We start from the raw sequence: 82,618 nt of genomic DNA, 5'->3' as shown, positions 1-82,618 counted from the left end.
TGGCTGTGTCCACCTTGTTGAGGGCTGCGAGCACGTTTGAGGTGTCGATGGTCGCGCCCTTGAGCACGGTCGACATGTCGGTCGCATCTAACGCCCTGCTCGCCGCGGGGCGAAGTGATGCGGTCGTGCGGTCGCTCTTCCCCATCGGGGTCAGCGTTGTGGCTGGATCCCTGGTCGCTCTCCTCGCCCGATCTGGAAGCGTGTCAAGTTTGGGCGTGCTGGGAGCTGACCTGTTGTCGGGAGTCAAGACGAGTTCTGCATCCAGCGCATGAGCGATTCGCAGCAGCATGTCGATAGGCGCCGATGACTTGTCTCCGGCTTCGAACGCGTTTAGCCACTGACGGCCCACCTTGGCGGCCCGCGCCAGCGCTGTTTGAGTCATGCCAAGATCGACGCGCGCTTGACGCACGACATCACCAAGCTCCTGCGCGGAGCGGGCGCGTAGTCGTGTCGTCATACGGCGACTATAGCACGTTGTCGTTGTACGGCGACATCGTCAGAGTGTCGTTATATGACGACACGCTGGCATTGTCGTTGGGTGACGACAACCCGGAAAATGAACTTGGAGAGACTTCCTCCCTGGTTCAAGGTGCGCCGCGCCAGCCGAGCCGCGGCGCAAGCGTCTGGAGGCGATGCCACCAAAAGCAACTGGGCGCCCGCCTTGGCACGGGGGCACCCGTCCAGCGGTTGGCGACCGGAGCCCGCCGAACGCAAGGGGTCTGCTGGACACGCCCGCAAGGCAACCCCGCGCCTACGGGTGCTCAACTGACCTCTGGGAACTTCACGCCGGTGTTGGCGTGGCAGCGGTAGCCGAACGGGTTCTTCGCGAGGTACTGCTGGTGGGCGTCCTCGGCGTAGTAGTACGGCGTCTCGCTGGCTGGGCGGATCTCGGTGGTGATCTCGCCGAGGCGGCGCTTGGCGAGCTCGGCGCCGTAGACGGCGGTCAGCTCGCGCGCGACCTGCTCCTGCTCGGGTGAGGTGAAGTAGATCGCGGAGCGGTACTGCGTGCCGACGTCGTTGCCCTGGCGGAAGCCCTGGGTCGGGTCGTGGACCTCGAAGAAGGTCTTGACCAGGTCGGCGTACGAGACGACCTTCGGGTCGAAGACGACCCGCACGGCCTCGGTGTGGTTGGTGCGGCCGCTGCAGACCTCGTCGTACGTCGGGTTGAGGGTGCTGCCGCCGGCGTAGCCGACCGAGGTCGACCAGACGCCGGGGGTCTTCCAGTAGATCTCCTCGGCGCCCCAGAAGCAGCCGAGGCCGAAGATCGCCACCTCGTAGCCCTCGGGGACGTCGTCGGTCACGACGGGGGCGTCGAGCACCCGGTGGCGGGCGGGGACGGGGAACATCCGCTCGGAGCGGCCGGGCAGCGTCTGCTCGGGCTCGACGAGGGTGGAGGTGTGGCGGGAGAAGATGGACACGGAGTCTCCTTCGGTTCTGCAAGGCCCACGATCGGGTACCTGCACAGTGTCCAACACCCCCGGTGGGCGTTACGTTCCCGTCTCCGGGGGCCGCTGAGTGCCTTCGCTGCGGTGATCTCGACAGGCTCGATCAGCGGTGGTCCAGCGGGTGCCTTCCTTGCGGTGGCTGTCGCACGGTGGCTGAGGTGCGAAGGCGTGCTGCGTCTGAGCCTCGCAGCCTCCGCGGCCTGCGCTGGGGGCTGCTCGGCTCGGGTGCCTTCGCTGCGGGGATCTCGACGGGCTCGATCGGCGGGGGTCCGGTGGGTGCCAGCGGATGGTTGGCCGGGATGGTGGATACCCTCGCGGGATGAGCCAGGAGCACCGCACGAAGTCGGGGTTCGAGACGCGTGCGATCCACGCGGGCTGGGAGCCGGACCCGTCCACGGGAGCGGTGATCCCGCCGATCTTCGCGACGTCGACCTACAAGCAGGACGGCGTCGGAGGGCTGCGGGGCGGCTATGAGTACAGCCGGTCCGCCAACCCGACCCGGACCGCGCTCGAGGACACGATCGCGGCGCTGGAGGAGGGGGAGCGCGGGTTCGCGTTCGCGTCGGGGCTGGCCGCCGAGGACACCGTGCTGCGCGGGCTGCTCGAGCCGGGCGACCACGTGGTGCTGCCCAACGACGCATACGGCGGCACGCACCGCCTCTTCGACAAGGTCGCCCAGCGGTGGGGGCTCGCGCACACGCCCGCCGCGCTGTCCGACCTCGACGCGGTGCGGGCGGCGGTCACCGCGAGGACCCGGATGATCTGGGTCGAGACGCCGACCAACCCGCTGCTCGGGATCGCCGACATCGCGGCGCTGGCCACGCTCGCGCACGAGGTGGGTGCGCTGCTCGTTGTCGACAACACGTTCGCGACGCCGTACCTCCAGCGGCCGCTGACGCTCGGCGCCGACGTGGTCGTGCACTCGACGACCAAGTACGCCGGAGGCCACAGCGACGTCGTCGGGGGCGCGGTGGTCGTGCGCGGCCTCGACCTCGCCGACAAGGTGGCCTACCACCAGAACGCCATGGGCGCGGTGGCCGGTCCGTTCGACTCCTGGCTGACGCTGCGCGGGCTCAAGACGCTGGCCGTGCGCATGGAGCGGCACTGCGACAACGCCGAGCGGGTCGTGGAGTTCCTGACCGCCGACGAGCGGGTCGAGCACGTCTACTACCCGGGACTGGCCGACCACCCCGGCCACGAGGTCGCGCAGGGGCAGATGGACAGGTTCGGCGGGATGGTGTCCTTCCGGGTGAGGGGCGGCGAGGAGCGGGCGCTCCAGGTCTGCGACCGCGCGACCGTCTTCACGCTGGCCGAGTCGCTGGGCGGCATCGAGTCGCTGATCGAGCACCCCGGCCGGATGACCCACGCGAGCGTCGCCGGCACCGAGCTGGAGGTGCCTGCCGACCTGGTCCGGCTCAGCGTGGGCATCGAGACCGCCGACGACCTGCTGGCCGACCTCGACCAGGCTCTTGGGTAGACGGTCGGGGAGCCCGAACGGCACCGCGGTCTGCGTCGACTTCGGCTCGACGTTCACCAAGGCGCTGCTGGTGGACCTCGACGCGGGCGCCGTCCTGGCGGCTGCCGAGCACCCGACGACCATCGACACCGACGTCCTCGAGGGCTACGACGCCTGCCTGGCCGAGCTCGCGGCAGCCGACGAGCGGGCCACCGGCGCGGAGGTGCTGGCCTGCTCCAGCGCCGGCGGCGGGCTGCGGATCGCGGTGGTCGGCAACGAGGAGCTGGTCACCGCCGAGGCCGGCCGCCGGGTGGCGCTGTCCAGCGGCGGCAAGGTGGTCACGGTGCGCGCGGTCGGCCAGGGCGACGACCTCGACCTGTCCGCCGACGCGCCCGACGTCGTGCTCCTGACCGGCGGCACCGACGGGGGCAACCCCGAGCCGATCGTGTCGGCCGCCACGGGGCTGCGCGCCGCCGGGTGGCGCGGCCCGACGGTGCTGGCCGGCAACGCCGAGGCGACCCAGGAGCTGTCGATGGTCCTGGCCGACGTGCCCCACGTGTTCGCGGCGAACGTCGTCCCGCAGATCGGCGCGATCGAGCCGGCCTCGGCCCGGGCGGCGATCCGCGAGATGTTCCTCGCGCACGTGATCGGCGGCAAGCACCTGAGCGCGCGCGCTGACCACGGGCTCAACACGTTCACCGCGATGGTCAGGGGCGCGACCCCCGACGTCGTCCTCACCGGGGTCGAGCTGCTGGCCACCGCGGTCGGCGAGGTGGTGGTCGTCGACGTCGGGGGCGCCACCACGGACGTCCACTCGGTGGTCGACGTCGACCCGGAGCAGGGGTCGCTGGCCCGCGACGTCGTCGCGCCGACCCCGGTGACCCGGACCGTCGAGGGCGACCTCGGCATGCGCTGGTCCGCGGTCTCGACCGTCGACGAGGCGGGCCTGGCGGACCTCGCCGGGGCGGCGCGCGCCCGCCGGGCCGACCCCGGCTTCCTCCCCACCACCGACGAGGAGCACGACGAGGACGAGGCGATCGCCCGAGCCGCGGTGGGCCTCGCCCTGCGCCGGCACGCCGGCCGCTCCAAGGTGGTGCTCAGCCCCGAGGGCCGGGTGGTCGAGCGGACCGGTGTCGACCTGCGTGAGGTCGCCCTCCTGGTCGGCTCGGGTGGCGTGCTGCGGCACGGACGGCCGGGGGTGGCTGGGCGGGTGCTCGGCCCGAGCGTCGGCACCGACGGCGACTGGCAGCTGCCGGAGCGCGCCACGGTCGTGGTCGACTCCGACTACGTCCTCGCCGCCGCGGGTCTCCTCGCCGCAGAGCACCCCGACGCGGCGTACCTCCTCGTGACCGGCCTGGTGCCCGCTCGTGGATAGATTGACGTCGTGAGCGACCACGGCGGTGCCCCGGCGGGTCGCGACAGCGCTCCGGACCAGTCGGACGACCCGTCCGCCGAGCAGGCCGCGGAGCGCGCCCACCGCGAGGGGGTCGCCGCTCGCCTGGCCCACCAGTGGGCCGCGATGCGCCGCCAGGAGCGCGAGCCGCAGCCCGTCGAGATCGCCGCCGGCACGTCGAACTTCAACCGCGCCGAGGTGCCCTACGGCGTCGACCTGGCCGCTGCCTGGTCGTGGCGGCTGCTGGTCATCGCGGCCGCCGCGGCGCTGATCGGCTACCTGATCTCGTTCTTCGCGGTGATGGTCATCCCGGTGGTGGTGGCGCTGCTGGTCTCCGCGCTGGTGGTGCCGGTCGTCGACTGGCTCGAGCGCACCGGCGTACGCCGCGGGGTCGCGTCGATCCTGGTCGTCGTGCTGACGATCGGCACCGTCGCCGCGCTGCTCACCTTCGCCGGCCAGCAGGTCGCCAACGGCGCCTCCGACCTCGCCGACTCCACCGTCGAGGGCCTGCAGAAGATCAAGGACTGGCTGCGCGACGGGCCGCTGCACGCCAGCGACTCCCAGATCAACGACTACATCCAGTCGATCCAGGACGGCATCAGCAAGCAGACCAAGGAGGGCGGCGTCGTCGGCCGCGTGACCGAGGTCGGGGCCGCGGTCGGCCACATCCTGGCCGGCTTCTTCATCGTGCTGTTCTCGACCTACTTCTTCCTGGCCGACGGCAACCGGATCTGGGCCTGGGTGGTCCGCCTCACGCCGCGCGCCGCCCGCGAGCGGGTCGACAGCTCGGGCCGCGTCGCGTGGATCTCGCTCACGCAGTTCGTGCGAGCCACGGTGATCGTGGCCGCCACCGACGCCGTCTTCATCGCCATCGGCGCGGCCGTGCTGAGCGTGCCGTTCTCGCTGGCGATCGGCGTCCTCGTCTTCCTGGGCGCCTTCGTGCCGATCGTCGGCGCCACGGTGGCCGGCACGGTCGCGGTCCTGGTCGCCCTCGTCGACCAGGGGCCGGTCACGGCGCTGATCATGCTCGGGGTGGTGATCGGTGTGCAGCAGCTCGAAGGACACGTGCTGCAGCCGTTCCTGCTGGGCCGGTGGGTCTCGGTGCACCCCCTCGGCGTGATCCTGGCGATCGCGGCCGGCGTGCTCACCGCCGGCGTCGCGGGAGCGCTCGTCGCGGTGCCGCTGGCGGCCGCCGTCAACGCCGTGGTGCAGCACCTCGCGGCCTACACCGAGCCGGGCGACGACCCGGCCGAGGAGCTGGCCGAGGACTACGCGGAGACAGGGGAGACCTCTGCCCTGGAGCAGGAGTCCCTGGTGGCCCCGGCGGACTCCGACGACCCGGAGGACGGAGCGGTCGGTGGCTGACCCGATGACCGAGGCAGATGCGTGCGTGGTGACCCTGGCCGACGTCGAGGAGGCCCGCGAGGTCATCCGCGACGTCGCGATCGTGACGCCGATGGAGCAGTCGCGGTGGCTCTCGGCGCTGGTCGGCGGCCCGGTGTGGCTCAAGTGCGAGAACCTCCAGCGCACCGGTTCCTTCAAGATCCGCGGCGGCTACGTCCGGATCTCCCGGCTCTCACCCGAGGAGCGCGCCCGCGGGGTCGTGGCCGCGTCGGCGGGCAACCACGCCCAGGGCGTCGCGCTCGCCGCGCAGCTGCTCGGCATCAGGTCCACGGTGTTCATGCCCGAGGGCGCACCGATCCCGAAGGAGCGGGCCACCCGTGCGTACGGCGCCGACGTGGTCTTCGAGGGCACGGTGCTGGAGGAGTCGCTGGCGGGGGCGCGGCGGTTCGCCGAGGAGACCGGGGCGGTGCTCATCCACCCGTTCGACCACGTCGACATCGTGGCCGGCCAGGGGACCCTCGGCCTCGAGGTGCTGGAGCAGGTCCCGGAGGCGCGGACTGTGCTGGTGCCGACCGGGGGCGGGGGCCTGCTGGCCGGGGTGGCGCTGGCGATCAAGGCGAAGCGGCCAGACGTGCGTCTCGTCGGGGTCCAGGCCGCCGGCGCCGCGGCGTACCCCGACTCGCTGACGCACGGCTCGCCCGTCCAGCTGCCCGCCATGAAGACCATGGCCGACGGCATCGCCGTCGGGCTGCCGGGAGACATCCCGTTCACCGAGGTGCGCCACCACGTCGACGAGGTCCGGACGGTCTCGGAGGAGTCGCTCTCGCGGGCGCTGCTCGCGCTGGCGGAGCGGGCGAAGATGGTCGTCGAGCCGGCCGGCGCCGCGGCGGTGGCCGCGCTGCTCGACACCCCGCACGACTTCACCGGGCCGGTGGTGGCCGTCCTCTCCGGCGGCAACATCGACCCACTGCTGCTCGGCAAGGTGATCCGGCACGGCATGGCGGCCGCGGGCCGCTACCTCAACCTGCACGTCACGATCCCCGACACCCCGGGCGGCCTCGCGCGGCTGCTCACCGAGGTCGGCGCGAGCGGCGCCAACGTGCTCGAGGTCGCCCACGAGCGGATCTCTCCGACGCTGCACCTCGAGGAGGTCGAGGTGCAGCTCCAGCTCGAGACCCGCGGTCCCGAGCACTCCGAGCAGGTGCTGACCCGGCTCCGCGAGCGCGGCTACCGGGTCATCGAGTGAGGCCGCGCCTCCGAGGACTCGCCTACGGCGTGTAGGGGACCGCGTCGATGATGACGACGGTCTGCTTCTTGCCGTTGACCTCGAAGGACACGGTGTCGCCCTTCTTCTTGTTGATGATCGCGCCACCGAGCGGCGACTGCGGCGAGTAGACGGTGAGGTCGGTGGTGGTGCCCTGCATCTCGCGGGCACCCAGCAGGAACGTCTCGGCCTCGTCCTCGGAGTCCTCGGCGAACCGGTAGGTCACCTTCATGCCCGGCTCGACGATGCCGTCGTCGGGGGGCGTCTCGCCGATCTCGGCGCGCTCGAGCATGGCCTCGAGCTGGCGGATGCGGCCCTCGTTCTTGCCCTGCTCCTCGCGGGCAGCGTGGTAGCCGCCGTTCTCGCTGAGGTCGCCCTCCTCGCGGGCGTCGCTGATCTTGTTCACGATCTCCTGGCGCACCGGGCCCTTGAGGTGCTCCAGCTCGGCGCGCAGCTTGTCGTGAGCCTCCTGGGTGAGCCAGACGGTGCTGTGCTGTGCCTGCTGGGACATGCATGACTCCTGAGGTGTGTCTCGATGGTTCCGGGGGGCGGAGCGCCCGACTGGGTCACGACTCCGCTCGCCGCCGACCGTGCCTGGACGGCCGTGCGCGACGACCAGACGGACCAGTCTAGCCGCGAAGCCGCTCAGGGCTAAGTCGAAGCGCGAATCGGGCGCTCAGCGCGGCCGGTCCTGGCCGGGCGCGGTGCACCCGACCTTCTCCACCGAGGTGGCGCGGCGCTCGGTCCGGATCGTCTCCACCTGGCGCCGTCCTTGCGCCGGGTCGGGGGTGAACGTGAGCTCGCCGACCGTCGAGTGGTCCTCGGCGTACGCCCGCAGCGTGCAGGACGCCTTCACGTCGGCGTCGTCGAGGCTCACCACCAGCACGGCGGTGACGTGGTGGTCGTCGTCGATGGAGAACGTCTCGAGCTCGGAGGTGACCTGTGGGGTCGTGTGCTCGTAGACCGTCCACCCGAGCCAGCCGAGGAACACGACGGTCACGACCGCGGTTGCGATCACCAGCAGGCGCCGAGCACCGGCGGACGGCGCGCCGTACCGCTGGCTCAGCATGTCCTGCGTGCTCACCCGTCCACTCTCACACCTAGGCTGAAGTCATGCCGAATCCGTCAGGCCCACGCGCGGGTCTCCGGCTCATGCACGTGCACGCCCACCCCGACGACGAGTCCAGCAAGGGCGCCGCCTCGACCGCGAAGTACGTCGCGGAAGGCGTCGACGTCCACGTCGCGACCTGCACCGGCGGCGAGCGCGGCTCCATCCTCAACCCGAAGATGGACCGCCCCGAGGTGCTCGAGAACATCACCGAGATCCGGCGCCAGGAGATGGAGCGGGCCCGCGACATCCTCGGCATCCGGCAGGACTGGCTCGGGTTCGTGGACTCCGGGTGGCCGGAGGGCGACCCCAAGCCGCCGCTGCCCGAGGGGTGCTTCGCCCTCGTGCCGCTCGAGGAGGCCGCCGCGCCGCTGGTGCGGCTGATCCGCGAGTTCCGCCCGCACGTGATGACGACCTACGACGAGCGGGGCGGCTACCCCCACCCCGACCACGTGAAGTGCCACGAGATCTCGGTCGAGGCGTTCGCCGCGGCGGGCGACCCCGAGCGCTACCCCGAGCTGGGCGAGCCGTGGCAGGTCCAGAAGCTCTACTACCACCACTCCTTCAACCGCCCGCGGATGCAGGCGATCCACGACGCGATGCTCGCCCACGGCCTCGAGTCGCCGTGGGCAGAGCGGCTCGAGCAGTGGGACCGCGAGCCGGAGTGGGACGCCCGCATCACGACCCGGGTGCCGTGCTCCGACTACTTCGGCGTGCGTGACCAGGCGCTGCTCGCGCACGCTACCCAGATCGACCCCGACGGCTTCTGGTTCGCGATCCCGCGCGAGGTGCAGATCGACGTGTGGCCGACCGAGGACTTCGAGCTCGTCACGTCGTACGTCGAGAGCGAGTTGCCCGAGGACGACCTGTTCGCGGGCGTCACCCCTGACCCCGTGCCCGACCCCGCCTGAGAAGATGTCCTCATGACGTTCCCCGCAGTGCTCCTCCCGCTCGCCGGCACTGCCGTCGACCTGGCCGTGCGGGTCGCGGACGAGACGCCGAAGGACGAGGACGTGAAGGCCGGCTGGCTGGCGCTGGTCATCTTCCTGCTGCTCGGCGCGGCGGTGGTGGTCCTCGCGTTCAGCCTGGTCAAGCAGCTGCGCAAGGCGCAGGCTGCCGAGGACGCCGGGATCTACGGCAGCGACGAGCCCGACCCGGCCGCCGGGGCCGAGGCCGAGCCCGAGAACCACTCCGCGTCGTAGGCGTGGCCCAGCGGGTACCCGTCGGCGTGGAGGTCTCCCCGAAGCTCGTCCCCGTCCGCGAGCCGTCGTCACCCGACGGTGTGGTCCTGGTGCTGCACGGCGGCGCCTCGCGGGGCGGCCAGATGATGGTCAGCCCGACGCAGCTCTCGGTGCTGCGGATGATCCCGACCGCGCGCGCGTCCGCGCGGGCCGGGCGCGGCCGGCTGGCCGTCTACCGCCTCCTCAACCGCTACCGCGGCTGGGACAGCGAGCACACGCCGGTCGCCGACGCCGACTGGGCGATGGGGCTGCTGCGAGAGCGCTTCCCGGGCGCCCCGATCGGGCTGATCGGCCACTCGCTGGGCGGCCGGGCGGCGCTGCTGGCCGGCGACGGGCCCGACGTCCGCTCGGTCGTCGCGCTCAACCCGTGGGTCTATCCGACCGACTCAGCCGACCTGGGCGGCCGGCGGGTGCTGATCGTGCACGGCGACCAGGACCGCGTGGCCTCGATCGCGAAGGCGCGGGCCGTGGCCCGGACGCTGGCGCGCAGGACGACCGTCGAGTTCGAGACCGTCCGCGACGGCAAGCACGCCATGCTGCGCCACGGTCGCGACTTCGACGGACGGGCCGCGGCATTCACCGCGGAGGTCCTGCTCGCGCGCGTCTGAGTGGGTACCTCCCGGCATGGCCGAGACCTTCCGCAAGGGCGACCGCGTCGAGTGGGACAGCCACGGCGGGACCGCCGTCGGCACCGTCGAGGGCAGGATCACCGCGCGGACCGAGGCCGGCGGCCGGACGGTCGACGCGTCTCCCGACGAGCCGCAGTACCTGGTGCGGAGCGAGAAGTCCGGCGGCACCGCCGTGCACAAGCCCGAGGCGCTGCGGAACCGGTCGTAGCCGTCCTGCTCATCGCCTGCTGACCAGCAGCGGCTGGGCGACGTGGGCCAGCACGCCCTCGCGGTCGGACAGCACCGCGTGGGCGACGCCGCGCCCGTGCGGGCTGAGGTCGGTCGCGGCGTCCATGAAGACCCACTCGTCCGCCGGCAGCCGCTCGACGGTCACGGTGAGCGTGTTCGGGATCGACCACCACTCCTGCAGGGGCAGACGCACGGAGACGCCGTTGGCGGAGTCCGCGACCACCATCAGCCGATGCAGTGGCGCGGTCTCCTCACCGGCCACGAGCGGCAGCCGCGGGCGGGCCCACAGTCGCGCGCGCCCGGTCGGGGCACCGTCGAACCCTCCCTCGACGAAGCGCCAGTCGACCGAGGGGCCGTAGCCCCAGTCCGGCGGCACGCCCTCGAAGTACGTCATCGCGCCAGTCTCGGGAAGAGGTGGCAGCTCGGCCGGCGGCTCGACCAGGTGGCGTGTCGAGTCGGCCCGCTCGCGCACCCGCCACGCGGTGGCGGTGCACGCGAGCACGTCGTCGGTGAACAACCGGGCCGCGACGAGCTCGACCCGGCGTCCCGGTCGCACGACCTCCGCCTCGGTGCGCACGACCCCCTGCGCGATCGGACCGAGCATGTCGACGGTCAGCCGGGCGATGCTGAACGACGGGTCGTCGGTGGTGCGATCGACGGCCCGGGCGAGCAGCGCCGACGGAGGGCCGCCGTGCTGCGCGGCCGGGTCCCAGGGGCTCGTGGTGGCCCGGGTGGACTCGTACTCGTCGTCGCCGACCGGCAGGTAGTAGGCCTCGGGCAGCTCCACCGACCCAGCATCGCTCACAGGTCGGGCAGGTCCTGCTCCACCCCCAGCAGCGACCGGAACGGGTCGCCTACGGCCTCCAGCCGGTCGAGCACGGTGCGCACGGTCCAGCGGTCGGGGCGCAGCTCTGGGTCGTCGAGCTCGTGCCACGCGATCGGCACCGAGACCGGTGCCGCCGGCGCCGGCCGGGGGGAGTACGGCGCGACGAGGGTCTTGTTGACGGCGTTCTGGGTGTAGTCGAGCCGGGCCAGCCCCTTGCGGGCCTTGACCTCCCACTTCCAGCTGACCAGCTCCGGCACCACCTGGCCCACCGTGCGCGAGAGCTGCTCGACCCAGGCGCGGGTGTCGGAGAAGGAGTAGCCCGGGCGGATCGGGATCCAGATCTGGATGCCGCGACGACCGGTGACCTTGGGCCGGCCGGTGACGCCGAGGTGCTCCAGCGCGGTGCGGTGCAGGCGGGCCAGCGTGAGCAGCTCGTCCCAGGTCGTGCGCTCGCCCGGGTCGAGGTCGACCAGCGCGAACCTCGGCTCGTGCATCGCGACCTTGCGCGAGGTCCACGGGTGCCACTCCAGCGCGCCGAAGTTGGCGACCCACACGAGCGCGGCCGGCTCGTCGGGCACGACGTAGGCCTGGGTCTCGTCGTCGGCGGCCTCGGGGTTCTCCCAGCACTGCAGCCACGCGGGCGCGTGGCTCGGCCGCTCCTTGTGCCAGAAGCCCGGCTTGTCGGCGCCGTCCGGGTAGCGGTGCATGTTGAGCGGCCGCCCCTCGAGGTAGGGGAGCGCGACCGGCGCGATGCGCGCGGCGTACGCCAGCAGCTCGCGCTTGGTCACCGGCTCCTCGCCGTCGAGGCCGGGGAACAGCACCTTGTCGAGGTTGGTCACCTTGAGCCGGCGGCCGTGGACCTCCCAGGTGCCGCCCTTGCCCGGCAGCTCCTCGAGCGCCTCGATCGCCGCGTCGGGCAGCGGGGCGGGCAGGAGCGAGACCTCCGCCTCGTGGGCCGGCGCCTCGGAGCGCCACTCGCGGTCGGGGTCGGCGGCCACCTCGTCGTTCGTCCGGCCGGTCAGCACCGAGCGCGGGTGCTCCTCGGGGTCCCAGCCCTCGACGGCGTGCTCGTCGTGCTTGTGCAGCAGCATCCACTGCTCGTGGTCGTCCTTCTCCTCCTCGCGGCGCACCAGCACGAACCGGCCGCGCAGCTTCTCGCCGTGCAGGTCGACGTGCAGGTCGCCCTTGCGCAGGGCCTTGGCGGGATCGCGCTGTGCCTTGTCCTGTGCGGGCTCCCACGTGCCGGTGTCCCATACGATCACGTCGCCGCCGCCGTACTCGCCCTTCGGGATCACGCCCTCGAAGTGCAGGTACTCCACCGGGTGGTCCTCCACGTGGACGGCGAGCCGCCGGGCGCCGGGATCGAGCGTCGGGCCCTTCGGCACCGCCCAGCTGACGAGGACGCCGTCCAGCTCGAGCCGGAAGTCGTAGTGCAGCCGGCTCGCGCGATGCCGCTGCACGACGAACCGCCGCCGTCCCTCCGGCCCCACCTCGCCGGCGGGCTCCGGCGTGCACGCGAAGTCGCGCATCCGGCGGTACGTCGCGAGGTCGCTTGCCATGTCGCCCCGGTGCCCGCTCCGGGGGGCTGGGGAAGCACTGGTCAGTGCTTGCCTGGGCTCACGGCCGCGCCGTGGCGCGCGCGCTCACGCAGCACCGGCCGGCCTCGGGGTCGAGCCGCGTGGTCGTGCTCGAGCAACCGAGCGCGGTCGCCACTCCGGAGACGAACTCGAGGTTGAGGCCGCAGACCAGGTCGGTCTGCGTCTGGGCCACCCGGTGGAACGGGCAGTTGTCGAGGAAGAGGGTCTCGTCCTCGAGGTGGGGCTCGTAGCCGCCCTCGGCCAGCGTCGTGGCCAGCCGCTCGACCTCCGGCAGGTCGTCCTCCGGGCGGCGGCCCGCACCCCACCGTTCGCCCTCCTCCCTGGCCGTCCGCGCCACCAGGCCGCCGACGTCGGCACCCGTCGACGTCGCCTCGGCCACGGCCGTCGCAAGGATCTGGCTCAGCACGTCGTAGTGCCGCTCGGGCAGCGACACCGCCAGCTCGCGGTCGGCACGGCGGTAGAGCTTCGACGGCCGACCCGACCCGGGGCCGGTGCGGCCGCTGAGGCGGCGGAACTCGACCTCGAGCAGCCCTTCCTGCACCAGGCGGTCGAGGTGGAACTTCGCCGTGTGGGGCGGCACCCCCACGCCTTCGGCCGCTTCGTCGCGGCTCACGGCCGTGCCGGAGCGCACGACGAAGTCGAACAGGTCGCGGCGCACGGGCTCGGCCAGGGCGGCGATGCCCGCCACCGCGGCGTCGGGAGCCGTGCGTCGGAAGAAGCGCATTTCTAAAAGATAGACATCTTGACGTTAGAAGGCCAGCGGGTGTCTAGTGGATACAACATTCTCTTTTAGAAAGGTGACGCCATGACCGCCACGACCAACACGAGCAACACCGACGGGACCCGGGTCGACTCCTCCGCCCCGTCGTGGGTGCCCCGCACGGGTGCCGACCAGGCCTTCCTCCTGCTCCGCACGGTGTTCACGATCGCTCCGATCGCCTTCGGGCTCGACAAGTTCGCCCAGGTCCTCTGCGACTGGGACTTCTACCTCGCCCCGTGGATCAACGACCTCGTGCCGGGCTCTGCCCACGACGCCATGCTCGTCGTCGGCGTGGTCGAGATCGTCGCCGGCCTGGTGGTCGCGCTCCGCCCGCACCTGGGCGGCTACGTCGTGGCCCTGTGGCTGGCCGGGATCATCGTCGACCTGCTCACGCTCGGCGACTTCTACGACGTGGCGCTGCGCGACTTCGGGCTGCTCGTGGCTGCGCTGGCGCTCGCCCGGCTCGCGGCCGACCGCGTGCGTCGCTGACCGGCCGGGGCGTGCGGCTCGACGTCACCCGGAGGCACGGCCGCCACGACGGAAACACGTTCTAGTTCCGCGCTGGTCGGGGTGGACGCCGGGAGTAGGTTCGGGCCATGCCGGAGGAGACCTACGACTACGTCATCGTCGGAGCCGGCAGCGCCGGCGCCGTCCTCGCCGCGAGGCTCTCCGAGGACCCGGGCGTCACGGTCTGCCTCCTCGAGGCGGGCGGGGAGGCGGACGCCGACGAGGTGATGATCCCCGCGGCGTTCTCGAGCCTGTTCAAGACCCGGTGGGACTGGAACTACGAGACCACCGAGCAGAAGCAGCTCAACGGCCGCCGCGCCTACTGGCCACGGATGAAGGCTCTCGGCGGCTGCTCGTCGATGAACGCGATGATCTACATCCGCGGCAACCGCGCCGACTACGACTCCTGGCGCGACCAGTACGGCGCCGCCGGGTGGGGCTACGACGACGTGCTGCCGTACTTCGTGAAGTCCGAGGGCAACACCCGGCTCGGCGGACCGTTCCACGGCCAGGGCGGGCCGCTGCACGTCGAGGACCGCCGCTACACCCACGAGCTGAGCCAGGCGTTCGTCGACAGCGCCCTCAGCGCCGGCATCAAGCCCACCGACGACTTCAACGGCGCCGAGCAGGAGGGCGCCGGGCTCTACCAGGTGACGTGCAGGAAGGGCCGCCGCTGGTCGGTCAACGAGGCCTACCTGAGGCCGGCCCGGTCCCGCGACAACCTCACCGTCGAGACCGGCGCGCTCGCCACCGGCGTCCTGCTGGAGTCGGCGGGCGGGTCGACCCGCGCCACCGGGGTGACCTTCCGCCAGTCCGGTGCCGAGCACACGGTGCACGCCTCGCGCGAGGTCATGCTCAGCGGCGGCGCGATCAACAGCCCGCAGCTGCTCCTGCTCTCCGGCATCGGTCCGGCCAGCCACCTCGCCGAGGTGGGCGTCGAGTCGAAGGTCGACCTCCCCGGCGTCGGCGCCAACCTCCAGGACCACCCGGCGGCCGGCTGGCTCTGGTACACCAAGGACACCACCGACATCGCACAGCTCAACAACGTGCGGAACTTCGTGCGGTGGAAGGCCCGCGGCACCGGCCCGCTCTCCTCCAACGTCGGGGAGGCGGGCGCGTTCTTCACCACCCGCGACGGGCTGCCCGCGCCCGACCTGCAGATCCACGCGGCGCCGGCCGGCTTCTACGACAACGGGCTGCACGAGCCGACCCGGTCGATGGTGACGGTCGCGTCCACCCTGGTCTCGGTCGCGAGCCGCGGCACGGTGCGGTTGCGGTCGGCCGACCCCGCTTGGCACCCGGCCATCGACCCGGCGTACTTCGACGACCAGTCCGACCTCGACGCGACCCTCGCCGGGATGAAGCGGACCTGGGAGATCTGCACCCAGGGCGCGCTGGCGTCGTACCTCGTCGAGCCCTGGCAGGTCTCGTCGTCGCCCACCGACGACGAGATCGTCGAGCACGTCCGCACCTGGGCGCAGACGCTCTACCACCCGACCTCGACCTGCGCGATGGGCTCGGGCGAGGACGCCGTGGTCGACGCCGAGCTGCGGGTGCGCGGCGTCGACGGGCTGCGCGTGGTCGACGCCTCGGTCATGCCGGCCGTGCCCCGCGGCAACACCAACGCGCCCACGATCATGATCGGCGAGAAGGCCGCCGACCTCATCAAGGAGAGCCGATGACGACCACCGAGGCCCCGGCCACGACCTTCGAGTCACTCGACCCCCGCACCGGCGACGTCGTCGGTCACCACCCCGTCAACTCCCCCGAGGAGGTGCAGGCGGCGGTCGACCGCGCCCGTGAGGAGGCGGCGTGGTGGCGCGCGCTGTCCTTCGACGAGCGGGAGAAGCACCTCCAGACCTGGAAGGGCGCGATGACCCGCCGGGTCGCGCAGCTCGCCCAGGTGATGCACGAGGAGACCGGCAAGCCGCACGGCGACGCGATGCTCGAGGCAGCGCTGGCCATCGACCACCTCGCGTGGGCCGCCACCCACGCCGAGAAGGTGCTCAAGCGGCGCAAGGTCCCGAGCGGGCTGCTGATGGCCAACCAGGCGGCGTACGTCGAGTACCAGCCGCTCGGCGTGATCGGCGTGATCGGCCCGTGGAACTACCCGGTCTTCACGCCGATGGGCTCGATCGGCTACGCGCTCGCGGCCGGCAACGCAGTGGTGTTCAAGCCGTCGGAGTACACCCCCGGCGTCGGCGAGTGGCTGGCCCGGACCTTCCTCGAGTCGGTGGGCCGGCCGGTGCTCCAGGTGGTCACCGGCTTCGGGGAGACCGGTCACGCGCTGTGCACGTCGGGCGTCGACAAGATCGCGTTCACCGGATCGACGGCCACCGGGAAGAAGGTGATGGCCGCCTGCGCCGAGTCCCTCACGCCGGTCGTGATCGAGGCCGGCGGCAAGGACGCGCTGCTCGTCGACTCCGACGCCGACCTCGAGGCGGCGGCCGACGCCGCGCTCTGGGGTGCCTGCGCCAACGCCGGCCAGACCTGCACCGGCGTGGAGCGGGTCTACGTCCACGAGCGCGTCTACGACGAGTTCCTGTCGATGCTGACCGCCAAGGCGCGCGAGGTGACGGCGTACGACGGGGCGGACTCCAAGATCGGGCCGATCACGATGCCCAGGCAGCTCGAGGTCATCAAGCGGCACATCGACGACGCGCTCGCCCGCGGCGGCCGCGCCGTGGTCGGCGGCACCGAGGCCGTCGGCGAGCGGTTCGTGCAGCCGACGGTGCTGGTCGACGTGCCCGAGGACTCCGAGGCGGTGCAGGAGGAGACCTTCGGTCCGACCGTCACCGTCGCCAAGGTCAAGGACATGGACGAGGCGGTCGAGCGCACCAACGCGACGCGCTACGGGCTCGGGTCGACGGTCTTCTCCAAGGCCCGCGGCATGGAGCTCGCCTCGCGCATCCGCTCTGGCATGACCGCGGTCAACGGCGTGATCACCTTCGCCGCCGTCCCCTCGCTGCCGTTCGGGGGCGTGGGCGACTCCGGCTTCGGCCGCATCCACGGCCCCGACGGCCTCAAGGAGTTCACCTTCGCCAAGGCGATCGCGCGCCAGCGGTTCAAGCCGCTCCTCGCGCTCACGACCTTCGCCCGCACCGAGAAGGCCGACCAGCAGCTGGCCTCGATGATCACCATGCTCCACGGCCGGGGAACAACGATAAGGAAGTCGTGACCGCTGGTTGAGGAGGTTGCGCAGCAACCGTATCGAAACCTCCCAGCCCGGGCAGGGACCCGATCAGGGTCGGCTCGGGTGCCTTCCTTGCGGAGGTTTCGACACGCTCGGTCGCGACCCCGCTCGTTCCTCGCGGGGTCGCGCTCGCTGCTCAACCATCGATGACGACGCCCTTCGGAGCGCTCCTCGTGCCTCGGAGCGCTACCTCAGTGCGTACGTCGCCATGCTGATGCCGACGTAGTGCGACACGAAGGCCAGCACGGTGAACGAGTGGAACACCTCGTGGAAGCCGAACCAGCGCGGCCACGGGTCGGGGCGCTTGAAGCCGTAGACGACGCCGCCGAAGGTGTAGAGCGCGCCGCCGGCAAGGATCAGCACGAAGACCGCGACGCCGATGCCGACGCCCAGCCCGGTCGCGCCGTGGAAGAATGCTGGGATGAAGAAGATCGCCGCCCAGCCGAGCGCGATGTAGATGGGTGTGTAGAGCCAGCGCGGCGCGTCGGTCCAGAAGATCCGGAACAGCACGCCGAGGATCGCGCCGGTCCAGACGGTGGTGAGCAGCGCGACGCGGGCGGTGCCGTGGAGCAGGAGCAGGCTGAACGGCGTGTAGGACCCGGCGATGAGCAGGAACACGTTCGAGTGGTCGAAGCGGCGCAGGAACGCCCAGACGCGCGGTGACCACGTGCCGGTGTGGTAGGTCGCGGAGACACCGAAGAGGAGGACGGCCGACGCGGTGAAGACCGCCGAGCCGATCCGGGTGGTGGTGTCGGGGGAGAGGCAGATCAGCACGATGCCGGCGGCGAGCGCGAGCGGGGCCGTGACCAGGTGCAGCCAGCCGCGGAGCTTCGGCTTGACGTGCTCGAACCGCTCGGAGACCTCGGCGACGGAGTCATGGAGGCTGTCCATGCCTGCGCGCACTGCGTCGGAGACCGGGTTGCTCATGGCGCGACGGTACCCAGACCACCTGAGCCTCCGGTGAGGATGCGCCGAAGATCACCCGGCCCTCTCGTTACCATCGTGGCGTGGCGGACTGGAAGCGTGGCCTTCGCAAGGTCATCTATCCCGTCTACGAGGCCCGGATGCTGCGCCGGATGGCGCTCGACCGGGTGCCCAAGCACGTCGGCGTGATGCTCGACGGCAACCGGCGCTGGGCGAAGGCGGTCGGGCTCGGCACGGCGGAGGGCTACCAGGCCGGGGCCGACAACATCCGCCCGCTGCTCGGCTGGTGCGAGGAGGTCGGCGTCGAGGTGGTCACTCTGTGGCTGCTCTCGAGCGACAACCTCACCAGCCGACCGCCCGACCAGCTCGCCGGCCTGCTCACGATCATCGAGGGCGCGGTCGACTCGCTGGCCGCCGAGGGGCGCTGGCGGGTGCACCCCGTCGGGGCGCTCGACCTGCTGCCCGCGGCCACGGCCGAGCGGCTCAAGGCCGCCGAGGAGGCCACCCGCGACGCCGACGGGCTGCTCGTCAACGTCGCGGTCGGGTACGGCGGCCGCCGCGAGATCGCGGACGCCGTCCGCTCGCTGCTCCACGAGCACGCTGCCGCCGGCAGCAGCCTCGAGGAGCTCGCCGAGGTCATCGACGTCGAGCACATCGCCCAGCACCTCTACACCAAGGGGCAGCCCGACCCCGACCTCGTCATCCGCACGTCCGGCGAGCAGCGGCTCGGCGGCTTCCTGCTCTGGCAGAGCGCCCAGTCGGAGTTCTACTTCTGCGAGGCCTACTGGCCCGACTTCCGCCGGGTCGACTTCCTCCGCGCGATCCGGGCCTACGCCCAAAGGGAGCGCCGCTTCGGCGCGTGACCTGATACCCCCGCGAGCTTCGGCCCCCAATCCGCCGCGACTGCTCGCTGCGCTCGCGGCGCCTCGCTCGCTGCACTCGCTTCGGCGCGGTCGCCGCGGCTCGGAGGCCGATCGCGGGGCGCCTCGCTGCGCTCAGAAAGACCGGGTCGCTGCGCTCCCACGCTCCAATTGCGGCCCAGACACCCCGCGAGCTTCGGCCCCCAATCCGCGGCTGGCTTGATACCCCCGCGAGCTTCGGCCCCCAGTCCGTGGCGCCAGCTTCGCGGCGCCTTGCTCGCTGGCGCTCGCTGCGGCGCAGGCGCCACGGCCCGGAGGCCGATCGCGGGGCGCCTCGCTCCCCTCGGAAAAACCGGGTCGCTGCGCTCCCACGCTCCAATTGCGGCCCAGACACCCCCGCGAGCTTCGGCCCCCAATCCGCGGCGATGGTGTCGCGCGGGTGTCTGGACGTCACCTGCTCGTCACCGCGTGGTCGGGCGTGTCGCACCGGTAGGCCGGACGACTCGGCGTACGTTCGCTGCATCGGCGAGTGGGGAAGCTTGCCGTATCGGGAGGCCCGAATCTTGCGCAAGCACGATCCACAACTGACCTGCGACAGCTCTTCACCGAGCTTGCGGGTCGCGCGTGGGGGCCGGCACTCCGGCCTTCGGGCTCCCTCCCGGTCCTTGCAGCAGAGCTAGGGCCGGGCGAGGAGTGCGCGCGCCGGTCATGTGGGGTGGATCGTGCCCAAGTCCAGCCGACCGGCCACCGATGTGGCTACGCGCACCTACGTGCTCGACACCAGCGTCCTGCTGGCCGACCCGGGGGCGCTGAGGCGCTTCGACGAGCACGAGGTCGTGCTGCCGGTGGTCGTGATCACCGAGCTGGAGGGCAAGCGCCACCACCCCGAGCTGGGCTACTTCGCCCGCACCGCGCTGCGGATGCTGGACGAGCTCCGGGTGACCCACGGCCGGCTCGACGAGCCGGTGCCGGTCGGCGACCTGGGCGGCACCGTGCGGGTCGAGCTCAACCACACCGACGCCGACTCGCTCCCGTCGGGCTTCCGGCTGGGCGACAACGACACCCGGATCCTGGCGGTGGCCCACAACCTCGCCTCCGAGGGCTCGGCGGTCACGCTGGTCAGCAAGGACCTCCCGCTGCGCATCAAGGCGTCCGCGGTCGGCCTCGACGCGCAGGAGTACCGCGGCGAGGCGATCAGCGACTCCGACCCGGGCTACTCCGGCATGGCCGAGCTGGAGGTCGAGGCGGCCGACCTCGACGACCTCTACGACGCCGGCACCCTCGACCTCGAGGCGGCCCGCGAGCTGCCCTGCCACTCCGGGCTGGTGCTGCTCTCCGACCGCGGTACGGCGCTGGGCCGGGTCGGCGCCGACAAGCAGGTCCACCTCGTGCGCGGCGACCGCGAGGCCTTCGGCATCCACGGCCGCTCCGCCGAGCAGCGGATCGCCCTGGAGCTGCTGCTCGACCCCGAGGTCGGCATCGTCTCCCTCGGTGGCCGCGCCGGCACCGGCAAGTCGGCGCTCGCCCTGTGCGCCGGGCTCGAGGCCGTGCTGGAGCGCAACGAGCACAAGAAGGTCGTCGTGTTCCGCCCGCTGTTCGCCGTCGGCGGCCAGGAGCTCGGCTACCTGCCCGGCTCGGAGTCGGAGAAGATGGGCCCCTGGGCGCAGGCGGTGTTCGACACCCTCGGCGCCGTCACCTCCCGCGAGGTGATCGAGGAGATCCTCGCTCGCGGCATGCTCGAGGTGCTGCCGCTGACCCACATCCGGGGCCGCTCGCTGCACGACGCGTTCGTCATCGTCGACGAGGCGCAGTCGCTCGAGCGCAACGTCCTGCTCACCGTGCTGTCGCGGATCGGGGCCGGTTCGAAGGTCGTGCTCACCCACGACGTGGCCCAGCGCGACAACCTCCGTGTCGGTCGCCACGACGGCGTCGTCGCGGTGGTGGAGAAGCTCAAGGGACACCCGCTGTTCGCCCACGTGACGCTGACCCGGTCGGAGCGCTCGCCGATCGCGGCGCTGGTCACGGAGATGCTGGAGAACGTCGCGCTCTGAGGCCGGAGCCGACCCCGAGACCCGCCGAACCTGAGGCTCCTGTGACTGGTGTGACTCCTGAGTCATCCGTCCGCACCATGTTGCGTCGTTCGGTTTGCAACCACTTGGAGTGTCGGGCAAGGTAACCGAGTTCGCCCGGCGCTCCCGCAGCGCTCCTCGTCACCCCATGGATCGAGCCCAGACACGTGTCGTCGTCACAGCCGCAGGCCGGTAAGCACCGCGCCTCGAGGGCTCGACGCGCGCCGCGGGCGGCGCTCAAGACGTCGCTGACGCTCTCGTCGATGGCGGTCGTCGCGACCGGGTTCGCGGTCGGCAGCGGCGCGCTCTCGCTGAGCGCCGACGGTGACCCGACGAGCCCGTCGACCAGCGTCGCCGACCTCGGCTCCGCAGCAGCGGGCACGAGCGCGTCGACGCTCTCCGACACCGCCGAGGCAGACACCCAGGCCGAGGTCGCGGCCGCGGAGGACGCCCGCGCGCAGGCGCCGGTGTCGCGCTCCGACAGCCGCGCCAAGGCCGACCCGCTGAAGAAGGACACGCTGTCGCTCGGCGCGGGCAACGCGATGTCGCGCACCGAGGACCTCTCCGACGAGGACCCCCGCGTCATCGCCCGGGCGCTGCTCTCGAAGTTCGGCTGGGGCGAGGACCAGTTCGGCTGCCTCGACTCGCTGTGGACCCGCGAGTCCAACTGGAACCCCCACGCCGACAACCCGAACTCGAGCGCCTACGGCATCCCGCAGGCGCTCCCCGGCTCCAAGATGGCCTCCGCCGGAGCCGACTGGGCCACCAACCCGGTCACCCAGATCACCTGGGGCCTCGGCTACATCCAGGACCGCTACGGCTCGCCGTGCTCGGCCTGGGGTCACAGCCAGAGCCACGGCTTCTACTGATTGTCTACCCCTCGGGACTGCCGGGTCACTGCGCTCCCACCGCTGGTTGAGGAGCTCGCGCAGCGAGCGTCTCGAAACCACCAAGCCCCCGTGCCGGACCGTGGTAGCTCGGCGGCGACGCTGCGCGCGGGGCTCAGGGGTGGGTCATCGACTCCACGTCGAGGGCCTCGTCGAGCTGGGCCTCGGTGAGCTCGCCGCGCTCGACGTAACCGAGCTTGAGCACCGTCTCGCGGATCGTGGCGCCGTCGGCGAGGGCCTGTTTCGCGATCTTGGCGGCGGCCTCGTAGCCGACGTACTTGTTGAGCGGGGTGACCACCGACGGCGAGGACTCGGCGTACTGCCGCATCCGGACGGCGTCGGCGGTGATCCCGTCGACGCAGCGCTCGGCGAGCACGCGTGAGCAGGCGGCGAGCAGCCGGACCGACTCCAGCACGTTGCGGGCGATGACAGGCATCGCGACGTTGAGCTCGAAGGAGCCGCTCGCGCCCGCGACGGTGACCGCGGCGTCATTGCCGATGACCTGGGCGCACACCATCAGCGTCGCCTCCGGCAGCACCGGGTTGACCTTGCCGGGCATGATGCTCGACCCGGGCTGGAGGTCGGGGAGGTGGATCTCGGCCAGGCCGGTGGTCGGGCCGGACGACATCCAGCGCAGGTCGTTGCAGATCTTGGTCAGGCCCACGGCGTAGGTCTTGAGCACGCCGCTCAGCTCGACCAGCGAGTCGCGGGTGCCCTGGGCCTCGAAGTGGTTGCGTGCCTCGGTGAACGGCTCGCCGGTCGACTCCGAGAGCGCCTCGATCACCGCGGACGGGAAGCCGTCGGGGGTGTTGATGCCGGTGCCGACCGCCGTGCCGCCCAGCGGCAGCTCGCGCACGCGCGGGAGGACCGACTCGAGCCGCTCGGCGGCGTAGCGCACGGTGGCGGCGTAGCCGCTGAACTCCTGGCCCAGCATCACCGGGGTGGCGTCCATGAGGTGAGTTCGGCCGGACTTCACGAGGCCGGCGAACTCCTCGGCCTTCCGCTCCAGCGACGAGCCGAGGACGTCGAGGGCCGGCAGCAGGTCGCCGGTCACCTCGCGCGCCGCGGCGACGTGGATCGCGGTCGGGAAGGTGTCGTTGGACGACTGCGAGGCGTTGACGTGGTCGTTGGGGTGCACCTCGACGCCGGCCCGCGCGGCCAGCGAGGCGATCACCTCGTTGGCGTTCATGTTGGAGCTGGTGCCGGAGCCGGTCTGGAAGACGTCGATCGGGAACGCGTCGTCGTGGTCGCCGGCCGCCACCTCGCGGGCGGCCTTCTCTATGGCGGCGGCCTGCTCCGCCTCCAGCACCCCGAGCGCGCCGTTGGCCCTGGCCGCCGCCGCCTTCACCTCGCCGATGGCGTGCACCAGCGCCGGCTCGATGGGCGTCCCGCTGATCGGGAAGTTCTCGACCGCCCGCTGGGTCTGGGCCCGCCACAGCGCCTCGCGCGGCACCTGGACCTCGCCCATCGAGTCGTGCTCGGTCCGAAACTCCTGCTCAGCCATGCCTCGAACGTACCCAGTGGGCTCAGGGCCGGGCGACGTAGAGCCAGTAGCGCTCGTCACGCTCCTGCAGGCGTACGGCGTGGGGCTGGGCCTCGACCTCGCCGAAGACCTCTCGCAGCGACTCCTCGAGCTCGGCCGACTCCGCAGCCGACCACACGACCAGAGCACCGCCCGACCGCAGGACTCGCCGCGCGTCGGCCAGCGCCGGCGGCTCGTAGAGGGCCGCGTTGGCGGCGTGGACGAGGTAGCCCGGCCCGTTGTCGACGTCGAGCAGCACGAGGTCGTAGGACTCCTCGCGCGCCTCGGCGAGCGCGACCGCGATGTCCGCCACGACCACGGAGACGCGCTCGTCGGCGAGCAGGGCGGGACCGTCCGGCACCACACCGGTGCGCAGCCAGTCGACGAGCGCCTGCTCGATCTCCACGACCGAGCACTTCTCAACGCGGGAGTCGGCAAGCACCTCGTGCATCGTGTAGCCGAGCCCGAGGCCGCCGATCACGACCGCCCGGGGGTCCTCGACCACCTCGAGCGCCGCCTGCGCCATGGCCCGCTCGGTGCTGACCTCGAGCGTGTCCATCACGAAGACGCCGTTGGCGCGCAGCTCGAGAGCCGTCGGCCCGCCGTCGACCGGTCGCCGCTCGCGCAGCACCAGCTCGCCGCGCTCGCTCTCGGCGCGCGCGATCTCGACGTACTCCATCTCGGGGGAGGTCACGTCCCCACCTTGTCAGGCGACCTGGATGGCCTCGATCCGGGTGCCGATCAGTCAAACAGCTCGCTGAGCCAGCTCTCCTTGCGCTTCTTGCGGTACGGCGCGCCGTGGCCGCGCTGGTCGTACCGCTGGTCCCGGCCCTGGTGAGCCTCGTAGCCCTGGGAGCTCGGCGCGGCCGGCGCCGCCGGCGCGTGGGTGAGCGAGCGCTCGATGATCTTGTCGAGCTCGCCGCGGTCGAGCCACACGCCCCGGCAGGTGGGGCAGTAGTCGATCTCGATGCCGCTGCGCTCGCTCATGGTGAGCGTGGTTCCATCGGTCGGGCAGTGCATGGGTCCTCCAGGGTCGGTTGCACCGTCAACGACCGCCCCGCGCCGTTGCGTTCCGGCGCGAGGAGGCACACAGGAACTTCTCAGGGTCGGGCGCGGGCGCGCAAGGCGTAGGTTCAGGTCATGGAGCGTCTCGTCGCCGGCCTCGCCCTCGCCCTGGTCGCCGTGCTGCCCGGCGCCCAGCCCGCGGCTGCCGGCGATCGCCACATCGACTGGGGCATCGCCAACTGGGTGGCCGGCGTGCAGATGACCACGAGCTTCCCGTCGGCGACCGACCCTCACGTGCACGTGCGGTTCAAGCGGGTGGGCGGGAACGGGCAGCGCCAGGTGCGGATGGGGGAGCGGCACAAGCTCGAGGGCTCCCACCGGTGGAGCCCCTACTCCTACGCGAAGCCGGTGAAGCTGCGCGTCGGTGAGAAGACGGTCTTCACCACCGACGGCGCGCTCCCGTGCGAGCCGGCCAAGGAGCCGCTCGGGCTGGTGGTGGACATGCGCATCAAGAAGCCCGGCAAGGCCTGGTCGAGGTGGGAGACCTGGATCTCCGAGGACCACTTCCTCCTCGACTGCACCGAGGACCGCTCCTAGGACCGCACCTAGGACCGCACCCGGATGCCGGTGACGGGGATGGTGACGGTCCCGGCGGGGTCGGTGAAGAAGTCGTTGCCCTTGTCGTCGACCACGATGAACGCCGGGAAGTCCTCGACCTCGATCTTCCAGACGGCCTCCATGCCGAGCTCTTCGTACTCGAGCACCGACACCGACGTGATGCAGTCCTGGGCGAGCCGGGCGGCGGGGCCGCCGATCGACCCGAGGTAGAACCCGCCGTGGGCGTGGCAGGCCTCGGTCACGGCCCGCGAGCGGTTGCCCTTCGCGAGCATCACCAGCGACCCGCCCGCTGCCTGGAACTGCTCGACGTAGGAGTCCATGCGTCCCGCCGTGGTCGGCCCGAACGAGCCCGAGGCGTAGCCCTCCGGTGTCTTGGCCGGACCGGCGTAGTAGACCGCGTGGTCTCGGAGGTAGGCCGGCATCTCCTCGCCCGCGTCGAGCCGCTCCTTGATCTTCGCGTGGGCGATGTCACGGGCGACCACCAGGGGACCGGAGAGCGAGAGCCGGGTCTTGACCGGGTGCCGCGACAGCTCGGCCCGGATCTCGGCCATCGGCCGGTTGAGGTCGATCCGCACCACCTCGCCGCCCGACACGTCCTCGCTCACCGCGGGGTCGGGCAGGTAGTGCGCAGGGTCGGTCTCGAGCTGCTCGAGGAACACGCCCTCGGCGGTGATCTTGCCCAGCGCCTGCCGGTCGGCCGAGCACGAGACCGCGATCGCCACCGGGCACGACGCACCGTGTCGCGGCAGCCGGACGACGCGGACGTCGTGGCAGAAGTACTTGCCGCCGAACTGCGCGCCGATCCCGAACGACTGCGTGAGCTTGAAGACCTCCTCCTCCAGCTCCAGGTCGCGGAAGCCGTGCGCCGACATCGAGCCGGACGTCGGGAGGGCGTCGAGGTAGTGCGCCGACGCGTACTTCGCGGTCTTGAGCGCGAACTCGGCCGACGTCCCGCCGATGACGACCGCGAGGTGGTACGGCGGGCAGGCGGCGGTGCCGAGCGAGCGGATCTTCTCGTCGAGGAACGCCAGCATCCGCGTGGGGTTCAGGACGGCCTTGGTCTCCTGGAACAGGAAGGACTTGTTGGCCGAGCCGCCGCCCTTGGCCATGAAGAGGAACTTGTACTCCGGGCTGCCGTGGTCCTCGGTGGCGTAGATCTCGATCTGCGCCGGCAGGTTCGTGCCGGTGTTCTTCTCGTCCCACGTGGTCAGCGGCGCGAGCTGGGAGTAGCGCAGGTTGAGCCGGGTGTAGGCGTCGTGGACGCCGCGCGCGACCGCCTCGCCGTCGTCGGCGCCGGTCAGCACCCCCTCGGACTTCTTGCCCATCACGATCGCGGTGCCGGTGTCCTGGCACATGGGCAGCACCCCGCCCGCGGAGATGTTCACGTTCTTCAGCAGGTCGAGCGCGACGAAGCGGTCGTTGGCCGAGGCCTCGGGGTCGTCGATGATCCGGCGGAGCTGCGCGAGGTGTGCCGGGCGCAGGTAGTGGGCGATGTCGTGCATCGCCTCCGACGTGAGCCGCTGGATCGCCTCGGGCGCCACCTGCAGGAAGGAGCGGCTCCGGCCGCTGACCGTGGCCTCGAACGTCGAGACGCCCTCGGTGGTGACCAGACGGTACGGCGTCGCGTCGGGCCCGGTCGGTAGCAGGTCGGAGTACAGAAATCGAGGGTCGTCAGCCACGGGCGCCGAGCGTACTGTGAGCGGCGCCGGTTGCGCTCGGGCGTGGTCGATCGTGCAACAACCCAGGAGGTCACGTGAAGGTCCGTAGCTGGTTGGTCACCGTGGTCGCGCTGAGCGCCACCACCGCACTCGCGGCGTGTGCGCCGCCCGATGACGACGACGACAAGGACTCCGGCGGCGGCAAGGACGCCTCGTCGGCCACCTCCGCGGAGGACCTCGGCGGCATGGACGCGCTGGTGAAGGCTGCCCAGAAGGAGGGCAAGCTCAACGTCATCGCGCTGCCGCCCGACTGGGCCAACTACGGCGCGATCATCGACGCGTTCTCGGAGAAGTACGACATCGAGGTGCAGTCCGACCAGCCCGACGCGGCCAGCCAGGACGAGATCAACGCCGCCGACCAGCTCAAGGGCACCGACCGCGCGCCGGACGTGTTCGACCTCGGCCAGTCGGTCGCGCTGGCCAACACCGACAAGTTCGCGCCCTACAAAGTGGCGACGTTCGACGAGATCCCCGACGAGTTCAAGGACGCCGACGGCACGTGGGTCAACGACTACGGCGGCTTCATGTCGATCGGCTACGACTCCAACGTGGTGCCCGACGTCACGACGATGGACGACCTGCTCGGCCCGGACTTCAAGGGCAAGGTCGCCCTCAACGGCGACCCGACCGCGGCCGGTGCGGCGTTCAGCGGCGTGCTGATGGCCTCGGTCGCCAACGGCGGCTCGGCCGACGACATCGCGCCGGGCGTGGACTTCTTCAAGCGGGTCAAGGAGGCCGGCAACTTCCTGCCGATCGACCCGACCGCCGCGACGATCGAGTCCGGGCAGACCCCGGTGGTCATCGACTGGGACTACCTCAACGCCGCGGAGACCGCCAAGCTGCCCACCTGGAAGGTCGTGGTGCCGGAGGGCGCCGCGATCGCGGGCTACTACTTCCAGGCGATCAACGCGGACGCTCCGCACCCCGCCGCCGCCCGGCTCTGGCAGGAGTTCCTCTACAGCGACGAGGGCCAGAACCTCTGGCTGGCCGGCGGCGCCCGGCCGGTGCGCGCCGACGCGATGGCCGAGGCGGGCACCATCGACCAGGAGAAGTACGACGCCCTGCCGGCGGTCGAGGGTGACCCGGTGATCCCGACCAACGAGCAGACCGAGGCGATGGCCGCCTACCTGGCCGAGAACTGGGCAAAGGCGATCGGCTGAGCACGACGGCCCCGGTGGCGGCCACCACCGCCACCACGCCACCAGCACCGGCGGGCCGGCGCCTCAGCGTCGGCCCGTCGGTCGGGTTGCTCCCGTTCCTGGCCTACCTCGCCGTCTTCCTGGTCGTGCCGACCGCGACCGTGCTGGTCGGCGCGTTCCAGGACGACAACGGCGGCTTCTCGCTCGACAAGATCAGCAAACTCACCGACGAAACGCCGCTCCACGTCCTGCGCGAGAGCCTGCTGCTGTCGTTCATCTCCGCGGCGGTCGGGGCCGTGCTCGGCGCGATCCTGGCCTACCTGGTCGTCACGGCGCCGCCGACCAGCGTGCTGCGGCGCGTGGTCACCGCGGTGTGCGGCGTGCTCGCGCAGTTCGGCGGCGTCACGCTGGCGTTCGCATGGATCGCGACGCTCGGTTTCGGCGGCCTGCTCACCACGCTGCTCGCGGACACGATCGGCACCGACCCCAACGGCATCTCGCAGCTCTACGAGCTGCCCGGGCTGGTGCTCGTCTACACCTACTTCCAGATCCCGCTGATGGTGATCGTGTTCCTGCCGGCGCTCGAAGGGCTGCGGCCGCAGTGGCGCGAGGCCGCGGTCAACCTCGGGGCCACGACCTGGCAGTACTGGACCCAGGTCGCCTTCCCGCTGCTGCGGCCGGCGTTCCTCGGCTCCTCGCTGCTGCTGTTCGCCAACGCGTTCGCGGCGTACGCCACGGCCGCGGCGCTGGTGAGCCAGGGCTCGCCGATCCTGCCGCTGCTGATCCGCAACTCCCTCACCAGCGAGATCGTGCTGGGCGAGCACAACTTCGCCTACGCGCTCGCGCTGGAGATGGTCGTGGTGGTGGCCATCGTGATGTCGCTCTACGCGTGGCTGCTCAAGCGGACGTCGAGGTGGCTGTCGTGACGGGCGGCGGCGCCGCGGCCTGGCGGGTGCTGCGCTGGCTCCTGCTGCTGGTCTTCGGCGCGTTCTTCGCGATCCCGCTCCTCGCGCTCCTGAACTTCAGCACCAAGAACCCCGCCACCAAGGAGCGGACCGGTGCCGCGTGGCAGGCGCTCACCGAGGACCCGACCATGACCGACGCCATCACGACGTCGTTGCTGCTCGCGGCGCTGACCGTGGTGGGCATGATCGTGCTCCTGGTGCCGACGATGATCTGGGTCCGGTTGCGGGTGCCCGGGGCGACCCGGCTCGTGGAGTTCCTCTGCCTGCTCCCGCTCACCATCCCCGCGCTGGTCATCGTGGTCGGGCTCAAGAACGTCTACGCATGGGTCAACTACCTCGTCGGCGACTCCGCGCTCACGCTGGCGTTCGTCTACGTCGTGCTGGTGCTGCCCTACGCCTACCGCGCGATCGACTCCTCGCTGTCCTCGCTCGACGCGACGACGCTCGCCGAGGCGGCCCGGTCGCTCGGGGCGAGCTGGTTCACCGTCATCACGCGGGTGATCCTGCCCAACCTGTGGTCCGGCGTGCTGGGTGCGGCGTTCATCGCCGTGGCGCTGGTGCTGGGGGAGTACACGATCTCCTCGCTCACCCACTACAACACGCTGCCGGTCGTCATCGTCCAGATCGGCAAGGTCAACGCACCGGAGTCCATGGCGGCCGCCCTGGCGTCGCTGCTGTTCGCCGCGATCCTGCTCATGGCGCTGTCGTTGCTCGACCGCCGCCGCCACCTGTCTCACGGAGGTCGCTGATGTCCACCGCCCCAGAAGCGTCCGGCGGCACCGGCGTCGCCGTCCAGATGACCGGTCTGCGACGGTCCTACGGCGACGTGCACGCTCTCGACGGCCTCGACCTGCACATCGAGCCGGGCGAGATGGTCGTGCTGCTCGGCCCCTCCGGCTGCGGCAAGACCACGGCGCTGCGGATCCTCGCCGGCCTCGAGCGGCAGGACGCCGGCACCATCAGCGTCGGCGGAAAGGACCTGACCCGGGTCCCGGCCAACAAGCGTGACATGGGGATGGTCTTCCAGGCCTACAGCCTGTTCCCGCACCTCACCGTGCTCGACAACGTCGCTTTCGGGCTCAAGCTGCGCGGGCGCTCGCGCGCGGAGCGGCGCCAGCGGGCCGGCGACATGCTCGACATGGTCGGCCTGGGCCAGCACCACGACCGCTACGCCAACCAGCTGTCCGGCGGGCAGCAGCAGCGGGTGGCCCTGGCGCGGGCGCTCGCCATCGAGCCCGCCGTGCTCCTCCTCGACGAGCCGCTGTCGGCGCTCGACGCCAAGGTGCGGGTCCAGCTGCGCGACGAGATCCGCCGGGTCCAGCTCGACGTCGGCACCACCACGCTCTTCGTCACCCACGACCAGGAGGAGGCGCTCGCGGTGGCCGACCGCGTCGGTGTCATGCACGCCGGCCGCCTCGACCAGCTGGCGCCGCCCGCCGAGCTCTACGCCGCGCCGGCGACGCCGTTCGTCGGCTCGTTCGTGGGGCTGAGCAACCGGGTCCCGGCCACGGTGACCGACGGGCGGGCCGACGTCCTCGGCACCGCCGTGCCGGTGCTGGCCGGCTCGGCGGCGGGCTCCGGAGTCGCCCTGGTGCGGCCCGAGTCGGTGCGGGTCGTGCCCGACGCCGGCGGCGCCGCCACGGTGGCGGCCGTGGCCTTCCTCGGGCCGGTCTCGCGGGCCACCGTGACGCTGGCCGACGGCACGCTGGTGATCGCCCAGCTGGCGAGCTCGGAGGCCGCCGCGCTCCACGTGGGCCAGCGGGTCGCGCTCTCGGTCGAGCCGGTGCCGGTGCTCGTCGTCGCCGACTGAGAGCCTCGAGCACCGCACTAGGCTTGGCGCATGGCGGGTGAGCTGCAGCAGCCGGCAGGGTCCGACCCCGCCCGGCTGCGGATCTCCGACTCCGAGCGCCACCAGGTCGCCGAGATCCTGCGGCAGGCGGCGGGGGAGGGGCGGCTCGACCTCGACGAGCTCGACCAGCGCCTCGAGGCGACGTACGCCGCCCGCACCTATGCCGACCTGGTGCCGATCACGCTCGACCTGCCGACGCACCCGCACCAGCGGCCGGTGGTGGCGCCCGCCGCGGCTCTGCCCGACGTCGTGCCGGGGGCCGAGAAGGAGAGCCACTTCGCGGTCCTGAGCGGCCTGCGACGCACCGGCGTCTGGGTGGTGCCGCGACGGATGACCATCCTCGCGCTGATGGGCGGCGCCGAGCTCGACCTGCGGCGCGCGAAGTTCGCGGCCCACGAGGTCGTGATCACCATCAACGCCATCATGGGCGGCGCCCAGGTCATCGTGGGACCGACGACCCGGGTGCACATGGAGGGCACCGGGATCATGGGCGGCTACTCGGGACCGTCGGGTCTCGTCGACGCCACCCTCGACGACAGCTCGCCGGTCGTGCGCATCAAGGGCGTCGCGATCTGGGGCGGTGTGAGCGTGGAGCGCAAGCACCTCTGAGGCGGCCCTTCCGTGGACCCGGGGTGGACAGACGGGCATCGAGCGACTAGACGTGATGTACGGGACCACTCGGGAGGGCGCCCATGACACGGTCACCAGCACGGTCATCAGCACGGTCACCAGCACAGCGACAGCTCGGCACCGCGGCGAGGTCTCGGCCACGGCGGAGCCTGGCCGCCGGCGCGGCGGCGGTGCTGCTGTGCACCGGGCTGGCCGCCTGCTCGGGAGGCTCCGGCAAGCCGACGCTGAACTGGTACGTGAACCCCGACGGGGTCGACACCCTCAAGGCGCTCGCGTCGTCGTGCAGCACCGCTGACTACGACATCGAGATCCAGCTGCTGCCCTCCGGCGCGACCGACCAGCGCACCCAGCTCGCGCGGCGCCTGGCGGCCAAGGACTCCTCGACGGACCTGATGAGCCTCGACCCGGTCTTCGTGGCGGAGTTCGCCAACGCGAAGTGGCTGGAGCGACTCCCGGACGACGCCGCGAGCAAGGCCACCGACGACGACGTCCTCGCGGGCGCCGCCGAGACCGTGACCTGGGACGACGGCGTCTACGCCTTCCCGCAGTGGGCCAACACCCAGGTGCTGTGGTACCGCAAGTCGCTCGCGGCAGCGGGCGGGCTCGACATGACCCAGCCGGTCACCTGGGACCAGATCATCGACGCCGCCGCCGACAACGGTGGCACGGTCGGCGTCCAGGCGAACAAGTACGAGGCGTACGTCGTGCTCATCAACGCCCTCATCCAGGGCGCCGGCGGCGACATCATCTCGGACAACGAGGCCGGCAAGGACGCGAAGATCGACATCGACTCCGACGCTGGTCGCGACGCCGCCGCGGTGATCCAGAAGCTGGCCTCGTCGAAGGCGGCGCAGCCCGACCTCACCACCAGCAACGAGGGCACCAGCCTCGGGCAGATGTTCGGCGGGGCCGGCGAGTTCATGACGAACTGGACCTTCGTCTACAAGAACTACGAGGGCCTGGTCGACAGTGGCGACATCACCGCGGACGAGTTCGCGGACCTCGGCTGGGCGCGCTACCCGGCGACCGTGGAGGGCGAGGAGTCCAAGCCGCCCATCGGCGGCATCGACATCGGCGTCGGCGCGTTCTCCAAGCACACCGACTTCGCGCTCGAGGCGGCCGCGTGCGTCACCTCCTCGGAGGCCCAGGTCGACCTCGCGGTCAACGAGGGGCTGATGCCCTCGCGGACGTCGGCCTACGAGACGCCCGAGCTGGCCGAGGCCTACCCGCCCGACCTGCTCCAGCTCTTCAGCGAGAGCGTCGACAGCGGCGGGCCGCGGCCGAAGAGCTCCTACTACGCGACGATCTCCGCCGCCGTGCAGAGCGTGTGGCACTCGCCGACCTCCGTCGACCCCGACAAGACCCCGGAGGAGTCGGCGAAGTTCCTCCGAGACGTCCTCGACGGGAAGGCCTTGCTGTGACCGCCGTGACCGCTCCACCGCGGAGCGAAGGGGCGGCCAAGCCCGAGCTCAGCGACCGCGCCCGTGCCGAGACGCGGCTGGGACAACGCCTGGTGGCGCCGGCCATCGTGCTGATGCTGGTCGTCACGGCGTTCCCGATGATCCGGGCGCTCTACCTCTCGCTGTTCAGCTACTCGCTGACCGCCCCGGAGGACCGGGAGTTCGTCGGGCTGAGCAACTACCTGACGGCGCTGACCGACTCGCTGTTCTGGCGCGACACCTTCGTCACCGTGCTCTACATGCTGGTGACGGTCAGCGTCGAGCTCGTCATCGGCTTCGTGTTCGCGATGGTCATGCACCGGGTGGTCTTCGCGAGGGGCGTCATCCGGACCTCGATCCTGATCCCCTACGGCATCATCACCGTGGTCTCCGGCTTCGCGTGGCAGTTCGCGTTCAGCTTCCAGAACGGCTTCGTCAACGACTGGCTGCCGTTCCTCGACACCGACTTCAACTGGTTCGGCGACACCACGCCCGCGGTGATCGCCATCATGGTATCGGAGATCTGGAAGACCACGCCGTTCATGTCGCTGCTGCTCCTCGCCGGCCTGGCGCAGGTCTCGGAGGACATGATCGAGGCCGCCAAGGTCGACGGTGCCACCTGGTGGCAACGGTTGTGGAAGGTGATCCTGCCCAACATGCGGGCGGCGATCATGGTCGCGGTCCTGTTCCGAGCGCTCGACGCCTACCGCATCTTCGACAACATCTTCGTGATGACGTCGGGTGCGGTGAACACCGAGTCGATCTCCTTCCTGACCTACCGCCAGACGATCGAGCAGTTCCAGCTCGGGATCGGGTCCGCGCTGTCGGTGCTGCTGTTCCTGTCGGTCCTGGTGATCGCGTGGCTGATCGTCAAGCTGTTCAAGGTCGACCTCGCCGCCGCTCGGCAGGAGGGCTGAGATGCGCCAGAAGATCGGAACCGTCATCGGCTGCGCGCTGATCCTCGCCTGGTGCCTGCTGCCGGTCGCGTGGATCATCTCGCTGTCGTTCAAGTCGCAGACCGCGATCACCAACGGCAGCCCCGGGTTCCTCCCGGCGTCCGGCGACAGCGCGGGCTGGCAGAACTACCAGGACGTCCTCGACAACGACCAGTTCCGCCGGGCGATCATCAACTCGGTCGGCATCAGCCTCATCGCGACGGCGCTGTCCGTCATCATCGCGACTCTCGCGGCGTACGCCATCGCGCGGCTGGAGTTCCAGGGCAAGAAGTTCGTGCTGACCACGGCGCTGGCGATCGCGATGTTCCCGGTCGTCTCGCTGGTGGGCCCGCTGTTCGACATGTGGCGGACCTTCGGCCTCTACGACACCTGGCCGGGGCTGATCATCCCCTACATGTCGTTCACGCTGCCACTGGCGATCTGGACCCTGTCGGCGTTCTTCCGGGAGATTCCCTGGGAGATGGAGCAGGCGGCGCAGGTCGACGGCGCCACCTCCTGGCAGGCGTTCCGCAAGGTGATCGTCCCGCTCGCGGCACCGGGGGTGTTCACGGCGGCGATCCTGACGTTCTTCTTCGCGTGGAACGACTTCGTGTTCGGGATCTCGCTGACCTCGACGGAGCGGGCGCGTCCGATCCCGGCCGCGCTGTCGTTCTTCGTCGGCTCCGACCCGTTCAACCGGCCGGCGTCGCTGCTGGCCGCGGGAGCCGTCGTGTCGACGATCCCGATCATCGTCATCGTCCTGATTTTCCAGCGCAAGATCGTGGCCGGCCTGACCTCCGGCGCAGTGAAGGGTTGACCGATGGCAGCCATCGAGATGAAGAACATCGTCAAGAGGTACGGCGACGGGTTCCCGGCCGTGAACGACGTCAGCATCGACGTCGCCGACGGGGAGTTCGTGATCCTCGTCGGTCCGTCGGGCTGCGGGAAGTCGACCCTGCTGCGGATGATCGTGGGCCTCGAGGACATCACCGAGGGCGAGATGGTCATCGGCGGCAAGGTGGTCAACGACCTGGCCCCGCGCGAGCGCAACCTCGCGATGGTGTTCCAGAACTACGCCCTCTACCCGCACCTGAGCGTCTACGAGAACATCGCCTTCCCGCTGCGGCTGGCCAAGGCCGACGACAAGACCGTGGACGAGAAGGTGCGCGAGGCGTCCAGGACGCTCGAGCTCGACGAGCACCTCGAGCGCAAGCCGGGCAACCTCTCGGGTGGCCAGCGCCAGCGCGTCGCCATGGGCCGCGCCATCGTGCGCGACGCCGACGCGTTCCTCTTCGACGAGCCGCTGTCCAACCTCGACGCCAAGCTGCGCGGCCAGATGCGCAGCGAGATCTCGCGGCTGCAGAAGAAGCTCGGCATCACCACGGTCTACGTCACCCACGACCAGACCGAGGCGATGACGCTGGGCGACCGGGTCGCCGTGCTCAAGCGGGGGCTGCTGCAGCAGCTGGCGACCCCGCGCGAGCTCTACGGCAACCCGGGCAACCTCTTCGTGGCCGGCTTCATCGGGTCGCCGCCGATGAACTTCCTACCCGCCACGGTGACGGGCACCTCGGTCGAGCTGCCGTTCGGCACGGTCGAGATCTCCCCGGAGAAGGCCGAGCGCGCCGCCGACAAGGGCCTCCTCATCGCCGGGATCCGGCCGGAGGCGTTCGAGGACGCGTCGGTGGTCGACCCCTCGCGCAAGGGATCGACGTTCCGGGCGACCGTCGACGTCGTGGAGTGGCTGGGCAACGAGGCCTACGCCTACATCCCGTTCGAGGCGCCGCCCGAGGTGCGCGAGCAGCTGGAGCAGCTCGAGCGCGACCTCGACGGCGAGGCCCTGCGCACCCAGCTCGTCGTGGGCCTCGACGGGTCCAGCACGATCGCCGAGGGCGACGAGGCCGAGATCTGGGTCGACACGTCCAAGATGCACCTGTTCGACCCCGCCACGGGCGAGAACCTCACGGTGGACCGCGCGAACGCCGGCGAGATCTCCCAAGCGGCGACCGGGCGCCCGGCCGACTGATCGTCCGGGTCAGGCGGTCGGCGGCGGGCCGGTGCTCCCGCGCGCCAGCAACGTGGTCGGGAGGATCACCTGGGCGGGGTGCCACCCGCCCTTCGCCGCACCCGGCGCCAGCGCGTCGAGCACCAGCCGCGCCGCCAGCCGACCCTGCTCCACCACCGGCTGCGCCACCGTGGTGAGGTCGAAGAACCCGGCCAGCTCGTGGTCGTCGATGCCGACCACCGACACGTCGTGCGGCACGCGCAGGCCGAGCTCGCGGGCGGCGCGGAGCACGCCGATCGCCATCTCGTCGGACGCCGCGAAGATAGCCGTGGGCCGGTCGGGCCGGTCGAGCAGTCGCCGGCCGGCGTCGATGCCGCCGGGCAGGGTGAACCCGCCGTCGACCTCGAGGCTCGGGTCGTGCGCGAGGCCGGCGGAGCGCAGCGTGCCCCGGTAGCCCGCCTCGCGGGCGTTGGGCGCGGTGACGTCGAGCTCGCCCGGGCCACCCACGTAGGCGATGCGCCGGTGGCCGAGCTCGACGAGGTGACCCGTCGCCGTGCAGGCGGCGGCCTCGTCGTCGATGCGGACCGTCGACCAACCCGGCACGTCGGCGCCGACGAACGTCACGGGCCGGCCCAGGGCGGTGAGGCGCGTCAGCTCGTCGTCGGTGGGCTGGAGGCTCAGCACGAGGACGGCGTCGACGCGCTTGGTCAGCCGGCCGCCCTCGAAGACGCGGTGCCGCGCGGCACCCGAGCCGGCGAGGTTGTAGAGGAGCAGGTCGTAGCCGCCCTCCCGCAGCACCTCTTCCGCGCCCTGGACCACGGAGGCGAAGAACCAGCGGGTCACGAACGGCACGACGACGGCGACCGTGCGGGTCCGGCCGCTCGCCAGTCCGGCGGCCCCGGGTGAGGGCACGTAGCCCAGCTGCTTCGCCGTCCGCTGGACCCGCTGCCGGGTCTCGTCGGAGACCCCGGGCAGCCCGCGCAGCGCCCGGGACACGGTCGCCGTCGACATCTCGAGCTCGCGCGCGACGTCCTTGATGCCCGTCATCGTGGGAGCGCTCCCGCGAACCGGCCCGGGTGGGTTAGGTTGGGCCGGTGGTGGACACGGTGCGCAGCAGCCTCCCCGACGGATCGAGCCTCGCCTACGGCGTCGCCACTGCGGCGTACCAGATCGAGGGGGCGGTGGCCGAGGACGGTCGCGGCGCGTCGATCTGGGACACCTTCGCGGCCCGTCCCGGGGCGGTGAAGGACGGGCTCGACGGCTCGGTAGCCTGCGACTCCTACCACCGCTACGAGGAGGACCTCGACCTCGTCGCCGCCGTGGGCGCCGGCTGGTACCGCTTCTCGATCGCCTGGCCGCGGATCGTGCCCGAGGGGGTCGGGCGGGTCGAGACGCGCGGCCTCGACTACTACGACCGGCTCGTCGACGCCGCGCTCGCACGCGGCCTGTCCCCGACGGCGACGCTCTACCACTGGGACCTGCCGCAGGCCCTCGAGGACCGCGACGGGTGGCTCAACCGCGACACCGCGGAGGCCTTCGCCGACTACGCGATGGTCGTCCACGACCGGCTCGGCGACCGCGTCGGTGTCTGGGCCACGCACAACGAGCCGTGGTGCGCGGCCTACCTCGGCTACTCCGCGGGCGTGCACGCCCCGGGCCGGCGCGAGGGCGGTGCCGGACACCGGGCGGCGCACCACCTGCTGCTCGGTCACGGCCTGGCCGCGGAGCGCCTGCACGCCGCCGGCGTCGAGGACCTCGGCATCGTGCTCAACCTGGCGCCGTTCTGGCCGGAGGACCCGGACGACCCGGAGCTGGTCGCCGCCACCGACGGGATCGACGCGATACGCAACAGGGTCTGGCTCGGCCCGCTCGTCGACGGCCGTTACGACGACGGGCTGCTCGCCGTCGCTCCGGAGCTCGCCGACACCGACCTGGTCCGCGACGGCGACCTGGCGCTGGTGCAGGGGTCCGCCGACTGGGTCGGCGTGAACTACTACACGCCGTTCCGCACCGCCGCGCCCGGCGCCGCCGCCCGGCACCCCGAGGCCGACGCCTACCCGGGGTCCGCGCCGGTGTCGTTCGTCGTCCGCGAGCCCCGCACCGACATCGGCTGGGAGGTCGACGCGTCCGGGCTCGAGGAGCTCCTGGTCGACACGTCCGCGCGCACGGGCCTGCCGGTCCTGGTGACCGAGAACGGCGCCGCCTACCCCGACGAGACCCTCGACGACCAGGACCGGATCGCCTACCTGCGCGACCACATCGCCGCGACCGAGCGGGCGCGGCAGGGCGGCGCGGACGTCCGTGCGTACATCGTGTGGACCCTCCTGGACAACTTCGAGTGGGCCGAGGGCTACACCAAGACCTTCGGCATCGTGCACGTCGACCCGCAGGGTCCGACGCGGACGCCCAAGGCGTCCTTCCACTGGCTGGCGGAGCACCTGAACAGCTCCTCAGTCGGCGTCGGGGTCACCCCTTGACGCTTCCGGCCAGCAGCCCGCGCACGAAGTAGCGCTGGAGGGCCAGGAAGACGATCAGGGGGACGACCAGGGACACGAACGCGCCGGCCGACAGCAGGTGCCAGTCCTGGCCGCGGGTGCCGGACAGCTCGGCCAGCCGCACCGTCAGCGGCGACACGTCGAGGCTGCCACCGCCGAAGACCAGGGCGACGAGCAGGTCGTTCCAGACCCAGAGGAACTGGAAGATGCCGAACGCCGCGATGGCGGGGGCCATCAGGGGCAGCATGATCCGGCTGAAGATCTGGACGTGCCCGGCGCCGTCGACCCGCGCCGACTCGATGAGCTCGCCCGGGATCTGCGACATGAAGTTGTGCAGCAGGTAGATCGCCAGCGGCAGCGCGAAGATCGAGTGCGAGAGCCAGATCGTGTAGAAGCCGCCACCGGGGGCGTCGCCGCCCGCGAGCGGAGCCAGGTTGAACGGCGGCTGCACGTAGAGCTTGAGCAGCGGGATCATCGTGACCTGGATCGGCACGATCTGCAGCGCGAAGACCGCGACGAACAGGAGGTCGCGGCCCGGGAACTTGATCCACGCGAACGCGTAGGCGGCGAGCACCGCCAGCGAGATCGGGATCAGCACCGAGGGGATCGTGATCACGATGGTGTTGATGAAGTAGGTCGCCAGGTCGACGTCGGTGCCCTTGAGCACCGCGCGGTAGTTCTCGGTGGTGAAGGGGCCGGTGAGCCCGGTCCACCAGCCGCTGGTCTTGACGTCGTCCTCGGAGCGGAACGACGAGATGAGGAGGCCCGCCGTCGGCAGGGTCCACAGCACCGCGATGACCACCGCGGCCAGGGACGCCCACGGGGACGACAGCGCCTTCTTGGCGTTGGACGCGGCGCTCGTCTGGGCTGCGAGCGCCTGCTCGACCGAGACGTCGGGATCGGCGATGGTCATCAGGCACCCAGCTTTCGCAACTGACGGACGTTGTAGACGACGATCGGCAGGACGAGGACGAAGATCAGCACGGCGAGCGCCGCACCGAGGCCGGCGTTGTTCGAGCGGAAGCTCTGCACGTAGAACTCGTAGGCCAGCACGCTGGTGTCGAAGTTGCCGCCCGTCGCCGTACGCACGATGTCGAAGGCCTTCAGCGTCGTGATGCTGATGGTCGTGAGCACCACGATCAGCGAGGGCCGGATGCTCGGGACCGTGATGTAGCGGAACATCTTGAGCCCGCTGACCCCGTCGAGCCGGGCCGCCTCGACGATGTCCTCGGGGATCGCCTTGATCGACGCGGAGAGGAGTGTCATCGCGAAGCCGGCCTGGACCCAGATCATGATCACGATCAGGAACAGGTTGTTCCACGGCTCGTTGAGCAGGAAGTTGTAGGTGTCGAAGCCGAGCGACTTCAGGACCTGGTTGGCCAGCCCGATCTGGTCGTTCTCATTGTCCTTGTAGGCGTAGACGAACTTCCAGATGATCGACGCGCCCACCAGGGAGATCGCCATCGGCAGGAAGACGAGCGCCTTCGCGAACTTCTCCATCCGGGCCCGGTCGACCAGCACGGCGTAGACGAGGCCGATGAAGGTGGACAGCGTCGGCACCAGCGCGACCCACAGCGCGGTGTTGCGCAGCACCTTGAGCTGCTGGCTGTCGGTGAAGACGGTGTGGTAGTTGTCGAGACCGACGAACTCCGTCTGGGTGTTGTCCTTGAACGACGTGATAATCGTGCTGATCGCGGGGTAGAGCAGCCCGACCGCGATGAGCAGCACGGCGGGCAGCACGAAGGCGGCGAACTGGATGCGCTCGCCGCTGCGCGACCGCAGCCGCGAGGTCACCAGCAGGATCAGGGCGACGACGCCGAAGAAGACGGCGACGCAGATCACCAGCTGTACGAACTTCTCACCTGCAGACATCAACTCTCCCGAGGTCTCGAGCGGCGGGCGCCGCCGGGGCCGGTCGTGGGACGCATCGGCGGCGAGGGTCGCGGCCGTTCAGCGCTGGGCGAGCCCCGGCCCGGTCCCGGCCGGCACGAGGCCGGCCGGGACCCGGGTCGGGTCAGGCGTCACTCAGGATCAGGGCCAGCTGCTCTCGATGTGGTCGAGAGTGTCGGCCGTGCTCTGACCGGTGATCCAGGCGGTCATCTCCTTCCAGAAGGAGTTCGCGCCCACCTCTCCGGGCATCTGGTCCGAACCGTCGAAGCGGAAGACCGCGTCGGGGTCCTGGAGGATCTGACCGGAGAGCTGGTCGATCGGGCTGACGAGGTTCTCCACCTGGAGACCCTTGTTGGCGCTCACCCAGCCGCCGCCCGGCGTGTTCTTGGCCTTCTCGTTGGCCCACACGTCGGTCGACAGGTAGGTCTGGAGGGCCTGGACGACGGTGTCGTCGGAGAACGCCGTCACGAACTCGCCGCCACCGAGGACCGGTCGCCCGAAGTCCTCGCTCACGGTGGGCAGGTAGAAGGCGAACACGTCGCCGTCCTCGGCCACGTTGGTGCCCTCGGGCCAGTTGGCGGCGTAGAAGCCCGCCTGGCGGTGCATGGCGCACTTGCCGTCGAGGATCGGCAGACCGCCCTCCTGGAACGCCGTGGTGGCGATCGACTTCACGTCGCCGATGCCGCCGTTGACGTACTTGTCGTTCTTGAGGATGCCGCCGACCTGGTCGAGCGCCTCGGCGATCTGCGGGTCGTTGAACGGCACGTCGTGGCTGACCCAGTCGTCGTAGACGTCGGGCCCGGCCGTGCGGAGCAGCACGTCCTCGAGCCAGTCGGTGGCGGGCCAACCGGTGGCCTCACCGGACTCGATGCCGGCGCACCACGGCTTGATGCCGCTGGCCGCGATGGTGTCGGAGAGGGCGAGCATGTCGTCCCAGGTCTCCGGGACCTCCCAGCCGTTGTCGGCGAACATCGACGGCGAGTACCACACGAACGACTTCACGTTCGCGCCCAGCGGCGCGGCGTACAGCTTGTCGTCGACGCTGCCGTAGGCGCGCCAGTCCTCGCCGAAGAACTCATCGACGTTGTCGGAGACCTGCGAGGGCGCCTCGACGACCTTGCCCGTCGCGACCAGGGTCTTCAGCAGACCGGGCTGCGGGACGAACGCGATGTCCGGCGGGTTGCCGGCCTGCACACGCACGGGCAGCTGGGCCTCGAACTCCTTGGAGCCTTCGTACTTGACCTTCGCACCCGTGCACGTGGTGAAGAGCTTGTAGGAGTCCTTCTGGGCCTGGTCCTCAGGAGCGACGATGGAGGTGTAGACCCCCACCTCCTTGCCGGACAGGTCGCCGAAGTCGGCGAGCTGCTCCAGGTCCTTGCACTCGGTCTTGTCGGCGCCGGGCCAGGTGCCGCTGGCGCCACCGCCGTCGTCGTCGTCGGCACAGCTCGCCAGAGCAAGCCCCGCGCCCAGCACCGCGGCAGCCAGGGCCGCCACTCGACGCGTGTTGCGTGTTCGCATGCCTCTTCCTCTCTTCATGGGTCAGCAGGTTTGTCGCGTTCTCTCCCGACCGCCCTGCCCGCTCCGTTACGAGCATGTAAACGCTTACGCCCAGGGTGGTCAAGAAGCGTGGATAACGTTTCTGTAACGCACGTCACATTCCGTGGGAACGCTCCCACGACAGGACTCCGGCGTCAACCCACCGCCCCTCCGGACGGACGCTCTATCGCGCGGAGCGCGGTGCCACCTAGGGTGACCCGCGTCACTTCACTACGGATCGTCCGGCACGTACCTGCCGGTGAAGGGAGCGCACCACCATGGCAACAGTGACGTTCGAGAAGGCACAGCGCTGGTATCCCGGGGCGGACAAGCCCGCGGTGCCCGGCATCTCGCTCGAGATCGGCGACGGGGAGTTCATGGTCCTCGTCGGCCCCTCGGGCTGCGGCAAGTCCACGACCCTGCGGATGCTCGCCGGGCTCGAGGAGGTCAACCAGGGAAAGATCTACATCGGTGACCGCGACATCACCGACATGCCGCCCAAGGACCGCGACATCGCGATGGTCTTCCAGAACTACGCGCTGTACCCGCACATGAGCGTGGCCGACAACATGGGCTTCGCGCTGAAGATGGCGAAGGTGCCGGTCGAGGAGCGGAAGAAGCGCGTCCAGGAGGCCGCCAGGATCCTCCAGCTCGAGGACTATCTCGAGCGCAAGCCCAAGGCCCTCTCGGGCGGCCAGCGCCAGCGCGTCGCCATGGGCAGGGCCATCGTCCGCCAGCCGCAGGTCTTCTGCATGGACGAGCCGCTGTCGAACCTCGACGCCAAGATGCGCGTCGCGACCCGCACCGACATCGCCAAGCTCCAGGCCGACCTGGGCGTCACCACCGTCTACGTCACCCACGACCAGGTCGAGGCGATGACGATGGGCGACCGGGTGGCCGTCATGAACCTCGGCGAGCTGATGCAGGTCGACACGCCTCTCGGGCTCTACGACAAGCCGAAGAACCTGTTCGTCGCCGGCTTCATCGGCTCACCGCAGATGAACCTGCTCGAGGCCAAGGCGGCCGACGGCCAGGCCAAGATCGGCGGCTACCTCGTCCCGGTCGACCCCGCGGCGTCCAAGAAGATGCAGGGCAACATCACCGTCGGCGTGCGCCCCGAGTCGTGGCGGATCGTCTCGGCCAACGAGGGCGGCCTGCCGATCAACGTCACCGTGGTCGAGGAGCTCGGTGCCGACAGCTTCGTCTACGGCACCTGCGACGTCGAGGGCACGCCGAGCAACGTGATCGTGCGGGTCAGCGCCCGCGACTCGGTGCACAAGGGCGACGTGATCTACGTGACCACCGACCCCAAGGACGTGCACGTCTTCGACACCGAGACCGGCTCCCGCCTGTCTGACTGAGACGTTGACCCGGCGCGAACTTCGCGCCGGGTCGACCTGAGACGGACCCACTACGTCGACCCGGCGCGAAGTTCGCGCCGGGTCAACGTGCCTGTGCGCGGTCGGCGGTGCGGCGGATCGCGTCGGCGAAGGTCTCGTGGAGCGCCGGGGGGAGGTCGTGGCCCATGCCGTCGATGAGCAGCAGCTCGGCGCCGGGGATGGCGGCCGCGGTCGCGCGTCCGCCCGAGGGGTGCACCATCTTGTCGCTGAGGCCGTGCACGACCAGCGTCGGCATCGTGAGGGCGCGCAGCCTCGGCGAGCGGTTGGGCTGGGTGAGCACCGCCATCATCTGGCGCAGCGTGCCGCTGGTCGTGACGCCGCGGTCGTAGGTCTCGGCGGCCTCGGCGCGGGTGCGCTCCTCGGAGACCGGGTAGCCGGGTGAGCCGATCAGCTTCCAGGTCTTCACGCTCGCTTCGATGTAGCCCGCGCGGCCCGCACGACGGCCGAGCAGGCTCGGGAGCAGCGACGGGTGCTGCCAGCCGACCGTCCGCTTGCCGGTCGTCGACATGACGCTCACCAGCGACCGCACCCGCTCGGGGTGCTCGATCGCCATCGTCTGCGCGATCATCCCGCCCATCGACACGCCGCAGACGTGGGCGGACTCGATGCCGAGGTGGTCGAGGAGCCCGAACGCGTCGGCGGCCAGGTCGCTCATGGAGTACGGCGCCCGCACCCGCCGGCCGGTCGCGGCACGGAACAGCATCCCGCGGGTGACCCGGCCGACGCCGCGGCTGGAGCGCCCTGCGTCGCGGTTGTCGAAGCGGATCACGTGGAAGCCGCGGTGGGCGAGCATCCGGCACAGCTCGGGGTCCCACCACGTCATCGGACCGCCGAGACCCATGACGAGGAGGAGAGGCTCCTCGTCCGGGGTACCGAAGGTCTGGTAGCAGAGCTCCACCTCACGCCCGACCGGGGCGAAGAGCTCCTCGGAAACGGTGACGGTCACGATGCAGAGTCAATCAAACGGACCGATGTCCGACGCCTCGAGGTCAGCAGGCCGTAACCTCCGGTGCGTGGGGCAGTCAGCGTCGACCGGCTCCCGTCAGGAGGACCCGCCCGGGACCCTGGGCTCCTTCCTCCTGCCGGAGGGGTTCACGCGTCCCCGGACCCTCGAGGTGCTGCGCGAGGGCAGCGTCCTGCTCGAGGCCGGCCGCTTCGCGGTGGGGTCGCTCGAGGAGCGCCGCCGGCGCCGGGCCACGTCGTACGCCACCCGTCACGAGGCCCGCTCCGAGGAGCCGGTGATCCTCGTCCCGGGGTTCATGGCCGGTGACCTGACCCTGCGCGCGATGAGCCGGACCCTGCGCCGCCGCGGCTTCCGCACCTACCGCTCCCACATCCGTGCCAACGTCGGCTGCACGCTCACCGCGGCCGCGGAGCTCGAGTCCCGCATCGAGTCGATCGCGATCCGGCGCGGCACCCGGGTGCACATCGTCGGGCACAGCCTGGGCGGGCTGCTGGCCCGCGGCCTGGCCGTGCGCCGGCCCGACCTCATCTCCGGCATCGTCACCATGGGTAGCCCGATGCTCGCGCCCGGCGCGCACCACGAGCTGCTCACCACCGGCGTCGAGGTGCTCGTCCGGCTCAGCCGGGCCGGCGTGCCGGGGCTGATGTCGGAGGAGTGCGTCGCCGGCAGCTGTGCGCGGCAGAGCTTCGAGGAGAGCCGGCAGCCCGTGCCTGCCGACGTCTCGTTCACGGCGATCTACTCGCGCCGCGACGCGATCGTCGACTGGCGCGCGTGCGTCGACCCGGAGGCGCACGCGGTGGAGGTGACCGCCTCCCACGTCGGGATGGCGCTCGACCCGCGGGTCATCGACGTGGTCACCGAGGCGCTCCGCCTGCCGGCGTACGCCGGGTCAGTGCTCGAAGTCGATCGCGGAGAAAGCGCGTAGCTTCGAGAGCTGGTGCTCGCTCTTGATCGAGCGGATGGTGCCGCTGCGCGAGCGCATCACGAGCGAGTCGGTGGTGCAGCCGCCCGCGCGGTAGCGGACCCCGCTCATCAGGTCGCCGTCGGTGATGCCGGTGGCGACGAAGAAGCAGTCGTCGCCGGTGACCAGGTCGTCGGTGGTGAGGACGTGGTCGGGGTCGAGGTTGTGGCCGGCGTCGAGCGCCTTCTGCCGCTCGGCGTCGTCCTGCGGGCGCAGCTGGGCCTGGATGACGCCGCCGGTGCACTTCATCGCGCACGCCGCGATGATCCCCTCGGGCGTGCCGCCGGTGCCGAGCAGCAGGTCGACGCCGCTGCCCGGGCGGGCCGCGGAGATCGCGCCCGCGACGTCGCCGTCGACGATGAACTTGATCCGGGCCCCGGTCGCGCGGATCTCCTCGACCAGGTGCTGGTGGCGGGGCCGGTCGAGGACGACCACGGTGATGTCCTCGGGCTTGGTGCCCTTGGCCTTCGCGACCTGGTGGATGTTCTCGGCCACGGGGTAGCGCAGGTCGACGACGTCGGCCGCCTCGGGGCCGGTCACGAGCTTCTCCATGTAGAAGACGGCGGACGGGTCGTACATCGAGCCGCGCGGGGCCACCGCGAGCACCGCGACGGCGTTGCTCATGCCCTTGGCCGTCAGTGTGGTGCCGTCGATCGGGTCCACGGCGACGTCGCACTCCGGGCCGGTGCCGTCGCCCACCCGCTCGCCGTTGTAGAGCATCGGCGCGTTGTCCTTCTCGCCCTCGCCGATGACCACGACGCCGTCCATGCCGATGGTCGCGATCATCACCCGCATCGCGTTGACCGCGACGGCGTCGGCGCCGTTCTTGTCGCCCCGGCCGACCCATCGGGCGGCCGCCATCGCCGCGGCCTCGGTCACCCGGACCAGCTCGAGGGCGAGGTTGCGGTCCGGCGACTGGGGGAGGGGGACCAGGCTGTCGGGCTCCATGCCCGGAGCCTAACGGGACACCAGGGAGAGGGTTCCCACCCCGAGGAGCAGTGAGGCCGGGGTGATCGCCAGCGAGACGCGGTGGAACGCCGCGTTGCTCACCCGCCGCCCGGCCCGGGCGAGGGTGCGACGCCACAGCAGGTTGGCAAGCGACCCCGTCCACGTCAGCCCGGAGCCGATGTTGAGCCCGAGCAGCGCCGCCAGCACGGCGGTCGTGCCGAGCGGGGCCACCATCGGCACGAGCAGGATCGTCGCCGAGAGGTTGGTGAGCAGGCTCGCGAGCACGGTCGCGAGCACGGCAACGGCGAGCAGGGCGAGGAACGACGTGCTGTCCGGCACCAGCCGAGCGACCAGGTCACCCAGGAAGCCGTCGGCCACCGCCGCGACCGCCAGGCCGAGCGCCACCACCAGCAGGGCGAACGACGGGTGGGCGGCCCGGGCGACGTCGCGCGGCCGGACCAGCCGGCGCGCGCCGGCCCAGACCACGAGCACGAGCGCCGCCCCCGACGATGCCCACGCCGGGGCGACGTCCCAGCGCGAGAGCACCGCGAAGGCCACGAGCATGAGCGCGACCACCACCACGGGCACCAGTGGCACCGGCGGGCCGTCGACGTCACCGTGCTCGGGCTGCTGGGTCGTGAGCTCGCCGCGGAACAGCAGCCGCAGGCCGACGTACTCCACGACGAGGACGACGAGCAGCACCGGCGCCATCCGGGCCGCGAAGCCGACGAAGTCGAGGTCGAGGTGGGGGAGTGCGAGGAGGTTGGTGAGGTTGGAGACCGGGAGCAGCAGCGAGGCGGAGTTCGCCATCCGCAGGCAGGCGAACGCGCCCGGGCGGTAGGAGGTGCCGAGCGCGGCCGCGGCTCCGACGACGATCGGCGTGAGCAGCACGACGGTCGCGTCGAGGCTGAGCACCGCGGTGACGAGCGCGGCGAGCAGGAAGACGCCGAGCAGCAACCGGTCCGGCCGGCCGCCACCGGCACGGCCCACGAGCCGGGCCGCGGCCGCGAACACGCCCGCGCGGGCGCACACGTCGGCGACGACGAGGATCGTGACCAAGAAGACGACGACGGGGAACAGCTCGCGGACTGTGTCGACCAGCGCGTGCCGGTCCACCAGGCCGGTGGCGAGCACCGCGACGCCGGCTGCGACCGCGACGCCGGCCTCCTGGCGCCAGGGCAGGTGGAGGATCGCGGTGACGAGCAGGGCGCCCAGGGCGGCCAGGGCGACCGCGTCCGCGAGGGCCGCGGTCAGCCTCGGCTCACCGCCTCTAGGAAGTCGCTGCGCACCTCGAGCGGTGCGGGCTCGGGCACTGCCGCCGGGGCCGGGCAGGGCGAGTCGAAGGACGCCTTGCCCATCGCCAGGGTCCAGCTGCCGGCGTCCATCCGCGGCCCGAACGCGCTGCAGAGCGCCTCGACGAGGGAGCCGGAGGTGTCGATGTCCGCGGCGTCCGGGTCCCACGTGCGCACCGTGCCGTCGAGTCCCGCGGAGACGAGGAGCCCGTCGGAGGTGAACTGGGCCCGCTGCACGAGGTCGCCGTGCCCGATCAGGGTGTTGAGGTAGGAGCCGTCCTGGGCGTCGAAGAGGAAGCCGCGGCCGGCGAGGTCGAAGGCCACGACGCGTTCGCCGGCGGCGTCCATCGAGGACGTCCAGGTGGTGGCCAGCACGTTGCTGAACTCGTAGTCGCCGCCCGAGGCGCGGAACGACTGGACGATCCGGCCGGTGCGCAGGTCGATCAGGGGCTGGCCGGTCGAGACCGCGGGGCCGGAGATCAGGGCCCGGCTGCCGGCCCTGTCGGGGACGATCACCGACGGGTTGAGCTGGGGGTCGAGGCGCTGCTGGATCGTGGTGGTCTGGCCGCCGTCGAGCCCGGCCCACGAGGAGAGCAGCGCCTGACCGGACGACGCCAGGACCGTGCCGTCGTCGAGCAGGGCGACGGCGTTCAGCGGCCGCGGAGGTGCGAGCCAGGTGCCGGCCAGCTGGGGCGCGGTCGGGTCGCGCATGTCCCACAGCAGGACCTGGGTGCGGGTGACCTCCAGCAGGATCGCCCCGTCGGGGGAGAACACGACGGTGCTCGCCGGGCTGCCGAACGCCGAGAGCTCCTCCGGTGCGCCGTTCCCGAGGTCGTAGCTCTGCAGGCCGTCGGCCAGCGACAGCACCACGATCCGGCCGTCGGGGCGCAACCCGGTCGCGGCGGCGCTCGGGAGCGTGCCGACGCTGCTGCCGCTGGCGAGGTCCCAGACCTTGACCTCGCCGGAGCCGGCGGTCAGCGCGATCGGGCCGGCCGCGACGACGGTGGCGCCGTCGCTCTGCAGCACGTCGCGCCCGGGGGCGGTCAGCAGCGCCTTCGCCTGGTCGCGGAGCCGCTTGGAGTCGGGGTCGAGCTCCAGCCCCTCGACCAGCGCGATCGCGGCCGCCACCGGGTCCTTGGTCTGCTGGCCCAGCGCGACCGCCGCGAGCTCGGCGACCCGCGAGTCGGTCGCCTGCCGCTTCGAGGTCTCGGCCAGCCGGTGGTTGGTCCGCGAGTTGACCAGCAGCGTGATCACCAGCGCGGTCACCAGGACGGCCGCGACCGCGCCGGCGGCCGCCCGCATGATCCTGGCCCTTCGCTGGCGCTCGCCGGACGCAGCGACGTACGCAGCGACGTCGGGGGTCGACATGCCGGCGCTGCGGCCCTGCCAGTCGCGGGCCTGCTCGAGCTCGAGGCCGGACAGCAGGCCGGACGCGGTCGCGCCGGCGTCCTTCCAGTCGGCGGCGCGGCGCTCGAGGCGGGCGCGGAGCACCAGGTCGTCGCGGCGGTGCTCGATCATCGCGACGAGCGGCGGCCAGGCCGAGAACAGCGACTCGTGGGCGGGGGCGTAGACCTGCTGGTCGTTGACCTCGTTGATCACGACGAGGCGGGCGTCGACGAGGTCGTCGAGGATCTCGCGGTGCTCCGGCGAGACGTCGGCGGCGTGCGCGAGCCGCTTATGCGGGGTCTCGTCGGTCAGGCTGACGAGGTGGAGGATCGCCTCCGCGACCTGCTCCTCGGTGCGCCCGACCGTGGCGACCTCGCTCGCGCGCGAGGCGATCGCGCCCTTCACGCCGCCGATGGCGTCGTACTCGGCGTGCGTGATGCGGCCGTCCTCGGCGTCGGCGGCCAGCCGGGCCAGGGTGAACGCCAGCAGCGGCAGCGCGTCGCCGGAGCCCGTGTCGTCGACGAGGCGCTGCACCAGGCCGTCCTCGAGCGTGAGGTGCGAGCGCCGGGCCGGCTCGCTGACCACCTCGGCAAGGTCGGCGCGGGTCAGCGGCGGGACGTGGAGCACGGTCGGCGCCACCGACATCGCGAACTTGCCGGTCTCGGCCGCCACCTTGTCCCACATGTCGGTGCGGGCGGTCATCACCACGCGCAGCGGTGACGGGGCGGTGCAGCTGGTCGTCAGCGCCTCGAGGAACGCCTGCCGCTCGGCGGCCGGCGTCATCGTGACCAGCTCCTCGGCCTGGTCGACCACGACCAGGATCTTGGTGTCGGCGGAGCCCTTGCCGGCCTCGCGCAGCTCGCGGACGTAGTCGGCCATGCCGCCGGAGCTGGTCAGCAGCTGCTGGCAGCGGTCGGCGTCGAGGTCGGCGCCGTGGAGCTTCGCGGCGTGGGCGAGCGCGAGCGACATCTCGGCGAGCGGCACGTCCGACGGCGTCCACGGCTCGGTGATGACCCAGTCGGGGGTGGTCCGGAGCGCGGGCACCAGCCCGGCCCGGACCAACGACGACTTGCCGCTGCCCGACGGGCCGAGGACGGGGATGATCGCGCCTTCGCGGCTGCGGCTCGGCGGGTCGACGAGCTGGCGGAGCTGGTCGATCTGGCGGTCGCGGCCGAAGAACACCGCGGCGTACGACTCGTCGAAGGCGCGCAGGCCGGGGTACGGCGACCGCGAGGCGTCCCAGCGGGCCTCCTGGTCGAGGCCGAGCGCGGTCAGGGCCGCGCGGACGCGTTCGCGGTCGATGGTCTCCGAGGTGATGTGCAGGCCCTGCAGGTCGGCGGTGAGCGGGTGCGGGTCGCAGTGGTCGACCAGCAGCGCGAGGATCGGCTTGCGCAGCCACCGGGTCAGCGCCAGCTCGGAGTGGCACCACTGGCTGGCGTTGGACTTCGGCGTGGTGATGAACACCACCGCGTCGCAGGCGTCGAGGTTGGTGAACAGCTGGTCGCGCCAGGCCTGCCCGGGGATCAGCCCGCCGGTCGGGTCGAAGTCGAGGAACACCGACTCGTAGCCCAGCTCGGCCAAGCAGTCCTTCACGCTCGCCGCGAGCGCGTTGTCGGCGGAGGAGTGGGAGACGAACAGCTGCGCCACCACTCACCTCCCCCTCGGTCCCGGTGCTGCCGGCCAGGCAGCCGGGCCATCATCACCGCTGAGGTGACGCCTGTGAAGATAAATGGTGTGAGCGAGGATCCGTCGGCGACACCCGACCCGGCGCCCGAGCGGCCCAGCCGCTACGACCGGAGCTTCCGCGGGCTGCTCGCGGCGATGGTCGCGACCGTCCTCTTCGTGGCGGCGTACGTCGGCTTCCGGGCGCTCACCCGCGACCAGCCGGACCTCGACCCGGACGTCGACTACGCCTCCTGCGTCGCCTACCTCCAGGGCGCGGACGTGACCGTCGCCTACCCGCGCGAGCTGCCCTCGGGGTGGCGGGCCAACGTGATCCACTTCGCGCGCGGCAACCCGCCGCAGTGGCGCGTCGGCCTGCTCACCGACCGCGACGCGTTCGTCGGCGTGGTCCAGCAGAAGGGCGACGTCGACGACCTGCTGTCGGACTACGTCGACGAGAACGCGCGCCAGGGCGAGGACGCCGCGCCGGCCAACGGGCTCGGCGCGACCTCGTGGCAGACCTGGTCGGACTCCGGCGGCGACCACGCGTTCTCGACGGTCCTGGAGTCCGGCCCCCTCGCGGGGCAGACGCTGCTCGTCTACGGCTCGGCCCCGGTCGCCGACCAGGAGACGGTGCTGCAGTCGCTCACCCTCGACCCGGTGCCGTCCGGCGTCGCGGCCAACGACTGCGACACCGACGAGTTCTCCTAGGCAGGCCCCTGGCCCGCCGTCCTGTCGGCGAAGCCTCCGCGCTGGGACCGGCCCACCGTTCGTCGAGCTCGTCGAGACGGCCGCAGACGGTGCTGGGAGCCGCTCGGCGCGGTGCCTTCCTTGCGGTGATCTCGACAGGCTCGATCAGCGGTGGGCGAGCGGGTGCCTTCCCTGCAGAGGGTGTCGCTAGGAGTCGGTGTCGTCGGCCTCGAGGGTCTCGTCGAGGCGCTTGCGGACGCCGTCGAGCCACTGCTGGCAGATGGTGGCGAGCTGCTCGCCGCGCTCCCAGAGGGCGAGTGACTCCTCGAGGGTGGTGCCGCCGGCCTCGAGGCGGCGGACGGTCTCGACGAGCTCCTCGCGGGCGGCCTCGTAGGACAGGTCCTGCTCCGGGGTCGTGGGCTTCTTGTCAGCCATCGCTCTCATCCAGTTGCTCGGTGCGGGTCGTGGTGGCGTGGACGCGGCCGTCGGCCACGCGCACGCTGATCGGGGCCTTCGGCGTGAGGTCGGCGACGGAGGTGACGACGTGGCCGTCGGCGTCTTGGAGGACGGCGTAGCCGCGCTCGAGGGTGGCCAGCGGCGACAGGCCGCGCGCGCGGGCGCGGTGGTGGGCGATGTCGTCGTGGGCTCGGTCGAGGCGGTGACCGAGCGTGCGGCGGGCGCGCTCGCGCAGCTCGCGGACCTCGGCGCCTCGCTCGTCGAGCAGGCCGCGGGGGTCGCCGAGCACGGGCCGCGACCGGAGGGCGTCGAGCCCGGCCTGCTCGCGGGCGAGCCAGCCGCCGAGGACGTGTCGCAGCCGGTCACGGGCCGCGTCGACGAGCCGGAGCTCCTCGGCGACGTCGGGGACGACGAGCTTGGCGGCGTCGGTCGGGGTCGACGCGCGGACGTCGGCGACCAGGTCGAGCAGGGGTTGGTCCTGCTCGTGGCCGATGGCGGAGACGACGGGGGTGCGCATCGCGTGGACCGCGCGGATCAGCGCCTCGTCGGAGAACGGCAGCAGGTCCTCGACCGAGCCGCCGCCGCGTGCGACGACGATGACGTCGACCTCGGCGTGCCGCTCGAGGCGGCCCAGCGCCTCCATCACCTCGGCGGCCGCCCGCTGGCCCTGCATGGTGGCGTGGGCGACCTCCCAGGCGACGTGGGGCCAGCGCCGGCGGGCGTTGTCGAGCACGTCGCGCTCGGCCGCGGACTCGGGCGCGGTGACCAGGCCGACGCGGTGCGGGAGGAACGGCAGCGACCGCTTCAGCTCGCGGGCGAACAGCCCCTCGGCCGCGAGCAGCTGACGGCGCCGCTCGAGCCTGGCCAGCAGCTCGCCCAGGCCGACCATCCGGATCTCGCGCACGGACAGCGAGAACGACCCCCGGTTGGCGTAGTAGGACGGCTTGGCGAGCACCACCACGCTGGCGCCCTCGACGAGCGGGGTCGCCAGGCTGTCGATCGTCTGGCGCGGGGCCGTCAGCGGCACCGAGATGTCGGCCACGGCGTCGCGCAGCGTCATGAAGACGGTCTGGAGGCCGGGCCGCCGGCTGATCTGGGCGATCTGGCCCTCGACCCACACCGCGCCGAGCCGGTCGACGTACTGGGAGATCAGGTTGGCGATCTGGCGCACCGGCGCAGGGGACTGCGCGGACGTCTCCAGGGCCATGGTCGCCGAGATTAGGGGATGGCACCGACGCCCGTAGGCTGGAGGGCATGACCACCGACCTCGGTACGCCGCGCGTGCTGCCCTCCGACGAGGCCGAGCGCGCCGTGTTGCTCGCCGCGCCGCGCGGCTACTGCGCCGGGGTCGACCGGGCGGTCGTCACGGTCGAGAAGGCGCTCGACCTCTACGGCGCGCCCGTCTACGTCCGCAAGCAGATCGTGCACAACAAGCACGTCGTCGCCGGGCTGGAGGCGCGCGGCGCGATCTTCGTCGAGGAGCTCGAGGAGGTGCCGCCGGGCGCCACGGTCGTGTTCTCCGCCCACGGAGTCTCGCCCGAGGTGCACCGGCAGGCCGAGGAGCGCGACCTCAAGACGATCGACGCGACCTGCCCGCTGGTCACCAAGGTGCACCACGAGGCGAAGCGGTTCGCCGGCGACGACTACGACATCCTCCTGATCGGCCATGCCGGGCACGAGGAGGTCGAGGGCACCGCGGGTGAGGCGCCCGAGCACATCCAGCTTGTCGAAGGCCCCGCGGACGTCGCCCGGATCGTGGTCCGCGACCCCGCGAAGGTCGCCTGGCTCTCCCAGACGACCCTGTCGGTCGACGAGACGCTCGAGACGGTGGCGGCGATCCGCGAGCGGTTCCCGCTGCTGCTCGACCCGCCGAGCGACGACATCTGCTACGCCACCCAGAACCGCCAGCTCGCCGTCAAGGAGATCTCCCGCGACTCCGACCTCGTGATCGTGGTGGGCTCCGGCAACTCCTCCAACTCGGTCCGGCTGGTCGAGGTCGCCCTCGAGGCGGGCGCGGGCTCGGCGTACCGCGTCGACGACGCCTCGGAGATCGAGGAGGCCTGGCTCGACGGCGTCCGCACGGTGTCCGTGACCTCGGGCGCGAGCGTGCCCGAGTCGCTGGTGCAGGAGGTGCTCGCGTTCCTGGGGGAGCGGGGCTACCCGGACGCCCGGGCGGTGCACAGCGCCGAGGAGTCGCTCATCTTCGCGCTGCCCAAGGAGCTCCGCCGCGACCTCAAGGCCGCCGGCCGCAGCTGAACGACGCTAGCGGCGGCGTCGGGTGCGACGCCGGGCCGTCGTCGAGGCGGCGGGTGGTGACGGCGGCTCGTCCGGGTCGGGGTCGTCAGCGGCGTCCCCGGTGGGGTCCTCGGCGAGATCCTCGGTGAGGACCTCGGGCTCCTCGGGCACCTCGGGCTCCTCGGCGAGCTCGAGCGCCTCGTCGTCGGGGTCCTCGTCCGACTCGTCGTACTCGTCGTACTCGTCGTACTCCTCGTAGTCCTCGGCGTCGACCCGGGGGAGCTCACCGGTGTCGTCGATCTCGTCGTAGACGGGCACGAGGGTGGGCTCGTCCCCACTCTCCGGCTCCTCCTCATCGACCTCCTCGACCTCGTCGACCTCCTCGACCTCCTCGACCTCGTCGACCTCGTCGACCTCGTCGACCTCGTCGACCTCGTCGACCTCGTCGACCTCGTCGTCACCGTCGGCGGCAGCCGTGTGGTCGTGCACCTCGAGGTCGTCGACGTCGCCGAGGGCGTCGACCTCGAAGTCCTGGTCATCCGGGTCGGCTCGGTCATCCGGGTCGGGCTCGTCCTCGGCGTAGGCGGAGGCCTCGTCCTCGAGCTCGTCGTAGCGACCGCGCGCGAGCCGCCGGTCGCGGCGCACGGCCACCACCAGCTGGAACACCAGGGCGAGCAGGAGGAGGGCGATCGCGATCACGAACCACTTGATGTGCGACTTCTCCTCCTCGACCTCCTGGTGGGGTGCGAGGGAGCGGCTGGCGGCGACGAACGCCGGGCTGGTCGCGTCGGCGATCACGAGGTCGCCGTCGAGGTTCTCCCAGCCGGTGTTGACGACCGCGTCGACGACCTTGCGGGCCAGCTCGCCGGGCGCGGCCTTGTTGTCCGGCGCCCAGCTGCCGAGCATCAGCACCAGCCGGTCGTTGCGGTCGACCGACTCCAGCGCGGCGTAGGGCTCCTGCGAGGCGAGCTCGACGACCTCGTCGTCGCGGTCGAGCAGCCGCGTCGAGGAGAGCTTGAGCGGGGCGTCGAGGGCCTGGGAGTCCGCCGCCAGCGCGCCGACGATCAGCCCCGACCGGTCGTCGGCGAGGAACGCGTCGGGGTCCATCAGCTGGATCTGGAGCAGCGGCCCGCCGGCGCGCTGGAGTGCCGCGATGAGCGCGGCGGCGTTGATCGCCGCGCTGGCACGCCGCCCCTCGGTGCTCCGCAGGGCGACCGGGAGGACGCCCTCGTAGATCTGCGGGAACAGCTGGAAGCCCTGGGTCTGCCCCGTGCCGTGGGCGACCGTGGCGGTCGACTCGCCCGCGTCGAGGTCGACCTCGGCCGCCGGGACGGACGGCGGGGTGCACGCGGACCCGTCGGGTGCCAGTGCGTTGAGGGTGAGCTCGACCTTGTTCACCGAGCGGAGCTTGCTGCTCGGCACCCGCGCGTCGAGGGTGAACGTCGCCTCCTCGCCCAGCACCGCGGAGTCGACCAGGGCGCCGTTCACGCGGACGTCGAGTCGGGCGCCGCTGTTGTCCGGGAACGCCGTGTGCGAGCCCTCGAGGTGCAGGTCGAGCGAGGAGATCGGCACGCCGAAGGCGTCCTGGCTCAGCTCGAGCTGCTGGGTGACCGAGCCGTAGCCCGTGAGCGCGAGGTTGTCGACGCCGAGGTCCTCGAGCGTGCGGGTCTTGGCGGTGCTGCGGGGCTTGACCTCCTGGGAGAGGTTCTCCGCGTCGGAGCCCGACAGGCCGAGCACGTCGGTGGAGAGCACCCGGGCGGCGTTGACGAGGGAGTCGCCGGTGCCGGTCAGGGTCAGCATCGGGATGCCCGACGTGGTCGAGACCGCGGTCGTCACCTCGCCGGGCCGGCCCTCGACCAGCGCGACGACGCGCTGGCTCGCAGAGGCGGTCTCAGCGGCCGGCACCGTGAGGCTCAGGTCCACCGGCACGTCGTCGTAGCGGTGCGCGAGCGCCGCCACGGCGGTCAGCCCGGCGGTGATCATCTGGGTGCCGGCGTCCTCCGGGATCACCACGGTGATGCCGGCGGAGGTGGCGGGGAAGAAGTCGGCGATCGTCGTGGGGGCGACCTCCGCCCCGGCGTAGTCGAGCTCGAGCTTGCGCAGGGAGGCGACGCCGCCGGTCGGCACGCAGGTGGCCCCGGCCGGGACCGGCCCCTCGGTGGTCATCGTGAGCCCGATGGTGCGGTCCGCGATGACGTCGGCGGGGGCCACGGCGATGGTGACCTTCTGGTAGAGCGCGGAGGGCACGGTCTGGCGCACCGCCCCGTTGACGCGGAAGGTGATCGTGCCGCCCTGGACGACCTCGGGCATGGTCACCACGCCGTTGATGGCCCGGACCTCGACGCCCTGGGGGACCGGTACGGCGAAGCTCGAGGTGTTCTGCGCCGCGGTCGACATCGTGCCGGGCACCGACGTGAGGTCGGCGTGCGCCGGTGGGGCGCCGGCGAGGACCACGACGGCGGGCAGCAGCGCGAGGGCGCCGAGAAACGCCCCAGCGCGTCGGCGCCTCGGCGTTGCGGTGCCCCCCACGACAACCTCCTGGACCGCGGCTGTGGCCACCGTGGCCTCAGTGATCGATGTTTCTGATGGTTCACAGTGTGACGGGCCGGACCCGTCGCCTGCACCCTAAACGCGGCATCCCGCGCGAAGGCACGGTCCGGTGCGAGACCGAGCCCCCCGTAGGCTCGGTGTCGTGGCGAGGTACGTCGACATCCACCCGGACAACCCGCAGGAGCGGCTGCTCCAGCAGGTGGTCGACGCACTGCGCGAGGACGCGCTGATCGCCTACCCGACCGACTCGGGCTACGCCCTCGGCTGCCGGATCGGCAACCGCGAGGGCCGCGACCGGATCCTGCGCATCCGCGGGCTCGACGACCGCCACCACTTCACGCTCGTGTGCAAGGACTTCAGCCAGCTCGGGCACCTCGTGCACATTGACAACGCGGCGTTCCGGGCGATCCGGGCCGCGACCCCCGGACCCTTCACGTTCATCCTCCCGGCCACGCCCGAGGTGCCGCGACGGCTCCTGCACCCCAAGAAGCGCACGGTCGGCGTGCGCATCCCCGACCACACCGTCGTGCACGCGCTGCTCGACCTGCTCGGCGAGCCGCTGCTGTCGAGCACGCTCATCCTGCCCGGCGAGACCGAGCCGCGGACCCTCGGCTGGGACGTCAAGGAGGAGCTCGACCACGTCGTCGACGTGGTCATCGAGGCGGGGGAGACGCCGGCCGAGCCGACGACCGTCGTCGACTGGTCGGACGGAGCGCCCGAGGTGATGCGCCAGGGTGCGGGCGACGCGAGCCGGTTCGTCACCCAGGTGGGATAGGCCGGACCAGAGCCGGCTCAAGGCCGGCTCAGGGCCGGCTCAGGGCCGGCCCGACTGGTCGCGCACCGCGAGGCAGAGCAGGCAGGCGGCGTACCCCACCCCGAGGGCGACCGCGTGGTGCGAGAGCCCGGTGACCACGGTCCGGACCAGGCCGTCGTCGTCGGAGGCGATCGCGACCGGCTGCGAGATCGCGACGAGCACGAAGACCGCCAGCATGATGAGCGGCGGCAGCACCCCGACGGTGAAGAAGTCCTGGGGTCGGACCAGCAGCGCGAGCGCGACGCAGACCGCGACGAACGCGAGGTCGAACAGCAGACCCACCCGGCCGCCGATGCCGAGGTCGAGGACCGCGACGGTGAGGGTGAGCGCGAGACCGAGGGCCACCACCTGGCGGCCAGGTTCGTGACCCTCCTGCCAGAGGGTGCGAGCCCCGCTCACACCGCCACGGTAGGTCGGACGCGACCGCCGCCGTGGGACCCACGCCGTCGCGGCCGACGGCGTCAGTCCAGGTCGACCAGCACGGGCGCGTGGTCGGAGGCGCCGGTGCCGGCCCGCTCCTCGCGGTCGACGGAGGCGTGGGTGACCCGGGCGGCCAGCGTTGGCGAGGCGAGCACGAAGTCGATGGTCATGCCGCGGTTGCGCTCGAAGCGCTGCCGGTAGTAGTCCCAGTAGGTGAACCCGTCGGGGCCGCTGACGTGCGGGCGGACGACGTCGACGTACCCGTCGTCGAGGAAGGCCTGGAACGCCGCCCGCTCGCGCGGCGTGACGTGCGTGGAGGTGGCGAACCGGGTGATGTCGAAGACGTCCTCGTCCTGGGGCGCGATGTTCCAGTCGCCCATGAGGCAGGTCTGGCCGCCGAGCCAGTCGCGGGCCGCCTCGCGGAGGCGGGCCAGCCAGTCGAGCTTGTAGAAGTAGTGCGGGTCGTCGACCTTGCGGCCGTTGGGGACGTAGAGCGACCACACCCGGACGCCGCCGCAGGTCGCCCCGACCGCGCGCGACTCGGTCTCCACCGGCTCGCCCCAGCCGGGCGTCCCCGGGAAGCCCACCTCGACGTCCTCGAGGCCGACCCGGCTGAGGATCGCGACGCCGTTCCACTGGTTGGTGCCGCTGTAGGCGACCTCGTAGCCCATCGCCTGGAGACCCATCAGCGGGAGCTGGTCCTCGCGCGCCTTCGTCTCCTGCAGCGCCAGCACGTCGAGGTCGTGCCGCTCCAGCAGCCGCTCGACGCGGTCGATGCGCGAGCGCAGCGAGTTGACGTTCCACGTGGCGAGCCGCACCCACCCAACCTAGTCGGGCGCCTCCCGACCGCTAGCGTGGTGCCACATGGAGCGAGTCTGGGCGTGGCTGGTGCACGCCTACACGACCGCCGGCGTCGTGCTCGCCCTGCTGATGGTGCACTTCTCCTACCAGGGCGAGGTCCGCACCGTGCTCTGGCTGTTCCTGGTCGCGATGGTGGTCGACGGCACCGACGGGATGCTGGCGCGCCGGTGGCGGGTCAAGGAGCTGGTGCCGTGGTTCGACGGCGCGCTGCTCGACAACATCGTCGACTACATCACCTACGCGTTCGCCCCGATGGTTCTGCTGTGGACCTGCGGCTACCTGCCGTCCGACCCGTGGGGCGGGATCGTCGCGGCGCTGCCGCTCGTGGCCTCGTGCTTCCAGTTCTGCCGCACCGACGCCAAGACCGAGGACCACTTCTTCATGGGGTTCCCGAGCTACTGGAACATCGTGGCGTTCTACGTCGTGGTCTTCGAGCTCGGCGAGGTGGCGACGACGGTGGTCCTGCTCGCGCTGACGGTGCTGATCTTCGTGCCGATCAAGTACGTCTACCCCTCGCGCACCGAGACGCTCTGGTACACCAACATGACGCTCGCGACGCTGTTCCTGGTGCTGTTCGGGGCGATCACCTCGCAGCTGCCCGACGTCCCGGTCGTGCTCACCGGGCTGTCGCTGGCCTACCTGGCCTACTACGTCGGCATCAGCCTCTGGCTGACGGTGCGCACCGGGAATTCGGTCGCGCCGACCGACGTTGACGCCACACCATGATCCGCATGTTCGCTGCTCCCCTCGCGACGCTGGCCGAGCCCTGCTCGTCAGCGGCCCTCGCGCGGGTCTCAGACGCGCGAAGCTGACTCACCTCCTGCAGCAGCAGGACCAGCGGAGGTGGGTCGTCACCTTCCTCTCGTGGAGGCACGTGGTCCTGCGCCCACCCGCTCCCAAGTGAGCTGCAGAGAAAGCACTGTCATGGCCAAGCGCCAGTTCGTCCGCACCAAGCCCCACCTCAACATCGGGACCATGGGTCACGTCGACCACGGGAAGACGACCCTGACCGCCGCGATCACCAAGGTGCTCGCCGAGGCCGACCCGACGACCACGTCGTACGTCGCCTTCGACGGGATCGACCGCGCCCCCGAGGAGGTCCAGCGCGGGATCACGATCAACATCGCGCACGTGGAGTACGAGACGGCCACCCGCCACTACGCCCACGTCGACATGCCCGGCCACGCCGACTACGTGAAGAACATGATCACGGGTGCGGCCCAGGTCGACGCCGCGATCCTCGTGGTCTCGGCCCAGGACGGCACCATGCCGCAGACGCGCGAGCACGTGCTGCTCGCGCGCCGGGTCGGCGTGCCCTACCTCGTGGTCGCGATGAACAAGGCGGACACGGTGGAGGACGACGAGCTGCTCGACCTGGTCGAGCTCGAGGTCCGCGAGCTGCTCTCGGAGTACGGCTTCCCCGGCGACGAGGTGCCCGTGGTCCGCGTGTCCGCGCTGGGCGCCCTCGAGGGCGACCCGCGCTGGACGCGGTCGGTGCTCGACCTGGTCGACGCCGTCGACTCTTACGTCACGCTGCCGGACCGCGCGTTCGGCGAGCCGTTCCTGATGCCCATCGAGAACGTGCTCACCATCAGCGGTCGCGGCACGGTGGTGACCGGCGCGCTCGAGCGCGGCGTGCTGACCGTCGGGTCCCCCGTGGAGGTCGTCGGACTGGGCGACACGGTCGCCTCGGTGGCCATCGGCATGGAGTCGTTCGGCAAGACGCTGGACGCCGTCCAGGCCGGTGACAACGCGGCCGTGCTGCTCCGCGGCGTACGCCGTGACGAGGTACGCCGCGGCCAGGTGCTCGTGCTGCCGGGCTCGGTGACGCCGCACGCGCGGTTCACCGCGAACCTGCACGCGCTCACCGCCGCCGAGGGCGGCCGGCACACGCCGTTCGCCTCGGACTACCAGCCGCAGTTCTACTTCCGCACGACCGACGTGCCGGGGTCGCTGGACCTCGGTGACGTGGCGGTGGTGAACCCGGGCGACACCGTCGAGGTGACGGTCTCGCTCGGCAAGGCCGTGGCCATGGAGCCCGGGCTGGGCTTCGCCGTACGCGAGGGCAACCGCACCGTCGCCGCCGGTGCGGTGACGGCGGTCCTGGACTGAGCCCTCCCACAGACCCGCTACCGACGGGAAGACCGGGGCGGCCCCGCGACCTGGTCAGTCGCGGGGTCGCGCTGGCCCCCACACGTCCTAGTCTCCCGGCATGCGACGCACCATCGAGGTCATGCTCGTCGGGGCGCTGGTGCTCGACGTGGCGTACTGGTCGATCTGGTTCACCGACCGCGACGTGCTGGCCAGCGAGCACCGTGCGGCCTACTACGAGTTCGAGAACGCCTTCCCGCTCGCGGACGCCTGGCTCGGCCTCGCCTGCCTGCTGGCGCTCGTCGCGCTGCGGCAGCAGCGGCCCTCGGCGCACTTCTGGCTCATCTGCTCTGGCGCGGCCGGGCTCTACCTGTTCTGCATGGACTTCCTCTACGACGTCCAGCACGACATCTTCACCTCCGGCGGCGGCGGCGCGTTCGAGGCGTTCATCGTCGCCGTCACCCTCGTCTTCTCCCTGACGCTGCTGCGGTTCGCCTGGACCCGCCGCGATGCGCTGCTGGCGGGCTATCCGACCTAGGGTGGTCGGTCGTGGCTCTCACGATCGGCATCGTCGGACTCCCCAACGCCGGGAAGTCGACGCTCTTCAACGCACTGACCAAGAACGACGTGCTCGCGGCGAACTACCCCTTCGCCACGATCGAGCCGAACGTCGGCGTCGTCGGCGTCCCCGACGAGCGGCTGCCGCGCCTCGCGGAGCTGTTCGGGTCCGAGCGGCTGGTGCCGGCGACCGTGGAGTTCGTGGACATCGCCGGCATCGTGCGCGGCGCCTCGGAGGGGGAGGGGCTCGGCAACAAGTTCCTCTCCCACATCCGGGAGTCGGCGGCGATCTGCCAGGTCACCCGGGTCTTCCGTGACGAGGACGTCACCCACGTCGACGGCGAGGTCAACCCCGCCAACGACATCTCGACGATCCAGACCGAGCTCGCGCTCGCCGACCTGCAGACGCTGGAGAAGGCGATCCCGCGGCTGGAGAAGGAGGCCAAGGGCAAGAAGGAGCTGCTGCCCGCGGTCGAGGCGGCCAAGGCGGCGCAGGCCGCGCTCGAGGGCGGCACGCCCGTGATCGCGACCGACATCGACCGCACCCTGCTGCGCGAGCTGTCGCTGCTCACCGCGAAGCCCTACATCTACGTCTTCAACTGCGACGCCGACGAGCTCGCCGACGAGGCCCTCAAGGCGAGGATGCAGGCCCTCGTCGCGCCGTCCGAGGCGATCTTCCTCGACGCCAAGTTCGAGTCCGAGCTGGTCGAGCTCGGCGACGACGACGAGGCTCGCGCGATGCTCGCCGAGATGGGCGTCGACGAGCCGGGCCTCGACGTGCTCGCGCGCGTCGGCTTCGACACCCTCGGCCTGCAGACCTACCTCACCGCCGGCCCCAAGGAAGCCCGCGCCTGGACGGTCCGCAAGGGCGCCACCGCCCCCGAGGCCGCGGGCGTCATCCACACCGACTTCCAGCGCGGGTTCATCAAGGCCGAGATCGTGTCCTACGACGACCTGATGGCCGCCGGCTCGATGCTCAAGGCCAAGGAGCTGGGCAAGGTCCGCATGGAGGGCAAGGACTACGTCATGCAGGACGGCGACGTCGTGGAGTTCCGCTTCAACGTCTGAGCCCGTCGCGACGGCGACGGTGTCCGCCCCAGGTGCGATGAGCCGGGGCGTCGGCTGAGTGGGGCCCGGCACAGAGCACGAGGCGGTCTCCGGGCCGAACCCGGAGACCGCCTCGTGCTGGTGCCTCAGACGCTGCGTGCGCCTGGCTGCCGGCCCCCACCATCGCTCGGGTGAGGCCGGAGGTGACCAGGTGCGTCACGCGTGGACCGAGTGACGCTCCTCGGTGTGGCTGGTGCGGCCGGTCAGCGCGGGCAGGCGGGTGGCCAGCCACAGTCCCGACAGTCCGACCAGGCCGTAGACCACGCGGGTCGCGGCGTTGGTCTCGCCGAACTCGAGGCCGAAGATCGTGGCCACGAGGTCGAACTCCGCGAGGGCGACCAGGCCCCAGTTCAGGGCGCCGACGATGGCGAGCACAGCGGCGAGGATGTCCAGCTTCTTCATGGGGGTGTCTCCAGTCGTGTAGAAGGTTTGTCCAGGTAAGCGTGCCTCGGTTCGCGCTCGATGTCAAATGTTTGTCGAATCACTGTCGAGGGAGTGTAGAGTGATCGCTCGTGGAACCGGCGATGCGGATAGGTGAGCTCTCGCGGCGCACCGGCGTGACTCCTGAGCTGCTGCGCGCGTGGGAGCAGCGCTACGGCCTGCTGCGGCCCACTCGCTCGTCGGGCGGGTACCGGCTCTACTCCAGTGCCGACGAGGCGCGGGTACGCCGGACCACCGCCCTCATCGCCGACGGGTTGTCGGCCGCGGAGGCCGCCCGGGCGGCCGTCGAGGGGGTGGCGCCGGACACCGAGCGTCCGGTGGTCGCGTCGCTGGCCGCGCAGCTCCAGGAGTCGCTCGACCGCTTCGACGCGCGGGCGGCGCAGGTCGCCCTGGACCGGATCTTCGCCGCGGTGTCCGTGGAGTTCGCAGTCACCGAGGTCCTCATCCCGTACCTGCGCGACCTCGGCGCGCGGTGGGCCGCCGGCAGCGTGACGGTGGCGCAGGAGCACTTCGCCGCCAACCTGGTGCGGGGCCGGCTGCTGGGTCTGGCCCAGGACTGGGGGGCCGGGGGGTCGCCCACGGCGGTGGTGGCCTGCCTGCCGGGAGAGGCCCACGACCTCGGCCTGATCATGCTCGGTCTGCTGCTCACGCGACGGGGTTGGCAGGTCACCTTCCTCGGCGCGGACACGCCGCTCGACAGCCTCCAGTCCACCGTCGACGTGCTCCAGCCCTCGGTGGTCGTCCTGGCCACCTACGACGCCGAGATCTTCCACGCGCACGCCGACGCCATCGCCCGCGTCGCCGCCGAGACGCGGGTCGCGGTCACCGCACCCGTCGGCCACGAGGCCATCAGGCAGCAGGGGGCGGAGCCCCTCGACGTCGCGCTCCCCGCGGCCGTCGCTTCGCTGACCGGTCGCTGACCTGCCCCGCCGGGTCAGCCCACCGCGAGCGAGCGCGCGATCTCGGCCTGGCGCAGCAGGAAGGCGCCGTCGTCGCGCTTCTTGCGCCGCAGCCAGGTGGTGACCTCGGTGTTGCACTTGCTCGCGTTGCACGAGCCGCAGGCCGGGACGACGTTCGCCACCGTGTAGCGGCCGCCCCGCGAGATCGGCAGCATGCAGTCCTTCTGGAGCGCCGCGCCGTCGCCACCGCAGTAGGCGCAGCCGCCCCACGCCTCGAGCAGCGCGAACCACTGCTCGTCGGTGAGGTCGTGCTCGACGCGCGCCATCCGGCGCTTGCGCCTCCGGGCGTACGTCGCGGCGCGGGTGCGGGAGGCCACGCCCCGAGGGTAGGGGCGTGGCCGGGCCGCATCCGGGAGCCGTGCCGCAGGCCCGGTCGCCTCAGAGCGCGGCGCGCGCCTTGGCCTCGTCGAGCTTGCCCTCGCCGAAGGAGTCGGGGCGGCCGGCGCCGGACTCGACGAGGTCCTTCAGCGAGCCCAGGACGTACTCGGCCCACGCGACGCGGCACACGCCGAAGCACTCGTGCTGGGGCACCAGGCCCTCGTGCCGGAACCGCACCTCGGTGCCGCTACTGGTGGCCTCGACCTCGAAGCGCACGGTGGTGCCGGTCCACTCCCGCTCGTCCTCGGTGAACGACAGCCAGCTGTCGGTGACCAGCCACGCCACCGAGCGGTCGGGGACCAGCTCGGTGATGCGGAAGGCGCTGAAGTGGATGTCCGGCACGCGGTAGCTCCACTCCGCCCCGAGGGTGTCGGTCGGTCCCTGGATGTCACCGGACCACCAGGCGCGGACGTCGCAGATCGCCGCGAAGGCCTGGGCCGGGCTCTGGTCGACGGTGAAGGTGAAGGTCAGGTCGTCGGTCATGGGTGCTCCTCCAGATATGCAACTAATTGGTTGCATGAACTCTAGGTCGGCCGGCAGCGAAGTGCAACCGCTGAGATGCAGGTCCATGGATGCGCCGCCGAGTAGTTGCATGCGGCAACCACATGTACCCTGCACACGTGTCCGACGAGACGAGCGTGGTCCCGACCCGACTGCTGCGCGAGCACCCGATGCTGCCGGTGGTCGTGCTGTGCTTCGGCGGGCTGACCGCGTCGCTCACGCAGACGCTCCTGATCCCGATCCAGACCGAGCTGCCCCAGCTCCTGCACACCTCCGGCGCGAACGCCGCGTGGGTCATCACGATCACGCTGCTCGCCGGTGGCGTCGCGATGCCGACGGCGGGCCGGCTGGCCGACCTCTACGGCAAGCAGCGGGTGATCGCCGCGAGCACGGTCCTGCTGCTGGTGGCGTCGGTCATCTGCGCGCTCTCCGGGTCGCTGGCGCCGATGCTCGTCGGCCGAGCCATGCAGGGCCTCGCCATGGGATTCATCCCGGTCGGCATCTCGCTCATGCGCGAGATCACGCCGCCGCACCTGACCGGCACCGCCATCGCCGCCATGAGCGCGACGCTCGGCGTCGGCGGCGCGATCGGCCTGCCGCTCTCGGCGTTCGTCGCGCAGAGCTGGAGCTGGCACGCCCTCTTCTGGGTCTCGGCCGCGCTCGCGGGCGCGGTGCTCGCCGCGACGTGGTTCCTCGTGCCGCACGTCCAGGACGCCGCACCGGGTCGGTTCGACGTCGGTGGCGCGATCGGCCTGGCCATCGGTCTCGTGACCTTCCTCGTCGGGGTCACGAAGGCCAGCACCTGGGGCTGGACCGACGCGCGCACGCTCGGCGCCATGGCGGTCGGCCTCGTGGTCCTCCTCGTCTGGGGCCTCTACCAGGTCCGCACCACCGAGCCGCTCGTCGACCTGCGCACCACCGCGCGCCTGCCCGTGCTGATGACCAACGTCGCCGCGATCGCGATCGGCTTCGGGATGATGGCGCAGGCCATCGTCGGGCCGCAGCTGCTCCAGATCCCGCAGGTCACCGGCTACGGCCTCGGCCAGTCGATCCTCGAGGCGGGGCTCTGGATGGCGCCGTCCGGGCTGATGATGCTGCTCTTCGCGCCGGTCTCGGCCCGCCTGATGCAGCGGTTGGGGGCCAAGCGCACGCTGATGATCGGGGCGACCGTGCTCGGCGGCGGCTACCTGGTCGGCTTCTTCCTCATGTCCGCCCCGTGGCAGGTCATGCTCGCCTGCATCGTCGCCTCCGCGGGCGTCGGCATCGGGTACGCCGCCATGCCGACGCTCATCCTCGATGCGGTCCCCGTCAACGAGGCGGCGAGCGCAGTGGGGGTCAACGCCCTGATGCGCTCGGTCGGCACGACCCTGGCCGCGGCGGTGATGGCCACCGTGCTCACCACGTCCACCACGACGGTCGGAGGCTTCCCGTTCCCGAGCGAGAACGCCTTCGAGTGGTGCTTCGCCCTCGGCGCAGCGGCGGCCTTCCTGGGGGTCGCGATCGCGGCCTTCGTCCCCGGGCGGTCGGCCGACGCGCTCACCCCGGAGGCGGCTCCACTCGCAGCCGCGAGTGTGCCCGGTCCAGCCCGTCGTTGAGCTCGCGCAGCTCGGCGACCAGCGCCTCGGCGCGATCGGGGCCGAGCTCGTCGAGCACGCCCTGGTAGACCTCGGCACGCAGGGCCCCGTCGTGGACGTACGCCGCCCGGCCCGCATCGGTCGGCCGCAGCAGCCGGCTCGAGCTGTCCGGCACGGCGTAGCGCTCCACGAGGCCGTGCTTGATCGCCGCGTTGACCTGCCGGTTGACCGTCGACTGGTCGAGCTGGAGCTCGTCGGCCAGCTCGCGCAGCGTGCGCGGCGGCCCCTCGGTGAGCAGCCAGAGGAGCCGGAACGCCGACGCGTCCAGCTCGGAGCCGGGGTAGTCCTGCGAGCGCCTGCGCGTCAGGCGCATCAGCTCGTCGCCGAGCTGGCGCAGCACCCGGTCGTCGTCCATCCCGGACGAGGCTAGCCGCGTGCGGGACCGCTCCGGCGCGGACGCCGGCGGCCGGGTCTGCTCCACCGACGCGCGCGTCGTGGCGCGGAGAGGTATATTGGCGCGCAGAACACCGGCCGTCGCACGGCTGGTGAGGCGCCGATCAGGTGCCGCATCGCTCGGGGGGCCGAGCCAGGTCCCTCCACATGGCGAAAGCCCGCCTCCTCCGTCCAGGCCAGTCGGCCCGGGCCAGGTGCGGTGCCAGGCAGTGCCGTCCCGCGCGGGGCGGCGTTCGAAAGGGAGACCTTGGCCAGACGAGGCCAACGCCAGTCCGGGAACACCCGGACCCAGGCCAGCCAGCGCAACGGACGCCGGCACGGTGACAACGAGGGCATCATCCCGGTGCTCGCGCGCGCCGTCCGTGAGGTCGAGGCGCGCTCGCAGCGCGGGCCGGTCTCGCCGTCCGCCCGCACCAAGTTCCAGGTCGTGGCGCTGCTGGTCCGCGAGGAGCGGGCCCGCATCAAGGCCGACACCGAGCTCACCGAGTCGAAGAAGGCCGACCAGCTCAAGCGGCTCGACGGCGTCGCCACCATCCTCGCCAAGACCGCCGCCAGCGACACCACGCTGCTCGCCCTCCTCGCCGAGGACGCCGTCGTCTCCGACGCGGCCAAGGAGCTGCGCCGCGAGATGATCGCCTCCGCCGGCATGGAGCTCGAGGAGGAGCCCGAGCCCGAGGCCGACGAGAGCGAGCTGCTCGCGGTCGTCGACCGGCGCGTGGTCCCCCAGTCGGTCATCCAGCGCCGCCTCTCCAACCCGTTCCTCCCGCCCGACTTCTCCGCCGCCGACGAGCGCCGTCCCAAGGCGCGCCGGCTGGCGACGTGGGAGCTCCTCGGACCGCTGTTCCGCTCCTTCGAGTACGGCGGCGGCGCGGCCTGCATGCCGCTGCCCGAGCCGCGCGACATCCGGCTGCCCGCGGGCCTCGAGCTGATGCTCCACCAGGCCCAGCTGATCCAGGCCGCCGCCGACGGCCACCGCACGTTCCTCCTCGCCGACGAACCCGGCCTCGGCAAGACCGCACAGGCGCTGCTCGCCGCGCAGGCGGCCGACGCCTTCCCGCTGCTGGCCGTCGTGCCCAACGTCGTGAAGACCAACTGGGCGCGCGAGGCCTCGATCTGGACCCCCAACCGCCCGGTGACCGTCATCCACGGCGACGGCGACGACGTCAACGGCTTCGCCGACATCGTGGTCGTCAACTACGAGATCCTCGACCGCCACGTCGGCTGGCTCGGCGAGTTCGGCTTCCGCACGATGGTGGTCGACGAGGCGCACTTCATCAAGAACAAGCAGTCGCAGCGGTCGCAGAACGTCCTGCACCTCTCCGAGCGGATCCGGGCCCGCACCGCCCGGCCCCTGCTCTTCGCGCTGACCGGCACGCCGCTGATCAACGACATCGAGGACTTCCACGCGATCTGGGAGTACCTCGGCTGGATCGACGACAAGAAGCCGCTGGCGAAGCTGATGGACAAGCTCGAGGAGACCGGGCTGACCCCGGCCGACCCGGGCTTCTACCCCGCCGCCCGCAACAGCGTCGTCGAGATGGGCATCGTGCGCCGCCGCAAGGTCGACGTCGCGGCCGACATCCCGGCCCGCCGGATCGCCGACCTGCCCGTCGAGCTCGACGACGACATCGGCCGCTCCATCCGCGAGGCCGAGCGCGAGCTCGCCCGCCGGCTGCTGGAGCGCTACGACATGGCGATCGCCACGCGTCGTACGCCGTCGGTCGTCGACGGGATCGACCACGAGCTGGTCCGCCGGGTCGCCACCTGGGAGCGCGAGGACACCACGACGACCACCAAGGACGGCGACAACGTCTTCACAATGCTGCGCCGGATCGGCCAGGCCAAGGCCGGCCTCGCGGCCGACTACGCCGCGCAGCTGGCGCGCAACGTCGGCAAGGTCGTGTTCTTCGCCAAGCACGTCGACGTCATGGACCTCGCCGGCGACACCTTCGCCAAGCGCGGCATCCGCTACTCCGAGATCCGCGGCGACCAGACGCCGAAGGCGCGCGAGCAGGCCATCAAGTCCTTCCAGGAGGACCCCGACGTGCAGATCATCGTCTGCTCGCTGATGGCGGCCGGCGTCGGCATCAACCTCCAGATCTCGTCCAACGTCGTCCTCGCCGAGCTCTCCTGGACCGACGCCGAGCAGACGCAGGCGATCGACCGCGTGCACCGCATCGGTCAGGCCGAGCCCGTGACCGCGTGGCGGATCATCGCCTCGCAGACGATCGACACCAAGATCGCCGAGCTGATCGACAGCAAGGCCGGGCTCGCCGCCCGCGCGCTCGACGGCTCCGACGAGGAGGTCGGCTCCTCGGTCGACATCCAGCTCGAGGCGCTGGTCGCGCTGCTCACCGAGGCGCTCGAGGAGCGCGAGCGGGTCGCCTGACCGGTCGTCGCGGGTCGGCCGGTCCGATTCGGCTCGGGGCCCGACGGTCCCAACTACAGTGTGCTCGGCCATCGAGCAGTCGCGGCCGGCAGCCGCCGGCGGAGGATCACGGGGGAGGCGGACGGGTGCCACGACGCGTGCTGGCCGTCGCGGTGACGCTGCTCGCCTGCGCGTCCGTGCTGAGCGCCTGCGACGACGCCGAGCCGGAGCGCACGCTCGTCTGGAGCGACGACTTCGACGGCGCCAACGGCGAGCTGCCCGATCCGGCCAGGTGGCGCCTCGAGCAGTTCGCCGACGCCACCGACGACGAGAAGCAGTGCTACACCGACAGCGTCGAGAACGTGCACACCGACGGCAACGGCTACCTCGTGATCTCGGCCAACAAGGAGTCGGGCAACTGCGCCGACGGCTGGTACCGCGACATCACCTCGGCGCGGTTGACGACCCAGGGCATCGAGAGCTGGGAGCATGCGCGGTTCGAGATCCGCGCCAAGATGCCGCCCGGGGTCGGCACCTGGCCGGCGTTCTGGGCCATGGGCGAGGACGACGACGTCGAGTGGCCGGCGGTGGGCGAGATCGACGCGATGGAGTACGTCGGGCGCGACCGGTCGCACGTGATCGGCACCGTCCACGGGGCCGACGACGCTGGTGACCACTGGTTCCTCCAGGCCGACACTGACAGCGACACGCTGCTGAGCGCCGACATGCACACCTACGCCGTCGAGTGGAGCGACGACACGATCAGCTGGTACCTCGACGGCGAGGAGTACGGCACCGTCACCCGCGACGAGGTCGAGGCCGAGGGCGACTGGGCCTTCGACAGGCCGTTCTACCTGATCCTCAACCTCGCGATCGGCGGCGTGCTCGGGGGCGACGTGCCCGACAGCCTGACGTTCCCGCAGGAGCTGGTCGTCGACTGGGTTCGGGTCTACGCCTGATCCAATTGCGTCGTTCCAGCTCAACCCATCAACCGGACTCTTACGTAGCGGAAGCCGACCATGCGCTGGAAGTGGCGCAGCCCGTTGGTCTGCTCGGCGGGTGTCGCGGTGTCGAGCAAGTAGCGCACGCCGTGGCGGGACAGCTCGGCCACGAGGGCGGCGGTGGCCAGGTAGCGCGCGTCGCTGTGCGCGTCGCCGGCACCGAGGGTGCGGAAGTAGCGCAGCGTGGCGAGCTCGCCGTCACGGGGAGCCACCGCGAGCAGGAGCGGGTGCCCGTCCGCGTCGTCGACGGTGAGCCACACGTCGTGGTCGAGGAGGTCGGCGTTGCTCGGGTCCGGCACGCGGTAGGACGGGTCGACGTGGTGCCGCTCGGCGTGGTTGGCGACCTCGACCAGGGTGCGGCGCTCGTGGTCGTCGTCGATGGTGCGGACCCGGAGGCCGTGTCGCTCGGCGGAGCGGATCTTGCGGCGGAGGGTCTGGGCGCGGCGGCCGACGAGGTAGTCCTCGCCCGACGCTGGCACCTCGAGGACCGCGGTGCCGAGCAGCCGGCTGGGCACGCCGTACGCCGCCCGACCGGCCAGCACCCGGCGCACCGCCCGGCCTCCGGGGGTGTCCGAGGGCCGCGCCTCGACCACCGGCAGCCGCCGTACCGCACGGAACGCCGCCCACGAGTCCCGCCAGTGCCGGAGGAGGTAGCCCGCCCCGCCCCTGCCGCCGTCGACGTACGCGGTCCAGAACTCCGCCAGGGCGCGCTCGGACTCGTCATGAGGGGTGGGCATCGCCGGGAGAGCCTAGGCCATGTCCCTCAATTCACTGCGGCGCCAGATCACGCGCTGGCGGCCTCCACCAGCAATCGAGAGACACGGCCCTCGGCGACCGGGCCGCCGGGCGGGGACCGAAGAGCGGATCCTCACCGTCGGGACGGGGTCAGTACGGTTCTGCCCATGCATCGCTCTCGGATCGGCATCGTCCTGGTCGACCATCCCGAGGAGCACGCGGCGGAGGGCCTGGCGTTCTGGGCGGGGGTCCAGGGCGTGACTCCGGTGCGGGAGGACTCGCCGGAATACCACTCCCTCGGCACGACGGGCTCGCTGCACCTCGCCGCCCAGCGCACCGGTCCCGGCACGCAGCCGCGGGTGCACCTCGACATCGAGACCGACGACGTGCCGGCCGAGGTGGCCCGCGTGCGGGCGCTCGGGGCGACGATCGTCGAGGAGCGCAGGGGCTACACGATCCTGCAGGACCCGGCCGGGGTCGTCTTCTGTGTCGTCCCCGTCCAGACGGGCGACGACTTCGAGCGGGAGGCACGCACGTGGGAGTGACCGAGCCGGCCCCGGCGGACTTCGAGTTCGACCGGTCGACGGCGGTCTCGCCCGACGGCGAGGGCCGGTACGCCGCCGAGCTGTCGGCGGGCTGGGTCGTGGGCGGCGGGCTCAACGGCGGCTACCTGCTCGCCGTGATGGGCCAGGCCCTGCGTGCGGCCCTGCCCGCCAAGCCGGACCCGGTCGCGGTCAGCGCGCACTACGTGTCCGCCTCGACGCCGGGGCCGGCCACGGTGGCGGTCGACGTACGCCGCGAGGGTGGGTCGGTCGCGACAGCCGCTGTGGAGGTGGTGCAGGACGGCGCCACCCGGATCACCGCGCTCGCCACCTGCGGCGACCTGGCCCGGTTCGCGGAACGCGCGCCCGACGTCCGCACCACTGCGACCGAGCCGGCGCTGCCGCCACCGGACGACTGCATCCGCACCAGCGACTCTCCCGAGGAGATCCGCGCGTTCGTGCCGATGCTCGACCGCTTCGACCTCCGGCTCGACCCGGCCCACGCGGCGTGGGGCGAGGGCGAGCCCGGGATGACCGGCGTGATCGCGGGCTGGTTCCAGTGGCCCGACGGCCGCGCGATCGACGCGCTGTCGCTCCTGACCGTCTGCGACGTCCTGCCGCCCGTCACCTTCGACCTCGGCATGCCCGGCTGGGCACCGACCCTGGAGCTGACCGTGCACGTGCGCGCCCACCCCGCGCCCGGGTGGCTGAAGGTCCGCCACGAGACCCGCAACCTGGCCGCCGGCATGTTCGAGGAGGACTGCGAGATCTGGGACTCCGCCGGCCGCCTGGTCGCCCAGAGCCGCCAGCTCGCGCTGCTTCCCCGGCCGATGTGAACCGCAGCGAGGCACCCCCGAAGCTCGCGGGGGATCAGGTAGCGCAATGGGAGCGTGGGAGCGCAGCGACCCGGTTTGTCCGAGCGCAGCGAGGCGCCCCGCGATCGGCCTCCGAGCCGCGGCGCCCGCGCCGCAGCGAGTGCAGCGAGCGAGGCGCCGCGAAGCTGGCGCCGCGGATTGGGGGCCGAAGCTCGCGGGGGTGAAGCAATGGGAGCGGTGGGAGCGAAGCGACCCGGTTTTTCCGAGCGCAGCGAGGCGCCCCGCGATCGGCCTCCGGGCCTTGGCGCTCGCGCCGCGCGAGGGCCAGCGAGCGAGGCGCCGCGAAGCTGGCGCCGCGGATTGGGGGCCGAAGCTCGCGGGGGTATCCAGAGGGGGCCGAAGCTAGCGGGGGTATCAGAACCGCGACCGCTTCATGCTGTAGACCCACCGGCGTCGGGGGTGCTCGGTGACCGACCAGAGCAGGTCCGTCGAGGGCCACCAGGCGATGTCCTCGGGCCCCATGGGCGTGGCCCAGCGGTGCCGGCGGAAGTCGCCGGGCGTGCCGACGTAGATCGAGCCGGGGACCCACGGTCCGGTGGAGCGGGTGAGGTACCAGCGACCGTGCGCCACCGCCGCGCCCTGGGTGCGCACCACGCCGCCGTCGTCGACCACGGCCGGGCGCGAGACGCCGTCCTCGCCGACCGCGAGGAACTGCGTCTCCGGGTCGAGGGCGAACCGCGCCAGTCGACGCGTCTGGCTGGTGCCGCCGTACTCGCCGACCACCAGCTCGGCCGGCGAGCTGGACCGGTCGAGGGAGAGGAAGGAGTAGCGCAGCCGCTCGAGGCCCTCGTCGGTGACCGCCTTGTAGGCGAACCGCAGCGGCAGCACGTAGCGGTAGCCGTGGGTGTGCACCGGCCCGTCGTCGGGCACCCGCAGCAGGTCGTCGAGCCGGCAGGTGTAGACGCCGCGGGCGGTGGCGGCGACGTGGAGGTACGGGCCGTGCCACACCAGCCCGCCGGCGTGCACCTTGAGCGGCTTGATGTCCACCCGGCCGTCGACGACGACGGGCTCGACGAGCAGGACGTGGCGGTAGCGCCGGGTGGCCAGGTCGAGGAATGTCACGCGGGCGCCCCGGTCGTCCTTGGCGTACCACGAGACCACCAGCACCCGGCGGCCCTCGACGTCCTCGGTGTCCGAGGCGTCGGCGGAGGTCGAGATGCCCTGCGGCCACCAGAGGGGGTCGCGCCGGTCCGCGCGGTCCCAGGTGAGCGCCCGGTGCACGGCGAGCCCGGGCGCGAGGGTGCGCCGGGCGCGGCGGTTGAGGTCCCGGAGGAGCGACGGAAGGCCGACGCGGCCCCCGAGCCGCTCGGCGAGGGCGTCGATCTCGGCGACGTTCTCCTCGGTGCGGAGCAGGTGCACGCCGGGGGAGCCCGGGGTCGACGTCACGTGTTGACTGTAGATGTGGAGCGACGGGTCGTGGTCGGCGCCGCGATCGTCAGGGACGGTCGCGTGCTCGCCGCGCGGCGTACGGCGCCCGCAGCCGCGGCGGGTCGGTGGGAGCTCCCCGGCGGCAAGGTCGAGCCGGGCGAGACCGACGACGCCTCGCTGGTCCGCGAGGTGCGTGAGGAGCTCGGCCTGCGGATCACCGTCGAGCGCTGGCTCGAGGGCGAGGCGCCGATCGGCGAGACCCACCTGCTGCGGGTCGCGGTCGCGACGGCCGACGACGGTGAGCCGGTGCCGACCGAGCACGACGCTGTCCGGTGGCTCGGTGCCGACGAGCTCGGCGAGGTCGACTGGCTGGAGCCCGACCGACCCTTCCTGGCCGAGCTGTCCGCGCTCATCTCTACGCTGGAGAGGTGACCGACCGACCCGACAAGCGCCTGCTCCTCGTCCACGCCCACCCCGACGACGAGTCCATCGGGCAGGGCGCGACGATGGCGCGCTACGTCGCGGAGGGCGCCGGCGTCACGTTGGTGACCTGCACGGCCGGCGAGATGGGCGAGATCCTGGTGCCCGAGCTGGCGCACCTAGCCGCCGACCAGGAGGACAAGCTCGGCGAGCACCGTCGTGGCGAGATCGCCGACGCGATGAGGGTCCTCGGCGTCACCGACCACCGCTGGCTCGGCGGGTTCCAGACCTACCGCGACTCCGGCATGAAGTGGCACGACGACGGCTACGCCATCCCGGCCGACACCCTCCACGACAACGCCTTCTGGAACGCCGACCTCACCGAGGCCGCCGACCACCTCGTCCGGGTGATCCGCGAGGTGCGACCGCAGGTGCTCGTCACCTACGACCAGTTCGGCGGCTACGGCCACCCCGACCACATCCAGGCCCACCGCGTGGCGACCTACGCCGCGCACCTGGCCGCGGTGCCGTCGTACTCCCGTGACCTCGGCGAGCCGTGGGACATCGCCAAGATCTACTGGGGCGCGATGTCCGAGAGCCGGATGCGGGCGAGCCTCCGGGCGCTCCGCGACGCCGGCGACACGACGACGTTCGAGGGGATCGACCCCGACGGCCAGCTGCCGCCGTTCATCACCTCCGACGACAACCTCGCCGCGCGCGTCGACGGCTCGGCCCACCTCGACCAGAAGATGGACGCCATGCGCGCTTACCCCACGCAGATCCAGCTCGACGGGCCCTTCTTCGCGCTCTCCAACAACGAGGGCAACCAGCTGTGGGGCGAGGAGTTCTTCCGGATCGCCAAGGGCACGCGTGGCGAGCTCGGCGACGACGGCCTGGAGTCCGACCTGTTCGCGGGCGTCGAGCTCCAGGCCTGACGCATGGGCGACGGTGTCCGGCTGGCCCCGGTGACGCTGCTGGCGGGCATCGGGACGGCCGTCGGCACCGTCGCGGTCTACCAGTGGTGGTGGGGGCTGGTGCTCGCGGCGGCGGCCACCGTGCTGCTGCTCCTCGCCACCCCGCCGGGCTGGGCGCTGCGGCTGCCCCTGGCGCTCGGGTTCGTCGGCACGATCGCGATGTTCGCGGTCCGGCGTGGCGAGGGCGACTACCTCGTCGCCTCCACCGGTCAGGGCTACGTCGTGCTCGGGCTGGCGCTGCTCGTCCTCTGCGTCACCATCGCCACGCTGCCGCGGCCCGGTGGGGGCGCGTCGCGCACCAGTGCGCGAACTTCCGGCGCAAAAGCACCTGTGGAGTGACTCCTGTTCCTACAGTGAACCTGTGAGGCGCACGAGACGACGCGGAGTCGGCCACGAGGCCGAGGGCGGGCAGGCCGTCGTGCTGATCCTGCTCGTCGTGCTCGCCATGAGCGCCGGCGCCTGGGTGGCGGCGTACGCCGGTGCGAACGGCAAGGTCCCGCGCGGCACCACGGTGGCCGGCGTCGACATCGGAGGCCGCGACGCGACCGCCGCCGCCTCGGCGCTCGCCCGCGGCCTGCGGACCCACGGCCAGCAGCCGATCACGGTGGCGGCCGGCACGGTGGTCACCCAGGTCGCGCCCGCCGACGCAGGCCTGTCCGTCGACTACGCCGCGACGGTCGCGCAGGCCCTGCACCCCCGGAGCTGGGACCCCCGCGAGCTCTGGCGCTACTACGGCGGCGGCGACGACCTGGCGCCGGTCGTCGAGGTCGACGACCGCAAGCTCGACTCGCTGCTCTCCGCGCTCGACCAGCGGGCCGGGCAGCCGGCCCGCGACGCCGGCATCTCGCTGTCCGGCGGCCGGATCGCGCTCACCCCGCCCCAGAACGGCGTGCAGATCGACCACGAGCACGCGCGTCTGGCGCTGGTCGCGAGCTACGCCGACGGCGTCTCGGCGGTGCGGCTGCCGCTGCTCCTGCGCCAGCCCGACGTCGACCAGGCCGACCTCGACAACGCCCTCGCCACGATCGCCAACCCGGCGGTCTCCGGGCCGGTCACGCTGGCGTTCGCCGGCTCGCAGGTCACCCTCCAGCCGCGTCAGTACGCCGACCTCCTCAGCCTGGTGGACCGCGAGGGCACCCTCGCCCTCGACGTCGACATGGCCGGGCTCGCCGCGCTCGTCGTCCCCGACGCCCAGGCCACCCAGCCGGTCGACGCCACGGTCGCGCTGCAGGACGGCGCCCCCACGGTGGTCAAGGCGGTGGCCGGCCAGACCTACGACGAGGCCGGGGTCGCCGCTGCGTTCCTCCAGGGCGTCACGGCCTCCGGCGCGGCGCGGACGGTGCCCGTCACGGGCACCGCGACCAAGGCGGCGTTCACGACCAGGGACGCCAAGCGCCTCGGGGTGACCGAGCCCGTCGCCAACTTCACGGTCTCGGTGCCGTCGACGGTCGGCCCGTCGTTCGCCGACGCGGTCAACCGGCTCTCGGGGGCGCTGCTGCGCCCGGGCGACACGTTCTCGTTCAACGGCCGGGTCGGCCCGGTCAACGGCTCCGGCACGCGCCTCGCCACGGCCACCTGGAACGCCGGCTTCCTGGCCGGGCTGGTCGACGTCACGCGGACCGGCTCCGCGGCGTACGCCGACGGTCTGCCCGAGGGCCGCGACGCGATGGTCGACGCCACCCACGACCTGCAGCTGCGCAACGACTCCACGCACGGCGTGCTGCTGTCGGCGCGGCTCGTGCCGGGAGCGCCGGGCACGCCGGGCTCGGTGGTGGTCGACGCGTGGTCGACCAAGGAGTACGACGTCAGCGCCTCGACCAGCGCCCGCTACGCGCCGACGCCGCGGACGACCGTCCCGAGCGCCGACCCGGCGTGCGTGCCGAGCGCCGGCGCGGACGGCTTCACCGTCGACCTCGTGCGCACCGTCACCCGGGCCGGAGACCCGACGCCGGTGCGCACCGACACCGTGACCACGACCTACCAGCCGCTGCCGGCCGTGGTCTGCCAGGCGGTGCCCGGGGCGTAAGTTGGCCGCATGATCTCGGGATCCCTGACGCTGCCACGCGCGCGGCCGCGCTCGCTGCCACTACTCGTCACGACACTGCTCTCCCTGGCCCTGCTCGCGTCCCTCGTGAGCCTGGCCCCGCCGTCGGCCCAGGCGCACAGCCCGGCCGACGCCAAGACCCGCACCGGCCTGTCCTGGCGGGACGTGCAGACCGGCACCGACGCGCAGTTCCGCGGTCTGGCGCCGGTCACCCGCAAGATCGCGTGGGTGAGCGGCACCGAGGGCACCGTGCTGCGCACCGGCGACGGCGGCAGGCACTGGAAGGACGTGTCGCCGGGCGGTGACACCACCGACCTGGAGTTCCGCGACATCGAGGCGTGGGACTCCCGTCACGCGGTGATCCTGTCGATCGGGTCGGCGGGCGACTCGCGGATCTACCGCACCGACGACGGCGGCCGCACGTGGAAGCAGGGCTTCCGCAACCACTCGAAGGCCGCGTTCTACGACTGCCTCGGCTTCTGGGACCGGCGCCACGGGCTGGCCATGAGCGACCCGGTGCACGGCAAGTTCCGGGTCCTCGTCACCTCCGACGGCGGCCGGTCCTGGAAGAAGCGGCCGGCCTCCGGGATGCCGCCGGCCCTCGACGGCGAGTTCGGCTTCGCCGCGAGCGGCACCTGCCTGGTGACCGCCGGCAGGTCCGACGCGTGGATCGCGTCGGGCGGCGCCGCTGCCCGGGTCTTCCACTCCACCGACCGGGGCCGGACCTGGACCGTCACCGACACGCCGGTCGTGCGCAGCGACGCGGGCGGCATCTTCTCGCTCGCCGCGCGCGACCCCCGCACGCTGGTCGCCGTGGGTGGCGACTTCGAGAAGCCGGACAAGACCGCCGACACCTCGGCGTACTCCCACGACGGCGGCGCCACCTGGACCGCGGGCGGCGACCTGCGCGGCTACCGCTCCGGCTCGGCGTTCCTGCCGCGCTCCGCGGCCACCGGCTCGCCGTCGAAGGGCGTGGTCGCGGTCGGGCCGACCGGCACCGACGTCTCCTTCGACGCAGGCGCCACGTGGCAGCGCGTGCGCCGCGGCGCCTTCGACTCCGTCGAGTGCACCGGCGACGGCGCGTGCTGGGCGTCGGGGTCCGACGGGCGCGTGGCGCTGCTCGCCGGGCTCCGGAAGGCGTAGCCGGGGGTCGGCCCGCTCGTTGGGCCGACATGCGTGCTCTGCTCGGGTCCCTGGTCGCGGCGTGCCTGATCGGCGCCGGGTTCGCCACTCCGGCGCCGGCGTCGGCCGACGGGCTGCCGGTCCCGCTGCCGACCAGCCCCGAGGGCGACGTGGCGGGCGTCAACGACTGGAGCTGCACCCCGACCAGGGCGCGCCCGCGCCCGGTGGTGCTCGTCCACGGGACGTTCGGTGACCGCAAGCACCTGCTCGAGAACCTCTCCAACGCCCTCCTGACCCGGGGCTACTGCGTCTTCTCGCTCGACTACGGCAACCGCGGCACGCAGGACATCCCGACCTCGGCCCAGACCCTGAAGTCGTTCACCGACCGGGTGCTGGCCGCCACCGGGGCTCGCAAGGTCTCGATGATCGGGCACTCGCAGGGCGGCATGATGCCGCGCTACTACGTGAAGTTCCTGGGCGGGAAGCGCACCGTCGACGACCTGATCGGCCTGGTGCCGTCCAACCACGGCACCAACGACACCGGCCCGGGCAACCCGCTGACCGAGGCGGTGTTCGGGATCGTCTGCCCTGCGTGCCTCCAGCAGTCGGCCGGCTCGCCGTTCCTCACCCGGCTCAACGCCGGCGACGAGACGCCCGGCAGGGTGAGCTACACCCAGATCACCACGCGCTACGACGAGGTCGTGACGCCCTACCTCTCGGCGTACCTCGCCCCGGGCCGGAGGACGACCAACATCACCCTCCAGGACCTGTGCGCCTACGACCTCTCCGAGCACCTCAACATCCCGACCGACCAGGTCGCCATCCAGCTCGTGCTCGACGCCCTCGGCCGCAAGGGCCCCGCCGACCCGGCCTTCCGTCCTGCCTGCTGACCGCCGAGGTCGACCCGGCGCGAAGTTCGCGCCGGGTCGACGACCACGTCGATGGTCAGGGCGCCAGGCGGTGCAGGTCTCGCGGGAACAGCGTGACCTCGCGGATGTTGGCGGCGCCGGTGAGGCGGGCGACCCAGCGCTCGAGGCCGATCGCGAAGCCGCCGTGCGGCGGGATGCCGCGACGGAAGGCCTCGACGTACGACGCGTACGGCGCGTAGGCGTAGCCGCGCTCCTCGAGGGTGCGCACGTAGTCGTCGTAGCGGTGCAGCCGCTGCGCGCCGCTGACCAGCTCGAGCCCCCGGAAGATCAGGTCGAACGAGCGCGACCAGTGCGGGTCGTCCGGGTCGGGATGGCTGTAGAACGCCCGGTGGGCGGTCGGGTAGCCGTGCACGACCACGAAGTCGCTGCCGTGCTCGGCCATCGCCCACTCGCCGAGCGCGCGCTCGTGCGACGGCGCCAGGTCGGGCTCGTCGGCCGGCGCGCCGGCGATCTCCAAGGCCTCGCGGAAGTGCAGCACCGGGAGCTTCTCGGGCACCTGCGGCACGTCGATCCCGAGCTTGCCGACCGCGTGGCCGGCCCGCTCGTGGATCGAAGCGACCATCCCGGCGACCACGTCGCGCAGGCAGTCGACGACCTCGTGGTGGTCCTCGATGAAGCCGAGCTCGACGTCGAGGCTGACGTACTCCGCGAGGTGCCGCACCGTGTCGTGCGGCTCGGCGCGGAACACCGGACCGACCTCGTAGACGCGCTCGAAGACGCCGACCAGCACCTGTTTGTAGAACTGCGGGCTCTGGGCGAGGTACGCCGGACGGCCGAAGTAGTCGACCTCGAACACGTTGGCGCCGGACTCCGTGGCCGACTCGACGAGCTTGGGGGAGTGCACCTCGGTGAACCCGCTGCCGTCGAGCGTCGAGCGGAACCCCTGCAGGCTCGCGGCGGCGAGGTCCCAGACCGCCCGCTGGCGGGGGTGTCGCCACGTGGTCGCCGCGTGGTCGAGCAGGGTGGGCAGGCCGGCGTCGAGCCGCGGCCGCCAGAGCTCGACCGCCGGCGTCTCGGCGGGGTCGGACAGGGCACGGACCACCGGCGCCGTGACCTCGACGCCACCAGGCGCCTGCGGGTTCGCGGTCGCGGTGCCGACCACCTCGACCGGCGTCTCCTCCGGCGGGAGCTCGGTCCCGGCCGGCTCGTCGGGCCTGAGCACGACCTGCGCCAGGCCGGTCCGGTCGCGCACGACCAGGAAGGACACCGTGGCGAGCTCGCGGCACCGGTGCACCCAGCCCTGAAGCCGGACCGGTTCGCCGGGCGTGGCCTGCGGGAGCTCGGCCGTCGTCGTTCGTCTCATCGTTCACCTCCAGTAGCGGGACAGCCCTGGAGGTGTGGGCGGGGGCAAGGTCGCGGTGCCACCACACCTTCGCCGACTCCGGTCGTGCTGGTCGGCCTCGTTGGTCGGCGGGCGCTGTCTCGGGGGCGTCACTCCTCACGCTCGCCGCGACCAAGGCTAGGACCGACCCGGCCGAGCTGGAAATCGGTTATCGGGGCGCGGCGAGGTAGCGGTAGCGGTGGTGCTCGACGAACCCGAGGCCGTCGTAGAGGCGGTGCGCGGGGGCGTTGTCGCCCAGCACCTGGAGGTACGCCGTCGTGGCCCCGCGCTCGGCGCCCCACCCGAGCAGCTCGGCCATCACGAGCAGGCCGAGCCCGCGGCCGCGCTCGGCCGGGTCGACCTCGATGCTGCGGAACCCGACCCAGTCGTCGCGACAGGCGGCCACTCCGGTGGCGAGCACCCGCCCGTCGTGACCGCGCAGCTCGGCGGTCACCAGCCCGTCGTCGCCGTCGAGCGCCACGGCCGCCTCGGGCAGCGGGACGCCGCGGAGCGCGCGCCTGGCCGCGGCGACCCCCGCGAGCTCGAAGACGGTGTCGTGGTCGTGGCTCTCCAGCACCCAGTCGTGGCCACGGAACAGCTCGTCCTCCGCCGACCCCGGCAGCACCGCGGCGATGGGGCGCTGGCCGAGCGATTCGTAGTGGGCCACCACCCGCTCGTAGTCGTCCGCGACGCCGGAGGGCTCCATCGCGAGCACGGAGTTGGCCCGGCGCGCGGTGGAGGTGCGCGAGCTGCGCAGCAGCCACTCCCCGAGCGGCTCGGTCTCGAGGTCCGGCCACAGCGCCAGCGCGCGTCGCTGTGCGTCGGCGGGCGCCACCCGGTGTCGGGTCGAGGGCCGGGGCGGCACCGGCTTGCCCGAGACGATGTCGGCGATCCGGATCGTCACCGGCTCGTGGGAGCCCTTGCCGTCGGGCACGACCACACAGGTGCCGTGGCCCCACGCGGTGCACGTCCCGAGCACGTCGGTCATGGCCGGCCCGCCGGTGGGGCCGGTCTCGCCGGGCACCACCCGGCGTACGACGACCCGCTGGCCGACGACGTGCGGACCCAGCTGGTGAGCACCCAGGTGGTGGGCACTGCCGGGCGACGACACGACGGGATACTAGGCTGACCCCGTGACGTACGTGATCGCTCAGCCCTGTGTCGACCTCAAGGACCGGGCCTGCGTCGACGAGTGTCCGGTCGACTGCATCTACGAAGGCAAGCGGATGCTCTACATCCACCCCGATGAGTGCGTCGACTGCGGAGCCTGCGAGCCGGTCTGCCCCGTGGAGGCCATCTTCTACGAGGACGACACGCCGGAGCAGTGGAAGGGCTTCTACGACGCCAACGTCCACTTCTTCGACGAGATCGGGTCGCCCGGCGGCGCCGCGAAGATGGGCGAGATCGACCACGACCACGAGCTGGTGGCGGCGCTCCCGCCGCAGGAGCACGACGAGTAGTCAGGGCCGGCCCTGACCGTCTCCTCGCGTCTTCCCGACTTCCCCTGGGACAAGCTCACCGCGCAGGCCGAGCGCGCCCGGGCCCACCCCGACGGCATCGTCGACCTCTCCATCGGCACGCCCGTCGACCCCACGCCGGAGGTCGTCCAGGAGGCCCTGCGCGCGGCCGCCGACGCGCCCGGCTACCCCACGACGATCGGCCTCGCCTCCACGCGTCAGGCCGCGCTCGACTGGATGTCGTCGCACGGCGTCACCGGGCTCGGTCTCGACCAGGTCCTGCCGGCGATCGGGTCGAAGGAGCTCATCGCGACGCTCGCGGTGCATCTGGGCATCGGTGCCGACGACCTGGTCGTCGTCCCCGAGCTGGCCTACCCGACCTACGCCGTCGGCGCGGCCCTGGCCGGCGCCCGGTGGGTGGCCAGGGACTCGCTCACGAGCCTCGGCCCGGAGCGGCCGGCGCTGCTGTGGCTCAACTCGCCGTCGAACCCCACCGGACGGGTGCTGCCCCCCGAGCACCTGCGCAAGGTCGTCGACTGGTGCCGGGAGCGCGGCACGCTCCTCGTCTCCGACGAGTGCTACCTCGAGTGCGCCTGGGAGGCGGAGCCGGTCTCGGTGCTGCACCCGTCGGTCTGCGGCGACTCCGTCGACGGGATCCTCGCCGTCCACTCGCTCTCCAAGCGGTCCAACCTGGCGGGCTACCGCTGCGCGTTCGTCGCCGGTGACCGGCGGCTGGTCGGCGAGCTGCTGGCCGTCCGCAAGAACCTCGGCCTGATCATGCCCGGCCCCCAGCAGGTCGCGATGGCCGCCGCGCTGTCCGACACCGCCCACGCGCGGGAGCAGCACGCGCGCTACGCCGCGCGACGCACGGCGCTCCGGGCTGCGCTCCAGGGCGCGGGGTTCGAGATCGACCACTCCGAGGCGTCGCTCTACCTCTGGGCCCGGCGCCCGGTCGACGGGGCCGACGAGAGCTGCTGGGACACCGTCGACTGGCTCGCCGAGCGCGGCATCCTGGCGGCGCCCGGAGACTTCTACGGCGCCACGGGTGCCAGGCACGTGCGCATCGCGTTCACCGCCACCGACGAGCGGGTCGAGTCCGCCGTTCGCCGCCTCGCCTGACCCTTCCGGGTGAGGTCTCCTCATTCCCCGGCGGGCCCCGACGGGCCCACCTACCCTGAGGAAACGGGACGAGGCGCACCGTCGGACGCGGCGCCCGTGGACAGTGGGGAGCAAGGATGGACCTGGCGCACGCGCCTGCGTTCCAGGCGGAGGCCTCGGTGCCC

General features: G+C 71.9%; 82 protein-coding genes (1 of these 82 cut by a window edge). 49 read left to right on the top strand and 33 right to left on the bottom strand.

Features of this window, described 5'->3' with window-relative positions:
* Positions 1-457: helix-turn-helix domain-containing protein (locus G514_RS29960; protein WP_084152224.1), on the bottom strand; the 457-nt coding region annotated here is incomplete at its 3' end.
* 304 nt (positions 458-761) lie between these two features.
* Positions 762-1,412, bottom strand: coding sequence for a peptide-methionine (S)-S-oxide reductase MsrA (gene msrA / locus G514_RS0117925; RefSeq protein ID WP_036565445.1), 651 nt, complete (start codon positions 1,410-1,412; stop codon positions 762-764).
* 352 nt (positions 1,413-1,764) lie between these two features.
* Between msrA and G514_RS0117920 the strand changes: the two genes are divergently transcribed.
* The 4 genes from G514_RS0117920 to ilvA are packed head-to-tail and all read left to right on the top strand — an operon-like array spanning position 1,765 to position 6,884.
* Positions 1,765-2,922, top strand: coding sequence for a cystathionine gamma-synthase (locus tag G514_RS0117920; RefSeq protein WP_028652881.1), 1,158 nt, complete (start codon positions 1,765-1,767; stop codon positions 2,920-2,922).
* Positions 2,915-4,276, top strand: coding sequence for a glutamate mutase L (locus G514_RS0117915; RefSeq protein WP_028652880.1), 1,362 nt, complete (start codon positions 2,915-2,917; stop codon positions 4,274-4,276). The genes G514_RS0117920 and G514_RS0117915 overlap by 8 nt, the downstream gene beginning before the upstream one ends.
* A gap of 9 nt (positions 4,277-4,285) precedes the next feature.
* Positions 4,286-5,659, top strand: coding sequence for an AI-2E family transporter (locus tag G514_RS27555; RefSeq protein ID WP_245582256.1), 1,374 nt, complete (start codon positions 4,286-4,288; stop codon positions 5,657-5,659).
* A 4-nt stretch (positions 5,660-5,663) separates the two neighbouring features.
* Positions 5,664-6,884, top strand: coding sequence for a threonine ammonia-lyase (gene ilvA, locus G514_RS0117905; RefSeq protein WP_028652879.1), 1,221 nt, complete (start codon positions 5,664-5,666; stop codon positions 6,882-6,884).
* Positions 6,885-6,906: 22 nt separating this feature from the next.
* Here the strand turns inward: ilvA and greA are convergent, their stop codons facing one another.
* Positions 6,907-7,413, bottom strand: coding sequence for a transcription elongation factor GreA (greA, locus tag G514_RS0117900; protein ID WP_028652878.1), 507 nt, complete (start codon positions 7,411-7,413; stop codon positions 6,907-6,909).
* Between the two features lie 165 nt (positions 7,414-7,578).
* The gene (locus tag G514_RS0117895) at positions 7,579-7,986 is read right to left on the bottom strand and encodes a DUF4307 domain-containing protein (RefSeq protein WP_028652877.1); all 408 of its coding nucleotides are present in this window, start codon (positions 7,984-7,986) and stop codon (positions 7,579-7,581) included.
* Between the two features lie 29 nt (positions 7,987-8,015).
* On the opposite strand from G514_RS0117895, the gene mca reads away from it, so the two are divergent.
* Genes mca through G514_RS0117875 form a run of 4 tightly spaced genes read left to right on the top strand, consistent with a single transcriptional unit; the run spans position 8,016 to position 10,088 of the window.
* A complete protein-coding gene (gene mca, locus G514_RS0117890) occupies positions 8,016-8,921 on the top strand; it encodes a mycothiol conjugate amidase Mca (RefSeq protein WP_028652876.1) in 906 nt (301 codons plus the stop codon).
* A gap of 12 nt (positions 8,922-8,933) precedes the next feature.
* Positions 8,934-9,212 (top strand): hypothetical protein, encoded by a 279-nt coding sequence (locus tag G514_RS0117885; RefSeq protein WP_157544955.1) that lies wholly within the window; start codon positions 8,934-8,936, stop codon positions 9,210-9,212.
* Positions 9,213-9,238: 26 nt separating this feature from the next.
* Positions 9,239-9,859 carry an alpha/beta hydrolase gene (locus G514_RS27550; RefSeq protein ID WP_036565440.1) on the top strand — a complete coding sequence of 207 codons (621 nt, stop codon included), beginning with the start codon at positions 9,239-9,241 and terminating at the stop codon, positions 9,857-9,859.
* A 16-nt stretch (positions 9,860-9,875) separates the two neighbouring features.
* Positions 9,876-10,088, top strand: coding sequence for a hypervirulence associated TUDOR domain-containing protein (locus tag G514_RS0117875; RefSeq protein ID WP_028652874.1), 213 nt, complete (start codon positions 9,876-9,878; stop codon positions 10,086-10,088).
* A gap of 9 nt (positions 10,089-10,097) precedes the next feature.
* Here G514_RS0117875 and G514_RS0117870 read toward each other — a convergent pair whose 3' ends face one another.
* The 3 genes from G514_RS0117870 to G514_RS0117860 are packed head-to-tail and all read right to left on the bottom strand — an operon-like array spanning position 10,098 to position 13,256.
* Entirely contained in the window at positions 10,098-10,895 is a 798-nt protein-coding gene (locus G514_RS0117870; RefSeq protein ID WP_036565151.1) for a thioesterase family protein, read from the bottom strand.
* A gap of 14 nt (positions 10,896-10,909) precedes the next feature.
* Positions 10,910-12,493: a non-homologous end-joining DNA ligase LigD gene (locus tag G514_RS0117865; RefSeq protein WP_028652872.1), complete on the bottom strand. Its 1,584-nt coding sequence runs from the start codon at positions 12,491-12,493 to the stop codon at positions 10,910-10,912.
* 58 nt (positions 12,494-12,551) lie between these two features.
* Complete coding sequence (locus G514_RS0117860; RefSeq protein ID WP_028652871.1) at positions 12,552-13,256, bottom strand: helix-turn-helix transcriptional regulator; 705 nt, start codon at positions 13,254-13,256, stop codon at positions 12,552-12,554.
* An 81-nt stretch (positions 13,257-13,337) separates the two neighbouring features.
* Here G514_RS0117860 and G514_RS0117855 point away from each other — a divergent pair, with 81 nt between their 5' ends.
* The 3 genes from G514_RS0117855 (at position 13,338) to G514_RS0117845 (ending at position 16,977) form a co-directional block, all read left to right on the top strand.
* The gene (locus G514_RS0117855) at positions 13,338-13,781 is read left to right on the top strand and encodes a hypothetical protein (protein ID WP_028652870.1); all 444 of its coding nucleotides are present in this window, start codon (positions 13,338-13,340) and stop codon (positions 13,779-13,781) included.
* A 107-nt stretch (positions 13,782-13,888) separates the two neighbouring features.
* Complete coding sequence (locus tag G514_RS0117850) at positions 13,889-15,481, top strand: GMC family oxidoreductase (protein ID WP_028652869.1); 1,593 nt, start codon at positions 13,889-13,891, stop codon at positions 15,479-15,481.
* The gene (locus G514_RS0117845) at positions 15,478-16,977 is read left to right on the top strand and encodes an aldehyde dehydrogenase family protein (RefSeq protein ID WP_028652868.1); all 1,500 of its coding nucleotides are present in this window, start codon (positions 15,478-15,480) and stop codon (positions 16,975-16,977) included. Before G514_RS0117850 ends, G514_RS0117845 begins: the two co-directional genes overlap by 4 nt.
* A 201-nt stretch (positions 16,978-17,178) precedes the next feature.
* Here the strand turns inward: G514_RS0117845 and trhA are convergent, their stop codons facing one another.
* Positions 17,179-17,919: a PAQR family membrane homeostasis protein TrhA gene (gene trhA, locus G514_RS27545; protein WP_211222170.1), complete on the bottom strand. Its 741-nt coding sequence runs from the start codon at positions 17,917-17,919 to the stop codon at positions 17,179-17,181.
* A gap of 80 nt (positions 17,920-17,999) precedes the next feature.
* Here trhA and G514_RS0117835 point away from each other — a divergent pair, with 80 nt between their 5' ends.
* The 3 genes from G514_RS0117835 (at position 18,000) to G514_RS30970 (ending at position 21,714) form a co-directional block, all read left to right on the top strand.
* Positions 18,000-18,779, top strand: a complete 780-nt coding sequence (locus tag G514_RS0117835; RefSeq protein WP_028652867.1) for an isoprenyl transferase — start codon at positions 18,000-18,002, stop codon at positions 18,777-18,779.
* Positions 18,780-19,498: 719 nt separating this feature from the next.
* On the top strand, positions 19,499-20,827 hold the full coding sequence (gene phoH2, locus G514_RS0117830; RefSeq protein ID WP_157544953.1) for an RNA 5'-3' helicase PhoH2: 1,329 nt from the start codon (positions 19,499-19,501) through the stop codon (positions 20,825-20,827).
* Between the two features lie 185 nt (positions 20,828-21,012).
* Entirely contained in the window at positions 21,013-21,714 is a 702-nt protein-coding gene (locus G514_RS30970; protein WP_028652865.1) for an aggregation-promoting factor C-terminal-like domain-containing protein, read from the top strand.
* 133 nt (positions 21,715-21,847) lie between these two features.
* Here the strand turns inward: G514_RS30970 and G514_RS0117820 are convergent, their stop codons facing one another.
* The 3 genes from G514_RS0117820 to G514_RS0117810 are packed head-to-tail and all read right to left on the bottom strand — an operon-like array spanning position 21,848 to position 24,241.
* Positions 21,848-23,236, bottom strand: a complete 1,389-nt coding sequence (locus G514_RS0117820) for a class II fumarate hydratase (RefSeq protein ID WP_028652864.1) — start codon at positions 23,234-23,236, stop codon at positions 21,848-21,850.
* Positions 23,237-23,258: 22 nt separating this feature from the next.
* The gene (locus tag G514_RS0117815; RefSeq protein WP_036565149.1) at positions 23,259-23,948 is read right to left on the bottom strand and encodes a spermidine synthase; all 690 of its coding nucleotides are present in this window, start codon (positions 23,946-23,948) and stop codon (positions 23,259-23,261) included.
* Between the two features lie 47 nt (positions 23,949-23,995).
* The gene (locus G514_RS0117810; protein ID WP_245582255.1) at positions 23,996-24,241 is read right to left on the bottom strand and encodes a TFIIB-type zinc ribbon-containing protein; all 246 of its coding nucleotides are present in this window, start codon (positions 24,239-24,241) and stop codon (positions 23,996-23,998) included.
* Positions 24,242-24,394: 153 nt separating this feature from the next.
* Between G514_RS0117810 and G514_RS0117805 the strand changes: the two genes are divergently transcribed.
* On the top strand, positions 24,395-24,856 hold the full coding sequence (locus G514_RS0117805) for a hypothetical protein (protein ID WP_028652861.1): 462 nt from the start codon (positions 24,395-24,397) through the stop codon (positions 24,854-24,856).
* Between the two features lie 8 nt (positions 24,857-24,864).
* Here G514_RS0117805 and G514_RS0117800 read toward each other — a convergent pair whose 3' ends face one another.
* Positions 24,865-26,556, bottom strand: coding sequence for a fumarate hydratase (locus G514_RS0117800; RefSeq protein ID WP_028652860.1), 1,692 nt, complete (start codon positions 26,554-26,556; stop codon positions 24,865-24,867).
* A 74-nt stretch (positions 26,557-26,630) separates the two neighbouring features.
* Here G514_RS0117800 and G514_RS0117795 point away from each other — a divergent pair, with 74 nt between their 5' ends.
* From G514_RS0117795 to G514_RS27530, 9 genes are all read left to right on the top strand, one after another.
* Positions 26,631-27,755, top strand: a complete 1,125-nt coding sequence (locus tag G514_RS0117795) for an ABC transporter substrate-binding protein (RefSeq protein WP_157544951.1) — start codon at positions 26,631-26,633, stop codon at positions 27,753-27,755.
* Between the two features lie 14 nt (positions 27,756-27,769).
* On the top strand, positions 27,770-28,660 hold the full coding sequence (locus G514_RS27540) for an ABC transporter permease (protein WP_036565145.1): 891 nt from the start codon (positions 27,770-27,772) through the stop codon (positions 28,658-28,660).
* On the top strand, positions 28,624-29,448 hold the full coding sequence (locus tag G514_RS0117785) for an ABC transporter permease (protein ID WP_245582254.1): 825 nt from the start codon (positions 28,624-28,626) through the stop codon (positions 29,446-29,448). The genes G514_RS27540 and G514_RS0117785 overlap by 37 nt, the downstream gene beginning before the upstream one ends.
* Positions 29,448-30,509, top strand: a complete 1,062-nt coding sequence (locus G514_RS0117780) for an ABC transporter ATP-binding protein (protein WP_028652857.1) — start codon at positions 29,448-29,450, stop codon at positions 30,507-30,509. The genes G514_RS0117785 and G514_RS0117780 overlap by 1 nt, the downstream gene beginning before the upstream one ends.
* A 30-nt stretch (positions 30,510-30,539) precedes the next feature.
* Positions 30,540-31,157: a DUF1707 SHOCT-like domain-containing protein gene (locus G514_RS27535; RefSeq protein WP_051247647.1), complete on the top strand. Its 618-nt coding sequence runs from the start codon at positions 30,540-30,542 to the stop codon at positions 31,155-31,157.
* A gap of 191 nt (positions 31,158-31,348) precedes the next feature.
* Positions 31,349-32,599 carry an extracellular solute-binding protein gene (locus tag G514_RS0117770; protein ID WP_051247646.1) on the top strand — a complete coding sequence of 417 codons (1,251 nt, stop codon included), beginning with the start codon at positions 31,349-31,351 and terminating at the stop codon, positions 32,597-32,599.
* Positions 32,600-32,604: 5 nt separating this feature from the next.
* Positions 32,605-33,534 carry a carbohydrate ABC transporter permease gene (locus G514_RS0117765; RefSeq protein WP_245582253.1) on the top strand — a complete coding sequence of 310 codons (930 nt, stop codon included), beginning with the start codon at positions 32,605-32,607 and terminating at the stop codon, positions 33,532-33,534.
* Position 33,535: 1 nt separating this feature from the next.
* Positions 33,536-34,369 (top strand): carbohydrate ABC transporter permease, encoded by an 834-nt coding sequence (locus G514_RS0117760; protein ID WP_036565140.1) that lies wholly within the window; start codon positions 33,536-33,538, stop codon positions 34,367-34,369.
* A 3-nt stretch (positions 34,370-34,372) separates the two neighbouring features.
* On the top strand, positions 34,373-35,578 hold the full coding sequence (locus G514_RS27530) for an ABC transporter ATP-binding protein (protein WP_036565138.1): 1,206 nt from the start codon (positions 34,373-34,375) through the stop codon (positions 35,576-35,578).
* Positions 35,579-35,587: 9 nt separating this feature from the next.
* Here G514_RS27530 and G514_RS0117750 read toward each other — a convergent pair whose 3' ends face one another.
* Positions 35,588-36,604, bottom strand: coding sequence for a LacI family DNA-binding transcriptional regulator (locus G514_RS0117750; RefSeq protein ID WP_028652853.1), 1,017 nt, complete (start codon positions 36,602-36,604; stop codon positions 35,588-35,590).
* Positions 36,605-36,651: 47 nt separating this feature from the next.
* Here G514_RS0117750 and G514_RS0117745 point away from each other — a divergent pair, with 47 nt between their 5' ends.
* Positions 36,652-38,034: a GH1 family beta-glucosidase gene (locus G514_RS0117745; protein WP_028652852.1), complete on the top strand. Its 1,383-nt coding sequence runs from the start codon at positions 36,652-36,654 to the stop codon at positions 38,032-38,034.
* On the opposite strand, the gene G514_RS0117740 is transcribed toward G514_RS0117745, so the two are convergent.
* The 3 genes from G514_RS0117740 to G514_RS0117730 form a co-directional block, all read right to left on the bottom strand.
* Positions 38,024-38,965, bottom strand: coding sequence for a carbohydrate ABC transporter permease (locus G514_RS0117740; RefSeq protein WP_028652851.1), 942 nt, complete (start codon positions 38,963-38,965; stop codon positions 38,024-38,026). The genes G514_RS0117745 and G514_RS0117740 overlap by 11 nt on opposite strands.
* A complete protein-coding gene (locus tag G514_RS0117735; RefSeq protein ID WP_028652850.1) occupies positions 38,965-39,924 on the bottom strand; it encodes a carbohydrate ABC transporter permease in 960 nt (319 codons plus the stop codon). The genes G514_RS0117740 and G514_RS0117735 overlap by 1 nt, the downstream gene beginning before the upstream one ends.
* A 159-nt stretch (positions 39,925-40,083) precedes the next feature.
* Positions 40,084-41,460: an ABC transporter substrate-binding protein gene (locus tag G514_RS0117730; protein WP_028652849.1), complete on the bottom strand. Its 1,377-nt coding sequence runs from the start codon at positions 41,458-41,460 to the stop codon at positions 40,084-40,086.
* Between the two features lie 296 nt (positions 41,461-41,756).
* Here G514_RS0117730 and G514_RS0117725 point away from each other — a divergent pair, with 296 nt between their 5' ends.
* Positions 41,757-42,839 carry an ABC transporter ATP-binding protein gene (locus G514_RS0117725; RefSeq protein WP_028652848.1) on the top strand — a complete coding sequence of 361 codons (1,083 nt, stop codon included), beginning with the start codon at positions 41,757-41,759 and terminating at the stop codon, positions 42,837-42,839.
* Between the two features lie 82 nt (positions 42,840-42,921).
* On the opposite strand, the gene G514_RS0117720 is transcribed toward G514_RS0117725, so the two are convergent.
* Positions 42,922-43,824, bottom strand: a complete 903-nt coding sequence (locus tag G514_RS0117720) for an alpha/beta fold hydrolase (RefSeq protein ID WP_036565134.1) — start codon at positions 43,822-43,824, stop codon at positions 42,922-42,924.
* Between the two features lie 67 nt (positions 43,825-43,891).
* On the opposite strand from G514_RS0117720, the gene G514_RS29455 reads away from it, so the two are divergent.
* Positions 43,892-44,767, top strand: a complete 876-nt coding sequence (locus G514_RS29455) for an alpha/beta hydrolase (RefSeq protein ID WP_051247644.1) — start codon at positions 43,892-43,894, stop codon at positions 44,765-44,767.
* Here the strand turns inward: G514_RS29455 and glpX are convergent.
* The 3 genes from glpX to G514_RS27515 form a co-directional block, all read right to left on the bottom strand.
* Positions 44,732-45,751, bottom strand: a complete 1,020-nt coding sequence (gene glpX / locus G514_RS0117710; protein ID WP_028652846.1) for a class II fructose-bisphosphatase — start codon at positions 45,749-45,751, stop codon at positions 44,732-44,734. The two genes, G514_RS29455 and glpX, sit on opposite strands and share 36 nt — an antisense overlap.
* Before the next feature lie 9 nt (positions 45,752-45,760).
* On the bottom strand, positions 45,761-46,933 hold the full coding sequence (locus G514_RS30450; protein ID WP_281167634.1) for an SLC13 family permease: 1,173 nt from the start codon (positions 46,931-46,933) through the stop codon (positions 45,761-45,763).
* A gap of 68 nt (positions 46,934-47,001) precedes the next feature.
* Complete coding sequence (locus tag G514_RS27515) at positions 47,002-50,079, bottom strand: nSTAND1 domain-containing NTPase (RefSeq protein WP_084152189.1); 3,078 nt, start codon at positions 50,077-50,079, stop codon at positions 47,002-47,004.
* A gap of 84 nt (positions 50,080-50,163) precedes the next feature.
* Between G514_RS27515 and G514_RS29450 the strand changes: the two genes are divergently transcribed.
* The gene (locus G514_RS29450; protein ID WP_028652844.1) at positions 50,164-50,802 is read left to right on the top strand and encodes a DUF4245 domain-containing protein; all 639 of its coding nucleotides are present in this window, start codon (positions 50,164-50,166) and stop codon (positions 50,800-50,802) included.
* Positions 50,803-50,988: 186 nt separating this feature from the next.
* On the opposite strand, the gene G514_RS0117690 is transcribed toward G514_RS29450, so the two are convergent.
* Positions 50,989-51,216, bottom strand: a complete 228-nt coding sequence (locus G514_RS0117690) for an exodeoxyribonuclease VII small subunit (RefSeq protein WP_028652843.1) — start codon at positions 51,214-51,216, stop codon at positions 50,989-50,991.
* Complete coding sequence (gene xseA, locus G514_RS0117685) at positions 51,209-52,444, bottom strand: exodeoxyribonuclease VII large subunit (RefSeq protein WP_028652842.1); 1,236 nt, start codon at positions 52,442-52,444, stop codon at positions 51,209-51,211. The genes G514_RS0117690 and xseA overlap by 8 nt, the downstream gene beginning before the upstream one ends.
* A 47-nt stretch (positions 52,445-52,491) precedes the next feature.
* Here xseA and G514_RS0117680 point away from each other — a divergent pair, with 47 nt between their 5' ends.
* The gene (locus G514_RS0117680) at positions 52,492-53,493 is read left to right on the top strand and encodes a 4-hydroxy-3-methylbut-2-enyl diphosphate reductase (RefSeq protein WP_051247643.1); all 1,002 of its coding nucleotides are present in this window, start codon (positions 52,492-52,494) and stop codon (positions 53,491-53,493) included.
* 6 nt (positions 53,494-53,499) lie between these two features.
* Here the strand turns inward: G514_RS0117680 and G514_RS0117675 are convergent, their stop codons facing one another.
* A complete protein-coding gene (locus tag G514_RS0117675; protein ID WP_028652840.1) occupies positions 53,500-56,001 on the bottom strand; it encodes a cellulose biosynthesis cyclic di-GMP-binding regulatory protein BcsB in 2,502 nt (833 codons plus the stop codon).
* A 163-nt stretch (positions 56,002-56,164) separates the two neighbouring features.
* Here G514_RS0117675 and G514_RS0117670 point away from each other — a divergent pair, with 163 nt between their 5' ends.
* Positions 56,165-56,797, top strand: coding sequence for an L-threonylcarbamoyladenylate synthase (locus G514_RS0117670; protein WP_028652839.1), 633 nt, complete (start codon positions 56,165-56,167; stop codon positions 56,795-56,797).
* 39 nt (positions 56,798-56,836) lie between these two features.
* On the opposite strand, the gene G514_RS27505 is transcribed toward G514_RS0117670, so the two are convergent.
* The gene (locus tag G514_RS27505) at positions 56,837-57,235 is read right to left on the bottom strand and encodes a DUF6542 domain-containing protein (protein WP_157544945.1); all 399 of its coding nucleotides are present in this window, start codon (positions 57,233-57,235) and stop codon (positions 56,837-56,839) included.
* Between the two features lie 62 nt (positions 57,236-57,297).
* The gene (locus tag G514_RS0117660; RefSeq protein WP_028652838.1) at positions 57,298-58,074 is read right to left on the bottom strand and encodes an exodeoxyribonuclease III; all 777 of its coding nucleotides are present in this window, start codon (positions 58,072-58,074) and stop codon (positions 57,298-57,300) included.
* Between the two features lie 46 nt (positions 58,075-58,120).
* Here G514_RS0117660 and G514_RS0117655 point away from each other — a divergent pair, with 46 nt between their 5' ends.
* The 4 genes from G514_RS0117655 (at position 58,121) to ychF (ending at position 61,834) form a co-directional block, all read left to right on the top strand.
* Positions 58,121-58,843, top strand: a complete 723-nt coding sequence (locus G514_RS0117655) for a CDP-alcohol phosphatidyltransferase family protein (RefSeq protein WP_028652837.1) — start codon at positions 58,121-58,123, stop codon at positions 58,841-58,843.
* Between the two features lie 198 nt (positions 58,844-59,041).
* Positions 59,042-60,229 (top strand): elongation factor Tu, encoded by a 1,188-nt coding sequence (gene tuf / locus G514_RS0117650; RefSeq protein ID WP_028652836.1) that lies wholly within the window; start codon positions 59,042-59,044, stop codon positions 60,227-60,229.
* Positions 60,230-60,329: 100 nt separating this feature from the next.
* Complete coding sequence (locus G514_RS0117645; RefSeq protein ID WP_028652835.1) at positions 60,330-60,746, top strand: hypothetical protein; 417 nt, start codon at positions 60,330-60,332, stop codon at positions 60,744-60,746.
* A gap of 11 nt (positions 60,747-60,757) precedes the next feature.
* Positions 60,758-61,834: a redox-regulated ATPase YchF gene (gene ychF / locus G514_RS0117640; RefSeq protein ID WP_028652834.1), complete on the top strand. Its 1,077-nt coding sequence runs from the start codon at positions 60,758-60,760 to the stop codon at positions 61,832-61,834.
* 195 nt (positions 61,835-62,029) lie between these two features.
* On the opposite strand, the gene G514_RS0117635 is transcribed toward ychF, so the two are convergent.
* Complete coding sequence (locus G514_RS0117635) at positions 62,030-62,275, bottom strand: DUF378 domain-containing protein (protein ID WP_028652833.1); 246 nt, start codon at positions 62,273-62,275, stop codon at positions 62,030-62,032.
* Positions 62,276-62,397: 122 nt separating this feature from the next.
* On the opposite strand from G514_RS0117635, the gene G514_RS27500 reads away from it, so the two are divergent.
* Positions 62,398-63,234, top strand: a complete 837-nt coding sequence (locus G514_RS27500; protein WP_051247641.1) for a MerR family transcriptional regulator — start codon at positions 62,398-62,400, stop codon at positions 63,232-63,234.
* 14 nt (positions 63,235-63,248) lie between these two features.
* Here the strand turns inward: G514_RS27500 and G514_RS0117625 are convergent, their stop codons facing one another.
* Both G514_RS0117625 and G514_RS0117620 read right to left on the bottom strand, forming a co-directional pair.
* Positions 63,249-63,590, bottom strand: a complete 342-nt coding sequence (locus tag G514_RS0117625; protein WP_028652832.1) for an HNH endonuclease — start codon at positions 63,588-63,590, stop codon at positions 63,249-63,251.
* A gap of 61 nt (positions 63,591-63,651) precedes the next feature.
* Positions 63,652-64,134, bottom strand: coding sequence for an SRPBCC family protein (locus tag G514_RS0117620; protein ID WP_028652831.1), 483 nt, complete (start codon positions 64,132-64,134; stop codon positions 63,652-63,654).
* Between the two features lie 137 nt (positions 64,135-64,271).
* Here G514_RS0117620 and G514_RS27495 point away from each other — a divergent pair, with 137 nt between their 5' ends.
* On the top strand, positions 64,272-65,747 hold the full coding sequence (locus G514_RS27495) for an MFS transporter (RefSeq protein WP_245582252.1): 1,476 nt from the start codon (positions 64,272-64,274) through the stop codon (positions 65,745-65,747).
* Here the strand turns inward: G514_RS27495 and G514_RS27490 are convergent.
* Entirely contained in the window at positions 65,689-66,141 is a 453-nt protein-coding gene (locus tag G514_RS27490; protein ID WP_036565125.1) for a MarR family winged helix-turn-helix transcriptional regulator, read from the bottom strand. The genes G514_RS27495 and G514_RS27490 overlap by 59 nt on opposite strands.
* A gap of 285 nt (positions 66,142-66,426) precedes the next feature.
* On the opposite strand from G514_RS27490, the gene G514_RS0117605 reads away from it, so the two are divergent.
* Positions 66,427-68,568, top strand: coding sequence for a DEAD/DEAH box helicase (locus G514_RS0117605; protein WP_028652830.1), 2,142 nt, complete (start codon positions 66,427-66,429; stop codon positions 68,566-68,568).
* A gap of 125 nt (positions 68,569-68,693) precedes the next feature.
* Positions 68,694-69,506 carry a glycoside hydrolase family 16 protein gene (locus G514_RS0117600; RefSeq protein WP_028652829.1) on the top strand — a complete coding sequence of 271 codons (813 nt, stop codon included), beginning with the start codon at positions 68,694-68,696 and terminating at the stop codon, positions 69,504-69,506.
* 20 nt (positions 69,507-69,526) lie between these two features.
* Here G514_RS0117600 and G514_RS0117595 read toward each other — a convergent pair whose 3' ends face one another.
* Positions 69,527-70,285 (bottom strand): GNAT family N-acetyltransferase, encoded by a 759-nt coding sequence (locus tag G514_RS0117595; protein ID WP_028652828.1) that lies wholly within the window; start codon positions 70,283-70,285, stop codon positions 69,527-69,529.
* A 165-nt stretch (positions 70,286-70,450) separates the two neighbouring features.
* Between G514_RS0117595 and G514_RS0117590 the strand changes: the two genes are divergently transcribed.
* Together G514_RS0117590 and G514_RS0117585 are read left to right on the top strand one after the other, a co-directional pair.
* The gene (locus G514_RS0117590; protein WP_036565120.1) at positions 70,451-70,828 is read left to right on the top strand and encodes a VOC family protein; all 378 of its coding nucleotides are present in this window, start codon (positions 70,451-70,453) and stop codon (positions 70,826-70,828) included.
* The gene (locus G514_RS0117585) at positions 70,819-71,661 is read left to right on the top strand and encodes a thioesterase family protein (protein WP_245582251.1); all 843 of its coding nucleotides are present in this window, start codon (positions 70,819-70,821) and stop codon (positions 71,659-71,661) included. Before G514_RS0117590 ends, G514_RS0117585 begins: the two co-directional genes overlap by 10 nt.
* A 393-nt stretch (positions 71,662-72,054) precedes the next feature.
* Here the strand turns inward: G514_RS0117585 and G514_RS31195 are convergent, their stop codons facing one another.
* Positions 72,055-73,086 carry a hypothetical protein gene (locus G514_RS31195; RefSeq protein ID WP_028652825.1) on the bottom strand — a complete coding sequence of 344 codons (1,032 nt, stop codon included), beginning with the start codon at positions 73,084-73,086 and terminating at the stop codon, positions 72,055-72,057.
* A gap of 15 nt (positions 73,087-73,101) precedes the next feature.
* Here G514_RS31195 and G514_RS31190 point away from each other — a divergent pair, with 15 nt between their 5' ends.
* From G514_RS31190 to G514_RS0117550, 6 genes are read left to right on the top strand one after another with little or no spacing between them, the layout of a single operon-like run.
* The gene (locus tag G514_RS31190) at positions 73,102-73,500 is read left to right on the top strand and encodes a (deoxy)nucleoside triphosphate pyrophosphohydrolase (RefSeq protein WP_036565116.1); all 399 of its coding nucleotides are present in this window, start codon (positions 73,102-73,104) and stop codon (positions 73,498-73,500) included.
* The gene (mshB, locus tag G514_RS0117570; RefSeq protein ID WP_028652823.1) at positions 73,497-74,423 is read left to right on the top strand and encodes an N-acetyl-1-D-myo-inositol-2-amino-2-deoxy-alpha-D-glucopyranoside deacetylase; all 927 of its coding nucleotides are present in this window, start codon (positions 73,497-73,499) and stop codon (positions 74,421-74,423) included. The genes G514_RS31190 and mshB overlap by 4 nt, the downstream gene beginning before the upstream one ends.
* A gap of 3 nt (positions 74,424-74,426) precedes the next feature.
* On the top strand, positions 74,427-74,801 hold the full coding sequence (locus tag G514_RS27485) for a hypothetical protein (protein ID WP_036565115.1): 375 nt from the start codon (positions 74,427-74,429) through the stop codon (positions 74,799-74,801).
* A gap of 22 nt (positions 74,802-74,823) precedes the next feature.
* Positions 74,824-76,488: a VanW family protein gene (locus tag G514_RS27480; RefSeq protein ID WP_157544941.1), complete on the top strand. Its 1,665-nt coding sequence runs from the start codon at positions 74,824-74,826 to the stop codon at positions 76,486-76,488.
* 9 nt (positions 76,489-76,497) lie between these two features.
* On the top strand, positions 76,498-77,649 hold the full coding sequence (locus tag G514_RS0117555) for a WD40/YVTN/BNR-like repeat-containing protein (RefSeq protein ID WP_051247638.1): 1,152 nt from the start codon (positions 76,498-76,500) through the stop codon (positions 77,647-77,649).
* A 29-nt stretch (positions 77,650-77,678) separates the two neighbouring features.
* Positions 77,679-78,518, top strand: coding sequence for an esterase/lipase family protein (locus tag G514_RS0117550; protein WP_028652821.1), 840 nt, complete (start codon positions 77,679-77,681; stop codon positions 78,516-78,518).
* A gap of 55 nt (positions 78,519-78,573) precedes the next feature.
* On the opposite strand, the gene aspS is transcribed toward G514_RS0117550, so the two are convergent.
* Positions 78,574-79,860, bottom strand: a complete 1,287-nt coding sequence (aspS, locus tag G514_RS0117545) for an aspartate--tRNA(Asn) ligase (protein ID WP_028652820.1) — start codon at positions 79,858-79,860, stop codon at positions 78,574-78,576.
* Between the two features lie 187 nt (positions 79,861-80,047).
* Positions 80,048-80,989 (bottom strand): GNAT family N-acetyltransferase, encoded by a 942-nt coding sequence (locus G514_RS0117540; protein ID WP_028652819.1) that lies wholly within the window; start codon positions 80,987-80,989, stop codon positions 80,048-80,050.
* A 22-nt stretch (positions 80,990-81,011) separates the two neighbouring features.
* Between G514_RS0117540 and fdxA the strand changes: the two genes are divergently transcribed.
* The 3 genes from fdxA to G514_RS27475 form a co-directional block, all read left to right on the top strand.
* Positions 81,012-81,338 carry a ferredoxin gene (fdxA, locus tag G514_RS0117535; protein WP_028652818.1) on the top strand — a complete coding sequence of 109 codons (327 nt, stop codon included), beginning with the start codon at positions 81,012-81,014 and terminating at the stop codon, positions 81,336-81,338.
* A 12-nt stretch (positions 81,339-81,350) separates the two neighbouring features.
* On the top strand, positions 81,351-82,454 hold the full coding sequence (gene dapC / locus G514_RS0117530; protein WP_028652817.1) for a succinyldiaminopimelate transaminase: 1,104 nt from the start codon (positions 81,351-81,353) through the stop codon (positions 82,452-82,454).
* Between the two features lie 116 nt (positions 82,455-82,570).
* Positions 82,571-82,618, top strand: partial view of a GGDEF domain-containing protein gene (locus G514_RS27475; protein WP_051247636.1) — the start only. 1,068 nt of this gene lie beyond the right edge of the window; 48 of the gene's 1,116 nt are visible here — the first part of the coding sequence; its start codon is at positions 82,571-82,573; the stop codon falls past the right edge of the window.

Origin of the sequence: Nocardioides halotolerans DSM 19273 (genome assembly GCF_000422805.1) — a bacterium.
In the GTDB taxonomy this organism is placed as follows: domain Bacteria; phylum Actinomycetota; class Actinomycetes; order Propionibacteriales; family Nocardioidaceae; genus Nocardioides; species Nocardioides halotolerans.
The sequence above is the reverse complement of the archived record's forward strand: the minus strand, read 5'-3'. Positions and strand labels throughout refer to the sequence as shown.

What these genes read in the sequence shown, in the direction of transcription:
- G514_RS0117850 (WP_028652869.1), top strand. Translation starts at nt 13,889, where the DNA reads ATGCCGGAGGAGACCTACGACTACGTCATCGTCGGAGCCGGCAGCGCC.
- G514_RS0117620 (WP_028652831.1), bottom strand. Translation starts at nt 64,134, where the DNA reads ATGACCGACGACCTGACCTTCACCTTCACCGTCGACCAGAGCCCGGCC.
- G514_RS0117750 (WP_028652853.1), bottom strand. Translation starts at nt 36,604, where the DNA reads ATGACGGGCATCAAGGACGTCGCGCGCGAGCTCGAGATGTCGACGGCG.
- G514_RS0117645 (WP_028652835.1), top strand. Translation starts at nt 60,330, where the DNA reads ATGCGACGCACCATCGAGGTCATGCTCGTCGGGGCGCTGGTGCTCGAC.
- G514_RS27500 (WP_051247641.1), top strand. Translation starts at nt 62,398, where the DNA reads ATGCGGATAGGTGAGCTCTCGCGGCGCACCGGCGTGACTCCTGAGCTG.
- G514_RS0117595 (WP_028652828.1), bottom strand. Translation starts at nt 70,285, where the DNA reads ATGCCCACCCCTCATGACGAGTCCGAGCGCGCCCTGGCGGAGTTCTGG.
- G514_RS0117760 (WP_036565140.1), top strand. Translation starts at nt 33,536, where the DNA reads ATGCGCCAGAAGATCGGAACCGTCATCGGCTGCGCGCTGATCCTCGCC.
- glpX (WP_028652846.1), bottom strand. Translation starts at nt 45,751, where the DNA reads ATGGAGCCCGACAGCCTGGTCCCCCTCCCCCAGTCGCCGGACCGCAAC.
- G514_RS0117730 (WP_028652849.1), bottom strand. Translation starts at nt 41,460, where the DNA reads ATGCGAACACGCAACACGCGTCGAGTGGCGGCCCTGGCTGCCGCGGTG.
- G514_RS0117845 (WP_028652868.1), top strand. Translation starts at nt 15,478, where the DNA reads ATGACGACCACCGAGGCCCCGGCCACGACCTTCGAGTCACTCGACCCC.
- mca (WP_028652876.1), top strand. Translation starts at nt 8,016, where the DNA reads ATGCCGAATCCGTCAGGCCCACGCGCGGGTCTCCGGCTCATGCACGTG.
- G514_RS0117865 (WP_028652872.1), bottom strand. Translation starts at nt 12,493, where the DNA reads ATGGCAAGCGACCTCGCGACGTACCGCCGGATGCGCGACTTCGCGTGC.
- G514_RS0117725 (WP_028652848.1), top strand. Translation starts at nt 41,757, where the DNA reads ATGGCAACAGTGACGTTCGAGAAGGCACAGCGCTGGTATCCCGGGGCG.
- trhA (WP_211222170.1), bottom strand. Translation starts at nt 17,919, where the DNA reads ATGAGCAACCCGGTCTCCGACGCAGTGCGCGCAGGCATGGACAGCCTC.
- G514_RS0117740 (WP_028652851.1), bottom strand. Translation starts at nt 38,965, where the DNA reads ATGACCATCGCCGATCCCGACGTCTCGGTCGAGCAGGCGCTCGCAGCC.
- G514_RS27490 (WP_036565125.1), bottom strand. Translation starts at nt 66,141, where the DNA reads ATGGACGACGACCGGGTGCTGCGCCAGCTCGGCGACGAGCTGATGCGC.
- G514_RS0117885 (WP_157544955.1), top strand. Translation starts at nt 8,934, where the DNA reads ATGACGTTCCCCGCAGTGCTCCTCCCGCTCGCCGGCACTGCCGTCGAC.
- G514_RS0117820 (WP_028652864.1), bottom strand. Translation starts at nt 23,236, where the DNA reads ATGGCTGAGCAGGAGTTTCGGACCGAGCACGACTCGATGGGCGAGGTC.
- G514_RS0117780 (WP_028652857.1), top strand. Translation starts at nt 29,448, where the DNA reads ATGTCCACCGCCCCAGAAGCGTCCGGCGGCACCGGCGTCGCCGTCCAG.
- greA (WP_028652878.1), bottom strand. Translation starts at nt 7,413, where the DNA reads ATGTCCCAGCAGGCACAGCACAGCACCGTCTGGCTCACCCAGGAGGCT.
- G514_RS0117680 (WP_051247643.1), top strand. Translation starts at nt 52,492, where the DNA reads ATGACCACCGACCTCGGTACGCCGCGCGTGCTGCCCTCCGACGAGGCC.
- G514_RS0117875 (WP_028652874.1), top strand. Translation starts at nt 9,876, where the DNA reads ATGGCCGAGACCTTCCGCAAGGGCGACCGCGTCGAGTGGGACAGCCAC.
- G514_RS0117920 (WP_028652881.1), top strand. Translation starts at nt 1,765, where the DNA reads ATGAGCCAGGAGCACCGCACGAAGTCGGGGTTCGAGACGCGTGCGATC.
- G514_RS0117655 (WP_028652837.1), top strand. Translation starts at nt 58,121, where the DNA reads ATGGAGCGAGTCTGGGCGTGGCTGGTGCACGCCTACACGACCGCCGGC.
- G514_RS0117555 (WP_051247638.1), top strand. Translation starts at nt 76,498, where the DNA reads ATGATCTCGGGATCCCTGACGCTGCCACGCGCGCGGCCGCGCTCGCTG.
- ilvA (WP_028652879.1), top strand. Translation starts at nt 5,664, where the DNA reads ATGACCGAGGCAGATGCGTGCGTGGTGACCCTGGCCGACGTCGAGGAG.
- G514_RS0117860 (WP_028652871.1), bottom strand. Translation starts at nt 13,256, where the DNA reads ATGCGCTTCTTCCGACGCACGGCTCCCGACGCCGCGGTGGCGGGCATC.
- G514_RS0117690 (WP_028652843.1), bottom strand. Translation starts at nt 51,216, where the DNA reads ATGGCTGACAAGAAGCCCACGACCCCGGAGCAGGACCTGTCCTACGAG.
- G514_RS0117805 (WP_028652861.1), top strand. Translation starts at nt 24,395, where the DNA reads ATGGAGCGTCTCGTCGCCGGCCTCGCCCTCGCCCTGGTCGCCGTGCTG.
- G514_RS0117550 (WP_028652821.1), top strand. Translation starts at nt 77,679, where the DNA reads ATGCGTGCTCTGCTCGGGTCCCTGGTCGCGGCGTGCCTGATCGGCGCC.
- G514_RS0117590 (WP_036565120.1), top strand. Translation starts at nt 70,451, where the DNA reads ATGCATCGCTCTCGGATCGGCATCGTCCTGGTCGACCATCCCGAGGAG.
- G514_RS27530 (WP_036565138.1), top strand. Translation starts at nt 34,373, where the DNA reads ATGGCAGCCATCGAGATGAAGAACATCGTCAAGAGGTACGGCGACGGG.
- G514_RS27535 (WP_051247647.1), top strand. Translation starts at nt 30,540, where the DNA reads ATGGCGGGTGAGCTGCAGCAGCCGGCAGGGTCCGACCCCGCCCGGCTG.
- G514_RS0117735 (WP_028652850.1), bottom strand. Translation starts at nt 39,924, where the DNA reads ATGTCTGCAGGTGAGAAGTTCGTACAGCTGGTGATCTGCGTCGCCGTC.
- tuf (WP_028652836.1), top strand. Translation starts at nt 59,042, where the DNA reads ATGGCCAAGCGCCAGTTCGTCCGCACCAAGCCCCACCTCAACATCGGG.
- aspS (WP_028652820.1), bottom strand. Translation starts at nt 79,860, where the DNA reads ATGAGACGAACGACGACGGCCGAGCTCCCGCAGGCCACGCCCGGCGAA.
- G514_RS0117855 (WP_028652870.1), top strand. Translation starts at nt 13,338, where the DNA reads ATGACCGCCACGACCAACACGAGCAACACCGACGGGACCCGGGTCGAC.
- G514_RS0117635 (WP_028652833.1), bottom strand. Translation starts at nt 62,275, where the DNA reads ATGAAGAAGCTGGACATCCTCGCCGCTGTGCTCGCCATCGTCGGCGCC.
- xseA (WP_028652842.1), bottom strand. Translation starts at nt 52,444, where the DNA reads ATGGCCCTGGAGACGTCCGCGCAGTCCCCTGCGCCGGTGCGCCAGATC.
- G514_RS27485 (WP_036565115.1), top strand. Translation starts at nt 74,427, where the DNA reads ATGGGCGACGGTGTCCGGCTGGCCCCGGTGACGCTGCTGGCGGGCATC.
- G514_RS0117810 (WP_245582255.1), bottom strand. Translation starts at nt 24,241, where the DNA reads ATGAGCGAGCGCAGCGGCATCGAGATCGACTACTGCCCCACCTGCCGG.